Consider the following 113044-nt stretch of genomic DNA (forward strand, 5'->3'; position numbering starts at 1 on the left):
AAGGGTCAGGAACGCTCTAGCGCACTCACCAGGTCATGGAAGGCTTCGCGGTTGGAGTCGTTCAGCCCCATCAGGATCTTGTGCGCCTCCAGCACCTTGGAGCGCACCACGTTCTCGTCCTGATCTTGCGACGGCAGGTCGGTCAGGCACTCCGGGCAGGGTATCGGGCGGTCGACGATGTTGAACACCTGGTCGAAGCCCATCGACTGCAGCAACCGGGAGATGTCCGGGTTGGTGGTGACCACGGTCGGCAGCAGGCCGACTTTCTGCCGGGACAGGATCGACAGCTTGGCCAGCAGGCCCAGCGTGGTGCTATCGATGCTTTCGGTCTCTGTCAGGTCGATGACGATGGCCGAGAAGTTCAGCGCGGTGAAAATCTTCTCGATCGTCGCATCCAGCGCCGAACACAGGGTCAGGCGCACTTCACCGACAAATTTCAGAACGAAGGTCCCGCTCTGTTCGGCGAACTGGATTCTACCGGTACTCATTCAAGGTTCCTGCTCAACACCAATAGGGCGATATCATCCGGCATCTCCCCAAGCGTAGCCAATTCGAAACGTTGGCGCAGCCCTTCCAGGCTGCCCCCTGCATCCTTGACGATCTCCGGCAAGGACGCTTCCTTATCTTTGAGTGTGTCCCCCGGCAAAAGGTCCAGAATGCCATCGGACATCAGGGTGAGGCTGAACTGCGGTGGCAACTCCAGCACCTGGTCCTGGTAGCTGGCCTCGTCGAACAGCCCCACCGGCAGGCCACGGCCCTCCAGATAGCGGGCCTGGCCTGGGGTGTACAGCACCGGCAGCGGCAAGTGGCCGCCCACGCTGTAGGTGAGCAGGCCGGCGTCCTCGTCGATGACGCCACCGACCATGGTCACATGCTTGCCCAGCTTGCAGTTGATCAGCCCGCGGTTGATGTGGCTGAGCACCTGCGAAGGCTTGAATTCGCGCATCTTGCCGCTGCGTTTGATTTCGAACAGCAGGCGCGTGGTCATGAACTTGAGCAGTACCGTGACAAACGCCGAGGATGCGCCGTGGCCGGACACGTCCGCCAGATAGAAGGCGATGCGCCGCTCGTCCACGCGGAAGTAATCGGCAAAGTCACCCGACAGGTACAACGACGGGATGATCTGGTGTTCGAACGCGTACCCACCGGCCTGCCAGGGGCTCTCCGGGAGCATGTTCATCTGCACCTGGCGCCCGGCGTTCTGGTCTTCCTGCAACAGGTGCAGGCTGGCCTCAAGCTCGCGGTTGGCTGCTTCGAGCTTGTCGCGATAGCGCTGGTTCTCAAGCACCAGGCGCGAACGGTCGAGTGCACGACGCACCGAATGCTCCAGTACGGCCAAGTCTTCCAGGGGCTTGATCAGGTAGTCGGCGGCGCCCAGGCGCAAGGCTTCGACCGCATCGCTCATGACACCGGCGCCGGACACCACGATCACCGGCAACTGCGGCGCGCGCTCGCTGACCCGGCGGATCAGTTCGAGGCCGCCCATCTGCGGCATGCGCAGATCGCAGATCACGAGGTCGGGCTGGTGTTCTTCGAAGACCTGGAGGCCCTGCTGACCGTTGGCGGCCTGGAGGACGCTGAAACCGCTGTCTTCCAGATAGGCGGCGAGGCTGGCACGGACCACGTCGTCGTCATCGATGATCAGCAGCGTTGCACTGGTTTTCTGCATGTGGGCGAACGGCGCCAGATTTGGGTTGGCGTAACGGCTGCGGATACCCCGTCAGACGCTACTGGAATGCTCTCTAGCCACTCTCTATTTGAGTTGTAGGACAAGAAGACTGGTCCGGCAAATAGCAGAGGTGCCCTGTAAGGCGCTGACGGTACTCCCATCCGCCTGGCGTTTCAAGCGTGGGAAGGTAGACTTCCCTGCACTTTACAGGGCAAATCACCTGGCGTTATAAGAAAGCCGACCCGTGCGACCCGATGAAAGGAAGCAGCCATGTCCCAGCCCCCCGTGAACTACAGCGAAAAACGCGATTTCATCCGCATGCGCATCGACACCGAGGTCAGCCTGCTGCATGCCGGCCAGGTGATCGCCGCCGTTTGCCTCGACCTGTCCAGCAGCGGCATGCAGGTGCAGGCACCGCAACGGTTCCAGGTGGGCGATCAGCTCGAGGTACGCATCGATTCCGACCACCCTGCACTCAAGGGCCTGCACGCCAGTACCGAGGTGGTGTGGATCGCCGACCAGTCCGGTGGCGAGCAGAAGCTCGGCTTGCGCATCCTGGCCATGCACTGAGCCCGACTGTGTTACAGGATGAAAAAAGGCGACCCGAAGGTCGCCTTTTTCACATCCAGCCGAATCAGAAGTCGTCTTCGACTGCGCCATCCTTGACCTTGAACTCGCGGTTCTGCAGGTAGGCGTTGCGCAGGAAGATGTACTTGTCACCCTGGATCAGCTTTTCAGCCTGCAGCAGGCTGGCGCGGGTGTCGATCACGTCCAGGGCGAAGATCGAATTGCGCGTGGGCACGTGGTCGATATAACGATAGGGTTCGGTGTAGGTGTCCGGGTACTTGGCCAGGCCGTCACGTACGGTGCTGGGGCCAAGCAGTGGGATGACCACGTACGGGCCGCTGGGCACGCCCCAGTAGCCGAGAGTCTGACCGAAGTCCTCGTCATTGCGCTGCAGGCCCATCTTGGTGCCGACGTCGAAGAAACCGCCCAGGCCGAAGGTGGTGTTGACGATCAGGCGCGCGGTGTCCACGCCAGCGGCGTGCGGCTTGAGCTGCAGCACGTTGTTGGCCAGGTTGGTGACATCCCCCAGGTTGCGGAAGATGTTGTGGATGCCATCTTCGAGGAACTGCGGGGTGACAGCCTGGTAGCCCTGGGCCAGCGGCTTGAGGGCATAGGTGTCCAACACATCGTTGAACTTGAAGATCGGTCGGTTGACCGCCTCCCAAGGGTCTTCTTCTGTGGCCGCCTGAGTAGCCGCCACAGGCGCCAGCAACAGGCTGGCGCAGACACAGGCCTGGGTGATTCGTTCGATCACTCCGGCACCGATCCTACGCATAGATGTTTCTCCATCGGATTTCACGGCGGCAACGGCCTTTGGCGCGCTGCTGAATTAGGCGCCAGTATAATGGCTTGCTGGCTTAGGGATAGTCTTACATATCTCTGTCAAGATTTTGTGAACATGTGCCACGGTCATAGAGTGGTCATAAAGGCGGGCTAGCCTGCGAGGTATTTCAGGGAAGTTGCCATGCAAGATGCCCTCGCTTTCACGGCCGTGCTGTTCGGATTGCGCGGCTGCCTGGTCCAGACTGTGGATGGCAAGCACCTGCCCGCTCCCGGCGCCCTGGACTCCCTCGAGCGCCTGCGCAAGCAGCAAGTACCCTGCATCTGGCTCGACGAGCTCGATGCCGCTCAAGGCCGGCAGCTCACCCGCGTCCTCCCCGACTGGTTGCCCGGCCATGTGGTCAACGGCTGCAAGTGGCCGGCACCCAACGCTTGCTGGCAAGCACTCATGACCCTCGAAAGCCAGCGGCTGGAAGGTTGCGTATTGGTCAGCGGCGAACCCCTGCTACTGCAATCGGCGCTCAATGCTGGGCTGTGGACAGTCGGCCTGGCAGCCTGCAGCCCCTCGTGCGACCAGACCTCCAGCCAATGGCAGAGCATGACACGACAAGAACAGGATCTGACCCGAGGCAAGGCGACCCTCGAACTGTTCGGCATGGGTGTGCATTCGGTGATCGACCACCTCGAGGCGCTCGACACCTGCCTGGCCGATATCGCCCAGCGCCGGCAAAAGGGCGAGAAACCCTGATACATCATGGTTGATGAGGGTCATGCAAAGCGTCGACAGGTGGATTACGCTAGGAGACAGGCAAGAACCTTTGGCGCTTCATCGAGGTCCATGCCTTGCCAAGCCATTGATGGAGTATGACCCATGCCCGCCCGCGAACTGCAAGAGCAACTCGATAGCCTGCGCGAGCAACTGGACCGCAATCCACCGCTCTCGCTGGAAGAGCGCGACCACCTGCACGAACTGATGCAGCAGATCGAAGCCCAGATCAAGCTCGAGGAGGCCACCCAAGACAATGACATTGTCGATGGCGTGAACCTGGCCATCGAACGCTTCGAGGCCGAACACCCCGACCTGACCGCCACCCTGCGCAGCATTGTCAATTCGCTGCACAGCATGGGTATCTGAGCCCTCTTAACACGATTGGGGCTGCGTTGCAGCCCATCGCCAGCAAGCGCCGCCCCCTGTAGGAGCCGGCTTTGCCGGCGATGGGCCGCTACGCGGCCCCAATTGTCTTATGTCTTACTGACGAACCAGGCGCAGGTTCTCAGGGCTGATCGCCCGGGTGCTGCGATAGGGGTTGATGTCCAACCCGCCACGCCGCACATAGCGCGCATATACCGTGAGGTATTCCGGCTGCAGCAGCTTTTTCAGGTCCAGGTAGATACGCTCGACGCACTGCTCGTGGAAATCAGCGTGCTGACGGAAACTGATCAGATAAGTCAAAAGGCTGGCATGGTCCAGCGCACGCCCCTTGTACTCGACCACCACGCTACCCCAGTCCGGCTGGCCGGTAACCGGGCAATTAGATTTCAGCAGATGGCTGTGCACCGTCTCTTCCACCACGCGCTCTGTCGAACAACGCAGAAGCTCGGGTTGCGGCTGCTCATAGTTGTCGATGGTCACGTCCAGCGCATCGATGCACTGGCCCGGCAGCGTGGTGACCCCTTGGGCCTCGACGTCGGCCAGGGTACTGACCTTGACCGCCACCACTTTGCCCGCCGCGGCGGAAAGATCCTTCGCCAGGCACGCCTGCAACTGCGCCACCGACTCGAACTTCGTCTGGTTCAGCGAATTGAGGTACAGCTTGAACGACTTGGACTCGATGATGTTCGGCGAATCGCACGGGATGGCGAATTCACCAATAGCCACCACCGGCTTGCCCGACGGCAGCAACCAGGACAGCTCGAAGCAGTTCCAGTAATCCACGCCCTGCCAGGGCAAGGCGTCACCGCTGACGCCCAGCTCGGCCCACTTGGCCAGGCGTGGAATCGGGAACAGCAGCGAGGGCGTGTAGGTGGCGATGTATTCGCTGGACTTGCCCAGCGGAGAGTGTTCGGCGGCGGGATGCATGGAAACTGACCTGAGGGTTTGAAATTGCCCCTAGTCTACCGGTTTTGCACCCCGCCTTGGGGCGCTTGTTACTCGATGGTCAGCGGCCCGACCATGCCGGCCTGGTAGTGCCCCGGCACGTTGCAGGCAAACTCGATGGGCGCGGACTTGCGGAAGGTCCAGGTCAGCTCGGCACGCTGGCCGGGCTGGACCAACACGGTGTTGCCTGCCCCATGAGCATGCCCACCCATGTCCATCTGACCGTGATCCATCTGCCCATGGTCCATGCCCTCATGGTTCATGCCGGCGGTGAACAGCTTGCCCTGCATGGCCACCATCTCTTTCTGGTGCTCGACATGCATGGCCTTGTCACCCAGGTTGAACTCGTGGGGCAGCTTGCCTTCGTTGATCAGCACGAAGCGCACGGTCTCGCCGGCCTTGACCTTGAGGCTCTTGGGCTCGAAGGCGATATCCCTGAGCACCACCTCGACGGTACGGCTGGCCTTGGCCGCCGGGGCCGGCTCACCGAAGGCGAAGTTCTTCGATTCGTCAGCGAAGGTGGGCAGGCTGAGCAGCGCGAGTGCGGCGGCGACAAACAGGTGTTTCATGAGTGGCTCCGAAGGGGGGCGGGGAGAATGTGGCCATTCTCGAAAAGGCTGGCTGGCAGCTGGCTGACAGGGAGATTACAACTTTGTCAGCTTGGGCGAGGCGGCGGATCGTCACGTATGATTTCAGGCACCGCCCTTGTGGGAGCGGGTTCACCCGCGAATATCGCTGTGAATGCCCCAACGTTTTCGCGGATGAATCCGCTCCTACAAGGCCCGCGTGAACCTTCAGAACTGTGAACACCCATGAAATTACTGATCGTCGAAGACCAGGCCAAGACCGGCCAATACCTGTGCCAGGGCCTGAGCGAGGCCGGTTTCGCCACGGAGCTGGCCACCGACGGCGACACCGGCCAGCACCTGGCGCTGACCGGTGACCACGACCTGTTGATCCTCGACGTGATGCTGCCGGGGCGCAACGGCTGGCAGATTCTCCAGAGCGTGCGCCAGGCCGGGCTGGACACGCCCGTGCTGTTCCTCACCGCCCGCGACGCGGTCGAGGACCGCGTGCACGGCCTCGAGCTGGGCGCCGACGACTATCTGGTCAAGCCTTTCGCCTTCTCCGAACTGCTGGCACGGGTGCGCAGCCTGCTGCGCCGGGGCGCCAACGCCAGCCAGGACACCCACCTAGCGCTTGCCGACCTGCGCCTGGACCTGATCCGCCGCCGTGCCGAGCGCAGCGGCCAGCGCATCGACCTGACCGCCAAGGAGTTCGCCCTGCTCGAACTGCTGCTGCGCCGCCAGGGCGAAGTGTTGCCCAAATCGCTGATTGCCTCGCAGGTGTGGGACATGAATTTCGACAGTGATACCAATGTGATCGAAGTGGCCATCCGCCGCCTGCGCCTGAAGATCGACGACAGCCATCCCACCAAGCTGATCCACACCGTGCGCGGCATGGGCTACGTGCTCGAGGAGCGGCAGGACTGATGCGCCGCCTGTCCCTCGGTGGCCGCCTGGCCCTGCTGTTCGCCGCCTGTACCGCGACCGTTTCGCTAAGCGCCGGGCTACTGTTCAATCGCGCCAGCGAACGCCATTTCGTCGAGCTCGACCAACAATTGCTCAGCGGCCGCCTGTCATTGATGCGCAGCCTGCTCGACGGCGTGGTCACCCCGGAACAACTGGACGCACGCCTGCCTGAGCTGAGCAACGAACTGAGCCATCAGTCCGACCTGGCCCTGCGCATACGCGGCGTCGATGGCACGAGCTGGTTCGACAGCCGCGAAGGCCTGCCGGACGACCTGCGCCAGGCCGGCCTGGCCACCCTGCATGCCAGCGGCGTCGACTACCGCAGCCTGAGCGTCCCGCTCAGCGAGAGCCAACCTGCGTCACCGCAGCTCACCCTGTTCCTCGACATCACCCACCACCAGCATTTCCTTCAAGGCATGCAGCGCCTGATCTGGCTCACCGTCGGCTTGTCGGCCTTGGCCACCGCGCTGCTGGGCGCCTGGGCCGCACGCCGGGGCCTGAAGCCGTTGCGACGGATGGGCAAGGTCGCCGCCAGCGTCAACGCCCGCTCGCTGACCACCCGCCTGCCCGTGGCACAGATGCCCGAAGAACTGGCGGAGCTGGCGAGTACAGTCAATGCCATGCTGCAGCGCCTGGACGACGCCTTCCAGCGCCTGTCGGCGTTTTCCGCCGATATTGCCCACGAGCTGCGCACACCGCTGTCCAACCTGCTCACCCACACCCAGGTCACCCTCACCCGGCCGCGCAGCCTAGAGGAGTACCGCGAGGCCCTGCATGGCAACCTGGAAGAACTACAGTGGATGGCCCAGCTGGTCAACGACATGCTCTACCTGGCCAAGGCCGACCACGGTTTGCTGATGCCCAATCGCCAACCGCTGGAGCTGGCCGTGGAGATCGATGCGCTGCTGGAGTATTACGCGCCCTTGGCCGAGGAGGCCGAGGTGCGGCTGTCGCGCAAGGGCGAAGCACGAACCGAGGGGGACCGGCACATGCTGCGCCGGGCGCTTTCCAACCTGCTGGACAATGCATTGCGCTTTACCCCGGTCGGTGGCGAGATCCACGTGACTCTGGAGCCAGGGTTGCGCGTCAGTGTCGCCAATACCGGGCCGGCCATTGCCCCGCACCTCATGGAGCGGCTGTTCGACCGATTCTATCGGGCAGATCCGGCTCGCCAGAAAGGCAGCAGCGAACATGCGGGACTGGGGCTGGCGATCACCCGCTCGATCGTGCAGGCGCACGGAGGCAGCATCAAGGTGGAGTGTGGGAACGGCTGGACGCGGTTCGTGATCGAATTGCCTGAGCGGCAGTGAAGAAGGGGCCGCCTTGCGGCCCATCGCCGGCAAGGCCGGCTCCTACAGGGACGGCTTTGCCGGCGAATGTTGCGTTACTCGTAACGCAGGGCCGTCGCCGGTTCTATCTGCGAGGCCCGGTAGGCCGGGTAGATGGTTGCCAGGAAGCTCATCACCAACCCTGCCACGCAGATGATGGCAACGTCCCCCCACTGCAGCTCGGACGGCAGGCTGCTGATGAAGTAGATGTCGGACGTGAAGATATGCTGGCCACTGACCCGCTCGATCCAGCCGACGATGGCGCTCACGTTGAACGCCGCAATCACGCCCAGCACACCACCGATCAGCGTGCCGACAATACCGATCAGGCTGCCCTGGACCATGAACGTGCCCATGATCTGCGCTGGCGTGGCACCGATGGTACGCAGGATGGCGATGTCCGCGCCCTTGTCGTTCACCACCATCACCAGGGTGGCGATGATGTTGAACGCCGCCACCGCGATGATCATCATCAGCAGCAGGCCGATCATGGTCTTTTCCATCTTCATGGCGCTGAACAGGCTGCCCTGGGTGTGCGACCAATCATCGGCGCGGTAGCCCTCGCCCAGGCCGGCGGCGATGGCCTTCGACACCTGCGGCGCGGCATACAGGTCTTGCAGCTTCAGGCGCACGCCCTGCACCTGGCCCGGCGCCCAGCGCTGCATCTCGCCGGCATCGGCGACATGAATGTAGGCCTGGGAGCCATCCAGTTCGGCGCCGACCTTGAAGATGCCGACCACAGTCAAACGCTGCATGCGTGGGGTGATGCCGCCTGGTTCCTTGCTGATCTCGGGGACGATCAGGGTCAGCTTGTCGCCGGTGTTCAGCCGGAAGCGCCGGGCCGTCAGCTCACCGATGACCACGCCGTACTCGCCAGGCACCAGGTCCTGCAGGCTACCCTGGACGATATGCTGGGTGACGATCGAAACCTTGCCCTCTTCAGCCGGGTCGATACCGGCCACCTGAATCGGCTGCATGGCACCTTTGTACGACAGCATGCCTTCCAGTTCGGTGAGCGGCGCTGCGGCCAGCACCGCCGGGCTACCCTCGGCGGCGCTGGCCACCTTGCGCCAGTCGTCCAGCGGCTGCTCGCCGAGGATGCTGGCATGGGGCACCAGGCCCAGCACGCGCGAGCTCATCTCACGCTGGAAGCCGTTCATCACCGACAGCACCACGATCATCGCCAGCACGCCAAGCGACAGGCCGATCATCGAGGTCATCGAGATGAACGAGATGAAGTGGTTGCGGCGCTTGGCACGGGTGTAGCGAGCACCGATGAACAAGGGCAAGGGTCTGAACATGTACGGCAACACCTAAGAAGAAAGTGAACCGGGGCGCGCTTCACGGCGCCCCGCGCAAGCGACTCAGATCGCCACCAGGTGCCCGTCTTCCAGGCGCAGCACACGGTCCATCTGGCGCGCCAGGTTGAGGTCGTGGGTCACTACCAGGAACGCGGTCTGCGAGTGGCTGGACAGCTCCTGCATCAGTTCCTGGATGCCTTGGGCGGTGTGGTGGTCGAGGTTGCCGGTGGGCTCGTCGAGCATCACCAGGCCCGGGCGGTTGACCAGGGCGCGGGCGATGGCCACACGCTGACGTTCACCACCGGACAGCTCGGCCGGCTTGTGATTCAGGCGGTGCCCCAGGCCGACCCGCTTGAGCAGCGCCTCGGCGCGCTCGCGGGCCTCTGGAATAGGCGTCTTGCCGATCAGCAGGGGCATGCAGGCGTTCTCCAGGGCGGTGAACTCCGGCAACAGGTGGTGGAACTGGTAGACGAAGCCCAGCGCGCGGTTGCGCAGCAGCCCACGCGCCCGCTCGCCCAGCGCCGACAACTCTTCGCCGGCCAGCCAGACGCTGCCTTGGGTCGGCGTATCCAGGCCACCCAGCAGGTTGAGCAAGGTACTCTTGCCCGAGCCGGAGCTGCCGACGATGGCCACCCGCTCACCCGGCTGCAGCTCCAGGTTCAAGCCGGACAGCACCTGCACCGACTCCGGGCCCTCTTCGTAACTCTTGCCCAGGTTGCGGCAACTCAACACGGCTTTATCACTCATGCGCGACTCACTCATAACGTAGCGCCTCTGCAGGCTGGGTGCGCGAGGCGCGCCAGGCCGGGTACAGGGTGGCGAAGAAACTCAGGACCAGCGCCGCGCCGCAGACCATCCACACGTCCTGGGCCTGGAGCTGCGAGGGCAGGTAATCGATGAAATACACGTCGGCGTTGAGGAACTTGTGCCCGATCAGCGTCTCGATGCCGGCGATCACCGCGCTCACGTTGAGCGCGCCGAGAATGCCCAGTACCGCGCCGATCAGGGTGCCGACCACGCCGATCACCGTGCCCTGGACCATGAAGATGGCCATGATCTGCGCGGGCGTCGCGCCCAGGGTGCGGAGGATGGCGATGTCGCCGCGCTTGTCGTTGACCACCATCACCAGGGTGGAAATGATGTTGAACGCCGCCACCGCCACGATCAGCAGCAACAGCAGCCCGATCATGGATTTCTCCATGCGAATCGCCTGGTACAGGTTGCCGTGGGTACGGGTCCAGTCACGCGGGTAGAACTGCTGCTCGCCCAGCTGCTGGGCGATATCCCAGGCCGCGCGCGGCGCCTGGAACAGGTCGTCGAACTTCAGGCGCAGGCCCTGGACCTGATCGGCTTTCCAGCGGTGCAGTCGCGACAGGTCGGAGAGGTTGGTCAACCCGAGATAGCCGTCGATCTCGCCAGCGCCAACGTGGAAGGTGCCGACCACGGTGAAGCGCTTCATGCGCGGGAACATGCCGGCCGGGGTGACACTCACCTCGGGGGCGACGAAGGTCAGCTTGTCGCCGATGCCCACGCCCAGCTTCTGCGCGGCCTTGTCGCCGATCATGATGCCCCACTCGCCCGGCGCCAGCTTGTCGAGGCTGCCGTCGAGCACGAACTTGTCGATGATCGACACCTCGCGTTCGCGGGCCGGGTCGACGCCGTTGAGCAGCACCTTCTGCACCTTGCCCTCGTGCGTCAGCAAACCCTGCATCTGGGTGAACGGCGCGACCGCCAGCACCTGCGGATTCTGCTTTACTTTAGAGGCAAGAGCCTGCCAGTCATCGATGGGCTGGCCGGTTTCCAGGGTGGCATGAGGGATCATCCCCAGCACGCGGGTACGCATCTCGTGGTCGAAACCGTTCATCACCGAGAGCACCACGATCATCACCACCACGCCCAGGGCGAGGCCGATCATCGAGGTGAGCGAAATGAACGAGACGAAGTGATTGCGACGCTTGGCACGGGTGTAGCGCGTACCAATGAATACGAAAAGAGGTCTGAACATGTCGGGGCTTGTTCGGATGAAAGGGAACGTCCTTGTGGCGAGGCGCCTACGGCGGCTTTACACTCGGACAACCGCCGTAACCTTGGGTTCGCCATGACGACATTAGACGAAGAAGATCGCCGCGAATACTACCGCATCGAAGATCGGATCGCACTTCAAATCAGCCCCCTGAGCGCGGCCGAAGCCCTTGAAACAGAACTGTTGCAAGATGATTCGCCGCTGTTCAACCTGCTCAGCGAACTGCACCTGTCCGACTTCGAGTCGCAGCACCTGCTGCGCCAGCTGAGCGAGAAGGACCGTACCCTGGCCGCGTTCCTGCGCGCCCAGAACAAACGCCTCGACCTGCTCAGCGCGGTGGTCGCGCAAACATTGATTGGCGAGATCGGCCAGCCACAACCGGTGATCATCTCCGAGGGCGGCATCGAGTTCGCCCAGCCACAGAAAATCGCCCCGGGCACCCGGGTAAAAGTGAAGATGGTACTGATGCCCCGCGCCCACGGCTTGCTGCTGCGCGGCCGGGTCACCCACTGCGACCTGCGCCCCGACGGTGACTACGAGGTCGGCACGGAATTCATCGACATGACCGACGCCCAGCGCCAACTGCTGGCCCGCTACATCCTGCAGCGCCAGCAACAGCAGCGGCGCCAGGCACTGGAACAGAACGACCCCGCCTCCTGAGCCCCAACTCTCTGATTTGAAGGAACGAACGTGACCCTTATCTACGGCCACCGCGGCGCCAAGGGCGAAGCGCCCGAGAACACCCTGAACAGTTTCCGCCAGTGCCTGTCGCACGGCGTGAACCGTTGCGAACTCGACCTGCACCTGTCGGCTGACAACGAGCTGATGGTGATCCACGACCCGACCCTCAAGCGCACCACCGGCCGGCGCGGCAAGGTGGCCGAGCGCACGGCAGATGAACTGGTCAGCTACGACGCACGCAAGGGCGGCCCGGGGCATGTGCAGCCCTGCCCCATCCCACGCCTTGAGGAACTGTTCGAGAAATGCGCCTTCGAGCACTGGCAGCTGGAGGTCAAGAGCGCCTCGCGCACCCGCGCCGCCAGCACCGTGCTGGCAATCCGCGAACTGGCCCAGCAATACGGCCTGCTGGACAAGGTCACCATCACCTCCAGCTCACGGGAAGTGCTGGGCGCCGCCCTGGAGCTGGTGCCGGATGTCGCCCGCGGCCTGGTGGCCGAGTACGCCTGGCTCGACCCACTGAAAGTGGCACAGAACTATGAGTGCCAGATGCTGGCGCTGAACTGGACGCTGTGCACCCCCGAGCGCCTGATCAAGGCGCAGCGCCAGGGGTTGCACGTGTCGGTGTGGACGGTCAACGAGCCGGCACTGATGCGCCGGCTCGCCGACTTTGGCGTGGACAGCCTGATTACAGACTTTCCCGGTTTGGCCAAGACCACCCTCGGGCAGGGCTGAAATCGGTCTCCCCGACCGGCTCAGGCCACCGGTCGGAGCCGCTCAAAAAAGCCGGTTCAGGCCGTCGTAGGCAGCTACCCGATAGGCTTCGGCCATGGTCGGGTAGTTGAACGTGGTGTTGACGAAGTACTTCAGGTTGTTCTGCTCACCCGGCTGGTTCATGATCGCCTGGCCGATGTGGACGATCTCCGAGGCCTGGTAGCCGAAGCAGTGAACACCCAGGATCTCCAGGGTTTCGCGGTGGAACAGGATCTTCAGCATGCCCTGCGGCTCGCCGGCGATCTGCGCCCGCGCCATGCTCTTGAAGAAGGCCTTGCCCACCTCGTATGGCACCTTGGCCTGGGTGAGCTCCTGCTCGTTCTTGCCGATCGAGCTGATTTCCGGAATGGTGTAGATGCCGGTGGGCACGTCATCGACGAAGCGCCAGCTGCCATTGTCGACGATGCTGCCGGCCGCCGAGCGACCCTGGTCGTGGGCAGCACTGGCCAGGCTCGGCCAGCCGATCACGTCACCGGCACCGTAGATGTTCGGCACGCTGGTGCGGTAGGCCTGGTCAACTTCGATCTGGCCACGGCTGTTGACCTTGATGCCAATGTTCTCCAGGCCCAGCCGGTCGGTGTTGCCGGTACGGCCGTTACACCACAGCAGGGCGTCGGCCTTGATCTTCTTGCCCGACTTCAGGTGCAGGACCACACCATTGTCCAGCCCCTCGACCCGCTCGTACTCCTCATTGTGGCGCACGGTGATGTTGTTGTTGCTGAAGTGGTAGCTCAGCGCCTGGGAGATCTCCGAATCCAGGAAGCTCAGCAACTGGCCGCGGTTGTCGACCAGCTCCACCAGCACGCCCAGGCCACTGAAGATCGAGGCGTATTCGCAACCGATCACCCCAGCACCGTAGACGATCAGCTTACGCGGCGTGTGGCTGAGGCTGAGGATGGTGTCGCTGTCGTAGACGCGTGGGTGGTGGAAGTCGATATCGGCCGGGCGGTACGGGCGCGAGCCAGTGGCGATGATGATGTGCTTGGCCACCAGTTTTTCGACCACGCCATTGGGGCAGACCACTTCGACGGTCTGCTCGTCGGCAAAGCTGCCGGTGCCGAAGAACACGTCGACCCGGTTGCGCGCGTAGTAGCCGGTGCGCGAGGCGACCTGCTTGCTGATGACCTTCTCGGCGCTCTTGAGCACGTCGGGGAAGGAGAACCAGCGCGGCTCACCGATGGCACGGAACATCGGGTTGGTGTTGAACTGCATGATCTGCCGCACCGAGTGACGCAGTGCCTTGGACGGAATGGTGCCCAGGTGGGTGCAGTTGCCGCCGACCTGGCGACGGCTGTCGACCATCGCCACCTTGCGCCCTGCTTTGGCGGCGTTCATTGCCGCGCCTTCTCCGGCCGGGCCGGAACCCAGCACCACTACGTCGTAGTTGTAGACAGCCATGCGTACTCCTTCAGAACTGGCCCGCCGGCCGGATGGCCGCGGGGCGCGATCATGTCGCCGGGGCGCCATGAGAAAATTCGGGTGCAGTCTAATCAAGCGTGAACGCCGCGCACATTAACCCTTGGTCGCGTCGTAGGCCACTTTTGCCTGCACTACATGTGGTTCCACCGTGTCCCTGGCGGCGATCATCCATGCCTTGCCTTTCACTCGCCTTTCACTGCCCTGTCGAACGCGGGCGTGGAACGGGAGACGAAGCCACCTTCGGCTCGCGACACCAGCACCGCTGCCAGATCGTGGGCGACGGCGAAGTCCCAGCCGCGCTCTGGCCCGAGGATCAGCAGCAACGTCGAGTAACCGTCTGCCTGGAGCGCTGAAACGTCGAGCACCGTCACTGCCGCCAGGTCATGCTCGACCGGGTGCCCGAGACGGGCATCGAAGGTGTGCGAATAGCGCCGGCCATTGTCCTCGAAATAATGGCGATAGTCACCCGAGGTCGACACCGCCAGCCCGTGCACGGGAATGACCTGGCGGGCAATCTGGCGATCCTCGCGCGGCAGTTCCAGCGCCACGCGCCAGGGGCTGCCGTCGGGCTTACGGCCCACCGCCTTGAGCTCGCCGGTGGCTTCGGCCAGGAAGCTGTCGATGCCCATGGCCTGCAGGCGTTCGGTGATCAGGTCGACGGCATGGCCGGCGGCGATGCTGTTGAAGTCCAGCTCGACCGGGGCGTCCTTGCACAGTGTGCCCGCCTCCATGCGCAAATGCTGATAGCCCACCCGCTGGCGGGCACGGGCCAGCGCCTGGGGGTCCGGCACCTGCATCTCCCGTGACTGCGGACCGAAGCCCCAGAGATCGAGCAATGGTTCGACAGTGAGGTCGTAGGCACCTTGGCTTTGTTCGGACAAATGCTGGCCGAAGGTGACCAGTTCGCGCAGATCGCTGTCGATGGGCAGGCATTGGTTGGCCGGCAGTTGGTTGAAGTGGCTGACGGTAGAGTCGCCGCGATAGGTGGAGTAATGCGCGTCGATGGACTGGAGGGTGTCCTCGACCGCGGCTTGCACCTGCTCGGGCGCGGGGCCACCAGGCTGGCGGACGTACTGGATGCTGTAGCTGCTGCCCATGGTCGGGCCGCCGAAGTGCTCAAGGGTGGGGGCTGGCTCGCAGGCTGCAAGCAACGACAGGCAAAACAGAAGAACGGTGCGCAACATGGCTTTCTCGGTTAACCGGGCTCTGTAGGAGCGGCCTTGTGCCGCGAAAGGGCCGCAAAGCGGCCCCGGCGATCTTTGCATGAACGCCGGGACCCAGGGGCTGCTACGCAGCCCTTTCGCGGCACAAGGCCGCTCCTACAAAGACCGCGCGGAGCCAACAAGCAAAAAAAACGGGAACCCAAAGGTTCCCGTTTCTTCAACACATTACAAGCGGATCAGCGTGGAAACGCTGGCGGGTTCACACCGGCCATCTCTTCCATCACGCGAACGACCTGGCAGCTGTAGCCGAACTCGTTGTCGTACCAGACGTACAGGACAACACGGTTGTCGTTGCAGATAGTCGCTTCGGCGTCGACCACACCGGCATGGCGGGAACCGACGAAGTCAGTGGAAACCACTTCCTGGGAGCTGACGTAGTCGATCTGCTTGTGCAGGTCCGAGTGCATGGCGGTCTGGCGCAGGTACTCGTTCAGCTCTTCGCGGTTGGTGGCCTTCTCCAGGTTCAGGTTCAGGATGGCCATCGACACGTTTGGCGTTGGTACACGGATCGCGTTGCCGGTCAGCTTGCCCTTGAGCACTGGCAGTGCCTTGGCGGCGGCGGTGGCGGCACCGGTCTCGGTGATGACCATGTTCAGCGGCGCGGCGCGGCCACGGCGGCTGCCCTTGTGGAAGTTGTCGATCAGGTTCTGGTCGTTGGTGAACGAGTGAACGGTCTCGACGTGGCCGTTGATGATGCCGTACTGGTCGTTGATGGCCTTGAGCACCGGCACGATGGCGTTGGTGGTGCAGGAGGCGGCCGAAACGATCTTGTCGTCGGCGGTGATGTCACCGTGGTTGATGCCGTGCACGATGTTCTTCAGCGCGCCTTTGCCAGGTGCGGTCAGGATCACGCGAGCGGCGCCCGGGCAGGCCAGGTGCTGGCCGAGGCCATCGGCGTCACGCCATACACCGGTGTTGTCGACGATCAGGGCATCCTTGATGCCGTACTGGGTGTAGTCGACTTCGCTCGGGCTCTTGGCGTAGATCACCTGGATCAGGTTGCCGTTGGCGGTGATGGTGTTGTTTTCTTCGTCGATGACGATGGTGCCGTCGAACGGACCGTGCACCGAGTCACGACGCAGCAGGCTGGCGCGCTTGGTCAGGTCGTTCTCGGCACCCTTGCGCACGACGATGGCGCGCAGGCGCAGGCCGTCGCCACCACCGGTCTTTTCGATCAGGATGCGCGCCAGCAGGCGGCCGATGCGGCCGAAACCGTACAGGACGACGTCGGTGCCCTTGCGTGCGGAAGCGTTCTGCTGACCCACCACGTCGGCCAGTTCGTCACGGACGAACTGCTCGGCGCTGCGGCCATTGCCTTCGGCCTTGAACTTGCCGGCCAGCTTGCCCAGGTCGACCGAAGCGGCGCCCAGTTTCAGCTCGCTCATGGCCTTGAGCAGGGGGAACGTCTCGTGGACGGACAGCTCGGTTTCGTCGGCCTGGCGGTGACGGGCAAAGCGGTGGGCTTTGAGAATCGAGATAACCGAACGGTTGATCAGGCTGCGGCCATAGATCGAGCTCACCACGTTGTTGTTGCGGTAGAGCTGACCGATAAGCGGGATCATCGCTTCAGCCAGGGCTTCACGGTCGATCCACTCACCAAGACACTGGTCGGGCTTCTGAGTCACGGTAACCTTCCACATGTAGGGGAACAAAAAAGGGGCTACATTATGACGCCCCTCGGCGTATCGGGCAATGAGCGCCTGTCGTCGACCGCAACACCCGTCGTCACGCCCTTTCGAGCCTGACAGCGAGCCCGCTCACCGGTACAATCGACCTCTTTGCCGCAACGCTTGGAGCCCGATCTCCCGTGTCAGTTCTGCGCCTTCCGCACATGTCGGCCACGGCCGGCAAACAAACCTGGGGCAACCTGCCCGGTGCCGCCTTGAGCCTGGCCATCGCCGAGGCCGCCAGCACCGCCGGTCGCTTCACCCTGCTGCTGACCGCCGACAGCCAGGCCGCCGACCGCCTGGAGCAGGAACTGCGCTTCTTTGCCCCGGAACTGCCGGTGCTGCCCTTCCCCGACTGGGAAACCCTGCCCTACGACCTGTTCTCGCCGCACCAGGACATCATCTCCCAGCGCATCGCCAGCCTCTACCGTCTGCCGGAGCTCGACCACGGCATTCTTGTAGTGCCTGTGACCACCGCCCTGCACCGCCTCGCCCCCACGCGCTTCCTGCTGGGCGGCAGCCTGGTGCTGGACGTGGGCCAGAAGATCGATGTCGAACAGATGCGCACGCGCCTGGAGGCCAGCGGCTACCGCTGTGTCGACACCGTCTACGAGCATGGCGAGTTCGCCGTGCGTGGCGCACTGATCGACCTGTACCCCATGGGCAGCAAGCAGCCGTACCGCATCGACCTGTTCGACGACGAGATCGAGACGCTGCGCACCTTCGACCCGGAAACGCAGCGCTCGATCGACAAAGTCGATTCGGTGCGCCTGCTGCCGGCGCGCGAATTCCCCATGCAGAAGGACGAGGTGACCCGCTTCAAGGCCCGCTTCCGCGAGCGTTTCGATGTCGACTTCCGCCGCAGCGCAATCTTCCAGGACTTGACCAGCGGCATCATCCCGGCCGGCATCGAGTACTACCTGCCGTTGTTCTTCGAGGAAACCGCCACGCTGTTCGACTACCTGCCGGCGGATACCCAGGTGTTCTCGTTGCCCGGCGTCGAGCAGGCCGCCGAACACTTCTGGAACGACGTGCGCGGGCGCTACGAAGAACGCCGCGGCGACCTGACCCGCCCGCTGCTGCCGCCCGCCGAACTGTTCCTGCCGGTCGAGGACTGCTTTGCCCGCCTGAAACAATGGCCACGGGTGGTGGTCAGCAGCGAAGACGTGGACCCTGGCGTCGGCCGCGAGCGTTTCCCGGCCCGCGCCCTGCCCAACCTGGCCATCGAGGCCAAGGCCAACCAGCCGCTGGCGGAGCTTGCGAATTTCCTCGACCAGTTCCCCGGCCGCGTGCTGTTCACGGCGGAATCGGCGGGCCGGCGCGAAGTGCTGCTGGAACTGCTCGAGCGCCTGAAACTGCGCCCGCAGACCGTCGACGGCTGGGCCGACTTCGTCACTGGCAACGAGCGCCTGGCGATCACCATCGCCCCGCTCGACGACGGCCTGCTGCTGGACGATCCGGCCATCGCCCTGGTCGCCGAGAGCCCGCTGTTCGGCCAGCGCGTGATGCAGCGCAGGCGCCGCGAGAAACGCGGCGAGGCCGCCAACGACGCGGTGATCAAGAACCTCACCGAACTGCGCGAAGGCGCGCCGGTGGTGCATATCGATCATGGCGTGGGCCGCTATCTGGGCCTGGCGACACTGGAGATCGATGGCCAGGCCGCCGAATTCCTCACCCTCGAATATGCCGAGGGCGCCAAGCTCTACGTGCCCGTGGCCAACCTCCACCTGATCGCCCGCTACACCGGTAGCGACGATGCCCTCGCGCCCCTGCACCGCCTGGGCTCCGAAGCCTGGCAGAAAGCCAAGCGCAAGGCCGCCGAGCAGGTGCGCGATGTCGCCGCCGAACTGCTCGACATCTACGCCCGCCGCGCCGCGCGCAAAGGCTACGCCTTCGCCGACCCGGCCGCCGACTATGCCACCTTCAGCGCCGGCTTCCCGTTCGAAGAGACCCCCGACCAGCAGGCCGCCATCGAAGCGGTGCGGGCCGACATGCTCGCCGGCCAGCCCATGGACCGCCTGGTCTGCGGTGACGTCGGCTTCGGCAAGACCGAAGTGGCCATGCGCGCCGCCTTCATCGCCGTGCACAGCGGCCGCCAGGTGGCAGTGCTGGTGCCCACCACGCTGCTCGCCCAGCAGCACTACAACAGCTTCCGCGACCGTTTCGCCGACTGGCCGGTGACCGTCGAGGTGATGAGCCGTTTCAAGTCTGCCAAGGAAGTCGCCACTGCGGCGGCGGAACTGGCCGAAGGCAAGATCGACATCCTCATCGGCACCCACAAGCTGCTGCAGGACGATGTGCGCTTCAAGGACCTGGGCCTGGCGATCATCGACGAGGAACACCGCTTCGGGGTGCGCCAGAAGGAGCAGCTCAAGGCCCTGCGCAGCGAGGTGGACATCCTCACCCTGACCGCGACCCCGATCCCGCGCACCCTGAACATGGCGGTGTCGGGCATGCGCGACCTGTCGATCATCGCCACGCCCCCGGCGCGGCGCCTGTCGGTGCGCACCTTCGTCATGGAGCAGAACAAGAGTACGGTCAAGGAAGCCCTGCTGCGCGAACTATTGCGCGGCGGCCAGGTGTACTACCTGCACAACGACGTCAAGACCATCGAAAAGTGCGCCGCCGAGCTTGCCGAACTGGTACCCGAGGCGCGCATCGGCATCGGCCACGGGCAGATGCGCGAGCGCGAACTCGAACAGGTGATGAGCGACTTCTACCACAAGCGCTTCAACGTGCTGATCGCCTCGACCATCATCGAGACCGGCATCGACGTGCCCAGCGCCAACACCATCGTCATCGAACGCGCCGACAAGTTCGGCCTGGCGCAACTGCACCAGTTGCGCGGCCGGGTCGGGCGTAGCCACCACCAAGCCTATGCCTACCTGCTGACACCGCCGCGCCAGCAGATCAGCGCCGACGCCGAAAAACGCCTGGAAGCCATCGCCAACACCCAGGACCTTGGTGCAGGCTTTGTCCTGGCCACCAACGACCTCGAAATCCGCGGCGCCGGCGAGCTGCTCGGCGAAGGCCAGAGCGGGCAGATCCAGGCGGTGGGCTTCACCCTGTACATGGAAATGCTCGAGCGCGCGGTCAAGGCCATCCGCAAGGGCAACCAACCCAACCTCGAGCAACCGCTCGGTGGCGGCCCGGAGATCAACCTGCGCCTGCCGGCGCTGATCCCCGAGGACTACCTGCCCGACGTGCATGCGCGCCTGATCCTCTACAAGCGCATCGCCTCGGCGGCCGACGAAGAGGGCCTCAAGGACCTGCAGGTAGAAATGATCGACCGCTTCGGCCTGCTGCCGGAGCCAACCAAGAACCTGATGCGCCTGACCTCGCTCAAACTGCTGGCGGAAAAGCTCGGCATCAAGAAAGTCGATGCCGGCCCCAACGGCGGCAAGCTGGAGTTCGAGGCCGAGACCCCGGTCGACCCGCTGACCCTGATCAAGCTGATCCAGGGCCAGCCCAAACGCTACAAGTTCGAAGGCGCAACCCAGTTCCGCTTCCTGGTGCCGATGGAACGCCCGGACGAACGTTTCAACACACTCGAAGCGCTGTTCGAGCGCCTGACCCCACAAACAAACTAAGGAAGCTCCATGCGTGCCATTCGTAGCCTGACCCTGTTGCTGGCGCTGTTCGCACCTGCCGCCTTCGCCGCAGGCCCCTATCAGGTCGAAATGATCCTCGTGCGGCAGAACGCCGTGCCGGCCGTGACCAGCCCGTTCGCCCCGGAAGACTGGAGCAACGGTGCCCCACGCCTGGAAAAAGCCGCCGAACGCCCAACGGGGTTGGATGACGAGATCACCCGCCTGCAGGCTACCCCGAGCTACACCGTGCTCCTGCACAAAGCCTGGCAACAGGACGGTGACAAGATCGCCCTGGGCGCTGGCGAAGAACAGTTCGGCCACTTCCCCATCGAAGGCAACCTGAGTATCGGCGAAGACCGCTTCATCAGTGTCGACGCCAACCTCTGGGTCAACGAACTGGACGGCAACGGCAGCGTGCTGCGCAGCGAGCAGTTCAAGCAAAGCAACAGCAACATGAAGGCCGGGCAGCTGACCTTCCTCGATGGCGGGCACCTGGCCGTACTGCTCAAGGTGACCCCTGCCGGCATGCGCAAGATGCCGCTGCCGGATCCGGAGATGATGGAGCAGTAAGGTGAGTGACGGTGATGTGCTGCAATTGCTCAGGGAGCATCCCGACTGGGTTGACTTCATCGATGCCGGTGCCCTGACCCGCGGACGTGCCTACGCCGCCCAGGGCCACGCCCGAACCCTGTCGCTGCACGGCAACACCGTCGAGGCGACCTGCCAGGGCTCGGGAGGCCAGCGCTACCACCAAGCCATCCACCTGGTGCTCAACGGCGCCGACCTGCGTGTGTTCGGAAGGTGCAGCTGCCCCGTCGGCATCAATTGCAAACACTGCATGGCGGCGCTGTTCCACCTGCTGGACAACGCAAGCGATCTGCAAGCGCCACTACCCCAGGAACAGGCAGCACTGTCCTTGCCACCCGATCTCGACCAATGGGTCGAGGCACTCGAGGCGCCAGCCCTGCCCACCGCTCACCGTGAACCGGTGCGCAAAGGCCCAGCCATTTACTTTCGAGTCCAGAGCGACCACGAGCATTACCGCCTGGAAGCCGTCAAAGGCACCCGGCAAGCGGACGGCACCTTGAAATTCAGCCGGGTGACAGCACTGCCCGAACTGATCTACTACACCCCACGCTACGTTACGGAAGATGATGTTCGACTGCTGCGCCTGATCGACACCTGCACCCGGGGGGCGCTCCCTGTGGTGAAACTGGAGGGCAAGCAGGGCGCGGAACTGCTGGGTTACGCCCTGGCCAGCGGCAAGCTGCTGTACGAGCAGGAGCAAACGCCCCTGGTTTCCGGCCCCCCCCTGCACGCAGAGTTCCGCTGGGTCAGGCTGGGCAGCGGCAGTTACCAAGGCGCCTGGCATCATGAAGACCAGGTTGCGCTGCAGGTAGTCCCCACCGACCCGCTGTTCTATGTAGACCCGCGCAATCATCACCTCGGCAAGTTGCTGCACGACCTCGACCCCTTCATTGCCCACCAGCTTGCGCGGGCGCCCTTGGTACCCGAACACCTGATTGTCCCCTTGAGTCATCGATTGAACGCCTTGAACCGCCAAGTCCCCACGCCAACCGCCGTCAGCAGCGAGCAGATCGAAAGCATCGCCCCCCGTGGGCGACTGACCCTCGGCAGCCTCGAGTTCAGTGCCTACACGCCAAAGACCGGGCGCATGCAGCGCCAGCTGCAGCACCGCGCCGCCCTGTCGTTCGACTACGACGGCCTGCGTGCCAGCAGCAGTGACGACAAGCCACTGACGCGCCTGGTGGGCAGCACCAGCCAGCGCATCCGCCGCCAGCCCCAGGCTGAACAGGCGTTGCGCAAGGTACTGCGCGACTTTGGCTTCAAGCCCGCCACCCGCCAGAGCAAGGCCCTGCCCGACAGCGCTGGCGAGATGCACCAGTTGCCCGATGACGAAGCCTGGTTGCGCTTCGCCCGCGAAGGCCTGCCGCGCCTTCGCGACGCCGGCTGGGCAATCGACGTGCACCGCGACTTCGCCTTCAACCTGCACGAGGTCGATGACTGGTACGCCACCATCGAGGAGGCGCCAGGGCATGAATGGTTCGACCTGGAGCTGGGCATCGTCGTCGATGGCCAACGCCACAGCCTGCTGCCCATCGTCCTGCAGTTGCTGCGTGCCAGCCCGGAGCTGCTGCGCCCCAGTGAGCTGGCCCGGCGCAGCGACGACGAACACCTGCTGATCGACCTCAATCGCGCTCGCCAGGACAGTCCGGCGCTGCGCGTCGCCCTGCCCTATGGCCGCATCAAGGCCGTGATGAGCACCCTTGGCGAGCTCTATCTGCATGAAGACGCCGTTGGCCCCAGCCTGCGTCTGGAGCGCGCCGACGCCGCGCGCCTGAACGACATCGAACACCTGCCCCTGCAGTGGGAGGGTGGCAGCCACGTTCGCGACCTCGGCCGACGCCTGCGTGACGCCCGCGACCTGCAGGTGGCCCCGCCCACAGGCCTGAACGCCACGCTGCGCCCATACCAGCAACAAGGCTTGAACTGGCTGCAGGCCCTGCGCGAAATGGGTACCGGCGGCATCCTCGGCGATGACATGGGCCTAGGCAAGACCTTGCAGACCCTCGCCCACCTGCTGCTGGAAAAACAGGCCGGGCGCCTGGCCAACCCGGCATTGGCCGTGATACCCACCAGCCTGGTGCCCAACTGGCTCGACGAAGCCCAGCGTTTCGCCCCCGACCTGCGCGTATTGGCCCTGCACGGGCCAGGGCGCACCAAGCACTTCGCGGCACTGGGCGAATACGACCTGGTGCTGACCACCTACGCCCTCGCCCCCCGCGACCTCGAACACCTCAAGGCGCAACCCTGGCACCTGCTGGTGCTGGACGAGGCACAGAACATCAAGAGCAGCACCAGCAAGGCCGCCCAGGCCGTGCGCGAACTGCGGGCCGACCAACGCCTGTGCCTGACCGGCACGCCCATGGAAAACAACCTGGGCGAGCTGTGGTCGATCTTCCATTTCCTGATGCCCGGCTGGCTGGGCGACAGCAAGCGCTTCACCCAGGACTACCGCACCCCGATCGAGCGCCATGGCGATACCGAACGCATGGCCCATCTGGCCAGCCGCATCCGCCCCTTCCTGCTGCGCCGCACCAAGGAACAGGTAGCAACCGAACTGCCGGCCAAGACCGAGATGATCCATTGGGTGGAGCTCAGCGACGCCCAGCGCGACACGTATGAAGCGGTGCGGGTGGCGATGGACAAGAAGGTCCGCGAAGAGATCGCTCGCAGCGGCGCGGCACGCAGCCAGATCGTCATCCTCGATGCCCTGCTCAAGCTGCGCCAGGTCTGCTGTGACCTGCGCCTGGTCAAGGGTACCGAGATCAAGGGCACATTCGCCGACAAGGGCAAGCTTGGCAGCCTGCTGGAGATGCTCGAGGAGTTGCTGAGCGAGGGGCGCAAGGTACTGCTGTTCTCGCAGTTCACCTCGATGCTGGCGCTGATCGAATTCGAGCTGGAGAAGCGCGGTGTCCGCTACAGCCTGCTGACCGGTGACACCCGCGACCGGCGCGCGCCGGTGCAGCAGTTCCAGAATGGCGAAAGCGATGTGTTCCTGATCAGCCTCAAGGCCGGCGGCACCGGCCTGAACCTGACCGCCGCCGACACCGTCATCCACTACGACCCCTGGTGGAACCCGGCAAGCGAGAATCAGGCCACCGACCGCGCCTACCGCATCGGCCAGGACAAGCCAGTGTTCGTGTTCAAGCTGATCACCCGGGGCACGGTGGAAGAAAAAATCCAGCTGCTGCAACAGGAGAAGGCAGCATTGGCTGCCGGGTTGCTCGATGGCGGGCAGGCTGGACAGTGGCGAATGGGGGACGAGGAGATCGAAGCGCTGTTCGCGCCGTTGCCGGGCAAGCGAAACCGCTGAACACTCGATCGCAGGGCAAGCCCGCTGCCACGAAGCACTGAGACCTTTTGCGGGAGCAACTGTCTTGCAGGGTGCCTGCCGCTCCTACAGTTAGCGCGACCAGGGGGGCTTGCCCCGCGATGATGATCAATCGATCAGTTGCGCTTCCTTCAGCGCCCCCAGCGCCTCCAGCCAGCGCGGCTGCTGGCGGTAATCGGTACGGGCGAAGCCCTGCCCGCGCATCCGCGCGATCCGCGGCGACGGCTTGACCTTCATCCGCTGCGCCGCGCTCAGCGCCAATTCCGCCGCGGCCCGGTCGTTGCACACCAGCCCCATGTCGCAACCTGCACTCAACGCCGCCTCGATGCGGCTGGCGGCATCCCCCACCACATGGGCGCCCGCCATGGACAGGTCGTCACTGAAAATCACCCCTTCGAAGCCCAGCTCGCCGCGAAGGATCTCCTGCAGCCAGCGACGGGAGAAACCGGCCGGCTGGTTGTCTACCTGCGGATAGATGACATGAGCCGGCATCACCGCCGCCAATTGACCGCCCAGGCGGGTGAACGGCACCAGGTCGGCTGCGCGCAGCTGCTCGAGGCTGCGCTCATCCACCGGAATGGCGACATGAGAGTCGGCCTCGGCCCAGCCGTGCCCCGGGAAATGCTTGCCGCAAGCCGCCATGCCAGCCGCGTTCATGCCACGAATGAAGGCACCCGCCAGTTGCGTGGCACGCTCGGGATCACCTTCGAAGGCTCGGCTGCCAACCACCGCGCTGCGCTGGTGGTCGAGGTCCAGCACCGGGGCGAAGCTCAGGTCCAGGCCGACCGCCAGCACCTCGGTCGCCATCAGCCAGCCGCATTGCTCGGCCAGGTACTCGGCATTGGCGTTGTCGGCGATCGCGCGCATGGCCGGCAGGCGCACGAAGCCCTGGCGCAGACGCTGTACCCGCCCGCCTTCCTGATCGACGGCGAGGATGAGGTCGGGGCGAATGGCGCGGATCGACGCGCACAGCTCGCGCACCTGGCGCGGGCTGTCGATGTTGCGGGCAAATATGATCAGGCCGGCCACTTCGGGCTGGCGCAACAGATGCCGGTCTTCGGCAGTCAGCCATTTACCGGCGATGTCCACCATCAGGGAGCCTTGCAGGCTGACAGTCATAGCGAGTCCTTCATTGAAGATCCAGGAAAGCCCATTGAGGGCAAGCAGCCTCGTCGATCCGCACCCGGCAACCGGCCGGCACGCGATCGAACAGGTCAAGCAGGTCGGCATTGCGCAGGCGCACACAGCCATGGGACAGCGCAATGCCCATAGGTTCAGTGTCGGGTGTGCCATGCAGGTATATGTAGCGGCGGAACGTATCGACTTCACCGAGGCAGTTGATACCCGGCTCGCAGCCGCTGAGCCAGAGGATGCGACTGAGGATCCAGTCACGGCCCGGATACTGCGCATGCAGGGCCGCCGACCAGACCTCACCAGTCCAGCGCCGGCCACACAGGACCGCGCCCTGCGGCAGGCCCGCGCCAATCTTCGCCCGCACCCGGTGCAGACCACGCGGCGTACAACCAGAACCGTTCAGCTCGCCCGCGCCACTGCGCGCCGAGGAGATCGGCAGGCGCACCCGCAACGCGCCATGGGCAAAGCCATAGAGAAGCTGATCGGCGAGGGATATGTGCAGGAAATCGAGGTCGAGCATGGGCGCTAGCTTAGCTGAAGCGCCCTGCCCCGCCCAGCCTCAGGCTTTGGCCGGCGCGCTGCTCTTGCTGCGCGGCCGCAGTTGCGCGGTGGCCATGGCTTCGTCGGTGACCCCCGTTTCGGCGCGCATGCCAGCGGCGAGGAACGGTACCATCAGGCGCATCACCTGTTCGATCGAGGTGTTGATGCCGAAATCGGTCTCGGCGATGGCACGCAGGGCCTTGATCCCGGACATGCTGAACGCCGCGGCACCCAGCATGAAATGCACGCGCCAGAAAAGCTCCAGCGGCGGGATACGCGGGGCGGCTTCGTTGACCAGCAGCATGTAGCGGCGGAACACCTTGCCGTACATATCTTCCAGGTAGCGTCGCAGGTGGCCCTGGCTCTGACTGAACGCCAGCCCCAGCAGGCGCATGAAGATGGACAGGTCGTTGTTGCTGCGCGGCTGGACGGCGAGCGCCTGCTCGACCAGCATTTCCAGCAGCTCTTCGAGCGAGGCCTTCTGCTGTGCCTGGCGGCGATCCAGCTCACGCTCGAGGCTGGCGCAGAAAGGACCGAGAAAACGTGAGAAGACCGCCTGGATCAGGGCCTTCTTCGAGCCAAAGTGATAGTTCACCGCCGCCAGGTTGACCCCGGCCTTGCTGGTGATCAGCCGCAACGAGGTTTCCGCGAACCCGCGCTCCGCGAACAGCTGCTCCGCCGCATCGAGGATACGTTCGACGGTTTCCGACTGGGCCATGACTACTCCACCTGACAAACAGTTGTTTGAAACATACGTTTCAGGCCTGCCGATGTCAAGGCTCGGTGACCGGGCGGTCGCTCATTTAACCACAGCCACAAGGCATTGAATGATCGGGCTTTGCACCGGCCCTGCGTGCGTGGTGCTTGCAGCTTGCCAGCCACTGTATATAATCCCAGTCACTGTATAAAAAGACAGAGCCCTCGCCCATGCTGAAACTGACGCCACGCCAAGCCGAGATTCTGGCTTTCATCAAACGCTGCCTCGAAGACAACGGCTTTCCCCCGACCCGCGCGGAGATCGCCCAGGAGCTGGGCTTCAAGTCGCCCAACGCCGCCGAGGAACACCTCAAGGCCCTGGCACGCAAGGGTGCCATCGAGATGACCCCTGGCGCCTCGCGCGGCATCCGCATTCCTGGCGTCGAGGCAAAGGTCGAGGACAACGGCCTCCCCATCATTGGCCGGGTCGCCGCCGGCGCACCGATCCTCGCCGAACAACACATCGAGGAATCCTGCAACATCAACCCGGCCTTTTTCCATCCGCGCGCCGACTATCTTCTGCGCGTGCACGGCATGAGCATGAAGGACATCGGCATCTTCGACGGCGACCTGCTGGCCGTGCACACCACCCGCGAAGCCCGCAACGGCCAGGTGGTCGTGGCCCGAATCGGCGACGAAGTCACCGTCAAGCGCTTCAAGCGCGAAGGCAGCAAGGTCTGGCTGATTGCCGAAAACCCCGAATTCGCCCCCATCGAAGTCGACCTGAAGGAACAGGAGCTGGTGATCGAGGGCTTGAGCGTCGGCGTTCTGCGCCGCTGAACCAGGAGGCGTCATGCAGCCATCCATCCAAGCTCCCCTGCAAGCCCAATTGCCGCTGTTCGAGGCGTTTCTCGCCCAGCCGGCACTACCCGGCTTCAAGGCCAACGAACAGCCACGCAAAGGCAACCAGCCCGAGCTGTTCAGCGAACTGGCGCTGCGTGGCGCTCCCGGGCATTGCCAGAGCCTGCTGGCCCCGGTCCTGCGCGAACTCAGCGAAGAAGACGAAACTCGCTGGCTCACCCTTATCGCACCACCTGGCAACCTTACTCAAACCTGGCTGCGCGAGGCTGGCCTGAACCGTGAGCGAATCTTGCTGTTGCAGCCAGGCGGCAACCAGACCGCCCTGCAACTCGCCTGCGAAGCACTGCGCCTGGGCCGTAGCCACACGGTTGTCAGCTGGCTTGGGGCGGTCAATAACAGCACGCGCCAACAGCTGCTGCGCGCCGCGGCGATCGGAAACGCACAAAGCCTGAACATCCGCCTCGGCTGATGTTCAGGCTTTGCCTGTCAAACGCTTGCCTGGGTCAATGAAGAACCCGCGGCCCCTCGTCACGCTCGAAGTCGCCCTCGACCAGCTTGCCGGCCATCTGTACACCCACACTGAGCATGGCCTTGGCTACTTCCACATGCTGTCCTTGCAGAAATGCCTTGGCATCCTCGGAGAAATCCAGGGTCACCAGGGAACCTTCATCCTCGGCACGGCGCAGCTCGATCCGGCCATCAGGCAACTCGACAATTTCTAGGAAGGACGTTGACATATAGGGCCTGCTTTTCACGAAAGGCCGGCATTGTACCAGCCATGGATGCTGTCAGCACTCACTCAGCGCGTCGCGGAATCGTCTCACCAGGTCTTTCAGGTTCTGCCGCCAGGCTTCCAGCTCCTCGCGGGAAAGCACGACGGGCTCGATTTCGTCGAGATTGACGGCCTGGATCAGCGGCTGGGTGACATCCGTCTTGGCCATTTTCTTCACGACCGGTGGTCGAAACAATTCGGCATAAGTCGCAAGCAGGCGCGCCAGCCAAGTTTCCGGTTGCCGTGCCAGCTCCAGCATCTCGGCCATTTCCGGAATCGCCACGCTGCGCAGCGTTTCGTCATTGAGCAGCAGCTCCGCTTGCGGAGCTGACGCCTGGGGCAGGCGGTAGAAGCCGGCGATTTCGTGGCACAACCCCAGCAAGGCGCCATACAGGTGGAACAACGTCGATTCACGCTCAGCCTGGACCAGGCCTTGAGCATTCATCGCCACACTGGCTTCAGCCTTGGCCATGGATTCCAACGCAAGGCCGGCGAAGAACAGCTTCTGATTGGTGCGGGTGTAGAGTTCCTGGGCCATTTTCGATGACCTCCCGTGGGCAGCAAGGCGATAACGCAGTGTCGGGGAAAGCCTGGCCTTCCCGCAAGCACAAACGGATTGGGGCCGCTTTGCGCCCCATCGCCGGCAAGGCCGGCTCCTACAGGTAATGCACGATCCTTGTAGGAGCCGGCCTTGCTGGCGATGGGCCGCGAAGCGGCCCCAATACACGCGTGGTCGATCAACGCTTGTCTTCGACCTTCCACGCCTTGCCATCGAAGAACGCCTTCCAGCCGGTCGGCTTGCCGTCGACTTCGGACTGCACGTACTGCTCCTTGGTCTTGCGGCTGTAGCGAATCACCGCTGGACGGCCATCAGGGTCCTTCTGCGGCGCGTCGCAGAGGAAGTGGTACTTCGGATCGATCTCGTGCTTGTGCGGCACAATCTCCAGCACCAATGGCGCACGGGTCTCGCGGTTCTTCGGGAACTGGCTGGCAGCCAGGAACAGACCCGAGGCGCCATCACGCAGCACGTAGGTGTCGTCGACTTTCTCGCACTTGAGCTCCGGCATGTCCACCTTGTCCATCTTCGGTGGCGCCGCCTCGCCGCTCTTGAGCAACTTGCGAGTGTTCTTGCAGGTCGCGTTGGTGCAGCCGAAGAACTTGCCGAAACGGCCGGTCTTGAGCTGCATCTCGCTGCCGCATTTGTCGCACTCCAGGCTCGGCCCTTCATAGCCCTTGATGCGGTAGCTACCCTCTTCGATTTCGTAGCCCGCGCAATCCGGGTTGTTGCCACAGATATGCAGCTTGCGCTTCTCGTCGAGCAGGTAGGCGTCCATCGCCGTCGCGCAGATCGGGCAGCGGTGCTTGCCACGCAGTACCAGCGACTCGGACTCACCCTCGTCGTCGGCGGCGATCTCATCGCCCGGCACCAGGTTGACGGTCGCCTTGCAGCGCTCCTTCGGCGGCAGGCTGTAGCCCGAGCAACCGAGGAACACGCCCGTGGACGCGGTGCGGATCATCATTGGCCGCCCGCACTCCTTGCACGCGATGTTGGTCAGGGTCGGCTGGTTGGCACGCATGCCGTTTTCAGCGGACTCGGCCGTCAGCAGCTTCTTGCTGAAGTCGCCGTAGAATTCGTCGAGGACGTTCTTCCAGTCACGCTCGCCCTGGGCCACGTCGTCGAGGTTTTCTTCCATGCCGGCGGTGAAACCGTAGTCCATCAGGTTGGCGAAGCTTTCGGACAGACGCTCGGTAACGATGTCGCCCATCTTCTCGGAGTAGAAACGGCGATTGTGCAGCGTGACGTAGCCACGGTCCTGGATGGTGGAAATGATCGCCGCGTAGGTCGACGGGCGGCCGATGCCGCGCTTTTCCATTTCCTTGACCAGGCTGGCCTCGGTGAAGCGTGCTGGCGGCTTGGTGAAGTGCTGGCTGGGGTCGAGCTGGATCAGCTTGAGCGCTTCGCCCTGGGCCATTTCCGGCAGCACATCATCTTCGCCCGGTTTGCTTTGCTGTGGCAGCACACGGGTGTAACCGTCGAACTTCAGAATGCGGCCCTTGGCACGCAGCTCGAAATCGCCGGCCGCCACGGTGACGCTGGTGGACAGGTACTGCGCTGGCGGCATCTGGCAGGCCAGGAACTGGCGCCAGATCAGCTCGTACAGGCGCTCGGCATCACGTTCCATGCCGCTGAGCTTGGTTGGGTGGGTGTTGACGTCGGAAGGACGAATCGCCTCGTGCGCCTCCTGGGCGCCCTCCTTGCTGCCGTACACCACGGGCGCGTCCGGCAGGTACTGCTTGCCGAACTCGTTCTCGATATAGCTGCGCGCCATCTCCACCGCGTCGGTCGACAGGTTGGTCGAGTCGGTACGCATGTAGGTGATGTAGCCCGCCTCATAGAGACGCTGGGCCATCATCATGGTCTTCTTCACACCGAAGCCCAAGCGGTTGCTCGCGGCCTGCTGCAGCGTCGAGGTGATGAACGGCGCCGACGGCTTGCTGCTGGTCGGACGGTCTTCGCGCTTGACCACGCTGTAGCTAGACGCCTTGAGCTTCTCCAGCGCCGCCATGGCCTGGGCTTCATTGAGCGGCTTGAAGGCTTCACCCTTCTCGCGCGCCACTTCGAAACGCACCTTGGCATTCTTGGCGGTGCCCAGGTCGGCGTGCACTTCCCAGTATTCTTCCGGGTTGAACGCGCGGATCTCACGCTCACGCTCGACCACCAGCTTCACCGCCACCGACTGCACGCGGCCTGCGGACAGGCCACGGGCGATCTTGGCCCACAGCAGCGGTGAAACCATGTAGCCGACCACGCGGTCGAGGAAACGACGCGCCTGCTGGGCATTGACCCGGTCGATATCGAGGTCACCCGGCTGGGAGAAGGCCTCCTGGATGGCCTTCTTGGTGATTTCGTTGAACACCACGCGCTTGTAGCGGCTGTCGTCACCACCGATGGCTTCGCGCAGGTGCCAGGCAATGGCTTCCCCTTCGCGATCCAAGTCGGTTGCGAGATAGATGGTGTCGGCATCCTTGGCTAGGCGGCGCAACTCGTCGATCACCTTCTCCTTGCCGGGAAGGATTTCGTACTTGGCTTTCCAGCCAGCCTCCGGGTCGACGCCCATGCGCGCCACCAGCTGACGACGGGCCTTCTCCTTGGGCGACAGGGCCGGCGCCTCACCCGCGGTCTTACCGCGCTTGGCCGCCGGTTCCTTGCTCGCGCTGGCAGAACCGCTGGTGGGGAGGTCGCGGATATGGCCGATACTCGACTTCACCACGTACTGGTTGCCCAGGTACTTGTTGATGGTCTTGGCCTTGGCCGGGGATTCCACAATGACCAGCGATTTGCCCATGGATCGGAGTATTCCTGAATCTGAAGATGAAAAACGCGTCAGGTGCCAGACGCGGCACCGCTATATATAGTGGCAAAAGAGTGAGGTCAAGCGCGGAAGCTTACTCGCCTGCCTGCGCCAACAGCCCGGACAACCCTTCTTCGGCCTTGACCAAAGCAAAGCGTGGCACCTGCTCGCCGTCAACCTCGACCGACTCGAGGAACATCGAAAGGGGGCGAACCCAGAGCCCGAACTCACCGTACAGGGCCTGGTAGAACACCACCCACTCTTCGGTTTCGGAGTGGCGCGCGGCGCCGAACACACGATACTCGGGCCCTTTGTAGTGCCGGTACACACCGGGTTGTATCTGCATGTCACTCAGCCTCTTGAACAAATCCTGTAAAAAACAAAAACCGGGGCACATGGCCCCGGCTGCTGACTTGCAACGCGATCAGACGCGTTCGAAGACAGTGGTGATGCCTTGGCCCAGGCCGACGCACATGGTGGCCACGCCGAGCGTGCCGCCATTCTGCTTCATGACGTTGAGCAGGGTGCCGGAAATCCGCGCACCGGAGCAACCGAACGGGTGGCCCAGGGCGATGGCGCCGCCGTGCAGGTTAACCTTCTCATCCATCTTGTCGAGCACTTTCAGATCTTTCAGCACGGGCAGGGCCTGTGCGGCGAAGGCTTCGTTGAGCTCGATGAAGTCGATGTCGGCCATGGTCAGGCCGGCGCGCTTGAGGGCTTTCTGCGTCGATGGCACCGGGCCGTAGCCCATGATCGCCGGGTCGACACCCGCGACCGCCATCGAGCGGATGACCGCCAGCGGCTGGATACCCAGGTCCATGGCGCGCTGGCCGGACATGACGATCATGCACGAAGCGCCGTCGGTGATCTGCGAGGAAGTACCCGCCGTCACGGTGCCGCCTTTCGGGTTGAACGCAGGCTTGAGCGACGCCAGGCCTTCGAGGGTGGTTTCCGGGCGAATGGTTTCGTCGAAGTCGAAGACCTTCAGGAAGCCGTTCTCGTCATAGCCCTGCATCGGGATGATCTCGTCCTTGAACTTGCCTTCGACCGTCGCCTTGTGGGCGAGCTGGTGCGAACGCACACCGAACAGATCCTGCTGCTCACGGGTGATGCCATGCATCTTGCCAAGCATCTCGGCGGTGAGGCCCATCATCCCGGAGGCCTTGGCAGCGTGCAAGGACAGGTGCGGGTTGGGGTCGACGCCGTGCATCATGCTGACGTGGCCCATGTGCTCGACACCACCGATGACGAACACATCGCCGTTGCCGGTCATGATCGCCTGGGCAGCGGTGTGCAGCGCGCTCATCGACGAGCCGCACAGGCGGCTGACGGTCTGCGCGGCGGAGGTGTGCGGGATCGGGGTCATCAACGACGCCATGCGGGCGATGTTCCAACCCTGCTCCATGGTCTGGTTGACGCAGCCCCAGATCACGTCCTCGACCTCTTTCGGGTCGATCTTGTCGTTGCGCTCCAGCAGCTTGCTGATCAGGTGCGCGGACATGTCTTCGGCGCGGGTGTTGCGGTGCATGCCACCCTTGGAGCGGCCCATCGGCGTGCGACCGAAGTCGACAATCACCACGTCTCTTGGATTCAGGCTCATATCAATAATCTCGCTCTAGCTCGTTGGGCGCTCAGTTGAAGAAGCGCTGGCCGTTCTTGGCCATTTCGCGCAGCTTCGCCGTGGCGTGGTACAGCGGCCCCAGGTCGGCGTACTTGTCGGCCAGTGCGACGAACTCGGCGACCCCGATCGAATCGATGTAGCGCAGCGCGCCACCGCGGAAGGGAGGGAAACCGATGCCGTAGACCAGGCCCATGTCGGCTTCGGCAGCGGTTTCGACGATGCCGTCTTCCAGGCAGCGCACGGTTTCCAGGCACAGCGGCACCATCATCCAGTTGATGATGTCTTCGTCGCTGACTTCACGCTGTTCGAAGATGACCGGCTTGAGCACGTCGAGCACGCTGGCGTCGGCGACTTTCTTCGGTTTGCCACGCTTGTCGGTTTCGTAGGCGTAGAAGCCCTTGCCGTTCTTCTGGCCCAGGCGGTTGGCCTCGTACAGGGCATCGACGGCGGAGCGGCGATCATCCTTCATGCGGTCCGGGAAGCCTTCGGCCATCACGTCGCGGCCATGGTGGCCGGTGTCGATGCCGACCACGTCCATCAGGTAGGCCGGGCCCATCGGCCAGCCGAACTTTTCCATGACCTTGTCGATGCGCACGAAGTCGACACCGGCACTGACCAGCTTGGCGAAACCGCCGAAGTACGGGAACAGCACGCGGTTGACCAGGAAGCCCGGGCAGTCGTTGACCACGATCGGGTTCTTGCCCATTTTCTTGGCGTAGGCCACGGTGGTGGCGACCGCTACTTCACTGGACTTCTCGCCACGGATGACTTCGACCAGCGGCATCATGTGCACCGGGTTGAAGAAGTGCATGCCGACGAAGTTTTCCGGGCGCTTGAGCGCCTTGGCCAGTAGGTTGATGGAGATGGTCGAGGTGTTGGAGGCGAGGATCGCGTCTTCCTTCACCTGCCCTTCCACTTCCGCCAGCACGGCCTGCTTGACCTTCGGGTTTTCGACCACGGCTTCGACGACGATGTCGACATTGCCGAAATCACCGTAGGACAGGGTCGGGCGAATGGCGTTGAGCGCCTCGGCCATCTTCGCCGGGGTCAGGCGACCTTTCTCGACGCGCTTGCCGAGCAGCTTGGAGGCTTCGTTCAAGCCCAGCTGGATAGCTTCCTCGCGGATATCCTTCATCAGGATCGGAGTGCCCTTGACCGCCGACTGGTAGGCGATACCGCCACCCATGATACCGGCGCCGAGCACGGCGGCCTGCTTCACGTCGTGGGCGATCTCGTCATGAGCCTTGGCCTTGCGCTTGAGCTCCTGGTCGTTCAGGAACAGGCCGATCAGGCTTTCAGCGACCGAAGTACGGGCCAGCTTGGCGAAGCCGGCGGCTTCGACTTCCAGGGCCTTGTCACGGCCGAAGTTGGCGGCTTTCTGGATGGTCTTGATGGCTTCGACCGGTGCCGGGTAGTTCGGGCCGGCCTGGCCGGCAACGAAGCCCTTGGCGGTCTCGAAGGCCATCATCTGCTCGATGGCGTTGAGCTTGAGCTTCTCGAGCTTGGGCTGGCGCTTGGCCTTGTGGTCCAGCTCGCCACTGATGGCGCGCTTGATCAGGTCCAGGGCGCCGGCCTGCAGCAGTTCAGGGGCGACCACCGCGTCGACGGCGCCGACTTTCAGCGCATCTTCGGCACGGTTCTCTTTACCGGCGGCGATCCACTCGATGGCGTTGTCCGAGCCGATCAGGCGCGGCAGACGCACGGTGCCGCCGAAGCCTGGGTAGATACCCAGCTTGACTTCCGGCAGGCCGATCTTGGCGCTGCTGGACATGATCCGGTAGTCGGCCGCCAGGCACATCTCCAGGCCACCGCCCAGGGCGATGCCATTGATGGCGGCGACGGTCGGTACTTCGAGGTCCTCGAAGTCGCTGAAAATGCGGTTGGCTTCCAGGTTGCCGGCGACCAGTTCGGCCTCGGGCAGCTTGAAGTTGTCGACGAACTCGGTGATGTCGGCGCCGACGATGAACACGTCCTTGCCGCTGCTGACGATCACGCCCTTGACCGAAGCGTCGGCCTTGATGGCGTCCACTGCCTGACGCAGCTCGTTCAGGGTAAGGCGGTTGAACTTGTTGACGGACTCACCCTTGAGGTCGAACTTCAATTCGACGATGCCGCTTTCAAGAGCCTTAACCGTGATGGCTTTACCTTCGTAAATCATCAACTGATCTCCACGATATGGAAGCTGAACTGTACACGCCGATCGCTGGCGCAAGGGCCGGTCTGCCGGTCCCTTGCCACAGGCACACCCGTCGGCGCGCTAATCGGGATTCTGTAAGAGCCGTCTGACATACAAACGCTCAATTCATACGCCCGTTTGATTCGGGTGTGCACACATTCTCCGAAAAGAACGGCGTTGTCAAATGCTCACGCACACGGTGAAAACGCGACTTTGCAGTCACTCTCTACTGGCTGCGGGCGAAACATGATGACAGTGATTGCCGACCATTCATGTCAGCGATAGCCGACCCGTAAACGAGGAACGTCGCATTTTCCCAAACACACCCAGCAACGGCAGCTACACTGGCTCCTCACTACAAAGTTCCGGCCTGCCTGGCCTTTTCTGCCCTGCAGAAACGACAACGGGGCGCACGCGAGCAGTGATGCTCGCGTGCGCCCCGTTGTCGTAATGGTCGTTCAGGCCAGGGTGTCGAGGGCCTGGGCAATATCCTGCAAAACAGATTTTTCGCCCCGCTCGCTCCAGTACAGCGCGATCATGCGGCTGTCGGCCTCGAGCTTGTAGACGGTCTCCGGCAAGCGGGCCAGGACGTCGAGGTGGCGCGGGTCGGCGCAGGGTTCACGCCACTGGTTCCACCAGACACCAGGGGTGACCTGCCAGTAGCACCAGCTATCCTCATGCCCCTTGCGCCGCGCCCGGTGGTACTGCGGGCACGGGCTGGGGGGTTCCTGTTCCAGCCAGTGCGGCCACTGCTGCGGCGCCAACTGCATGGCCAGCCCCATGCGGCGCCCCTCCAGGCGCAAGTTCATCTGCTCACTCTGCTTGCGCGAAGGGCGCAGCCAGGCGAGCGGGCTGAGCACCACCGCAAGGATTGACACCACCAGCCATACCGTCATATCTGTAGACCTTATAAAGCGTTGCAAATGAGCGGGTTAGTCAGGATTCACGGAAGACCCGCACGAAAGCGACCATACTTCTTCTATCGCGATTGTCAGGAGTCATGCTCATGTCCTACGAACACCTTCTGGTCGCCGTCGACCTGACCGAAGAATGCGACCCGGTGATCAAGCGCGCCAAGGCCATTGCCCTGGCCAGCGGCGCCAAGGTCTCGCTGGTGCACATCGTCGAACCCATGGCCATGGCCTTTGGTGGCGACGTTCCTATGGACCTCTCGCAACTGCAACAGCAGCAGTTCGACCAGGCCAAGGAGCGCATGGACCGCCTGTTCAACAAGTACCCGGATATCAACCGTGGCGATTCGCACCTGGTCTACGGCCAGCCGCGCCAGGAAATCCATCAACTGGCCAAGGATCAGAACTGCGACCTGATCGTGGTCGGCAGCCATGGCCGCCATGGCCTGGCGCTGTTGCTGGGCTCGACCGCCAATGACGTGCTGCATGGCGCGCCCTGCGATGTATTGGCGGTACGCCTGCTGAAGAAAGAATAAGCATCGCCGACCTGCTCGCCGGCAAGCCGACTCCTATACAAACCCCGTAGGAGCCGGCTTGCCGGCGAACTGGCCGATAACAAGGCTCAGCCTTCGAGCTCGGCCCAGCGCTCCACCAGGGCATCCAGCTCGCCCTGCAATGTCTCGAGCTTGGCCAGTACCGCCGAAGTCTCGCCGATCGGGCGCTGATAAAAGCCCGAGGCATTGACCTCTTCCTGCACCGCAGCCATCTTCTGCTCCACCGCATCGATCTGCCCTGGCAGCGCTTCCAGCTCACGCTGCAGCTTGTAGCTGAGCTTTTTCTTGCTGGCGTCCACCACCGGTGTGGCAACCGCTGCCACGGCCACTTCCTCCACCGGCTTTTCCACCACGGCGCTGTTGAGCTCAGACTTGCCACCCTTGCTCTCGGTCACCCCGAGCAGCTTCGGTGAACCACCCTGGCGGATCCAGTCCTCGTAGCCACCCACATACTCGCGCACCCGCCCTTCACCTTCGAACACCAGGGTGCTGGTGACCACGTTGTCGAGGAAGGCCCGGTCGTGGCTGACCATCAGCACCGTGCCCTTGTAGTTCGACAGCACTTCTTCGAGCAGCTCGAGGGTTTCCACGTCCAGGTCGTTGGTCGGTTCGTCCAGCACCAGCAGGTTGGCCGGCTTGCTGAACAGCTTGGCCAGCAGCAGGCGCGCACGCTCGCCACCCGACAGCGCCTTGACCGGCGTGCGGGCACGCTGGGGGCTGAACAGGAAGTCGCCGAGGTAGCTGAGCACGTGGCGGCTCTGGCCATCGATCTCGATGAAATCGCGACCTTCGGCCAGGTTGTCGATAACGGTCTTTTCCAGGTCGAGCTGGTGGCGCATCTGGTCGAAGTAGGCGACTTCCAGCTTGGTGCCGCGCTCGACCTTGCCGGACGTCGGCTCCAGGTCACCCAGCATCAGCTTGAGCAGGGTGGTCTTGCCGGTACCGTTGGCGCCGAGCAGGCCGATACGGTCCTCGCGCTGCAGCACCATGGAGAAGTCCTTGACCAGTTTCGGGCCATCCTTGTGCGCGAAACTGACATCCTCCAGCACCATCACCTGCTTGCCGGACTTGTCCGCCACCTCGATCAGGATATTGGCCTTACCCTGGCGTTCACGGCGCTCGCCGCGCTCCACGCGCAGGGCCTTCAAGGCACGCACGCGGCCTTCGTTACGGGTGCGGCGAGCCTTGATGCCCTGGCGGATCCACACTTCTTCCTGCGCCAGGCGCTTGTCGAACAGCGCGTTGGCCGTAGCTTCGGCGGCCAACTCAGCCTCTTTGTGCACCAGGAAACTGGCGTAATCGCCGTTCCAGTCGATCAGCCCGCCACGATCCAGTTCGAGAATACGCGTGGCCAGGTTCTGCAGGAACGAACGGTCGTGGGTGATGAACAGCACGGCGCCGTTGAAACCGCTCAACGCCTCTTCGAGCCAGGCAATGGCACCGATATCCAGGTGGTTGGTGGGCTCGTCCAGCAGCAGCAGGTCAGGCTCGGACACCAGCGCCTGGGCCAGCAGCACGCGGCGGCGCCAGCCACCGGACAGCTCGGCAAGGGTCTTGTCGGCGGGCAACTGCAGGCGGCTCAAGGTGCTTTCGACCACCTGCTGCAGGCGCCAACCGTCACGCGCCTCCAGCTCATGCTGGACGTGCATCAGTTTGTCGAGGTCGTCATCGCCCTGGATGTTCTGGCTCAGGCGATGGTATTCAGCCAGCAGTTCACCGACGCCGTCCAGGCCAGCCGCGACCACATCGAACACGCTGCGTTCGTCGGCCACCGGCAGCTCCTGCGGCAGCTCGCCGATCTTCAGGCCCGGGGCACGCCAGATCTCGCCATCGTCAGGCTTCTGCTCGCCCTTGACCAGGCGCAGCATGCTCGACTTGCCCGTGCCGTTGCGGCCGATGATGCACACCCGCTCGCCACGGGCGATCTGCCAGGACACTTTGTCCAACAGCGGCATGGCGCCGAAGGCGAGGGACACATCGCTGAATTTGAGCAGGGTCATGATCATCTCCAAAAACCGGGCGCGCATTCTACCTGACTTGCCCCCTCGCGGCATCAGGCAAGTCACCGCTGGCGGCACGACGTCGGATAACAACTCGATACAAGCACAGTGCTTTCACCCGCTGCCGGCAAACGGCTAAGCTAGGCAGTAATACCCAACAGTGCTGGCTTCGCCGTCACTCTCTTATGGTTCAACTGCCCGGACGTATCATGCGCAGCCGCCTGTTACAACTTGCTTCCTGCCTGCTGCTCGCCGCCACCACCGCGAGTGCCGCACAGGCCGTCGACATCACCCAACAGCGCCAGTACTACGACGAGGCCAAGCGCGCCCTGGCAAAGGGCGACAAAGGCCCTTACCTGCGCTATGCCCAGGCACTGCGCGACTACCCGCTCACGCCCTACCTCACCTACGACGAGCTTACCGCCCGCCTGAAGACCGCCAGCAACGAGGAGATCGAAGGCTTCCTCGCCGCCCACGGCGACCTGCCCCAGGCCAACTGGATGAAGCTACGCTGGTTGCGCTGGCTGGCCGAGCGCGGCGAGTGGAACACCTTCGTCAAGTACTACGACCCCAAGCTCAACTTCACCGAACTGGACTGCCTCAACGGCCAGTACCAGCTGACCCACGGCCTGCGTGCGGAAGGTTTCGCCACCGCCGACAAGCTGTGGAACGTCGGCAAGTCGCAACCGGCCACCTGTGACACGTTGTTCGGCATGTGGGCCGCCGAAGGCCAACTGACCGAGGCCAAGCGCTGGCAACGCTTGAAACTGGCCGCCCAGGCGCGCAACTATGGGCTGGCCAACCAACTGGCGAAGACGCTCACCACCCTCGCCCCCCAAGGCAAGTTGCTGATCGATGTGGCACAAAAGCCTGAACTGCTGAACCAGCCATCACGCTTCACCCCCGTCAACGAGGCCATGTCCGACGTGGTCAGCCTCGGCCTGCGCCGCCTGGCGCGCCAGGACCCGGACCAGGCCATGGCGCTGCTCGACGACTACGCTCAACGCATGCACTTCTCCCGCGACGAGAAAGTCGCCATCGCCCGTGAGATCGGCCTGACCCTCGCGCGCCGCTACGACCCGCGCGCGCTTGACCTGATGACCCGCTACGACCCAGAGCTGCGCGACAACACCGTCAGCGAATGGCGCCTGCGCCTGCTGTTGCGCCTGGGCCGCTGGGAAGATGCCTACGAACTGACCAAGCGCCTGCCCCAGGACCTGGCCAGCAGCAACCGCTGGAAGTACTGGCAGGCCCGCAGCCTGGAACTGGCGCAACCGAACAACCCACAGATTCCGCTGCTGTACAAGACCGTGGCTCGCGAGCGCGACTTCTATGGCTTCCTGGCCGCCGACCGGGCGCAGACCCCCTACCAGTTGAACAACAAGCCGCTGGTTCTCAGCCAGCAGCTGATCAACAAGGTCCGCAACACGCCGGGTGTGCGCCGCGCCCTGGAGTTCCACGCCCGCGGCCAGGTGGTCGAGGGTCGCCGCGAGTGGTACCACGTCAGCCGCCACTTCAACCGCGACGAGATGGTGGCCCAGGCCCGCCTGGCCTACGAGATGCGCTGGTACTTCCCAGCCATCCGCACCATCAGCCAGGCCCAATACTGGGATGACCTGGACATCCGTTTCCCGATGGCCCATCGCGACACCCTGGTGCGCGAAGCGAAGGTCCGCGGCCTGCATTCAAGCTGGGTGTTCGCCATCACCCGCCAGGAGAGCGCCTTCATGGAGGATGCCCGCTCCAGCGTAGGTGCGAGCGGCCTGATGCAACTGATGCCAGCTACCGCCAAAGAGACTGCGCGCAAGTTCAGCATCCCGCTGGCGTCGCCGGCCCAGGTATTCAACCCGGACAAGAACATCCAGCTCGGTGCCGCCTACCTGAGCCAGGTGCACAGCCAGTTCAACGGCAACCGCGTATTGGCCTCGGCCGCCTACAACGCAGGCCCAGGCCGGGTGCGCCAGTGGCTCAAGGGCGCCAAGCACTTGAGCTTCGACGTGTGGGTCGAGTCAATTCCGTTCGACGAGACACGCCAGTACGTGCAGAACGTGCTGTCGTATTCGGTCATCTATGGGCAGAAGCTCAATTCACCGCAGCCGCTGGTGGATTGGCATGAGCGGTACTTCGACGATATGTGATCAGGTGGCGCTGATCGGCGAGACTTCTGTAGGAGCGGCTTCAGCCGCGATCACCCGCGAAACGGGTGCCAGGCACCGCGGTGTTCGAATCGCGGCTGAAGCCGCTCCTACAGGTACGGCGCAGATCTACTCGATGACCTGAACGCTCATCCCCACCTTTAGTTCACCCTCGCCATCCACCGCCAGGTTCTGACCGAACAGCACATCCCCTTCCCGTTCGCGGAAAGTCTTCAGTGTGGTCAAGGGTTCGCGGTCCGGGCTGCGCTCCCCGGTAGCCGGGTCAAGCGTGGTCAGTATGCAGCGCACGCTTGGCTTGAGCGCGCGGAAGGTCATGTCTCCGATGCGGATACGCCTCCAACCATCCTCGGCGAACGCCTCTGCCCCCTCAACGACAAGGTTCGGCCGAAAACGTAGCATTTCCATGGGCCGCCCGACGCGCCGACTCAACTCATCGAGCGATGCCTGGCCGATCAGCAACAGGGGAAAACCATCGGGAAAGGCCGCACGGTCGCTGTTCAAGCCGTAACCGCTGGGCAGGTAGCGTGCCCGCTGTTCGGGGCAATGCACCAGGCGCACCGACTTGCCAAGCACCTCGCTCAACCAAGCGGCGGCAGCATCACCGGCATCGGGCACGCGCAAGGTGTCACGCCAGATCGTCACGCCACGCAAGGCGTCATCGGCAGCCGGCTGCGCCACCTGCAACGGCGCAAGCCCGGCCGTCTCGAGCCGTAATCCGCCATCCGTCGCATGAAGCGCCTTGATCTGGCCAAGCCGCGGCCAAGCGCGCTGGGTGAGGAAGCGGCCGTTTTCCGCTTCCACCACCATCCAGCGCCGATCACCCTCCAGCCCCAGGTTGCTGACAGGTGAAGCCTGCAGGCTCTGTGCCTGCGCCGACTTCACCGGATAGCGATACAACGCACTGAGAATCATCCTTGCCTGCCTTGCGCCCGAGAAAAAACCAAGCTTATACCGGACGGCGCAGGCGTGCAGGCATCAGGCCGAGACGTTGTCCATGCTCAAGCGCTGGCGCACCACATCCACCAACCGGTCGGGCTGGAACTTGGAGAGGAAGTTGTCACAGCCGACCTTCTTCACCATGGACTCGTTGAAGCTGCCCGACAACGAGGTATGCAGCACCACATACAGGCCGCGCAGGCGTGGGTCGCTGCGGATCTCGGTGGTCAGGCGATAGCCGTCCATCTCGGGCATTTCGGCATCGGTGAAAATCATCAGCAGCTTTTCGCAAACGTTCTCGCCCGCGTCAGCCCAGCCCTTGAGCAGGCGCAACGCCTTGAGGCCATCGCTGGCCACATGCAGCTTCACCCCCAGTTGCGACAGGGTGTCGCGCAACTGCGCCAGGGCCACGCTGGAGTCGTCCACCAGCAGCACCTCGCGGCCGCGGGCGCGTGCCAGCACCGGATCGTCCAGTTTGTCACGGGAAACCTTGGCGCTGTAGGGGACGATCTCGGCCAGTACTTTCTCCACGTCGATGATTTCGACCAGCTTCTCGTCGACCTTGGTGATCGCTGTGAGGTAATGCTGACGACCGGCACTGGTCGGCGGCGGCATGATCGATTCCCAGTTCATGTTGACGATACGGTCGACACCACCCACCAGGAACGCCTGCACCGAGCGGTTGTATTCGGTCACGATGATGGTGCTGTCGGGGCTGGGCTGCAGCGGGCGCATGCCGATGGCCTGGGAAAGATCGATCACCGGCAGGGTCTGGCCGCGCAGATTGACCACGCCACAGACGAAGGAGTGACGCTGCGGCATCAGGGTCAGCTTCGGCAGCTGCAGCACTTCCTGGACCTTGAACACGTTGATGGCGAACAGCTGCCGACCCGCCAGGCGGAACATGAGGATTTCCAGGCGGTTCTCACCTACCAGTTGCGTGCGTTGGTCTACCGTGTCGAGAATGCCGGCCATGTGGACAACCCCCTGGCTTGAGTCGGGAAAAATGATTGCATCCACCCTGTATCGGCGGATACTTGCGTAGCTTGACCCCCGGTGGAAAAAGCTGCGCAGAGCGATTGATATCACTTTACCATCATGCTTTACTGCCGCCACACCTGCCGCCTTGCTCCCCCTCATCGAACGAGCCCGCCAAAACCACATCAGGGAAACCCCTAGTGGCAATCGGGTGCAACCTGATGTTCGCAATATCCATTAGCCATTAATGTGACGCCATTCTCAATGCATGAACGGAGTCAGGCTTTTGCTAGCGATCGTCTCGGTGTGGCCAACCCTTGCCCCGGCCCTGCACGCTGGAGCGTCATGATGGACAGCACGCCCCAGAACTGCACGGCCTTGCAGGACTTTTTGCTGGATGCACAAGACCTGCTCACGAAGTCCCAGGAATGCCTGCAGCACCTGGAACTCATCGACAACGACCCAGATGCCTGCCAATGCCTGGGGGAAACCCTCGACCTTCTGGCCCGCCGGGCGGATTTGCTTGGCTTGCTCGAAGTCGCCCACTACACCCGCACCCTGCAACAATTGCTCGCCCCGGCATGCAATCAACGGCACCTGCGTGGCGAAGCCCTGCCGGCACTGGGCGCCTGCCTGACACTCCTGGCCTGGCAACTGGAGCTGGTCGACCCTCGGACGGGCCGCCTGGGCATGGATATGCAGGAGCAGCACCTGCTGCTCAGCGACCTGGCCACCTCGCTGGGGCAGCCCGCCGCGCAATTGTGCGCACCGTGCCAGGAAGTCGGTCGCTTCTGCGCCCATCCGCACACCCACGGATTCGACAACGACGGCGTGACCACCACGCCAGACTGCAATCACTGACCGCTTTAGCGGGCGGCAACTTAGTTCACTGCAACCAACTTGTGAAAGTTGCATGAGCGCCCTGGATGCGCTCTAGCGAGGGCATTCTTAGTTGCACTCACAGAGAAGGAAGCGCCACTCGGTACTGGCACTCTGCTAGTTGCACCTCCACCCCTCCGTTTCTCGCCAGCCCAGAAATTCAGAGGTTTCAAGCAGTTGCACCCCCGCGACCAAACCAGACCAAAGTGATAACATGCGTGCATTCGAACATGCGCACCGTGGATAGTGGGCGATTGAACGCGTGCCCGGCGCTTTATTGAGAGCGGGACGCCAAAGCTCTGGCCAGACATGTGCAATGCCCACCAACAGCAATAACTCAGTGGCCTCCCTCTCTATGCTTCCACGCTTGAAGATTCTCCAGCGTAGCCGCTCCAGAGCTGTCCTGCTCCGATGGGCGACCACACTGCTATGCGTGGTTTCGCTCACAGCGAACCTGCTGTGCTATCTACGCGGCCAGCCGCTGCCAACCGAATTGCTGCTGTTGCAGCTGGCGGCGATGATCGGTGTGGGCTGGCATTTGCGCCATTGGGCACGCTCCATCAGCTTGCGCCCCGCCGAACTGGCTGACCGGATGCTCAAGGTGCAGGAAAGCGAACGGCAACGCCTGAGCCGTGAACTGCACGACGATATCGGCCAACTGCTGACCGCCGCCAAGCTGCAGGTCGATTGGCTGCATCGCCGCGTACCCACGGAGCTACAGGCCCACTGCGGCACCCTGCGCAGCACCCTGGACCACACGTTGAGCAACGTGCGCGACGTTTCCGCCATCCTCAACCCCCGGCAATTGGCCAGCCTGGGCCTGGAAGCCAGCCTGCGCGCCCATTTGCTGCGCACACTGGAAAACTGCGACGTGCACTGGAGCCTGGAGTGCCACCAACGCCTGGGCGGCATCAGCGAAGATGTGGCCATGGCGGCCTTCCGTATCACACAAGAAGCGGTCACCAACATTCTGCGTCATGCCAGCGCCCGCAACCTGACCATTCGCCTGCAGCGCACACCTGCCGGCCTCGCCCTGACGATCCAGGACGACGGCCGCGGCTTCGTGCCAGCGCCGGACCCGGCCGAAGCCGGGCAACGCGGCATGGCCGGCATGCTCGAACGGGCGACCGCGCTGCAAGGCAGCCTTCACATCTCCAGTCGGCCCGATGAGGGCACCCAGATCAACGCCTTGTTCCCATGGCCACCTCGCAGCCAGGAACGCGCCAGGACCCCCGCCCCCAATGACTTGTAGATTGCTGCTGGTGGATGACCACTCCCTGATTCGCGCCGGGGTCCGGTCGCTGGTATCGGATATTCCCGGGTACGCCGTGATTGGCGAAGCCGAGGATGGCAACCAACTCCTCGACCATGTATTGCGCCTGAACCCCGATATCGTCCTGCTCGACATTTCCATGCGCTCGACCAGCGGGCTCGATGCACTTACGCAGTTGCGCGCAAACGGTTGCACCTGCAAAGTCCTGATCCTTTCCATGCACACCGATCCGGACTTGATCATGCGCGCGCTTGAGAGCGGCGCCCATGGCTACCTGCTCAAGGACACCACCGGCAGCGAGCTGGAGCAGGCCCTGACGGCGCTGCGCAACGACGAACGCTACCTCAGCCCGGCGATCGCCCATACCGTGATCAACCAGGCCCTGATACGCGCGCAAAGCGGCAACGACTACCGCCAGCACTTGACCGCGCGCCAGCTGGAAATCCTGCGCCTGATCGTGCGCGGCAAGTCCACACGGGAGATCGCCGGTGGCCTGGGCCTTTCGATCAAGACAGTGGAGACCCACCGCTCGCAGATCATGAAGCGCCTGCAGATCTACGACGTGGCAGGCCTTGTGCTGTTCGCCGTACGCGAGCGGATCATCAGCCTGGACGACTGAGCAATGGCGAGCCTGCCGGCAGGTGCAGGCGCAAGGCCCCGGGCAGCGCCTCGAAGCGCAGGCTGTCGGCCTGTAGTGGCTCGCCATCGAGATTGATATCCAACCCCTGCGAGCACTTGATTTCGACCCACGCAAGCCGCGCCCGCACGAACAACTCCTCGCCCGCCAGCAAACCGCGCAAGGTCCCTACCACTTCCTGTGGCGCGGGCAGAATGCCGATGTCCAACAGACCGTCATCGACCTTGGCATCCGGACACAGGACGTGTCCGCCGCCCGCTTGCTGGCCATTGCCGATCCCCAGCGCCAGCAATGCTCCCTCCCAGTGGAACCCTGGTCCCTGCAGCGTCACCGAGGCCGCCTGCAACTCACTGAAGCGCGACAGCCCCGTGAACAGGTAGGCCGCCGCCCCAAGTACCCTTTTCAGGTCTTCGGAGGTATTGGCCGTGACTTGGCTACCAAATCCGCCGGTCGCCATGTTCAGGAACAACTGATCCCCTACCCGCCCCAGGTCGATGGACTGCGCCGGCGCCTCCAGCAAGGCCAGGGCCGCGGCAGGCTCGAGCGGCACTCCGGCGGCCTTGGCGAAGTCATTGGCAGTGCCAAGGGGCAGCAGTGCCAGGCTGGCCTGGGTACGGGCAAGCCCCATGGCTTCAGCCACATCGCGCAGGGTGCCGTCGCCACCACCGGCCACCAGCCGACCATAGCCTTGCTCCAGCGCTTCATCCACCAGGCGCCGGGCATCGCCGGCCTCCCAGGTGAGGCGCACGTCCAACTCCCATCCACGCTCGCGCAACTCGCCGACCGCGGCGCGCACCTCATCGTTGGTGGCCTGCTTGCCATGCAGGATCAGCATTGCCTTGCGCTTGCCCATCGTCGTGCTCCATGAAAAAGCCTGTGGTTATCTCGACCACTGCAATTCGAGAATGACTCCTCGGTGCCTGCAAAACGATCAGACGCCCTGCAATTGCCATTGAAAGCCTCGGGCATTGGGTGCATCATCCGACAAATATTTGGCCTTCATGGATGATGCCGCTCATAAAAGTCATTTAATTGACTTTCTGCCGCCAGATGCCTGACAGGTCGTGTTTCATTCATCGCGCTGCCCCCCAGCGCCTGATTTCGAGGCTTTGACTATGAGCGTACTGATCCCCTGCATCATCGCCGGTGGCGCCGGCACCCGATTGTGGCCGGTCTCCCGCGAGGCAATGCCCAAACCCTTCATGCGATTGCCAGACGGCGTCAGCCTGCTGCAGAACACATTCAACCGCGCCAGCCGCCTGCCCGGCGTGGAGCGCGTGCTTACGGTAACCAACCGAGAGGTGTTCTTCCGCACCCAGGACGAATACCGCCAGGTCAACCAACAGCGACTCGCCCTCGACTTCATTCTCGAACCGTTCGGCCGCAATACGGCGCCAGCCATTGCCGCCGCTGCCGTGCAATGCGCGCGCCTGTATGGCGAGGACAGCCTGCTGCTGGTCCTGCCCGCCGATCACCTGGTCGAGGACCAGGCGGCATTCGAGGTCGCTGTCGCGCAGGCGCGCAGGTTGGCCGAGCAGGGTTGGTTGACCACTTTCGGGCTACAGCCGACCCGGGCCGAAACCGGTTTCGGCTACATCGAGCGAGGCCAGGCCATCGATGACGATGGTTATCACGTCGCGCGCTTCGTCGAGAAACCCGACAGCATCACCGCCGAAACCTACGTACAGGGCGGCCGACACCTGTGGAACGCCGGCATGTTCTGCCTGCGCACGGGCAGCTTGCTGGACGCGCTGCATCAACATGCCCCGCACGTGCTGCAACATGTCGAAGAATGCCTGGGGCTGAGCCCGTTCAAGGAGGGTGCGGACCAATGGCAGGTGGAGCTCGACCCGGTCAGTTTCGAGCAGGCGCCGGATATCTCGATCGACCACGCCCTGATGGAGCCTTCCTCCCAAGTGGCCGTGGTGCCCTGTGACATCGGCTGGAGCGATATCGGTTGCTGGGAAGCCGTGCGCGAACTGCGCCCCGCCGACGACCAGGGCAACCACTGCAACGGCGAGACCGTCCTGCACGACGTCCGCAACTGCTACATCGATTCGCCCCGCCGGCTGGTCGGCGCCGTGGGTCTGGACAATCTGATCGTCATCGACACCCCCGATGCCCTGCTGATCGCCGACGCCGCGCGCAGCCAGGAGGTCAAGGTGATCGCCCAGCAGCTCAAGCAAAAGGGCCATGACGCCTATCGCCTGCACCGCTCGGTGAACCGCCCCTGGGGCCTGTACACCGTGCTCGAGGAAGGCCCCAGGTTCAAGATCAAGCGCATCATGGTGCGCCCGGGTGAATCGCTGTCGCTGCAGATGCACCACCATCGCAGCGAGCACTGGATCGTGGTCAGCGGCATGGCCAGCGTGACCAATGGCGAGGACGAATTCCTGCTCGACACCAACGAGTCGACCTTCATCAAGCCTGGTCGTACCCACCGCCTGACCAACCCCGGCGTCATCGACCTGGTGATGATCGAAGTGCAAAGCGGCGAGTACCTGGGCGAAGACGACATCGTGCGCTTTACTGATATCTATGGACGCGCCCCGGCAGCCGCTCTCGGTTGACTGCCTTTGGGCGCGTTTTTTCTTCCCGGGCCATCAACGAGGAATCGGGGCCATGCGCATACTCTGGACTCTGCCCTACCTGCCCTGGCCAACCACCAGCGGCAGCAAGACCCGGCAATACCACCTGCTGCGCGCCCTGGCGCAGCGGGGTCACCGGATCACCTTGCTGGTGCAGTCGAAGATTCCGCTGGGCGATGCCGCGCGCGAGGCCCTGGAGCCCTGGCTGGAACGGTTGATCGTATTGCCCAGGCGCCCCGTGCACAGCCCGCTGAACCTGCTCGCCTCACCCATCATCGACTACCCCATGCGGGCGATCATCAATGGCCTCGCACCCTGTCTGCGCCACCGTTTCGAGCAACTGCTGGACGAACCCTGGGACGTGGTGCAGATCGAACACAGCTACAGTTTCCAACCCTTCGAAAAAGCCCTGCAGGCGCGCGGGTTGCCGTTCATGCTCAGCGAGCACACCCTCGAATCGGTGATGGGCGCGGCCCGTCATGACCGCCTGCCCCTGTGGTTGCGTCCACTCAACGCTTTCGATCGCTGGCGCTACCGGCGCTGGGAGCAACGTGTGCTACGCCAGCCCAGCGAGGTGGTGGCGGTCAACCCCCACGACGCCAACCTGATCGGAGAGATCAGCGGGCGCCCGGTCAATGTGGTGGTCAGCGGTGTGGACTGCGACCACTACCAGGACATTCGCCCGGCGCTGCACAGCCAACGCCTGTTGTTCGTCGGTAATTTCGAATACGGTGCCAACCTCGAAGCCATCGAGTGGGCGCTGGAGGAGATCCTGCCCCAGGTCTGGTTGAGCAACCCGGCGGTGCGCCTGGCCATCGCCGGGCACGCCCTGCCCGCCAGCTGGAAACTGCACTGGAACGACCCGCGCATCGAGTGGGTCGGCTACCGACCCGACCTGCGCGAGCTGCAACGGCGCTCGGCATTGTTCTTCGCTCCGCTGCGCCATGCGGGCGGCTCCAAGGTGAAGATTCTCGAAGCCATGGCCGCCGGCCTGCCGGTGATCACCACCAGCAGCGGCGTGTCGGGGCTGGCGGTCAACAATGGCGAACACTACCTGGGCAGCGACGACAGCGGCCAACTGGCACTGCTGGTCACCCAGCTGCTCAACCAACCCTGGCGCATGTCCCAGTTGGGCGAGGCTGCTCGTCATTTCACCCGCCAGCGCCATGACTGGAGCGTCGCCGCGCAGCAGCTGGAAAACGTGCACATGCGCCTGACCCAGCAGGCCACAGCCGGCGCGACAGCCCTCGGCGGGGCTAGCCCAGCAACTCGCTGAAGGGAATGAAAGGTACGGGATCCCCCTGGCGCGGCGTGCTGCCTTCGCGGACTTCCACCACCCCCTCGGCCCAGGCGGCACTGCGCAGCACGCCTGAACTCTGGTTCTTGTAGATGCGCACGCGACCTTCCTCGATACGCGCCCGCAGGTATTCCCGGCGAACGCCCGGTTTCGGCCAGTCGAAACCGGCCGGCACGCTGAAGCGCAGCGGCGTGACATCGGCCACACCCTGGCGGCGCAGCAAGTAAGGACGGGCCAGCAGGCCGAAGGTGACCAGGGTCGACGCTGGATTGCCCGGCAGGCCGATGACCGGGATGCCCTGGTAATGCCCGAAGGTGAGCGGCTTGCCCGGCTTGATCGCCAGTTTCCACAACGCCAGCTCACCGGCCTCGCGCAGGGCCATGCCCAGGTAGTCGGCCTCCCCGACCGAGACACCACCCGTGGACAGGATCAGGTCGACATCCCCCAGGCCAGTCAGGCACTGACGGGTGAGCGCCAGGTCATCGGCGAGGATGCCCGCATCCACCACTTCACAGCCCAGACGCTGCAACCAGCTGACCAGCAGCCTGCGGTTGCTGTTGTAGATCTGCCCCGGCCCCAGCGGCAGCCCAGGTTCGACCAGCTCATCCCCCGTCGACAGCACGGCCACTCGTGGGCGACGCACCACGTCGAGCCGGGCGAAGCCGAGGGTGGCGGCCAACCCCAACTGGATCGGCCCCAACCGGGTACCGGCGCTCATCACCTGCTCGCCGGCACGGGTTTCCTGCCCCCTGGGGCGCACATTCTGTTCAAGGACCATCGACTCGAGAAAACGCACCCGGCCATCCTCGAGCACCTCGGTGTTTTCCTGCATCTCGACGCAGTCGGCCCCCTCGGGCAGCGGCGCGCCCGTGAAGATTCGCGCGCAGGTACCCGGCTGCAGCGGCGCCGGCGCATGGCCGGCGAAGATCCGCTGGCTGATCGGCAGCGCCTCGCCCTGCCAGTCCGCGAGGCGCAGCGCATAACCATCCATGGCGCTGTTCGGCCAGGGCGGCAGGTCCAGCCCAGCCAGCAGCTCCTGGGCCAGCACCCGGCCTTCGGCCGCTGCGAGCTCGACCGTTTCGGTCTGCCGGATCGGCGCGGCCTCGGCCAACGCCAGTAACCGCTCCAGCGCCTCCTCCACCGGCATCAATGGCCGGGCCTGCATGGCCTCAACCACGGCTGTCGCAGGCCGCTGCCTGCTTCAGGTGGGGCACGAAGTTGCACGGCCGATGACGCGCGTCGAGTTGCTCGGCCAGGATGCCGTCCCAACCGGTGCGCACCGCGTTGGTCGAGCCCGGCAGGCAGCACACCAGGGTGCCGTTGGCCAGGCCCGCCAGGGCGCGGGACTGGATGGTGGAGGTGCCGATATCGGCCACCGAGATCTGCCGGAACAGTTCACCGAAGCCTTCCACTTGCTTGTCCAGCAGGCACGCCACGGCTTCCGGCGTGCTGTCACGGCCGGTAAACCCGGTGCCACCGGTGATCAGCACCACCTGGACCTGCTCGTCGGCGATCCAGGTGGCGACCTGGGCGCGGATCTTGTACAGGTCGTCCTTGAGCAGCACGCGCGCGGCAAGCTGGTGGCCAGCCGCGCTGAGGCGGTCGACGAACAGCTGGCCGGAGGTATCAGTGTCGAAGGTACGGGTGTCGCTGACCGTCAGCACGGCAATGTTCAGCGGCACGAAAGGGGTATCTGCCTTGGCTTTCATGAGGGTACGTCGCAGGGAACAGGGATGTGCGCTGTTATATCACACGCCGGCCCTGCCGTTGTTCTTGGTCAATCCCGGTGCGATGGCGCTATGCTGCACCGTTCAAGGAACTTGCGTGGACGCCCCGCGTCTCAATGTCATCTAGCACCCTCGCACTGGAGAAACACGATGATCCAACGGACCCTTCCCGCCTTCCTGCTCGCCCTGGGCCTCGGCGCCCTCGCCGGCTGCTCCTCGCCCACCGTCATCACCCTGAACGACGGCCGCGAGATCCAGGCGGTGGACACCCCCAGCTACGACGAAGACTCCGGCTTCTACGAGTTCGAACAGCTCGATGGCAAGCGCACCCGTATCAACAAGGACCAGGTCCGGACCGTCAAGGACCTGTGATTGGCACGGCTTTTTCACATAACCCCTTTTTGCAACAAGGGGTTGCGTGACAAAATGCGATGCAGTAGGATTTTGGCCATCGGAGTGTAGCGCAGCCAGGTAGCGCGTCTCGTTCGGGACGAGAAGGCCGCAGGTTCGAATCCTGTCTCTCCGACCAAATCCCGTAAAAAAACCCGCCTCGAGCGGGTTTTTTTTGCCTGCGCAAAAGGTAGGAGCCGGCTTGCCGGCGAACCAGGCACAACCCTGTTCGCCGGTAAGCCGGCTCCTACGACATGTCAGAGGGCGTCGTCCGGCAATACCGGCACGTACAGCAGTTGCAGGCGCGCACTGCTCCACTCGCGGGTCTTGTTGGTCAGCTCGAGGTCGTTGTTGAGCTTGCGCCCATAGGTCGGCACGATCTCGTTGAGCTTCGCCTGCCACTCGGGCGTCTTGACCCGATCCTTGAAGGTCTTCTCCAACACGCTCAGCATGATCGGCGCGGCGGTCGAGGCACCTGGCGAGGCCCCCAGCAACGCGGCAATGCTGCCATCCTGGGCGGCTACCACTTCGGTACCGAACTGCAACACGCCGCCGTGCTCAGGGTCCTTCTTGATCACCTGGACGCGTTGCCCGGCCTGCAGCAGTTTCCAGTCTTCGTTCTTGGCGTTGGGGAAGTATTCGCGCAGAGCCGCCATGCGGTCGTCGAAGCTGAGCATCAACTGGCCCATCAGGTAGGTGCTCAGGTCGATGTTGTCGATGCCGGCATGCATCATCGGGCTGATGTTGTGGCTGTTCAGCGAGGCGAACATGTCCAGCAGCGAGCCGTTCTTCAGGTACTTGGTGGAGAAGGTGGCGAACGGGCCGAACAGCAGCACCTCCTTGCCATCGATCACCCGGGTATCGAGGTGCGGCACCGACATCGGTGGCGCGCCGACCGAGGCCTTGCCGTACAGCTTGGCCTTGTGACGGGCAACCAGGTCCGGGTTGTCGGTCATCAGGAACTGGCCACCCACCGGGAAGCCGGCGTAGCCCTCGGCTTCCGGGATGCCAGACTGCTGCAGCAGCTTGAGCGCGCCGCCACCGGCGCCGATGAACACGAACTTGGCCTTGACCGCAGCCTGCTTGCCGCCGTTGGCAAGGTCCGCCACCACCACGTTCCAGGTACCGTCCTGGTTGCGGGCGATATCACGCACTTCGTGGCCCAGGTGCAGCTTGACGTTGGGGTTGCGGGTCATCGAGGCGAACAACTGGCGGGTGATCTCGCCGAAGTTTACGTCGGTGCCGATCGCCATGTGGGTGGCGGCGACCTTCTGCCCCGGGTCACGCCCCTCCATCACCAGCGGCACCCACTTGCGGATCTGCTCGTGGTCCTCGGAGATCTCCATGCCGCGGAACAGCGAGCTGTGGCGCAGGGCCTCGACGCGCTTGTGCAGGAAGGCGACATTCTCGTCACCCCAGACAAAGCTCATGTGCGGCACGTTGTTGATGAACGAGCGCGGGTTGTTCAGCACGCCCTGTTCGACCTGGTAGGCCCAGAACTGCTTGGACACCTCGAACTGCTCGTTGACGTTGACCGCCTTGCTGATATCGATGCCGCCATCCGCGCCGACACTGGTGTAGTTCAGCTCGCAGAAGGCCGAGTGCCCGGTGCCGGCGTTGTTCCAGGCGTTGGAGCTTTCCTCGGCGACCTGGTCCATGCGCTCGTAGACGTCGACGGTCCAGTTCGGTTCCAGCTCGGTGAGGTAGGTCCCCAGGCTCGCGCTCATGATGCCGCCGCCGATCAGCAGGACATCGACGGTCTTTTCCGGCTCCGAGGGCTTGGAGCAGCCGATGACGCTCAGGCACAGGAGCGTCAGCAGGAGTTTTTTCATTAGCTCAATCCAATTGAAGTGAAGGACTGGCAGTCGTTGCCCCCGGTGTGCACGCCCGGATGTTGTTGTTCTGGTTCGCAGGAGTCTTGCGGGATCGGGGCACGATCGCCTCGGGCCGTGGCCCGGGGCGCCGTAAAGCAGGGAGTGTGCCAGGTGTGGCGGGGCCAGCATCCACGCGGCAGGAGGGCTGCGCACAGGCGCGAATGATGGCGACAATCCGCCACATATATGAATACCTGGCGGATTCCCCACGCCCTGTAGGAGCCAGCTTTGCTGGCGAACCAAGGCGACACTGAAGTCATGTCGTTCGCCGGTTCGCCAGCAAGGCTGGCTCCTACAGGGGTTAGTGGGGTCAGCGGGTCAGGCGCGCGGTGACTTCACCCAGTTGCCCCGACAAGCCATGCAGGTGCTGCCCGGCCTGCTCGGTGTGCTGCACCGCCTCCTGGTTGGCCGTGGCGATGCGGGTGATCTCGACCAGGTTGCGGGAGATGTCCTCGGCGACGCTGGTCTGCTCTTCGGCGGCCGTGGCGATCTGCCGGTTCATGTCGCGGATCGCTTCCACCGCCGTGGTGATGCGCTGCAGCATCTGCCCGGCCTGCTGCACCTGCTCGGCGCCCTCCTCGCTGCGCTGCTGGCCGCTTTCGATGGCCTTGACCGCCTCCACCGCGCCGGATTGCACGGCCTCGATGATCTGGTGGATCTCGGCGATCGACGCCGCGGTGCGCTGGGCCAGGCTGCGCACTTCGTCGGCGACCACCGCGAAGCCGCGCCCGGCCTCGCCAGCGCGGGCGGCCTCGATGGCGGCATTGAGCGCCAGCAGATTGGTCTGCTCGGCAATGCCACGGATCACCTCGAGCACCTTGCCGATGCGCGTGCTGTCGTTCTCCAGATGGCGGATCACCGCGGCTGTGCCGGCAATCTCGCGGTTGACCAGGGCAATGATATCGATGGTCTGCTGCATCACTCGATCACCCGCCTGGGCGCTATGGTCGGCATCATCCGCCGCACGCGCCGCTTCGGCGGCGTGGCGGGCAACTTCCTGCGCCGTGGCGGACATTTCGTGCATGGCGGTGGCGACCTGGTCGGTACGCTGGAACTGGTCCTGGGTGCCGTGGGCCATGTCACCGGCAATGCTGCGCAGCCGCCCGCTGGCGCTTTCCAGCTCTTGGGCGTTGCCCTTGAGCCGGCCAACGGTGTCGGCGAGGAAATCTCGCAGGGTGTTGGCCGCCAGCGCCAGCCGCCCCAGTTCGTCTTCGCGGTCGCTTTGCACCCGGGCGCCGAAACGGCCCTGGCTGAGCTGGGCGACATAGTCGATAAGCTGGCGGATCGGTTCGACCAGGCTGCGGTTGACCAGCCACAGGCTGAACAGCCCCACCAGCACCGCCGAGGCCAGCATCACCAACACACCCAGCCAAACGGTGCGCTCGGCGCTGGCGCTGATGGCGCTCGCGCGGCTACCGGCATCGGCCCGCAGTTGCTCGACCAACGCGCTCATCTGGTCACTGGTGGCGCGGTCCACGCCCTTGACCGCCAGATCGCCCGCCACAGGGTCGCCACCGGCGGCGAGGAAGGCCTGGCGCCCTTGTTCATAGGCCGCGCCCAACTGGCGATGGCTATCCTTGAGTTGCTCCAGGCGCCCCTTGAGCGCCGGATCGCCATTGGCGATCAGTTGCCCCAGCAATTGCTGCACCTGCTGCTCGCGCGCCTGGAACTGCTGCCAGTACTTGTCCAGTTCGGCCGGCTGGCGGCCGCGCAAGAGCACGTTCTTCCATTCCTGCACCTGGATCTTGAACTGCAAGTTGGCTTCATCAATCAGTTGCGAGGCACGCAACGGCCCGTCGACCAGCTCGGCGTAACCACGCACGCTGGAGGACAGGAACTGGAAGCAGACCAGCGCGATCAGCAGGATCGCCACCAGGCTGCCGCCAAGCAGGGAGAGAATTTGCACTCTGAGGGATTTACGCAACATTGCGGATCTCGGAACAAGGAAGTAGGGAAACGGCACACGCGAGCGCTGCCGGCAGAGACATCCTTGTCCTCGTTCTCGGGCCAAAAAAAAGCCGCCATCGATCGATAGCAGCCAGGTCGAGCACTTACGCAACAGCTGATCCAGATAGTCTCAGGCAATTGCTACAGAAATGTTACAAATTCGCGACAACCTCACCGACCACTGAATTGCAGCGCTGCCAGCCGGGCGTACAGTGGGCTGTCCTCAAGCAACTGGCGGTGTGTACCGAAGGCGACCAGACGGCCCTTGTCGATCACCGCGATACGGTCGGCATATTGCACCGTGGCCAGGCGATGGGCAATGACCAGCGTGGTGCGTCCGACCATCAGTCGCGGCAGTGCCTGCTGGATCAAATGTTCGCTTTGCGCATCGAGCGCACTGGTGGCCTCGTCCAACAACAGGATCGGGGCGTTCACCAGCAATGCCCGGGCTATCGCCAGGCGCTGGCGCTGCCCGCCGGACAGGCCGCCACCGCCCTCGCCCAGCGGCGTCTGGTAGCCCTGGGGCAGTTGCACGATGAATTCGTGGGCATGGGCACTGCGTGCCGCAGCTTCGACGTCGGCGAGGCTGGCTTCGGGCCGACCGTAACGGATATTGGCCTCCACCGTGCCTCGGAACAGCGCGGGCTGCTGGGCGACCAGGGCGAACTGGGCTCGCAGTTCGGCTGGCGGCAATGCGCTGAGCGGCAGGCCGTCGAGCAGGATGCTGCCGGACTGCGGGTCGTAGAAGCGCAGCAACAGGTCGAACAGGGTCGACTTGCCGGCACCCGACGGCCCTACCAAGGCCACGGTCTGCCCAGGCTGAATCAACAGGCTCAGGCCATCCACAGCGGCCACCGAGGGGCGTGATGGATAGGCGAAACGCACCTCTTGCAGCTCGATGGCGCCACGGGCACGCCCAGCCGGCAGGCCGGCCGCCTCGACCGGCGGCAGGATCGCACTCTGCGCGGCCAGCAACTCAGCGATGCGCTCGGCAGCGCCCGCCGCCCGTTGCAGCTCACCGATGACCTCGCTCAAGGTGCCGAAGGCGCTGCCGACGATCAGGCTGTAGAACACGAAGGCAGCCAGTTCACCGCCGGAAATCCGCCCGGCGATCACATCCATGCCGCCCACCCACAACATCACCCCCACCGCGCCGAGCACCAGTACGATCACCAGGGTGATCAGCCAGGCACGCTGGGCAATACGCCGCCGCGCCACGGCAAACGCCGCCTCCACGGTCTCGGCGAACAACAGGCGGTCACGCGCCTCATGGTTGTAGGCCTGCACCGTCTTGATCTGGCCGAAGGTTTCGGCGACATAACTGCCGACATCGGCGACCCGGTCCTGGCTCTGGCGCGACAGGCTGCGCACTCGCCGGCCGAACAGCAGGATCGGCGCCAGCACCAGCGGCAGGGCCAGCACCACGATGCTGGTGAGCTTGGGGTTGGTCACGAACAGCAGCAACACACCACCGACGACCATCAGGGCATTGCGCAGGAACATCGACAGCGACGAGCCGATCACCGACTGCAGCAGGGTGGTGTCGGCGGTCAGTCGTGACTGGATCTCCGAACTGCGATTGTCTTCGAAGAAACCGGGATGCAGACCGACCAGGTGATCGAACACCGCCCGACGGATATCGGCGACACAGCGCTCGCCGATCCAGGACACCAGGTAGAAGCGGGCGAAGGTGCCAACCGCCAGCGCCATCACCAGCAGCAGGAACAAACCGATGGTCTGGTTGAGCTGGTGGGGTGAGCGGGTCATGAAGCCTTGGTCGACCAACAAACGAATACCCTGCCCCATCGACAAGGTGATCCCGGCGGTGACCACCAGTGCCAGCAAGGCCAGGAGGGCCTGGCGACGGTAAGGGCGGATGAAGTGCCAGCCCAGGTGCAGGGCGCGGCGTTGGCGGGAAGAGATCGGTTCAGGCATGGCGACCGTCGTTCGGCACAGGTGAACGCTAAGACTACCACTCGTCCGTCTGGCGGGAACGCCTTCAAGCCGGTGGCATCACATCACAGGTAGGTGAAACGGCTGCTCGTCAGTCCCTAGATGGATTCGTTCTAACGTGTGACTGGAGCTTTGCCGTGGTTTCTGCTGGACTGTCCTGGCCGTGATAGCCAAGGAACTGTCACAGGTTTTTCATGGCGCGGACAGTATCCTGAGCTTGAACCTGAAGAGGAGACAGGACATGAGCTTGCAGCACAGCAACGAGACCCCGAAGGTACAGAAACCGTCGCAGCCCCAGGTGTGCGGTTCGGTCATCGATGCCCAGGGCCGCGAAATCCCGATTACCGAGCAGATGATCCAGAAAGCGTGCAAGGATCTTGAACAAAGCCGGGTCGAGAAGGTCCGCAAGGGCTGAAAGCCAGAACAAGCATTCACTGCGACCCGGCGCATGCGCCGGGTTTTTGTTGCCCCCTGTAGGAGCGGCTTCAGCCGCGAACACCGGCACAGCCGGTGCCTGTTATCGCGTCGTTTGCTTCGCGGCTTAAGCCGCTCCTACAGGGATCACGCTACGCCAACCAGCTCCGCCCCCAGCGCGCTGACCATCTGCGCCAGCTGTGGTGCCTCACCGCGCAAACCTACCGCCAGCCCTTCGATCTCCCGCCGCACCGGATAATGCTTGCGCAGCAGGTCGAATGCCGCGCGCTGCTCGGCCACGTCATCGCTCAGGCTGCGGCGGAAATCGGCATCGTCGCGGCGCGGGTCGTACACCGCACGGCACAGGGTGGCCAGTGCCCAGGCCGGATCTGCGTTGGCATCCAGTTCGATGCGCGCCAGCGAATGTGCCGGCAGCAGGTCGGCCAGGCGCACCTGCTCGGGCTCACCGCGCCAGCGGCAGAACGCCTGGTAGATCTGCGCCGTGCCGCGTTGCTTGCCATCCAGGCTGTAGCCGGCGATGTGCGGGGTGGCCAGGGTGCACAGGTCGGCCAATTGCAGGTCTACCTGCGGCTCGCCTTCCCAGACATCGAGCACCGCATGCACGTCCTCACGGTCGAGCAGCAGCTCGCGCAGGGCCACGTTGTCCACCACAGGGCCGCGGCTGGCGTTGATCAGCCAGGCACCGGGGCGCAGGCTTGCCAACTTTTCCTGGTCGAGCAGATGCCAGGTCGGATGTTCGCCACCGCGCTGCAGCGGCGTGTGCAGGCTGATCACGTCGCACTGCGCAAGGATCGTCTCCAGGCTGACGAACTCCCCCCCTTCACTGGCCTCGCGCACTGGGTCGCAGACCAGCACCTTCCAGCCCAGGCCATGCAGCACCCGCACCAGGCGCCCCCCCACTTCGCCCGCACCCACCACGCCATAGACACGCCTGTTCAGGTCGACACCCTCGAGCTCGGCCAGGGTCAGCAGACTGCCCAGCACGTAATCGACCACACCGCGGGCGTTGCATCCCGGGGCACTGCTCCAGTGGATGCCGGCGTCGGCAAAGTAGTCCAGGTCCAGGTGGTCGGTGCCGATGGTGCAGGTGCCGACGAAGCGCACCTTGCTGCCTTCGAGCAGTTGCCGATCGACGCGGGTCACCGAACGCACCAGCAGTACGTCGGCGTCCTTGGCGCTGGCGGCGTCGATGGCTCGCCCAGGGTAACGGCGGATCTCGCCGAACCCGGCGAAGAAGGCATCGAGCAGCGGGATATTCTCGTCGGCAACTATCAGCATGGCGCTCTCCTGTCAGGGGAGCGCAGTGTAGCGCGATCGCGCGGGGCTCAGTCGGCCTTCTTGCGGATCCAGTACAGGTAGGTGCCGGCCTCTTCCTGCTGACCGAGCAGCTCATGGCCGAGGAAGACGCAGAATTTGGGAATGTCGCGGCGGGTCGACGGGTCGGTGGCAATCACCTTGAGCACACCGCCGGCCGCCAGCTCGCGCACATGCTTGTGCAGCATCATCACCGGCTCCGGACAGTTGAGGCCGGTAGCGTCGAGGGTCGCGTCGTGGATCAGGTCGGTCATGGAGGGCTCCGCTAAATGAAAGGCATTGTGGCGCATCGCCGGATGGACTCCAAGCCCACCTGCCGGCGCTCATGGATTTGGCACGACCTCACGATCTTTGTAGGAGCGGCTTCAGCCGCGATGCAGGCGACGCGGTGCCTGTTACCCGTTTCGCGGGTGATCGCGGCTAAAGCCGCTCCTACACAGAGGGCCCCTGGGCGACAGGGCATCAGCTCAGTGCGGCTTGAGGTCCAGCCGGCGCAGGTGGCAGGTCACTTCCTCACGGTCGTGATACAGCTGCTTGCAAGCAATCGACACCTTGACCTTGCGCTCCTTGAACCCGGCCTCCATACGGTCGAGCAACTTGCGCACTTCGGCATGGCGCTGCTTCATCGGCAACTTGAGGTTGACCACCGCCTCACGGCACAACCCCTCGCCCAGCCAGGTCTCGATCAGCGACGCAGTGCGCGCGGGCTTCTCGACGATGTCGCAGACCATCCAGTCCACCGTGTGCTTCGGCTTCCAGGTGAAACCGTCGGCCATCAGGTGTGTCACCAGCCCAGTGTCCATCAAACTCTCGGCCATGGGGCCGTTGTCGATGGCAGTCACCAGCATGCCGCGCTTGACCAGCTGGTAGGTCCAGCCACCGGGCGAGGCGCCCAGGTCGACACCAGTCATGTCGTCGTTCAGGCGCTGCTCCCACTGCTCGCGCGGGATGAATTGATGCCAGGCCTCCTCGAGCTTGAGGGTCGAGCGGCTGGGGGCCTCGCGGGGGAACTTCAGCCGTGGGATACCCATCGGCCACAGGGCCGAATTGTCCGCCTCGGCCAGCCCCAGGAACACCCGTCGACCGCTGATGAACGTCAACAACAGACGCGGGCGCCGGGCATCGTCCACCAGCCTGCCGGCCTTCTCCAGCGCCTTGCGCAGGGGCACCTCGAACTTGCGGCAGAAGGTCGACAGTTCCTTGCCTTCGTTGCTGTCGAGCACTTCCAGCCAAAGGCTGCCGCACACCGGCAAGTCGGCCAGGTGTTCCAGCAGCACGCTGATGCGGTCGGTCTCCGGCAGCTCGACGAAGGCTCCCCTCGCCCACTGGCGCGGGAAGATCAGCTGGGCAAAGCGCAGCTCATGCATCAACCGCTGCGCGCCGTCGGGCTCGGTGCAGACGAACTCGGCGCAGGCACTCTGCGGCTTGCCCTTGGCATAGCCGGCCACGCCAAGCAGGGCGGCGTGTTCGCTGATTTCGGCACAGACCTCGCCCTCGAAGCCGGGCCGGCAATGCATGAACAGGGTATTCATTTCTCACTCCACATCGCTGGCGCAGGCGGCGCCAGGGCGGCGAATGATAAAGGAAGATCGGAACCGACGACATGCCCCATCGGTCCAGAAAAAGGGCAGGCCCGGCAAACGGGTCTAACCTGACTGTTCAGCCAGGTCCGTGCCGTGCGGACCGATCCAGAGCGGTGACACCGGCGAGCAACCTGTATCTGCCGGGCACCGGAGCACAAGGAGTTGTAGATGCCCTCGCTCGACAGCCTGAAAACCCTCAAGAACCTCGACGTGGCCGGCCACGCCTATCACTATTTCAGCCTCGCCGAGGCCGCCAACCAGTTGGGTGACCTGCAGCGCCTGCCCATGTCGCTGAAGGTGCTGCTGGAGAACCTGCTGCGCTGGGAGGACGGCAAGACCGTCACCGTCGACGACCTGCGCGCCCTGGCCAAGTGGCTGGCCGAGCGCCGCTCGGATCGCGAGATCCAGTACCGCCCGGCGCGGGTATTGATGCAGGACTTCACCGGCGTGCCCGCGGTGGTAGACCTGGCCGCCATGCGCGCGGCCATGGCCAAGGCCGGTGGCGACCCGCAGCGCATCAACCCGCTGTCGCCGGTAGACCTGGTGATCGACCACTCGGTGATGGTCGACCGTTACGCCAGCCCCAGCGCCTTCGCCCAGAACGTCGACATCGAGATGCAGCGCAACGGCGAACGCTACGCCTTCCTGCGCTGGGGCCAAAGCGCCTTCGCCAACTTCCGCGTGGTGCCGCCGGGCACCGGTATCTGCCACCAGGTCAACTTGGAATACCTGGGCCGCACGGTCTGGACCAACGAGCAAGACGGACGCACCTTCGCCTTCCCCGATACGCTGGTCGGTACCGACTCGCACACCACCATGATCAACGGCCTGGGCGTGCTCGGCTGGGGCGTGGGCGGCATCGAGGCCGAGGCGGCCATGCTCGGCCAGCCGGTGTCGATGCTGATCCCCGAGGTGATCGGTTTCAAGCTCACCGGCAAGCTGCGCGAAGGCATCACCGCCACCGACCTGGTGCTCACGGTCACGCAGATGCTGCGCAAGAAAGGGGTGGTCGGCAAATTCGTCGAGTTCTACGGCGATGGCCTGGCCGACCTGCCCCTGGCCGACCGTGCCACCATCGCCAACATGGCCCCAGAGTACGGCGCCACCTGCGGTTTCTTCCCGGTCGACCAGGTGACCCTGGACTACCTGCGCCTGTCCGGGCGCCCGGAAGCGGCCGTGCAACTGGTCGAGGCCTATTGCAAGGCGCAGGGGCTGTGGCGCCTGCCTGGTCAGGAACCCCTGTTCACCGACACGCTCGCCCTTGACATGCATGACGTGGAAGCCAGCCTGGCCGGGCCCAAGCGCCCGCAGGACCGGGTGGCACTGGGCCAGGTCAGCCAGGCCTTCGACCACTTCATCGAACTGCAGCCCAAGCCCCTGGCCAAGGAAGTCGGCCGCCTGGAAAGCGAAGGCGGCGGGGGCGTGGCGGTGGGCAACGCCGACCAGGCCGGCGAAATCGACTACACCCATGGCGGCCAGACCCACACCCTGCGCGACGGCGCCGTGGTGATCGCCGCCATCACCTCCTGCACCAACACCTCCAACCCCAGCGTGATGATGGCCGCCGGCCTGGTGGCGAAGAAGGCCGTGGAGAAGGGCCTGCAGCGCAAGCCCTGGGTCAAGAGCTCCCTGGCGCCGGGCTCGAAGGTGGTCACCGATTACTTCAAGGCCGCAGGCCTCACGCCTTACCTGGACCAGCTCGGCTTCGACCTGGTCGGCTATGGCTGCACCACCTGCATCGGCAACTCCGGGCCGCTGGACGATGCCATCGAGAAAGCCATCGGCAGCGCCGACCTGACCGTCGCCTCGGTGCTGTCGGGCAACCGCAACTTCGAGGGACGCGTGCATCCGCTGGTCAAGACCAACTGGCTGGCCTCGCCGCCCCTGGTGGTCGCCTACGCGCTGGCCGGCAGCGTGCGCGTGGACCTGACCCAGGACGCCCTGGGCACCGGCAAGGACGGCCGGCCCGTGTACCTGCGCGATATCTGGCCCAGCCAGCAGGAGATCGCCGAGGCGGTCGCCAATGTCGACACCCGCATGTTCCACAAGGAGTATGCCGAAGTGTTCGCCGGCGATGCACAGTGGCAGGCCATCGCCGTGCCCAAGGCCGCCACCTATGCCTGGCAGGACGCCTCCACCTACATCCAGCACCCGCCGTTCTTCGACGACATCGGCGGCCCGCCGCCGGAAGTCCGCGACATACAGAGCGCACGCATCCTGGCCCTGCTGGGCGACTCGGTGACCACCGACCATATCTCGCCAGCCGGCAACATCAAGGCCGACAGCCCGGCCGGGCGCTACCTGCGCGAGAAGGGCGTGGAACCGCGGGACTTCAACTCCTACGGTTCGCGGCGCGGCAACCACGAAGTGATGATGCGCGGCACCTTCGCCAACATCCGTATCCGCAACGAGATGCTGGGCGGTGAGGAAGGCGGCAATACCTTGTACGTGCCCAGCGGCGAGAAACTGTCGATCTATGACGCCGCCATGCGCTACCAGCGGGATGGCACGCCACTGGTGGTGATTGCCGGCCAGGAGTACGGCACCGGCTCAAGCCGCGACTGGGCGGCCAAAGGCACCAACCTGCTGGGGGTCAAGGCCGTGCTGGCGGAAAGTTTCGAGCGTATCCACCGCTCGAACCTGGTGGGCATGGGTGTGCTGCCCTTGCAGTTCAAGGCCGGGGACGACCGCAAACGACTCGGCCTGACCGGCAGGGAGCGCATCGATGTGCTGGGGCTCTCGGGTGCGCAGATCCGCCCCGGCATGGACCTGCCCGTGCGCATCACCCGAGAGGATGGCCAAACGCTCCAAGTCGAGGTGCTGTGCCGGATCGACACGCTGAATGAAGTGGAGTACTTCAAGTCGGGAGGGATCCTGCACTTTGTGCTGCGGCAATTGATCGCGGGGTGAAGGGCGATAGCCTTGCTGTGATCTCGAGATCGAGCGGCGCATCGCGGATGAATCCGCTCCTACACCTTGGGACGGATGCACTGTAGGAGCGGATTTATCCGCGATAGCGATTGCAAGTGCCCTGAGGGCGCTCAGGTGAGTCCAACCCTCCACGGACTCACCAGCACAAGGAACTCCAATGCCCCTCCTCCACTGGATCGCTCTGCTCCTGCTCGGCCTCGGCTACACCCTCGCACTGACCTACGCCAGCCTGGGCCTGGCCGCCCTGCCCGCCTTGCTCGCCCTGCTGTGCAGCGCCTGGCTGGCGCGTCGCCGGGTACGCTGGCAGCAAACCCTCGGCCACGCCCTGTTCGTTGCCCTCGCCGTCGCCCTGGCGCTGCACTGGCTACCGGGTTTCAACGGTGCCCGGGTGATCGACAAGGTCGTGCTCAGCGAAGGCGCCATCCCCTTCTCGATGTACCTGAACCTGGACAAGCCACTGATCGGCGCATGGCTGCTGCTGGCCTGCCCATGGTTGGTGATGCTGCGCCTGCGCGGCCTGGCCACGAGTCTGGGTGTGATCCTGCCACTGACGCTGCTTGCCTGCCTGGGTGGCGCGTGGTCGCTGGGCCTGGTGGCCTGGGCACCCAAGTGGCCGGACCAGGCCTGGCTGTGGCTGCTGAACAACCTGCTGCTGGTCAGCCTGACCGAGGAATTGTTGTTCCGCGGCTACATCCAGGGCGGCCTGCAACGTTTGTTCAGGCATGACGGCCTGGCGCTGATCGCCGCCGCGCTGCTGTTCGGCCTGGCGCACCTGGGCGGTGGCTGGCAGTGGTTCTACCTGGCCAGCCTGGCCGGGGTGGGGTATGGTCTGGCCTATCGCCATGGCGGGCTGACCGCGGCGGTGCTGTGCCACGTTGCTGTCAACCTGGTGCACTTCGCCGGTTTCACCTACCCGATGCTGGCCCCGAGCTGAGCAATCGGTCATGATCCGACCCAGCCGTCACAATACATAACGAAAACTGCAACATTGGCAGCAACTTACGCGATCATGCCGGCTTCGCTACTGCAGCCGCAGCATCGCCACCTTGCGCCAGGTCAATGGCAGTTAAATATTCATTCAATAAAACCAGAGGCTTGCCGATACCCGTCGAAAGCCTTGCGGATTGAACAGCCAATGCGTAACAACCAGCCGATTACCCAGAGAGAACGGACTTTCCCTGCCCAGCAGCGGTTGATCTCCACCACCAACGCCAAAGGCGTGATCACCTACTGCAACGACGCATTCATCGAGATCAGCGGTTTTTCCCGCGAGGAACTGATGGGCGCGCCGCACAACCTGGTTCGTCACCCCGATGTGCCGCCGGCCGTATTCGCCCATATGTGGCAGACCCTCAAGCAGGGGCTGCCGTGGATGGGCATCGTCAAGAACCGTTGCAAGTCGGGCGACCACTACTGGGTGAACGCCTACGTCACCCCGGTATTCGACAACAACCAGGTGGTCGGCTACGAGTCGGTGCGGGTCAAACCCACCGCCGAGCAGATCCGCCGTGCCGAAGCACTGTACCAACGCATCAACCAGGGCAAGTCGGCCATCCCGAAACGCGACAAGTGGCTGCCGGTGCTGCAGGACTGGCTGCCCTTCATCCTCATCAGCCAGGTCGGCTTCCTGATCGGCAACTGGCTGGGTCACTCCTGGGGCTTCGCCCTGGCGGCCGGCCTGTCGGTCCCCCTGGGCCTGCTCGGCCTGAGCTGGCAGCAACGCGGCCTCAAGCGCCTGCTGCGCCTCGCTGAACAGACCACCTCCGACCCGCTGATCGCGCAGATGTATACCGACAGCCGTGGCGTCCAGGCGCGCCTGGAAATGGCCATGCTCAGCCAGGACGCACGGATGAAGACCTGCCTGACCCGCCTGCAGGACAGCGCCGAGCAACTGAGCGACCAGGCCCGCCAGTCCGACACCCTTGCCCACCAGAGCTCCTCGGGCCTGGAGCGCCAGCGCGTGGAAACCGAGCAAGTGGCCGCCGCGGTCAATCAGATGGCCGCCACCACGCAAGAAGTGGCCAACCACGTACAGCGCACCGCCGACGCCACGCAGGAAGCCAATCGCCTGACCAGCCAAGGCCGCCATATCGCCGGCGAGACTCGCGACGCGATTGAACGGCTGTCCGCCGCCGTGGGCGAGACCGGCCTGACCGTCACGCAACTGGCCAAGGACAGTGACGAGATCGGTGGCGTGGTCGATGTGATCAAAGGCATCGCCGACCAGACCAACCTGCTGGCACTCAACGCCGCTATCGAGGCTGCCCGTGCCGGCGAGATGGGCCGGGGCTTCGCGGTCGTCGCCGACGAAGTCCGCCAACTTGCCCAACGCACCGCCGAGTCCACCGGGCAGATTCACGGCCTGATCGCCAAGCTGCAGCAGACCGCCAACAACGCGGTGCAGACCATGGAAACCGGTCACCGCCAGGCCCAGGAAGGCGTCGAGCGTGTGATGGAGGCCGACCAGGCCCTGGTGGGTATCAGCGAAGCGGTGGCCAACATCACCGACATGGCCACCCAGATCGCCGCCGCCACCGAGGAACAGACCGCGGTGGCCGAAGAGATCAGCCGCAACATCAGCACCATCGCCGACCTGGCCGACCAGACCGCGGGCCAGGCCCAGCGTTCGGCGCTGCTCAGTGAAGAGCTGACCAGCACTGCGGGCACTCAATACTCGCTGGTGGAACGCTTCAACCGCTGAAATCCGAAGGCTATCGCGTCGCCAGACAGGCCCATTCGCCGGCAAAGCCGGCTCCTACAGGTGCAGCGCTGATCTTGAGGTTGGCGCATTCCCTGTAGGAGCGGGTTTACCCGCGATGCTTTTCACCAGTCAAGCGCCAGCCTGCTCTCGAAATACCGCTGCTCGCCACTCAACGGATCCTTGAAACGCAGGCTGTGCGCCAGCAGTTTCAGCGGCCGCGTGTAATCGTCCTGCTCATTGGCCAGTTGCGGATAGAACGGGTCATTACAGATAGCCGCGCCCAACGAAGCCATGTGCACCCGCAACTGATGGGTCTTGCCCGTCACCGGCGACAGACCATAGCGCCACAGCTCGCCCTGTTTCTCCAGCACGCAGGCATGGGTTTCGCTGTTATCGGCCCCCTCGACCTCATGCATGCGGAAGAACGGCTCGCCATGCACCAGGCGGCTGCGGTGCACCAGGGGAAACATATGCTGCGGCATGGCTGCGGCGATCGCCTGATAGTGCTTGTCGATACGCCGCTCCGGGAACAGGCACTGGTAGGCGCCACGGGTCTGCGGGTTGGCGGAGAACAGCACCAGGCCGGCCGTGTGCCGGTCGATGCGGTGCAGGGGAACCAGGTGCGGGTTGTCCAGGCGACGGATCAGGCGGCGCAACAGCGTCTGTTCGACATACTCGCCAGTGGGTGTCACTGGCAGGAAATGCGGTTTGTCCGCTACCACCAGATGCTCGTCCACATGCAGAATCTCTTCCTGCACCGGGATCGGTTTCTCATTGGCCACCTCGCGGAAGTAGTGCAGACGCAGGCCCTGGCGATAGGGAAGCTCAACGGTGATCGCACGGCCTTCACTGTCCAGCACCCGACCACGGGCAAAACGATCGAGCCACTGCTCGCGGGGGATACCCTTGAAGTGATCGCACAGGCAATCCAGCACCGTCGCCCAGCGACCTGGAGGCAGGCATACGGTACTGGCTTGCTGGTGGGCGGGGTTGAAAGGCGTGGTCATCGGCGGGCTCGCATCACAAGGGGGAGCATTATCCCCTAGCCCAGGCGCCTCAACCAGCCTCGCTGGCCGGCTCACAGCGCGCCTTCAGCCAACGCAGCACCTGCACAGCGTCCCAGCGCCCCGGGTCATAGAGGGCATAGCTCAAGCCCTGGTAGCCCACGACATCCAGCGGGCGATGAAACCCCGCACGCTGGAACAACGCCTCGATTTCGGCGAAGCAGGTGTTGAAGTGAACCTTGCCGAAGGGGGTCTGGTCATCGGTGACGATGCCATCGAGGCGCAATTCCAGCACAGCGTCACGCACACGCTCAGGGGACATGTGGTTGATGCTGTACTTGAGTTGCTCGACATTGAGCATGGCTTCACCTCGATACTGTATTTATATACAGCATACGAAGCGAATCACCCTACCGTCAATCAGCGGCTCAACGCAGGAACGCCACCACCTGTTCGGCATCGAACGGCCAGCCCAGCTCCGCGCCGCTGTCGCAGCGGCGCAGCACTGGAATCAGCAGGCCGTACCGCTCGAACAGCGCCTCGCTATCCGCGATGTCGACCAGCTCGACCATCAGGCCGTGCTCGACGAACGGCATCAGCATGGCTTCCGCCACTTCACACAGGTGGCACCCGAGGGTACCGAACAATTGGCATTCAGGGAGCATGAATGGGCCCGGAAATCATCTTCAAGGATGCTTATTCTAGGTCCAGACCCTGCAACCTGCACCTGTGCCAGGTCAATCCTGGCTGGTCGCACCAATGCGGTGCAGCGACAGGTCGGCGCCCTGGAATTCCTGCTCGTGGCTGAGGCGTAGGCCATTCAGCGCCTTGATCAGCCCGTACACGACAAAACCGCCGACCAACGCCACCACCACACCGGCCAGGCTGCCCAGCAACTGGCTCACCAGGCTGACACCACCCAACCCGCCCAGCGCCGTCTGCCCGAACACGCCACAGGCGATCCCACCCCAGACGCCACACAAGCCATGCAGCGGCCACACACCTAGCACATCGTCGATCTTCCAACGGTTCTGTGCCGCGGTGAAACACCAGACGAACAGGCCTCCCGCCACCAGCCCGACCACCAGCGCCCCCACCGGGTGCATCAGGTCGGAACCGGCGCAGACCGCCACCAGCCCGGCCAGCGGACCGTTGTGCAGGAAGCCCGGGTCATTGCGCCCCACCAGCAAGGCCGACAAGGTGCCGCCCACCATGGCCATCAACGAGTTGATCGCCACCAGCCCACTGGCGCCCAGCAGGGTCTGCGCGCTCATGACGTTGAAGCCGAACCAGCCGATGATCAGGATCCAGGAGCCCAGCGCCAGGAACGGGATGTTCGACGGCGCGAAGGCCACCAGCCGGCCATCGCGATAGCGACCGCGACGCGCACCCAGCAGGATGACCGCCGCCAAGGCCAGCCACCCGCCCATGGCATGCACCACCACGGACCCGGCGAAGTCATGGAACGGTGCGCCGAAGCGCGCCTGTAGCCATGCCTGGATACCCAGGTTGCCATTCCACACCACCCCTTCGAAGAACGGATAGATGAACGCCACGATCAACGCGGTCGCGCACAACTGCGGCATGAAGCGTGCCCGCTCGGCGATCCCACCCGAGATGATCGCCGGGATCGCCGCGGCGAAGGTCAGCAGGAAGAAGCATTTGACCAAGGCATAACCATGGTCGCGGGCCAGCTCGGCCGCCGGTTGCAGGAAGTTCACACCATAGGCGATCCAGTAGCCGATGAAGAAGTACACCAGTGCCGAGATGGCGAAATCACTGAGAATCTTCGACAAGGCGTTGACCTGATTCTTGTGGCGTACCGTACCGACCTCGAGGAAAGCGAAGCCGGCATGCATGGCCAGGACCAGGATCGCCCCCATGAGGATGAACAAGGTATTCGAGCCATGGACCAGGGAGTCCATCGCGCTGTGCATGTTTTCCATGAAGTGGCAGACCTGCAAAAAGGCACCAGGACAGCTCAAGAACCGGCATCCTTGCACCGAATCGGTGCCAGGCCCCTGCCCGGCTTCGTTGAGCCGGTGGGTGCCTGTGTGGTTTTTTCTTGGGTTTGTCGTGGATTGGGTTAAGGTTTGTCGGTGTCCGTGCCGCTGGTGCACACTTTCAGCGCAAGCGCCGACAGACACGCCCCGGGCAGTAGCAAGGGCCGTACCAGCCTCTGCCACTGAACCTTCCGCGCGCGCCGTTACTCGAAATAGCCATACACCCCCACAAGGAGAGGCCCATCCATGGCCAGCAAATCGGCAAAGACTGCACAAGAAATACTGATGGCTGACTTCCAGGCCCTGGTCCGCGACACCGAAAAGCTGCTCGCCGACACCGCAAACCTGGCGGGCGACCAGGCCGATGAACTGCGCGAGCAGATTCACGAACGCCTGACACAGGCCCGCGAAACCCTGCAACTGACCCAGGACTCGGTACGCCAACGCGGCCAGGCCGCCCTCGGCAGCGCCGAGCAGTACGTGCAGGAAAACCCCTGGCAGGCCATCGGCATCGCGGCTGGCGTCGGCTTGCTGATCGGCCTGCTGGCCAAGCGCTGAGGGTTGAACATGGATAACGACGCCAACGGCGCCGCCACCTCCGGCAGGCGCCTCGGCGCGGCGATACTGGGCCTGCTGCACAGCCATATCGAACTGTTCGGCATCGAATTGCAGGAACAGAAGGCCCGTACCCTTAGCCTGCTGCTGTTTGCCGGGCTGGCGCTGGTCTTCGCCCTGCTGCTGCTCACGGCCTTGTCCGGGCTGGTGCTGGTGCTGTTGTGGGACAGCTATCGCCTGGCCGGGATCATCGGCCTGTGCGTGTTCTACGGTCTTGCCGCGCTGTACTGCGGCTTGCGCCTGAAAGCTGCGGTGTTCGACGAATCTTCACCGTTCAGTGCCACGCTCGACGAGCTGGCCAAGGACCGGGAGCGCCTGCTGCCATGAACCTGCCCGAGATACCTGAAACTCGCAACCCAAGGGAACTGCGCAAGGCGTTGCTGCGCCTGCGCATGGAAATGCACCGCCAGCAGATCCGCCACGAGTCCACCCAGTTGCTCGAACCGGTGCGCCGTTTACGCGGCATGGGCAGTTCATTCGGCGAGGGCCTGGGCGTCCGACATGGCTCGCTGTGGGGCCTGGGCGCTGTCGTGGTACTGGGCTTTCTCACTGGCAAAGGCGTGCGCAGTGGCAACTTGCGGCGCCTGCTGCGCCTGGGCTCCACCCTGGCACCGCTGGTCCGCCTGTTCCTGAGCAACGGTCGCCGCCCCTGATTGCTGCGTGCCCGTGCTTGCACGGGCGCGCCAGACACTGGAAGCTATGCCGACTCAACGACGGGAGAACGCGCCTTGGACTGGCACACCCTGCTGACCCGCGAACGCCTGGGCAAGGCCCTCGGCAGCTCTGAAGAACTGGGCCGCAGCCCCTTCCACAAGGACCACGACCGGGTCATCTTCTCTGGCGCCTTCCGCCGCCTGGGGCGCAAGACCCAGGTGCATCCGGTCACCAGCAACGACCATATCCACACCCGCCTGACCCACTCGCTGGAAGTGAGCTGCGTCGGCCGCTCACTGGGCATGCGCGTAGGCGAGACCCTGCGCGACAGGCTGCCGGACTGGTGCGAACCCAGCGACCTGGGGATGATCGTGCAAGCGTCGTGCCTGGCCCACGACATTGGCAACCCTCCGTTCGGCCACTCCGGCGAGGACGCCATCCGCCATTGGTTCCAACAAGCGGCCGGACGTGGCTGGCTGGACGACATGACCGATGACGAACGTGCCGATTTCCTCAATTTCGAAGGCAACGCCCAGGGCTTTCGGGTCCTCACCCAACTCGAGTATCACCAATTCGATGGTGGCATGCGCCTGACCTACGCGACCCTCGGCGCCTACCTGAAATATCCCTGGACCGCCCGCCACGCCGATGCCCTGGGCTACAAGAAACACAAGTTCGGTTGCTACCACAGCGAACTGCCGCTGCTCGAACAGATCGCCGGCAAGCTTGGCCTGCCGCAGATCGCACACCAACGCTGGGCCCGCCATCCATTGGTCTACCTGATGGAGGCCGCCGACGATATCTGCTACGCCTTGATCGACCTCGAGGACGGCCTGGAAATGGACCTGTTGCAGTACGCCGAAGTCGAGGCGCTGCTGCTCGACCTGGTGGGTGACGACCTGCCGGAAACCTATCGCCAGCTGGGGCCTGGTGCATCGCGCCGGCGCAAGCTGGCAATCCTGCGGGGCAAGGCGATCGAACACCTGACCAACGCCGCCGCCCTCGCTTTCGTTGAACAGCAGGATGCCCTGCTTGCCGGACGGCTGCCGGGCGACCTGGTCGAACACATGCACGGCCCGGCCCAGCGTTGCGTACTGCAAGCCAAGGACATGGCCCGCAAAAAGATCTTTCAGGACAAGCGCAAGACGCTCCAGGAGATCGGCGCCTACACCACCCTGGAAATCCTCCTCAATACCTTCTGCAGTGCCGCCCTGGAACAGCACGGCGGGCGCACGCCTTCGTTCAAGAGCCAGCGTGTGCTGGACCTGCTCGGCAACAACGCACCCGATCCGCACGGTACCTTGCACGACGCCTACCTGCGCATGATCGACTTCATCGCTGGCATGACCGATGGCTATGCCAGCGAAATGGCCAGCGAGATGACCGGACGCTCCAGCCCGACATAACGGGCGTGCAGCAGTGATGACGGCATAGGCCGTCAATCACTGCATTAATCTGTAAGAAACGTCTTACCTCCTAGCGACAGGTCAAAACACAATTTCAATTTCTCGCAAAAACAACCAAAAATCCGAGAGACAAACTACTCAACTTCAACACATCCTGTAGCAGGATATCGATTTAGCTGTAAGCAATTTCCTATATATAGTTTTCCAACTGACCTTCCCTGCCCGCCGACATTCATCTGAGCTAATGTGCCGACTGTTTTCGTCACGCCGCATGGAATGTTTGATATGCACTCAGTATTTATTGTCGACGACCACCCGGTAATCCGCCTGGCTATCCGGATGTTGCTGGAGAATCAGAATTACACGGTGGTTGGCGAATCGGACAATGGCGTCGATGCCATGCAGATGATTCGCGAAACACGCCCGGACCTGGTAATCCTGGATATCAGCCTACCCAAGCTCGACGGGCTGGAAATGCTGTCCCGTCTACAGACCATGGCCATCCCGCTCAAGGTTCTGGTACTGACCGCACAATCGCCAGCGCTGTTCGCGATCCGCTGCATGCACTCGGGGGCCGCCGGTTACGTCTGCAAACAGGAAGATCTGAGCGAGTTGCTCAGTGCCATAAAGGCAGTGCTTTCCGGCTATAACTACTTCCCCAGCCAGGCACTCAATCCGGCCCAGGTAGATCGAGGGCAGGAACTGGAACTGTTCCGCCAGGTGAACGACCGGGAGCTGATGGTCTTGCAACTCTTCGCGCAGGGCAGAAGCAACAAGGAAATTGCCAAGGGTATGTTCCTCAGCAACAAGACAGTCAGCACCTACAAAAAGCGCCTTATGCACAAACTGCACGCAAACACGCTGGTGGAACTGATCGACATCGCCAAACGCAACGCGTTAGTCTGAGGTCACGATGTGGAGGTACATTGCAACATCCCTGCTCTGCCTGAGCCTCGGCACCCCACTTCAGGGTGCCTGCGTATCCAATTACCCAGGCCAAACATACACCCTGCTTAGCCGCGCCTCACCGACATCGGCCCAACCCACGCTCACCCCGGCCCAACGTGATTGGCTCGCTACCCGTCAGAAACTGGTCCTGGGAACATCGGCACCAGATTACCCACCGTTCGACATTGCCACCCGCGGCAACGAGTACCAGGGGCTCACCGCTGACTACGCTGGCGTGATCGGCAACGCCCTCGGCCTGCCGGTCCGCGTACAACGTTTCCCCAGTCGGGCCGCGGCGGTCGCCGCCTTGAAGAATGGCCAGATCGACCTGCTGGGAAGCGCCAATGGTTACGAAGCCTCGACGCAAGGCCTGGCCCTGTCACGGCCCTATGCCATCGACCAACCGGTGCTGGTGACCCGCGAAGACGAGACACGCGCACTGGATACAGGCCTGGACGGCATGCGCCTGAGCATGCTCTACCACTACCTGCCACCCGAAGAGATCAACGCCACCTACCCCGAGGCCGAGCTCCTGACCTTCGAGTCGTCCACCCAGGCGCTGAACGCGGTAGCCTTCGAGCAAGCCGACGTGTTCATCGGCGATACCGTGTCCACTCACTACCTGATCAGCCGAGGCCACCTGCCACGCCTGCGCATGGCCAATTTCGGCAAGCACGAAGCCGTTGGTTTCAGTTTTGCCTTGCGCGATGACGACAGGATGCTGCTGCAACTGGTCGATGCTGCGCTGGAAGCCCAGTCAAACAGTACACGCAACGACATCTTCAAGCGCTGGAGCGCTAGCAGTGGCAGCCTGTTGACTGATCGCAAGTTGCAGTTGTCGCCACGGGAAGACCGCTGGCTGCGCGAGCATCCGGTGATGCGGGTGGTGGTCAATGATACCGCCGCCCCCCTGACCTTTTTCGACAACAACGACCGCCTGCGGGGTATCGTCGCCGATTTGCTCGAACTCATTCGCTTGCGCACCGGTCTGCGCTTTAAGATCCAGCGCGCCAGTGGCGATGGCGACATGATCGAGCAACTTGAGTCCGGCCGCGCCGACATCATTGCCACCCACTCCACCGATACACGTCGCGGCAACGCATTGCAGGTCAGCAGGCCCTACCTGGAAAGTGCCTATGTGCTCGTCGGTCGCGGCGGAGCCGATCAACCCAGCTCACTGACGCTGCTCAAGGGCAAGCGTGTCGCCGTCCCTCGCGACAGCAACGTGGCAGCGCTACTGGCCACCCGCCACCCGCAGGTTCGCCAGGTTGCAACGGAGAGCGCCTACTACGCCATGGCGCTGCTCGGCAGCGGCGCCGTGGATGCGGTGATCGCCACCCTGATCGATGCCAACCACATGGTGGCGACCGGCAGTGACCTGGTTATCCGCAGCACGGTTGGCACGGAACCGGCAACCTTCTCGATGGCAACTACCGCTCAGGCCAGTGAGTTGGCGTCAATTCTCGACAAGGCGCTACTGAGCATATCCCCCGAAGAGCTCGGGGTGATCAACAGCCGTTGGCGGGACCACGGCGTGCGCGATGACACCTACTGGCGCCATTACCGCAAGATCATCATGCAAGTAGTCGGTGTCATCGGCATGCTGCTGGTGCTTGCGCTGATCTGGAACGCACGCCTGCGCCGCCAGATCAAGCAACGTCAACGTGCGGAGCGAGCCCTGAACGACCAACTGGAGTTCATGGGCGCCTTGCTCAACGGCACCCCCCACCCCATGTATGTACGTGACCACGAAGGCCGCTTGCAGAGTTGCAACGACAGCTATCTGCAAGCGGTTGGCGCCAGCCCCGAGCAGGTCATCGGCAAGCGCCTGGAGGACACCCCGTTCTGCGATTGTGACTACACCCAGCAGATACAGGACGAGTACCAACGCGTCATGGCGCAAGGTAAACCCTTGATTCTGGACCGCCCTCTGCGCCTGAAAGACCAGGAATTGACGATCTATCACTGGATCCTTCCCTACCGCAACTCGCTGGGCGAAATGCAAGGCATCATCGGCGGCTGGATCGACATCAGCGAACGCCGCAACCTGGTCCAGGACCTGCGCCTGGCCAAACAGCAGGCGGATGACGCGAACCGAGCCAAAAGCACCTTCCTCGCCACTATCAGCCATGAAATCCGCACACCGATGAACGCGCTGATCGGCATGCTGGAGCTGGCCTTGCGCCGCGCCGACCAGGGCCAGCTCGACCGACCTGCACTGGAAATCGCCCATCATTCGGCCCAGGACCTGCTCGGGCTGATCGGCGACATCCTGGATATCGCTCGCATCGAGTCCGGGCATCTGACCCTTGCGCCAGAACCCGTAGACCTGGCCATGCTGGTCGAATCCGTCGGACGCGTGTTCGACGGCCTGGCCCGGCACAAGGGCCTGGCATTGAAAGTGGCCATCACCGACGCTGCGCATTGCCATGTAATGCTTGATCCACTGCGCTTCAAGCAAGTGCTGTCAAACCTGGTCAGCAACGCAATCAAGTTCACCGAGCAGGGGCAGGTGCGCATCAGCGTCAAGCTGCGCAACGGCAACGAACGGGAAGCCCCCATCCTTGACCTGGAAGTGCGTGACAGCGGCATCGGTATCCACGAGGAAGACGTGCAGCGACTGTTCACCCCCTTCGCCCAAGCCAACCCTTACAGTGACGGCGCCCGCGCCGGCACCGGGCTGGGGCTGGTCATCAGCCGCAACCTGTGCACGATGATGGGAGGCGAGCTGAGCCTGCAGAGCCTGCAAGGCGTAGGGACACGCGTACGCCTGGTCATGCCCCTGCGTTGTGTCGACCCGGAGGAACCACTCCCTCGAATGGCCGCGGACATCGAACAGCCAGACACACGCATGAAAATCCTGGTGATCGACGACCATCCCGCCAATCTGCTGCTCATGGCACAACAGTTGAGCTACCTGGGGCTGCGCCAGGAAAGCGCGCGCGATGGCCGCGAAGGGTTGCGCAAGTGGCGTGAGGGCTGTTTCGATGTCCTGATCGTCGACTGCAACATGCCGGGAATGAATGGCTATGAACTGGCCCGGACCGTGCGCGCCGAAGAGCACCTGCACGGCCGCCCGCGCTGCACCATGCTCGGCTACACCGCCAACGCCCAACCTGAGGTGCGCCAGCAATGCCTGGATGCGGGCATGGATGACTGCCTGCTCAAACCCATCGGGCTGCAACTGCTTGGCCAACGCCTTGCAAGCCTTGCCCGTCAGGGCAGGCCGTGCAATGGCTGCGACGAGCCAGGGCATCGCTTCGACCTGGACGGCCTGAGCGCCATCGTCGGTGACAACGCCAACGATCGCGACCGCATACTGAGCACCCTGTACCAGAGCCTGCAGCAAGACCTAAGCACATTGATGGCTATCGACCCGCGGCAGCAGGCGGATGCACTGTCGGCCCAGGCACACAAGATCCTCAGCGCGGCAAGGATGCTGGATGCCAGGTCATTGATTCAGGCGTGCGAAGCGCTCGAGAAACCAGGCCTGTCACAGGACGAGCTGAAAATTCGCCGTCAGGCACTGGCGCGGCATATGCGCCGCGTGGAGAAAGCCCTGGCCAGGCAATTGGGCAGCCTGGCCGAGGCGGAGTAAGCGGCACAGCACCTGCGCCGCCTACCAATCACGATGCCGGGTTGATCGGTTTTTCCGGGTACCAGGCGTCCAGCAGCGGGCTGACTTCGATATTGGTCAGTTCGCTGCGGCCTTTGAGCCAGGCTTCAACAGCGGCGCGCTGTTCTTCGCTGACCGAGCCGCGGGTGGCCTTGCAGACCAGGCCGAAATCGTCGCCGCCGACATAGTCCAGGCCATTGGCGTCCATGGCTTCAGCCAGGAAGGCGTCGAGGAAGGCATCGATGGCTTCATCGGACAGGTCTTCCTTGAAACCCAGGTTCAGTTCGAAACCCAGCTCCTGGAATTCGTCCACGCACAGTTTCTTGCGCAGGCGACGGGAACGGTTGGTAGCCATGAAACAATCCTCTCAAGTAATTACGCGCGGCACTTTACCAGTTTCCAGCGCCCAGCGGCGCTTTTCCGTCGAATACAGCCCATCGACGCTACGCTTGGGGCATAATGCGAGTCTATTCGCCCTGGGGTCATCATTTTCTTACAGCCCCGTTACCCTTTTCCCTCGTGCAGGGTTCATACCTTTATGATCAAGACGCTTCGCCCACTGCTGCTCGCCGGCCTGTTGCTACCCCTGGCATTCCCCAGCCAGGCCGCCGCCGTCAACACCACCCTCCCGCCCAAGGTGCAACAGGCACTCAAGACCAACAAACTGCAGGACACGGCGCTGTCGCTGGTGATGCTGCCACTGGATGGTCCGGGCACCGCGACGGTGTTCAACGCCGACGTCTCGGTCAACCCAGCCTCGACCATGAAGTTGATCACCACCTACGCCGCACTGGAGCTGCTGGGCCCGACCTACCAGTGGAAAACCGAGTTCTACACCGATGGCACCCTGAGCAACGGCACGCTCAACGGCAATCTCTATCTCAAGGGCGGCGGCGACCCCAAGCTGAACATGGAGAAGCTCTGGCTGCTGATGCGTGACTTACGCGCCAATGGTGTGCGCACGGTAACCGGCGACCTGGTCCTGGACCGCAGCCACTTCGTGCAGCCAAACCTGCCGCAGTTCGATGACGACGGCGGCGACGTCAACAAACCATTCCTGGTCAAGCCCGACTCCTTGCTGGTGAACCTGAAAGCCTTGCGTTTCGTTGCCCGCAACGACGGCGGCAAAGTGGTGGTTTCGGTCGAGCCACCGATCGCCAGCATCCGCGTCGACAACCAGGTCAAGGCCGTGGCCGGCAAGCAGTGCACGGGGGATGTGCGCTACAACCCGGTACCACAAGCGGACGGCGTCAGCGTGACCGTCACCGGCCAACTGGCTGACGGCTGCAACTCGCAGACCTACCTGTCGCTGCTGGACCACCCGACCTACGCCGCGGGGGCCGTACGCGCCATCTGGAACGAGCTGGGCGGCACCATCCAGGGCCGTGACCGCTTCGAGGACGTCCCCAAGTCTGCCCGCTTGCTGGCACGCGCCTTCTCGCCGGACCTCGTCGAAGTCATCCGCGACATCAACAAATACAGCAACAACACCATGGCGCAGCAACTGTTCCTCAGTATCGGCGCGCAGTTCCGTACCGATGCCGACGGCGACGACGCCCGTGCCGCCCAACGGGTGGTGCGCCAATGGCTGGCCAAGAAAGGCATCACCGCGCCGCACCTGGTGATGGAGAACGGCTCTGGCCTGTCCCGCGCCGAACGGGTCAGCACCCGGGAAATGGCCGCATTGCTTCAGGCGGCCTGGAAGAGCCCATACGCGGCCGAGTTCATCAGCTCGATGCCGCTGGTGGGCATGGACGGCACCATGCGCAAACGCCTCAAGCGCACCGCGATGAGCGGCGAAGGGCACATCAAGACCGGCACGCTCAATACCGTGCGGGCAATTGCCGGGTTCAGCCGCGACAGCAACGGCCACACCTGGGCAGTAGCGGCCATCCTCAACGACCCCAAGCCATGGGGCGCGTCGCAGGTGCTTGACCAGGTGTTGCTCGACCTCTACCGCCAACCCAAGATCGACAACGGTACCGTGGGTGTCATGCCCTGATGCCCGCCAGCCCCCACGACGCGCCTTGCGCCCGTGGGGGCTGTTCGACTGTACGCTTCAGATAAAGACCTGACCGCGCAAGTACAACGCACCTCGCCCACTGATAATCACCCGCCCGTTACCCGGCACTTCGCACTGCAATTGCCCCTTGCGCGCGCCACCCTGCTCGCAGCGCAAGCTGGCCTTGCCCAGGCGATCAGCCCAGTAAGGTGCCAACGAAGTATGCGCCGACCCGGTAACCGGGTCTTCATTGACCCCCACCCGCGGCCCGAACCAGCGCGTGACGAAATCAAACCCGCGCCCTGGCGCGGTCACCGCCACCCCGCGCACATCAAATGCCGACAACGCGACGAAGTCCGGCTTGAGCGGATCGAGCAGCGCCGCATCGTCGATCACCAACACATAGTCGTCAGTGCGATACAACGCACGCGCGCTACTCAAGCCCAATGCCGGCAGCAAGCCATCGGGAATATCCACGGCGACCGGCTGTTTGGCGGGGAAATCCATGGCCAGCAGGCCATCGCCCCCACGGCTGACCCTCAGTTCACCACTGCGCGTATTGAAGCGCAGCACTTCGGCTTGCTCGCCCAACTGCTCGAACAGCACCCAGGCAGCCGCCAAGGTCGCATGGCCACACAGGTCGACCTCGACGGTCGGGGTGAACCAGCGCAAGTCGAAGGCCTCACCGTTGCGCATGAAGTAGGCGGTTTCGGACAGGTTGTTCTCTTCGGCGATGCGCTGCAGCAGGTCATCCGGTAACCACTGCTGCAACGGAATCACCGCCGCCGGATTGCCGCCGAATGGCTCTGAGGAAAACGCATCGACCTGGAATATCTCGAGTTGCATGCAACGACTCCTTTCAAGCCCGGCTCAACGCCAGGCGGGTATCGGAAACGGTTTATCCACGCACAGGTGTCAGTACCGGTTCACCCGCAAAGAATGCCTGCAGGTTGCGCAGCACCAGGGCGACGGTATCACGAGCCGCCTCGGGAGACTGCCCGGCGACATGCGGGGTCAGCACGGTATTGGCCAACGCCTTGAGTGCGTCAGGCACCGCGGGCTCGTCATCGAATACGTCCAGCGCGGCGCCAGCGATCTGGCCTTGATGCAGGGCGGTGACCAAGGCGTCGGTGTCCACCACGCTGGCCCTGGCGATATTGACCAGGTAACCCTCGGCGCCCAAAGCCTCGAGCACCTTTGCGTCGACCAGATGGCGCGTACCGTTGCCGCCTGGCGTGGCGACCACGAGGATATCCACCGCGTCGGCCAGATGCAGTGGGCTGTCGTACCAGGTGTAAGGAGCATCCGCACGTGGAGTGCGGCTGTGGTAGCTGACATTCATGTCGAAGCCAAGGGCCGCTCGCCGGGCAATGGCCTGGCCCACCGCGCCAAGGCCGATGATACCCAGGCGCTTGCCGCTGACCGAAGGGCTGATCACCCGGTTCCACTCGCCCCGTCGGGTGCTGGCATCGGCTCGGGGAATATCGCGCAGCAGCGCCAGCAACAGTGCCATGGCGTGGTCGGCGACAGGGCCGGCGTTTGCGCCCGCGCCATTGGTGACCGTGATCCCCCGGGCGGCCGCGGCAACCAGGTCGACCTGCTCGTAGCCGGCGCCGATCACGCAGATGATCCTGAGGCTGACCAGCGTGTCGATCTCGTCGGCGGTCAGGCCCAGCGGCCCACGGGTAAGCACGGCATCGATCTGCTGGGCATGACGGGCGATGGCGTCGGCACGCATCTGCGGCGAAGGGGCGCGGATCAGTCGATAGCCCGCCCGCTCCAGCAAGGGCAGGTAATCGTCAACGGTTTCCACCAGGACCAGGACTGTCTTGCTCATGCCACCTCCGGCTCAATGCGAAGGGGCATTATGCGCGGGCAGCGCGAGATGGGCTATCGATGTATCGGCGCGCCCGGTCGAGCGAACACTACTGGGCGAATGCACGCCCCAGGCCACCCGGCACGCCACTGCTGTCGGTCTCCTGCCACGGGCCATTGGGGCTCAGCGACCAGCTCCAGCCGTTGTTCCAGCGGTAGTAGGTGCGCTGGCGGTAGAAGGTGTTGGGTTGCTTCTCCAACACATAGACACCCATTTTCGGGTCCCAATGGCTGGCGCCCCCCGGCGGCGGCGCGAAGCTTGCCGAGGTACGTGGCATGGGCTTGGGCGTTGCCGCGGGGGTGCTCGGTTTGCTGCCCGGCAGCGGCTTGGCCGCCGGCCCCTGGTGCGGCGGCGTGGACTCGATCGGCGGTAGCGATTGCCGCTCGCCCGGTTGATGCACCGTACACGCGGAAAGACCCAGGGCCAGGGTGATCAGGGTCAGGCGTACGGTGCTGTTCATGGGGCTGCTCTCTTATGAGTCGGGGCTGTCGATAATCAGGTGCTGGGGGGCTCGCGTAGTGGTGGGCAGTGGCGCCCCCTGGGCTTTCCATTCACCACGGGTGGGAACACCGGCGCGCGAGACGCGGGCAACCAGTTGGACTTCGGCAAAGTCCGACAGTTTCATTTGCGGGATCATCGCATCGGCGTCCGACAGTTCCACCTCGATGGGCAACTGCGCCACCGTGACACGCTTGGCGGCCAGGGGCATGGGCGGCCCATTGCTGGCACGCGCGAAGATAAACACGGTGTCATCCGGGCGCACCTTGTCCTTGAGCGCCGCAGCCAGTTCGACCCGCACCTTCAGACGCGCCGCCTCGGCCACCTTGCCACCTGAGGCCTTCAGTTTGTCCGCAGCGCGGTCGATACCGCCCTGCAACGCGGCACGCGAGGCATCGCCTTCCGGCAGTTGCGCGAGCAGGCGCTGCCAGAAATCGATGGCCTCCTGATAGCGCTCGCCCTCGAAGGCGGCAATACCTCGCAGGCCAAGGCTGGTGACCTCCCGTGGGTCGGCCTTCAGTGCTTCGTCGGTCAATGCCAGCAGCTGTGGGTTCCATTGCTTGTCGGCAGCGAAGTACAACGCCTGGGCCCATTGACCGAGCAGCTCGGGCTGACGCCCGGCCAAGGCCACGGCACGCTCGAAGGCCTTGGCGGCATCCGCCGGCCGCTGGTCGGCCATGTACGCCCGACCGAGGAAGTACAACCCTTCGGCGGACTCCGGCTGGGCCTTCACGGCACGCTCCAGGCGTGCCGTCATTTCCTGCATCGATTGCGGCGCGCTGGCGAATTCCTGGGTCAGCTCGACCTTGTCGGCGGCGCCGAAATGCAGGTACAACCCCAGCGCCATGGCCGGCACCAGCACCGACGCCAGCAGCGGAACAGCCTTGCCCAAATGGCCTTGAACGGACGCGTCGTTGCGCTCGGTGTCGGCCAGCAGTTCGCGGGCTGCCTCGTCACGGCCCCTGGCCAGTTGCCCGGCATCGAGCACACCCGCCTGCTGCTGGGCTGCCAGTTCGGCGACCCGCTCTTCATAGAGCGCCACATTAAGCGCGGTACGGTCCTGTTCGGCCTGCTGGCGGCGACGGCCGCGCAGGATGGGAATCAACAGGAATGCCAGGGCGGCGAGCAGCAACAGGCCCGCGCTGAGCCAGAATTCAGTCATGGTTGGTTTCTTTTTCCAGCAGTTTGGCGAGACGCTCGCGTTCAGCGGCGGACAGTTCCGGTGTGCCGGCCACGGCCTGGCTGCGACGGCGGCGGACAATCACCGCCAGCACCACGAAGCCGCCGACCAAGAGAATGCCCGGGCCGAACCACAGCAACCAGGTGCGCCCGCTGAGCGCCGGCTTGTAGCGCACGAAGTCGCCATAGCGGTCGACCATGAAGTCGACGATCTGCGGGTTGCTCTTGCCCTCGCCGAGCATACGGAAGATCTCGCGACGCAAATCGGCGGCGATCGGTGCGTTGGAGTCGGCGATGTCCTGGTTCTGACACTTGGGGCAGCGCAGCTCCTTGGTCAGTTGCTGGTAGCGCTCACGCTCGGCCTCGTCGCGAAACTGATAGGTGTCGATGGCCGCCTTGGCCACACCGGCCAGGCTCATGCCCAGCACGGCGGCTGCGAGCCAGCGCTTCATGGCCTGGCCTCGTCGACCAGGCCTTGGTACAGCGGCGCCAGCTGTTCGCGCCAGACCGTGGCGTCGACCACGCCCACGTGCTTGTAGCGAATGATGCCTTTCGCGTCGACCAGGAAGGTTTCCGGCGCGCCGTACACACCCAGGTCCAGGCCCAGCGAGCCTTGCGGGTCGGCGATGTTCAGCTGGTAGGGGTTGTGGAACTCGGCCAGCCATTTCAGCGCGGCGGCATTGTCATCCTTGTAGTTGACGCCGTGGATCACCACGCCCTGCTCGGCCAGCTGGTTGAGGTACGGGTGCTCGACCTTGCACGACGGGCACCAGGTGCCCCACACATTGACCAGCGCCGGGCGGCCGATCAGGTCGGCTTGAGTGAGCGTGCGGTCCCCTTGCACCGTCCCCAGCGAGAACACCGGGAACGGCTTGCCGATCATCGCCGAGGGCAACTCGTCAGGCTTGAGGAACAACCCCTTGTAGAGAAAGACCGCCACCAGCAGGAACACCGCCAATGGCACTACCATGATCCAACGCTTCATGCAGTCGCTCCAGACACACCCAGGACATCACGCACCCGGGCTTTGACCTTGACGCGGTAGCGCCGGTCGAGGGCCGCCAGGAAACCGCCCAGCGCAGTCAGCAGACCACCCAGCCAGATCCAGCGGACATAGGGTTTGATATGCACCCGCACCGCCCAGGCGCCGTTTTCCAGCGGCTCGCCCAGGGCGACATACAGGTCGCGGGTGAAGCCGGCGTCGATACCGGCCTCGGTCATCATCGACTGCTGCACGGTGTACAGGCGCTTCTCCGGGTGCAGCACGGTCACTTCGCGGCCGTCGCGCAACACACGAACGGTGCCTTTGTCGGAGATGAAGTTCGGCCCTTCGAAATGCTTCGCACCCTCGAACAGGAAGTGGTAGCCGCCCAGCTCGACGGTCTCGCCCGGCGCCATGCGCAGGTCGCGCTCGGCGCTGTTGTTACTCGACAGCACCACACCCAGGGCGCACACCGCCAGGCCCAGGTGCGCCAAGTGCATGCCCCAGTAGCTGCGGTTGAGGCCGGCCAGGCCTTTGAGAAGGCCTTTGTGACGGGTCTTGTCGAGGATGTCGCGCACACCGCTGAACACCACCCAGGCGGCCAGGGCGAACACACTCAGGATCGGCCAGTCGAAGTCATCGACGATCAACCCGGCAACCGGCGCCAGCACCGCGCTGCCGACCAGCACCGGGGTCATCATGCTCGCCAGCCATTTGCCGGGTGTGTCCTTCCAGCGCACCACCACGCCGACGCCCAGCACCAGCATCAGCAACGCCATCAACGGCAGGAACAATGCGTTGAAGTACGGCGGGCCGACCGACAGCTTGGCGCCAGTCAGGGCATCGAGCACCAGCGGGTAGAGGGTGCCAAGCAGGATCGTCGACGCCGCCACCACCAGCACCAGGTTGTTGGCCAGCAGCAGGGTTTCACGGGACCACAGGGCAAAGCCGACCTGGCTCTTGACCACGGGTGCGCGCAGGGCGAACAGCGTCAGCGAGCCACCGACCACGAACAGCAGGAAGAACAGGATGAAGATGCCCCGCGACGGGTCGGCGGCAAAGGCGTGCACCGAGGTCAGCACCCCGGAGCGGACCAGGAAGGTGCCCAGCAGGCTCAGGGAGAACGCGGCGATGGCCAGCAGCACGGTCCAGCTCTTGAACACACCACGCTTCTCGGTGACCGCCAGCGAGTGAATCAGCGCCGTGCCCACCAGCCAGGGCATGAACGAGGCATTTTCCACTGGGTCCCAGAACCACCAGCCGCCCCAGCCCAGCTCGTAGTAGGCCCACCACGAACCCAAAGTGATGCCCACGCCGAGAAATGCCCAGGCAACGATGGTCCAAGGCCGCGACCAGCGGGCCCAGGCCGCATCCAGGCGCCCGCCGAGCAACGCCGCGATGGCGAAGGCGAAGGCTACGGAAAAGCCCACGTAGCCCATGTACAGCATCGGTGGATGGACGATCAGGCCGAAGTCCTGCAGCAGCGGGTTGAGGTCGCGACCGTCGCCCGGCACCTGCGGTAGCAGGCGCTGGAACGGGTTGGAGGTGATGATCAGGAACGACAGGAAGCCCACGCTGATCATGCCCATCACCGCCAGCACGCGGGCCAGCATGACCTGTGGCAATTGCCGCGAGAACACCGAGACGGCGAAGGTCCAACCACCGAGGATCAGCGCCCACAGCAGCAGCGAGCCTTCGTGGGCGCCCCACACGGCACTGAACTTGTAGTACCAGGGCAAGGCGCTGTTGGAGTTGCTGGCGACATACGCAACCGAGAAGTTGTCGGTCATGAAGGCATGGGTGAGGCAGGCGAAGGCGAAAGCGAGGAAGGCGAACTGCCCCCAGGCAGCCGGACGCGCCAGGCTCATCCACAGCGAATCGCCACGCCAGGCACCGAGCAACGGTACCGTGGCTTGCACGGCGGCGAAGCAGATAGCCAGGATCATCGACAGCTGGCCCAGTTCGGGGATAACCAGGGCCGCGTTCATGGCTTGGCCCCCGCGTCGCTGGCAGCCTGGCCGCTTTCCTTGAGCGCCTTGGTGACTTCAGGTGGCATATATTTCTCGTCGTGCTTGGCCAGGACTTCATCCGCTACCACCACGCCGTCGGCATTGAGCTTGCCGAGGGCGACGATGCCCTGCCCTTCGCGGAACAGGTCGGGGAGAATGCCACGGTAGGTGATCGGCACCGACTTGGTGTAGTCGGTGACCACGAAGCGCACGTCCAGCGAGTCTGCCGAGCGCTGCACCGAGCCTTTCTCGACCATGCCGCCGGCGCGGATGCGGGTATCCAGCGGTGCTTCGCCGTTGGCGATCTGGGTTGGGGTGTAGAACAGGTTGATGTTCTGCTGCAGGGCGCTCAGGGCGAAGCCCACGGCCACGCCAACACCGGCCAGCAGGCCGAGGATAAGGAACAGGCGTTTCTTGCGCTGCGGATTCACGGTTTGCTCTCCCGGCGCAGACGGCGCGCCTCTTCTTGCAGGTAGCGACGGCGAGCCAGCAGTGGCGCGGCGACATTGAGCGCCAGCACCGCCAGGCAGATGCCGTAGGCCGACCAGACGTACAGGCCATGGTGGCCCATGGCGAGGAAATCACTGAAGGAAGCGAAGCTCATCGCGCAGTCTCCCGGCCCAGGCTGTTCATCACCTCGTCCCTGACCCAACTGGCACGCGCCTCGCGCTTGAGCACCTCGAGGCGCATGCGCAGCAGCAGCACGGCGCCGAAGAAACAGTAGAAACCCAGCGCCGTAAGCAGCAGCGGCAGCCACATCTCCACCGGCATGGCGGGTTTTTCGGTGAGGGTGAACGTGGCGCCCTGGTGCAGGGTGTTCCACCACTCCACCGAGTACTTGATGATCGGGATGTTCACCACCCCGACGATGGCCAGCACCGCGCAGGCCTTGGCGGCGCTGTCACGGTTGCTGATGGCCTGGCCCAGGGCGATGATGCCGAAGTACAGGAACAGCAGGATGAGCATGGAGGTCAGGCGTGCATCCCAGACCCACCAGCTGCCCCAGGTGGGCTTGCCCCAGATCGCGCCGGTGACCAGCGCCACCGCGGTCATCCAGGCGCCTATCGGTGCCGCGCACTGCAAGGCGACGTCGGCCAGTTTCATCTTCCACACCAGGCCCACCACCCCGGCCACCGCCAGCAGGACGTAGCAGGACTGCGCCAGCATCGCCGCCGGCACGTGGATATAGATGATGCGGAAGCTGTCGCCCTGCTGGTAGTCCTGGGGGGCGAAGGCCAGGCCCCAGGTGATGCCGACCAGCAGCAACAGGATGGCGGCCACGGTCAGCCAGGGCAGCATGCGGCCGCTGATGGCATAGAACCATTTGGGGGAGCCCAGCTTGTGGAACCACGTCCAACTCATTTTCATCAGGGTACATCCAGGGTATTGGCCGGGCTGCGGTGCCCGGGACTCGTTATTCGCCGACGCTGATCTTCAGGCCGGCCGCGATCGCAAAGGGTGCCAATGTCACAGCCAAGGCAGTCAGGCTGGCGAGCCAGAGCAGATGACCGGTCGCCGGCATATTCTGCAACGCGGCCTGCAACGCACCACTGCCCAGGATCAATACAGGGATATACAACGGCAGAATCAGCAGCGCCAGCAACAAACCGCCGCGCTTGAGACCGACCGTCAGCGCGGCGCCCACCGCGCCCAGCAAGCTCAGCACCGGCGTGCCCAGCAGCAGCGAGGCCAGCAGTACCGGCAGGCAACTGGCCGGCAGGCCGAGCATCAGCGCCAGCAGTGGCGCCAACAATACCAGCGCCAGCCCGGAAAAGATCCAATGCGCCAGCACCTTGGCCAGTACCAGCAGGGCCAGTGGGTGGGGTGATAACACCCACTGCTCCAGCGAACCATCCTCGAAATCGCTGCGGAACAACCCGTCCAGTGACAGCAATACGGCCAGCAAGGCCGCGACCCAGACCAGCCCTGGAGACAAGGTTTGCAACAATTGTGTCTCGGGACCGACCGCCAGCGGGAACAGCGCAACGACGATAGCGAAGAACACCAGCGGGTTGGCCAGTTCCGCCGGACGACGGAACAGCAGGCGCGCCTCGCGGCGCAAGAGAAGAAGGGATACGCTCATGCCGCCCATTGCCCCAGGTTCAATTCACGGTAGCCGGACGGCTTGTGCTCAAGTGTATGGTGGGTGGTCAGCACCACGGTGCCGCCCTGCTCGCAATGCGCCGCCAGATGCGCCTCGAGTTGGGCCACGCCCTGTTTGTCGAGGGCGGTGAAAGGCTCGTCGAGAATCCACAGCGGAGGGCTGTCCAGGTGCAGGCGGGCCAGGGCGACACGGCGTTGCTGGCCGGCTGACAGCGTATGGCAGGGCACGTCCTCGAACCCGCGCAGGCCAACCGCTTCCAGGGCACGCCAGATGGCATCGGGGCTGGCTGGCTGGTGCAGGGCGCAGAGCCAGGCGAGATTTTCCTCGGCGGTGAGCAGGTCCTTGATGCCTGCGGCATGCCCGATCCATAACAGAATGCTGGCCAACGCGTGACGCTGTTCGTTCAAAGGCGCGCCGTTGAACAGGATACGCCCGGCGGTCGGCTGCATCAGCCCGGCCAGCAAGCGCAGCAGGCTGGTCTTGCCGCTGCCGTTGGGGCCGGCAATCTGCAGCATGTCGCCAGGGCGCAGTTCGAAATCCAGGTGCTCGAACAGCAGTCGCCAGTCGCGCTCGCAGGCCAGGCCCACGGCTTGGAGGTGAAGGGTCACGGTTTCGCCTTTTCAATGCTCGGCTCATGACCGGGTCGCCTGCTTCGCGGGTAAACCCGCGCCTACCGGTTCGACGTAATCCCTGTAGGAGCGGGTTTACCCGCGAAGCAGGCGACACCGATCATGAACCTTGTGTCTCAAGTGCCCCTGCTCGCTGCCGTTATACTGGCAGTGGCAGGCGGCGGGCATTATTACACGCGCCACCACGCTGCCAAGAGGGCTGGACCGACAGGTTGTATACAATCATGACTGAAATCAATAGTCTCGGCGCACAAACTGCGCTAGCCCCCCAGGCGACCAAGGCCGCCATGACCGGCGAGCTGTTGCGCCTGCTGCAACCGCAGCCTGGGCTGCTGGCGCCAGGCGAGACGGCGCGCGCCGAAGTCATGTCGATGCGCCAGGTCGGCCCGGACTTCCAGATGCTGCTGCGCCTGACCCAGGCCAACGGCAACCAGACCCAGCTACAGGCCAGCGCCAATCAACCCCTGCCCCAGGGCAGCCAGATCACGGTCAGCCAGACCGAGAGCAACCGCCTGGCGGTCATGGTGCAACAGGTCAACGCAGGCAACATTGCCTCCCTCACCCGCCTGGACACCAGCCAGGTGCCGGTCGGCACGCTGCTGCAAGGCAAAGTACTGACCAGCCAGGCGCTGCCACAGAGCGCAGGCGAGATCGCCAGCTTCCGTTCGCTGGTGAGCCTGCTCAACAGTCGCCAGGCCGGCGCCACCTTGACCATCGACAGCCCACGTCCACTGCCTGTCGGCAGCCTGCTGAGCGCGTTGGTGCAAGGCGACCAGTCGTTGCGCTTCGTCCCCCTCAGCGGCCGCCAGGACCAATTGGCCATCGCCCAGCAACTGTTGACCCAGCAAGGCCAGCAAGCCTCGCTGCCCAGCCTGCTCAACGCCCTGCAGCAGATCACCACCTCAAGCGATGCCGGAACGCAACTGCGCGCCAGCGCCGAGCGCCTGCTGGCCAGCTTGCCCGATGCGCGCCAACTGGGGGACGCGAAGAACCTCGCCCAGGCCCTGAGCAACAGCGGCGCCTTTCTCGAGGCCAAGCTGCTTGGCGGCCTGGCAAGCGGTGTCGCACCGGACCTGAAGGCACAACTGGTCAGGCTGGTCGCGCAACTGCCCAACCCACCCACGGGCCAGCCACTGAGCCCAGCACTGGCCAGCACCCTGGCCCAGGCCCTGCCCGGCTTCGCCCGTAGCGCCCTGGGCATGCTCGGCCAGGTCAGCCCACGGCCACAGCCAGGCGCTTTCCCCCTGCCCTCGCGCCTGCTGCAGAGCCTGGAAAACGAAGGCGACCTGCAACAGTTGCTGCGCCTGGCCGCCGCCGCCGTTTCGCGCCTGCAAAGCCACGCGCTGTCCAGCCTGCAGCAGTCCGGCCCCCTGGAAAACGGTAACCAGCAGACCACCTGGCAAACCGAGATCCCCATCCGCCATGGCCAGGAGTTCATCCCACTGCAAGTCAAGCTGCAGCGTGAGGAAACGCCGGAACAGCACGCTGATCGGGAACGCGAGAACCGTGACCCGCTGGAGGCCATGTGGCGCATCGAACTGGCCTTCGACCTTGCACCGCTTGGCCCGCTGCAGGTCCAGGCGCAACTGCTGCAGGGGCGGCTGTCGGGACAACTGTGGGCTGAACACGCGCAGACCGCGCGCCTGATCGACAGCCAGCTTGGCGCACTACGCGAACGCTTGCTGGCGCGCGGCCTGGATGTCGGCGACCTGGAGTGCCACCCCGGCACACCGCCGCAAGGGCCACGCACACGCCTGGAACAACGCTGGGTGGACGAAACCGCATGACCTACAAGCAACCCCGCCAGGCCATCGCCCTGAGCTACGACGGCCAGCAGGCCCCGACACTAAGCGCCAAGGGTGACGACGAGCTGGCCGAGGCCATCCTCGCCATCGCCCGTGAACATGAAGTGCCGATCTACGAGAACGCCGAACTGGTGCGCCTGCTGGCGCGGCTGGAACTGGGCGAGCAGATTCCCGAGGCGCTGTACCTGACCATTGCCGAGATCATCGCCTTTGCCTGGCAGCTGCGGGGCAAGGTGCCCGTTGGCTTCGACGACCAACCCACGCCGCCGCGGGATATCACACCCGAGCAGGTCTTCCTGCCAGCGGGTTCGCAGACGCCTTGAACCTCGCTACGGGCACGTTCTGTCTGTAGGAGCGGCTTCAGCCGCGATGCAAACAAAGCGGTAGCTGGCACCTGCTTCGCGGGTGATCGCGGCTAAAGCCGCTCCTGCGGGCTTGCTGCTGGGCTCCAGCTCGGCGCGTTACCTGTGATCCACTGACATCCTCGCGTGGTAACCCGCTACCGCAAACATCCGTACGGGTTGAGTCAACGTTGTGCCTGATTCCTCACACACAGGCCGACTCAACAATGTCTCAAACCTTCATCAACAACTTCGGTGCCGAGCTTGTCCGCACTCACCTGCAGGACATTCCCCGCCCCGACAGACACGCCGCCCAAGCCATCCGCGGCTGGGCCAAAAGCCAGGGCTCAGACCTGGACCCGGAGCAGACCGACGTCGTCACCCTGCACTACCGAGGTAACCAGGCCATCGTCGTCCAGCGCCAGTCGCTGACCGAGGCGGTGCTCTCGAACTGGCAGGGCGAGACTGACAAGAACCTTGTCGGCCAACTGTTCCCGGGACATTGGTCCGGGACACTGCCACCCGGCCCAATACAGATCGTCGATCGACTGCCCACCCGTGGCCCTCTGGAGAACGGTGCCGATTACTCGGTATTCAATGGCCTGTTCCGTCGCACCGATAACGGCCAATACGACAGCACCACGCACCTGTCCGTGGATGTCGAAGCCATGCAACGTTTCATCTGGGACCTGGACTTCCATACCCGCTTCACAGCCATGCTGGACAATTACTGGCAGCGTGCCCTGCACGGCCACCAGTTGTCGATGCGCATCAGTTTCGTCGCGGCCTGCAACAGGCAGGTGAGCGAAGGCTCACTGAGCGATAGTGCACGCCAGCTGGCCTGGCAGGCCGCCGGCCTGATGCCCCGTGCGAAGGGCCTGCGGATCAGCCCGCTGAACATCTACGGCTACGCCGCTACCGATCTGCTGTGCATCACCGATAACGCCCGACCGCAAGTGCTGCTCTACCTGCCCGGCAACGCCTCGCCGCTGCACGAGTTCACCGACATGGCAGCACTTCAGGATTGGTTGGCCGAACAATGCCAGGCCCCCGAAAAGCGCCAGCAACTACGCCAACACTTCAACTTGGCCGACACCCCGGACGGGCTGGACTTCAGCGGGCTGGACACTGCCCTCGAGGGCCTGGGTGCCTACCCTGGCATCCACCACCGGTCGCCAAATCGGCCGGGCTTCACCACCGACGGCCGTTGGTCGCCCAGGGACTACGTCAACTACCGCCCAAACAAATACAGCCCAGTACTCGAAGGCGACCTGTTTGCGGCCCTGAGCCTGCGCCAACGCAAACGCAGCTATGCCGACGCCGACTTCATCATCACCAGCGACCACGAGGTGACCAAGGCGCGCTGGCGCGGCTATCTGGTCAGCACGATCAACCTGCTGGCGCCCTTGGCCGTAGTGCTGCCAGAGCTGGCACCCCTGCTTGCCATGGGCGGCGTCGCCCAGTTCGCGGCAGGGATCGATCAGGCAATAAACGGCAAGACGCTCGACGACAAGGCCGAGGGCGTGACGAACATCGAGTTCGGCCTGATGAACGCAGCGCCGCTCGTCCTGCGGCCCTTGGCGGAGCCTCGCGTGCGATTCCCCGTCAAAAGCAGGCGCTTTGTCTTTCCCAGGCGGGTAAATGACCAACTGGGCTATCCGCTGAGCCCGATCACGCCTTCCGCAGTGCCCGAACACCAGCTGGTCGGCCTGTTCGGCTCGACGGTGCCACCCCTGCCCGGCGGCGATACCGACATCGCGCAGTGGCTGGTGCGCGTACCAGCCTCCGAGGACTCGGAAGGACAACTTCAGTCCGTGTTGAGCGGCTACAACACGCTGGTCCTCTACGACAGCGAACACGATGCCTTCATCCTCGAGTCTGAGGCCAACGAAGTGAGTCCAGCCTACTATCAGGTATCGGCCGAAAGCCGCGGGCTGGTCGGGGTGGAGCCGAGCACCCGCGCAGTCACCGACTCAATACGCACAAGCAGCCTGCGGGCCATGGGCGTGGAAGTGCAGTTGCCCCTGGAGATTCCGCCCTTCGAGGCGCAGCTGCGCGCGCCAATTGCCCGAAAGATCTCGAGCATCTGGATTGGCGACAAAGTGATCGCCCCAAAGCTGTTGACCATAATCGCGCGCAACAGCCAGCGCGTCACAACCAGCCAGTATGCCTACCGGCTGTTCCTGTCCAACGCGAACGCCCAGGCCTTTAGCGAAAACCTGCGGTTACTGGCCGCGCAGGCACCGAATCTCGACGTCCTGCCCCTGGAAGAGCAGCCGTTCTTCGCGAGGTTCCGCGACAGCAAGTACTTCGAGCAGTACCGCGATGCCGTTGGTGGCGCTGGCGCGAACTTCTCCTCGGCATCCGACATCCTGCGCTATCCCCTGCTCGCCGAGGAGGGCGGGTTGTACCTGGACGTCGACGATGCCTTGGTCGCCGACCCCGCCCACCCGGAAAACCCGAGTCGCGCCGCAATCGACTCGGTCACCCTGGCCACCACGCCGGATGGCCTGGTACTGGGTGCGCCGATGAACAACGACTCCCTGGGGATGTACTGCCAGTACAACACCAACATGATCGGCAGCCATGCCGGCAACCCGACACTGCAGGCGATTTCGGACGCCATGCATGAGCGCTACCTGGCCAACCGTGATTTCTACGACCACAGGCCGGTGGTGGACAGCCCCGAGTTCGATGCCTACGCCCTGCGCCTGAGCCACATGACCGGGCCAGCCCTGCTGAACGATGTGATCGACCAGCGCTTGCCACGGCTACGGGCACTGCGCCAGATCATCAACCTGCATGCCTTGCCGCAACATAACGCCATGTACCTGGTAAGCCCTGTGGAGCCTGCCTTGCGCGAGGCAGCGACAGGTGACATACCGCTCAACCAGGTGGCCGAAGTCGGCAACTTCCACTCTTGGGCCAGGCCCTGATGCAACAAGGGCGACCTGATGGTCGCCCTTGTCTCACTCGCCGCGATGCAGCTTGCTCATCAGCTGCGCTTCAGCCTGGGTCAACCCGCAGGTCTGGGTCAACTCCTCGACACTTGCCCCCATCCCCACCAGCTTGGCCGCCTGGGTGAAGGTGACGCTGTTGGGGTCGCGCTGCTCCAGTTGCTGGAGCTTCTCGGGCAGCGGCGCCACCACCGCGCGCAGCTCATGGATGGCCTCCCCCATGCGCACGGTGCCGTTCTGGTAGTCGTCCAGGCGCTTGCCCAGGTCCTTGATGCGCTGGTCGCGCAGGGCATCGCCCTGGGCCTGCTGGGCCGCCAGCTCACGCTGGCGCTTGCTGTAGTTGAGGAAGAACCACAGGCTCAGCGCCCAGAGCAGCGCCAGGAAGATGACAGCAACCTCGAAAATCAACTCAGATGCTCTCCAGCTCGGACCACTCTTCCTCGGTCATCATCTTGTCCAGTTCGACCAGGATCAGCAGTTCGCCGTTCTTGTTGCACACGCCCTGGATGAACTTGGCCGACTCTTCGTTACCGACGTTCGGCGCGGTCTCGATCTCCGACTGACGCAGGTAGACCACTTCGGCGACGCTGTCGACCAGGATGCCGACCACCTGCTTGTCCGCCTCGATGATGACGATTCGGGTGTTGTCGGTGACTTCGGTGGGCATCAGGCCGAAACGCTGGCGGGTGTCGATCACCGTCACCACGTTGCCGCGCAGGTTGATGATGCCCAGCACGTAGCTGGGGGCGCCCGGAACCGGGGCGATCTCGGTGTAGCGCAGGACTTCCTGCACCTGCATGACATTGATGCCGTAGGACTCATTGTCCAGACGGAAGGTTACCCACTGCAGGATCGGATCTTCGGAACCTTGTGCAGACGACTTTTTCATTCCCCTAGCCCTCTAAACCCGCCTATGGCGGTGTGCTCTGTATTGCCGCGGCAGTAGCGGCGTTGATTCAGTTGTGTTTGGTGTTCATCTGCTTGACCGCGCCGCTGGCGATCAGCTCGGCCAGCGCGGCGACATCCAGCAGCGCGCACATGTGCTCGATCACCGTGCCGGCCAGCCAAGGGCGCTGGCCACGCTGGCTGCGCCACTTGATCTCGTTCGGGTCCAGGCGCAGGGAGCGGCTGACCTGGTGCACGGCCAGCCCCCATTCATAGCCCTGGACGGAAATGACGTATTGCAGCCCCTGGCGAAAATCATCGCGATAGCGGTCGGGCATGACCCAACGCGCGGTGTCGAGCACCTTCAGGTTGCCGGCCTGGCAGCTGAGGATGCCAAGGAACCAGTCCGGCTGGCCGAACAACGGCGTCAGCTCCTGGCCGGCCAGGCTGTAGATCGAGCCCAGGCACACCAGCGGCACCGCCAGGGTGAGCCCGGCCACATCGAACAGCAGGCATTCGAAAGGCTCGGCCGCCCAGTCCGGGCGACCATCGACCGTGGCCGGCGGCACGGGTGCCGCAGGCGCAGGCAAGTGGACATCTACCAGCGGCGCGACGGGTTCGGCGGCCTGCACTTCGGTCAGGACTGGGATGTTGGCCTCGGCCACCACTTCAGTATCGACCACAGCGGCGGCCGGCTCGGGTACAGGCTGCAGCGGTGGCAGGACAGTCGGCAGCACCTTGGCCTGGGGCTCGGCGAACGGCCGTGCCGCCACTGGCGCCGGGCTGGCGTGGCGCTGGGCGTCCAGGGCCTGCTCTTCGCGGACCGCAGCCTCGAACTCGTCGCTGGGCGCTTCATCCGCCTCACCTGCCTCCTCTGCCGTCGCGGCTTCGGGCAAGTCAGGCAGGTCGAGGGTCTCGGTGGCCTCCTGCAACAGGCCATCGAGATAGGACTGCAGCGCCAGTTGTGGCTTGCTGGTGATGTGCGGTGCCGAGTTCATCAAGCCACCTGCAACGCGGAACGGTAAGTGAGCAAATGCTTGAGCAGCGCCCGATAGGCGACCACCCCACGGCTCTTGCCGTCGAACTGCGACGGCGTGACACCGTTGCGGCTGGCGTCACGCAGGCGAGTGTCGACCGGAATGTAGCCCTGCCAGACCTGGTCGCCATAGGTGTCGCGCAGCACCTTGAGGGTGCCCAGCGAGGCCTGGGTGCGGCGGTCGAACAGGGTCGGGACGATCTGGTACGGCAAGGCCTGCTTGCGCGAGCGGTTGACCATGGCCAGGGTGCCGACCATGCGTTCCAGGCCCTTGACCGCGAGAAACTCGGTCTGCACCGGGATCACCAACTGCTGGCTGGCGGCCAGGGCATTGACCATCAGCACGCCCAGCAAGGGCGGGCTGTCGATCAGGGCGAAGTCGAAATCCTGCCACAGCTGCGCCAGACTCTTGGCGATCACCAGGCCCAGGCCACTCTGGCCTGGTGACTGGCGCTCCAGCACGGCCAACGCGGTGCTCGACGGCAGCAGCGAGATGCGCTCGTCGCTGGTGGGCAGCAGCAACTGGCCAGGCAAGCCCTCGGGCACCGTCCCCTTGTGCAGGAACAGGTCGTAGCAGCTGTGTTCGAGCGCGTCGGGATTGTGCCCGAAGTAGCTGGTCATCGAACCGTGCGGGTCGAGGTCGACGACGACCACGCGCTTGCCCGCCTCGGCCAGCAGGCCAGCGAGGGCGATGGTGGTGGTGGTCTTGCCGACGCCACCCTTTTGATTGGCTACTGCCCAGACTCTCATCGTGCGTTGCTTCCTCCCGGTATGGCCGACAGCCTTGCCGGGAACGGTGTGAATTTCAGTGACAGGGATTTGACGGATTCAGCCCCCGGTCGACGGTGCTGGCGTGGCTGGTGCACTTTGTGTGCCAGCCCGGCGCATGGCGGCGTCGGGGGTGGCATTGGCGCTGCCGCTGCCGGTCAGGCTACGGCGCACCTCGAGGTTGCGCGAGATCACCAGCACCACGCGGCGGTTGCGCGCGCGGCCGTCGGCGGTGTCGTTGCCGGCCACCGGCTGGTATTCGCCGTAGCCCACCGAAGCCATGCGCGCCGGGTTCACCCCTTCCATCGCCAGCAGGCGAACGATGCTCGCCGCCCGTGCCGACGACAGCTCCCAGTTGGTCGGGTACTGCGCGGTGCGGATCGGCAGGTTGTCGGTGAAGCCCTCGACGTGCACCGGGTTGGCGAACGGCTTGAGAATCTTCGCCACCTTCTCGATGATCTCGAAGGCCACGTCGCTGGGCATCGCGTCGGCGCTGGCGAACAGCAGCGAGGAATTGAGTTCGATCTCCACCCACAGCTCGTTGCCGCGCACGGTCATCTGGTTGGACTTGATCAGGTCGCCGAAGGCGTCATGCACATCGTCGGTGATGGTCTTGAGCGGGTCGGCGCTGGTCTGCGCCAGGCCCGCGTCAGTCTGCTCGCTGTCCTTGATGAGCGGCTCGGCCGGCTTGACGCTCAGCGGTCGCTCGTCACCGATGGGGATCGGCTTCATGCTGCGCTCGGGGTCGTTGAACACCCCGATCAGCGCCTGGGAGATCTGCTTGTACTTGCCCTCGTTGATCGACGAGATCGAGTACATGACCACGAAGAAGGCGAACAGCAAGGTGATGAAGTCGGCGTACGAGACCAGCCAGCGTTCGTGGTTCTCGTGCTCTTCGGTTTTACGACGGCGGGCCATGGCTTACTCCATGAAGCCTTGCAGCTTCAGCTCGATCGAGCGCGGGTTCTCGCCTTCGGCGATCGACAACAGGCCCTCGAGCAGCATCTCGCGGTAACGCGACTGGCGCAGGGTGACGGCCTTGAGCTTGTTGGCGATCGGCAACAGGATCAGGTTGGCGCTGGCCACACCGTAGATGGTGGCGACGAAGGCCACGGCGATGCCGTTGCCCAGCTGCGACGGGTCGGCCAGGTTGCCCATCACATGGATCAGGCCCATCACCGCGCCGATGATACCGATGGTCGGCGCATAACCGCCCATGCTCTCGAACACCTTGGCTGCCTGGATGTCACGGGCTTCCTGGGTCAGGAAGTCGACTTCGAGGATGCTGCGGATGGCTTCCGGTTCGGCGCCGTCCACCAGCAGTTGCAGGCCCTTGCGCGCATACGGATCGGGTTCGGCATCGGCCACGCCCTCCAGCCCCAGCAGGCCTTCCTTGCGTGCCGTCAGGCTCCAGTTCACCACGCGGTCGATGCCGCCGGCGAGGTCGACCCGCGGCGGGAAGAAGATCCAGCGCACGATCTGCAGTGCGCGCTTGAACGACGACAACGGCGACTGCAGCAATGCCGCTGCCAGTGTGCCGCCCAGCACGATCAGGGCTGCCGGGCCGTTGATCAAGGCACCGGCGTGGCCACCCTCGAGGAAGTTGCCGCCGACGATGGCGACGAACGCGAGGATCAGGCCGATCAGGCTCAAGACATCCATCAGACGCACGCCTCGACCAGGTGCTTGCCGATCTCGTCCAGGCTGTACACGGCATCGGCCAGGTTGGCCTTGACGATGGCCATGGGCATGCCATAGATCACGCAGCTGGCTTCATCCTGGGCCCACACGGTGCTGCCGCCCTGCTTGAGCAGGCGCGCGCCTTCGCGGCCATCGGCGCCCATGCCGGTGAGCACCACCGACAGCACCTTGTCGCCATACGATTTGGCGGCGGAACCGAAGGTGATATCGACGCAAGGCTTGTAGTTCAGGCGCTCGTCACCTGGCAGGATCTTCACCGTGCCACGGCCATCGACCATCATCTGCTTGCCACCGGGGGCCAGCAGCGCCAGGCCAGGACGCAGCACGTCACCGTCCTCGGCTTCCTTGACACTGATCTTGCACAGCTTGTCCAGGCGCTCGGCGAAGGCCTTGGTGAAGGCCGCCGGCATGTGCTGGATGAGCACGATCGGAGCCGGGAAACCGGCGGGCAGCTGAGTCAGCACCCGTTGCAGCGCCACCGGGCCACCGGTGGAAGTACCAATGGCGACCAGCTTGTACGGCTTGCGCTTGGGCGCTGGCGAATGGGTGGCGGCCGGTGCCGCGGCGCGGGCCGGGGCAGCGGCAGCGCGCGCAGGCGCGGAGCTGCTGAAGCTGCTGGCCGGGGTATGGCTGCTGGCCGGAGCCGGCGCAGCGGCCGGTGCCGGGCTGGAATAGGCGCTGAAGCGGCGGTTGCTGCGGGAAATGGTATGAACCTTTTCGCACAGCAACTGCTTGACCTTCTCCGGGTTGCGCGAGATGTCCTCGAAGTTCTTCGGCAGGTAGTCGACCGCGCCGGCGTCCAGGGCGTCGAGGGTGACGCGGGCACCTTCATGGGTCAGCGAGGAGAACATCAGGACCGGCGTCGGGCAGCGTTGCATGATGTGCCGCACCGCGGTGATGCCATCCATCATGGGCATTTCGTAGTCCATGGTGATGACATCGGGCTTGAGCGACAACGCCTGGTCGATCGCTTCCTTGCCGTTGGTCGCGGTACCCACGACCTGGATCGTCGGGTCCGCCGAGAGAATTTCCGAGACACGGCGGCGGAAGAAACCGGAATCATCCACCACCAGGACCTTGACTGCCATAAACACTCCATTAGGTGGCGCACCCGCCAGGGCGCGCCACCGAAATCAAATACGCCGGGCGGCGTAACGCTTGAGCATGCTCGGAACGTCGAGGATCAGCGCGATACGACCGTCGCCGGTGATGGTCGCGCCGGACATGCCTGGCGTGCCCTGCAGCATCTTGCCCAACGGCTTGATCACCACTTCCTCCTGACCGACCAACTGGTCGACCACGAAGCCGATGCGCTGGGTGCCGACCGACAGGATCACCACGTGACCTTCATGCTGCTCTTCGTGCTCGTGGTCCTGGACCAGCCAGCGCTTGAGGTAGAACAGCGGCAGCGCCTTGTCGCGCACGATCACCACTTCCTGGCCGTCGACCACATTGGTGCGCGACAGGTCGAGGTGGAAGATCTCGTTGACGTTGACCAGCGGGAAGGCGAACGCCTGGTTGGCCAGCATCACCATCAGCGTCGGCATGATCGCCAGGGTCAGCGGCACCTTGATGACGATCTTCGAGCCCTGGCCCTTGGCCGAGAAGATGTTGATCGAGCCGTTGAGCTGGGAAATCTTGGTCTTCACCACGTCCATGCCCACGCCGCGGCCGGACACGTCGGAAATCTCGGTCTTGGTCGAGAAGCCCGGGGCGAAGATCAGGTTGTAGCAGTCCGACTCGCTCAGACGGTCGGCAGCATCCTTGTCCATCAGGCCCTTTTCCACGGCCTTGGCGCGCAGGATGCTCGGGTCCATGCCCTTGCCGTCGTCGGAGATCGACAGCAGGATATGGTCGCCTTCCTGTTCGGCGGACAGCACCACCCGGCCCATGCGCGACTTGCCCGAGGCCTCGCGCTCGTCCGGCATCTCGACACCATGGTCGACGGCGTTGCGCACCAAGTGCACCAACGGGTCGGCCAGCGCCTCGACCAGGTTCTTGTCCAGGTCGGTCTCTTCGCCGACCAGCTCCAGGTTGATCTCTTTCTTCAACTGGCGGGCCAGGTCGCGAACCAGGCGCGGGAAGCGCCCGAAGACCTTCTTGATCGGCTGCATGCGGGTCTTCATGACCGCGGTCTGCAGGTCGGCGGTGACCACGTCGAGGTTGGACACGGCCTTGGACATGGCTTCGTCGCCGCTGTTGAGCCCCAGGCGCACCAGGCGGTTACGCACCAGCACCAGTTCGCCGACCATGTTCATGATCTCGTCCAGGCGCGCGGTATCGACCCGCACCGTGGTTTCCGCTTCGCTGGCGCCGTGCTTTTCGGCAGCCGGTGCGGCGGCACGGGCTGGGGCGGCTGGCGCGGCCGGGGCCGCTGGCTTGGCGGCGGCAGCCGGGGCTGCAACCGGCGCGGGCTTGGCCACAGGCTTGGCTTCCACCTTGGCGGCGGCAGGCGCCTCACTGGCGACGGCGTCGCCCGAGAATTTGCCTTTGCCGTGCAACTGGTCCAGCAGGGCTTCGAATTCGTGCTCGCTGATGTCCTCGCCACCTGGCGCGGCCGATGCCACGCTGGTCGCCGGCGCGGCGGCAGCCGGCAAGGCGTCCACGGCGAAGGTGCCCTTGCCGTGCAACTGATCGAGCAGCGACTCGAATTCGTCGTCGGTGATTTCGTCGCTGGCAGGCGCAGCGGCTGAAGCCGGCGCGCTCGGCGCGGCATCCGCCGAGAACTGGCCCTTGCCATGCAACTGATCGAGCAGCGTTTCGAACTCGGCGTCGGTGATCTCGTCACCACCCGCGCCGACCACTTCGCCCTGCAGTTGCTCATGGACCTCGGCTTGCGCCTTGACCGCATCGAGCGAGTCGAGCAGTTGCTCGAACTCGGTGTCGGTGATGTCCGGCTCGGCTTCGACTTGCGGGGCGGCCTCGACGACCGGCGCCGGAGCGGGTGCGCCACCTGGCTCGGCCAGGCGCGACAGTGCCGCCAGCAGCTCCGGCGTGGCCGGGGTGATGTCCGAACGCTCGCGGACCTGGCTGAACATGCTGTTGACCGTGTCGAGGGCCTCGAGCACCACGTCCATCAGTTCCGCGTCGACCCGGCGCTCACCTTTGCGCAGGATGTCGAACACGTTCTCGGCGATATGGCAGCACTCCACCAGCTCGTTGAGCTGAAGGAAGCCGGCGCCCCCTTTTACAGTGTGGAAACCGCGGAAAATCGCATTGAGCAGGTCCGCGTCATCGGGCCGGCTTTCCAGCTCGACCAGTTGCTCGGACAGTAGCTCGAGGATTTCGCCGGCTTCTACCAGGAAATCCTGAAGGATTTCTTCATCGGCGCCGAAGCTCATTAAACGTGCTCCTTAAAAACCCAGGCTGGATAGCAGATCGTCGACATCGTCCTGACCGGACACGACGTCTTCACGCTTATCGGCATGAATCTGCGGACCTTCACCCCGAGTCGGATGTTTTTCTTGATCTTTTTCAGCACGCAGCTGCTGGTGGTCATGTTCGATACCGGCAAAGCGGTCGACCTGGCTTGCCATCAGCACGAGCTTGAGCAGATTGCTTTCGACTTCGGTGACCAGTGTGGTCACCCGCTTGATCACCTGCCCGGTCAGGTCTTGATAGTCCTGGGCCAGCAGAATGTCGTTGAGGTGGCCGGCGACCTTGCGGTTGCCCTCGGCGCTGTGCGTCAGGAAACTGTCGACGCGCTTGACCAACTCGCGGAATTCCGGCGCCGCCACCTCGCGGCGCATGAAGCGCTGCCAGTCGGCGGACAGGTCCTGGGCCTCGCTTGCGAGGTCGTTGAGCACCGGCGTGCTCTCCTCCACCAGGTCCATGGTGCGGTTGGCCGCGCCCTCGGTGAGGCGCACCACGTAGGAGAGGCGCTCGGTGGCATCGGTGATCTGCGAGACTTCCTCGGCCTGCGGCATGGCCGGGTCGATCTGGAAGCTGACGATTGCACTGTGCAGTTCACGGGTGAGCTTGCCGACTTCCTGATACAGGCCACGGTCGCGGGTCTGGTTCAGCTGGTGAATCAGCTGCACCGCCTCACCGAACCGGCCGCGCTCGAGGCTCTCGACCAGTTCCTGGGCATGCTTCTTCAGGGTTGATTCGAACTCACCCAGAGAGTTGTTCTGTGACTCCATGGCGCCCCCTGACGTGACTCAGCCGTTGACGCGTTCGAAGATCTTCTCGATCTTTTCTTTGAGCACCTGGGCGGTGAATGGCTTGACCACATAGCCGTTGACCCCGGCCTGGGCCGCTTCGATGATCTGGTCGCGCTTGGCTTCGGCGGTCACCATCAGCACCGGCATGCCCTTGAGGCGGTCGTGTGCCCGCACCTTGCGCAGCAAGTCGATACCGGACATGCCCGGCATGTTCCAGTCGGTCACCAGGAAGTCGTAGTGGCCGTTCTCCAGCATCGGCAGCGCCGTGGTGCCATCGTCGGCTTCTTCGGTGTTGGTGAAGCCCAGGTCACGCAACAGGTTCTTGATGATCCGCCGCATCGTCGAAAAGTCGTCAACGATGAGGATTTTCATGTCTTTGTTCAATTAGACCTCCAAGCAGTCTTAAACGCGCTCGGCGCCGAGCGCGCAGTCAATCAATTCGGCACCACAAAAAAAACGACTGCATCGAACCTGGGTTCAACGCGCCCGCCACTCACCCAACCGGCTGCGCAGACGTGCCGCGCACTGGCTGTGCAACTGGCTGACACGCGACTCGCTGACCCCCAGCACCTCGCCGATTTCCTTGAGGTTCAGCTCTTCGTCGTAGTACAGCGCCAGGACCAGGCGCTCGCGCTCCGGCAGGTTGGCGATCGCATCGGCCAGGGCGGACTGGAAGCGCTCGTCCTCCAGGTCCCGCGATGGCTCCAGCTGGCCGCTGGCTCCGTCCTCGTGCAGCCCTTCGTGTTCGCCGTCCTGCAGCAGGTCGTCGAAACTGAACAGGCGGCTGCCCAAGGTGTCGTTCAGAATCCCGTAGTAATCATCGAGACTCAATTGGAGTTCGGCAGCAACCTCGTGATCTTTAGCGTCGCGACCGGTTCTTGCTTCAACCGAGCGAATCGCGTCACTGACCATGCGCGTGTTGCGGTGCACCGAGCGCGGCGCCCAGTCCCCCTTGCGCACCTCGTCGAGCATGGCGCCGCGGATGCGGATACCGGCGTAGGTTTCGAAGCTCGCGCCCTTGCTGGCGTCGTATTTGTTGGCGACTTCCAGCAGGCCGATCATGCCGGCCTGGATCAGGTCCTCGACCTGCACGTTGGCCGGCAGGCGCGCCAGCAGGTGGTAGGCGATGCGTTTGACCAGCGGCGCGTAGCGTTCGACCAGCTCGTACTGGGCGTCTTTCGCCGCCTTGCTGTACATCTTGAAACCGCTCGCGTTCATAGCACTGGCCCCGCGCTGGTGGGCTGCACCAGACGCTCGACGAAAAACTCCAGGTGTCCGCGCGGGTTGGCAGGCAGCGGCCAGCTGTCGACCTTCTGCGCGATGGCCTTGAAGGCCAGCGCGCACTTGGACCGAGGGAAGGCCTCGTAGACCGCCCGCTGCTTCTGCACCGCCTTGCGCACACATTCGTCGTAAGGCACGGCGCCGACGTATTGTAGGGCGACGTCGAGGAAGCGATCCGTGACCTTGGTCAACTTGGCAAACAGGTTGCGCCCTTCCTGCGGGCTCTGCGCCATGTTGGCCAGCACGCGGAAACGATTCATGCCGTAATCGCGGTTGAGCAGCTTGATCAGGGCGTAGGCGTCGGTGATCGAGGTGGGCTCGTCGCACACCACCAACAGCACTTCCTGCGCGGCGCGGACAAAACTGACTACCGAGTCACCAATACCCGCAGCGGTGTCGATCACCAGCACATCGAGGTTGTCGCCGATCTCGCTGAACGCCTGGATCAGGCCGGCATGCTGGGCCGGCGCCAGGTGCACCATGCTCTGGGTGCCGGAAGCGGCCGGCACGATGCGTACCCCGCCAGGCCCCTGCAGCAGCACGTCGCGCAGCTCGCAGCGCCCTTCGATGACGTCGGCCAGGGTGTGCTTGGGCGTCAGGCCCAGCAGTACGTCGACATTGGCCAGGCCCAGGTCGGCGTCCAGCAGCATGACCCGGCGGCCGAGTTCGGCCAGCGCCAGGGACAGGTTCACTGAAACGTTAGTCTTGCCGACGCCACCTTTGCCACCGGTCACGGCGATCACCTGTACGGGATGCATGCTACCCATGTCTGTTCTTTACCTTGTCTCGCTTGGACCCAGGCCACAAGAGGGGCTGAACGCTCGAGGCCACGGACAGGCCGGGCAACCCCATGATGTAGGTACGTTGCACAGTATTCACCCTCAACCCGCACGCTTGCCAGGGTTGTGGTAGAGATCAGCGAACATGTCGGCCATGGCCTCTTCGCTGGGCTCGTCCTGCATCTGTACGCTTACCGCGCGGCTCACCAGCTGGTGCTTGCGCGGCAATTGCAGGTCGTCAGGAATACGTGGCCCGTCGGTCAGGTAGGCCACCGGCAATTCATGACTGATGGCCAGGCTCAGCACTTCGCCGAGGCAAGCCGTTTCATCGAGTTTGGTCAGGATGCAACCGGCCAGGCCGCAGCGCTTGTAGCTGTGGTAGGCGGCGGTAAGCACCTGCTTCTGGCTGGTGGTTGCCAGCACCAGGTAGTTCTTGGCGGCGATGCCGCGCCCGGCCAGCGTCTCCAGCTGCATGCGCAGGGCCGGGTCGCTGGCCTGCAGGCCGGCGGTGTCGATCAGCACCACGCGCTTGCGCAGCAGGGGCTCGAGGGCCTGGGCCAGCGACTCGCCCGGGTCGACGTAGGTGACCGGCACGTTGAGGATGCGCCCAAGGGTCTTGAGCTGCTCCTGGGCGCCAATGCGGTAGCTGTCCATGCTGACCAGCGCCAGGTTGTTCGCGCCGTACTTGAGTACGTAACGGGCGGCCAGCTTGGCCAGCGTGGTGGTCTTGCCCATGCCGGCCGGGCCGACCATGGCGATCACTCCGCCCTCCTCGATCGGCTCGATCTCGGGTACTTCGATCATGCGCGCCAGGTGCGCCAGCACCATGCGCCAGGCTTGACGCGGCTCTTCGATTTCAGCCGTGAGCTCGAGCAGTTCGCGCGCCAGGCCACCGGAGAGGCCCAGGCGCTGCAGGCGACGCCAGAGGTTGGCCTGCTGCGGCTTGCTGCCCTGCAACTGGCTCCAGGCCAGCGAGCCAAGTTGTACTTCAAGCAGCTCACGCAGGCCGGTCAGCTCGAAGCGCATGGCGTCGAACAGGCGCGGGTCTACCGCCGGCTGCGGGGGCGCGGCGACTGGCGCCGGCTCATCGACATGAGGCTCGACCAGCGGCTCGGAGGCCGTCAGCGACTGACCGGCGAACAGCTGGCGGTTACCCTCGCCCAGCTCACTGCGATCATTGATCTGCGCCTGGGCGGTGACGATGCGCGACTGCGTCTTGCGCAACTCGTCCTCGAGCTCGGCGTTGGGTACGCGTGGGGCCAGGGCGGACAGCTTGTAGTCCAGCGCGGCCGTCAACTCGACACCGCCAGCGATGCGCCGGTTGCCGATGATGGCGGCGTCGGAGCCGAGCTCATCCCGGACCAGCTTCATGGCCTGACGCATATCGGCGGCGAAAAAACGCTTAACTTGCATAACCCACTACCTCAGCCATTTGGGCCCACGGTGGCAACGATGGTGACTTGCTTGTTGTCAGGTATTTCCTGATACGCCAAAACATGCAAATTCGGTACAGCCAGGCGGCCGAAGCGCGACAGCATGGCCCGGATCGGGCCGGCCACCAGGAGGATGGCCGGCGAGCCCTGCATTTCCTGACGCTGGGCTGCCTCGATCAACGAACGCTGAAGCTTTTCGGCCATGCTTGGCTCAAGAAGAACACCATCTTCCTGACCCTGCCCGGCCCTTTGCAGACTATTGAGCAAGATCTGTTCCAACCTTGGCTCAAGGGTGATCACAGGCAGCTCGGACTCAACGCCGACAATGCTTTGCACGATGGCGCGACACAATCCGACCCGCACCACCGCCACCAGCGCGGCGGTATCTTGACTCTTGTTGGCGTTGTTGGCGATGGCTTCGGCAATGCTGCGGATGTCACGCACCGGCACTTGCTCGGCAAGCAACGCCTGCAGGACCTTGAGCAGGCCCGACAAGGAAATGACACCCGGCACCACCTCTTCAGCCAGTTTCGGCGAGACCTTGGCCAGCACCTGCAGCAGTTGCTGGACCTCTTCGTGACCGATCAGCTCATGGCAGTGCTTCTGCAGGATCTGGTTCAAGTGCGTGGCGACCACCGTGCTGGCATCCACCACCGTATAGCCCAGTGACTGCGCCTGCGCACGCTGGGCGATATCGATCCATACCGCTTCCAGGCCGAACGCCGGATCGCGGGCGGCAATACCGTTGAGGGAACCGAACACCTGCCCGGGGTTGATCGCCAGTTCGCGGTCGGGGTAGATCTCCGCCTCGGCGAGGATCACCCCCATCAGCGTCAGCCGATAGGCGCTGGGTTGCAAGTCGAGGTTGTCGCGGATGTGCACGGTGGGCATGAGAAAGCCCAGGTCTTGCGAAAGCTTCTTGCGCACCCCTTTGATCCGCGCCAGCAGCTGGCCACCCTGGTTGCGGTCGACCAGCGGAATCAGGCGATAGCCCACTTCCAGGCCGATCATGTCGATGGGGGTGACGTCATCCCAGCCCAGCTCCTTGGTTTCCAGCGCGCGCTGCGGCGATGGCAGCAGGTCTTGCTGACGCTGAAGCTCCTGAGCGGCCTCGACCTTGGCCTTCTGCTGCTTCTTCCACACCAGGTAGGCGCCACCGGCGGCCAGCAGGCCCAGGCTGAGGAAGGCGATGTGCGGCATGCCCGGCACCAGGCCCATGACGATCATCAGGCCGGCGGACACCGCCAGGGCCTTGGGCGAATCGAACATCTGCCGGTTGATCAGCTTGCCCATGTCCTCGGAGCCCGAGGCACGGGTGACCATGATCGCGGCGGCGGTGGACAGCAACAGTGATGGCAATTGCGCCACCAAACCGTCACCAATGGTCAGCAGGGCGTAGACCTTGCCGGCATCGGCGAAGGACATGTTGTGCTGCAGCATGCCGATGAGCATGCCGCCGATGAGGTTGATGAACAGGATCAGCAGGCCAGCGATGGCGTCGCCACGGACGAACTTGCTGGCACCGTCCATCGAGCCGTAGAACTCGGCTTCCTGGGCGACTTCGGCGCGACGGGACTTGGCCTGGGCCTGGTCGATCAGGCCGGCGTTGAGGTCGGCGTCGATGGCCATCTGCTTGCCGGGCATGGCGTCTAGGGTGAAGCGCGCGCTCACTTCGGAGATACGCCCGGCACCCTTGGTCACGACCACGAAGTTGATGATCATGAGGATGGCGAACACCACCGCACCCACGACATAGTTGCCGCCGATCACCACCTCGCCGAAGGCCTGGATCACCTTGCCCGCGGCGCCATGGCCTTCCTGGCCATGGAGCATGACCACACGGGTGGAGGCGACGTTCAGCGCCAGGCGCAGCAACGTGGCGACCAGCAGGATGGTGGGGAAGGCGGCGAAGTCCAGCGGGCGCAGGGCGTAGACGCAGACCAGCAGGACCACGATCGACAGGGCGATGTTGAAGGTGAAGAAGACGTCGAGCAGGAACGGTGGAATCGGCAACATCATCATTGCCAGCATCACCAGCAGCAGCAGCGGCACGCCGAGGTTGCCCCGGCCGAGACCGGCCAGGTTGTTGCGGGCGTTGCTGATTAACTGAGTGCGATCCACCGCGAGTCCTCTTCAAGCAAAAACTTTGACGCCTGCGTGGCGCCTGGCGCTGCCTTTGCAAGAAGCCTTCCAACTTTTTTGAGGGTGGGGATTTTTTGCGGGCGCGGGCTTTGGATCGCGCGTTGGCGGACAGGGGGCAGGCGATTTTTTTGCAGGGGTATTGAGATCGAGCGCCGCCCGCGCGGCGCATCGCGGATGAATCCGCTCCTACACACCATGTGTGTCCGACGCGACTTATCGGCATTCTGTAGGAGCGGATTCATCCGCGATGCACCGCACAAGCGGTGCCCGAACCGGCCAACCTCAACTATCGCGCCGCAAATCCTCGGGAATCGGCAGATCTTTCTTCAACGGCTCCGGCGCCTTGCCCTTGCCCGCCCGGTACTGGCGAATCTGGAACACATAGGCCAACACCTGCGCCACCGCCAGGTACAACCCCGCCGGAATCTCCTCTTCCAGTTCGGTGGAATAGTAGATAGCCCGCGCCAGCGCCGGCGACTCGAGGATCTGCACCTTGTGCTCGACCCCGATCTCCCGCATCTTCAGCGCCAGGAAGTCGGTGCCCTTGGCCAGCAGCAACGGCGCCGCCCCACCCTTCTCCGGGTCATACTGCAACGCCACCGCATAGTGCGTCGGGTTGGTGATGATCACGTCGGCCTCGGGCACCGCCGCCATCATGCGACGCTGCGAAGCCTCCCGCTGCAGCTGGCGAATGCGCTGCTTCACCTCAGGCTTGCCTTCGGAGTCCTTGTACTCGTCACGCACTTCCTGTTTGGTCATCTTCAGTTTCTTGTGCGCCTGCCAGAGCTGGAACGGCACGTCCGCCGCCGCAATCAACAGCAAACCGGCCGCCATCCACAAGGCACTCCAGCCCACCACCTGCACGGCATGGATCACCGCCTGCTCCAGCGGCTCGTTGGCAATCGACAGCAACGCCTGGCGGTCACTGGCCAGGACCACCAGCGCCACCACCAGGATCACCAGGAACTTGGCAATGGCCTTGAGCAACTCGGTCAGCGCATGCAGGGAAAACATGCGCTTGATCCCCGCCAACGGGTTCATCCGGCTGAACTTGGGCTGCAGCAGGCTACCCGAGAACAGGAAACCACCCAGGGCGATGGGCGCGACAAAGGAGATCACGAACAGCAGGATCATCACCGGCTGCACCGACCAGATCGCCATCTTGCCCGACGCCAGCAGGAACGCGCCCATGCTGCGCTCATCCACGATCACCTCACGGGTGAGGGTGAAGTTCGCACGCATCAGCGTCATCAACGTTTCGGCCATCTGCCCACCGAACGCCAACAACCCGCCAGCACCCGCCAGCGTCACCGCCACCGTGTTCAGCTCCTTGGACCGAGCGATCTCACCTTTCTCGCGCGCGTCGCGCTTGCGTTTGTCGGTGGGTTCTTCCGTCTTGTCCTGACCGCTTTCGCTCTCCGCCATGCTCAGCGCGCCCGTGCCAGTTCACGCAGCCACTGCAGCGCTTCGCTGGCCAGTGCCTGGTAGTGGGAAAGAATATCGGCCAGGCCGACCCAGAAGATGCCGAGCCCCAGCACCAGGGTCAGCGGGAAACCGATGGAAAAGATGTTCAGTTGCGGCGCCGCCCGCGTCATCACGCCAAACGCGACGTTGACCACCAGCAGCGCGGCGATCGCCGGCAGAATCAGCAACAGCCCCGCCCCCAGCACCCAACTCAGGCGCCCGGCCATTTCCCAGAAATGATTGACCACCAGCGCATTGCCCACCGGCAGGGTGGTGAAGCTTTCAGTGAGGATCTCGAATGCCACCAAGTGGCCGTTCATCACCAGGAACAGCACGCTCACCAGCATGGTCATGAACTGGCTGACCACCGCGACGTTGACGCCGTTGGCCGGGTCGACCATCGATGCGAAGGCCATGCCCATCTGCACCGCGACGATCTGCCCCGCCACCACGAAGGCCTGGAACAGCAGCTGCAGGGAGAAGCCGAACAACGCACCGACAATGATCTGCTCCCCGCACAGCAACACCCCGCGCAGGCTCAGCGGGTCGATTTCAGGCAGCGGCGGCAGGCCCGGCACGATCACCACGGTAATGGCCACGGCGGCGTACAAGCGCACCCGCGCCGGCAGCATCTTGGTGCCGAAGATCGGCATGGTCATCAACAGCGCCGTCACCCGGAACAACGGCAGGATGAAGGTGGCGACCCAGGTACCGATCTGCGTGTCGGTCAGCTCGAGCATCGCAGCGTCAACCGATCAGCTGTGGAATGCTGGTGTACAGGCCGATGAAGTACTCCATGAACTTCTGCACCAGCCACGGCCCGGCGACGATCAGCGTGATCAGCATCACCAGCAGGCGCGGCAGGAAGCTCAAGGTCTGTTCGTTGATCTGCGTGGCGGCCTGGAACATGGCCACCACCAGGCCTACCAGCAGGCTGGGCACCACCAGCACGGCCACCATCAGGGTGGTCAGCCACAAGGCGTTGCGGAACAGGTCGACTGCAACTTCAGGTGTCATGCAAAACCCTCCTGGATGGCGTCAGACGCCACCGAAACTGCCGGCCAGGGTGCCCATGATCAGCGCCCAGCCATCGACCAGCACGAACAGCATGATCTTGAACGGCAACGAGATGATCAGCGGCGACAGCATCATCATGCCCATCGCCATCAGCACGCTGGCGACCACCATGTCGATGATCAGGAACGGAATGAAGATCATGAAGCCGATCTGGAACGCGGTCTTGAGTTCGGAAGTGACGAACGCCGGCACCAGGATAGTCAGCGGCACCTGGTCGGGCCCGGCGATGTCGGTGCGCTTGGACAGGCGCATGAACAGGTCGAGGTCGCTCTGCCGGGTCTGCGCCAGCATGAAGTCCTTGAGCGGCCCCTGGGCCTTGTCGATGGCCTGCTGGGCGGTCATCTGCTCGGCCAGGTAGGGCTGGATGGCGTCCTTGTTCACCCGCTCGAACACCGGCGCCATGATGAACATGGTCAGGAACAGCGCCATGCCCGTGAGCACCTGGTTCGATGGCGTCTGCTGCAGGCCCAGGGCCTGGCGCAGGATGGAGAAGACGATGATGATCCGGGTGAAGCTGGTCATCAGGATGACGAACGCCGGAATGAAGCTCAGCGCCGTCATGATTAGCAGGATCTGCAGGCTGACCGAGTACTCCTGCTGCCCGTCCGCCCCATTGGACAAGGTGATGGCCGGGATCGACAGCGGGTCGGCGGCCAGGGCCAGCGGCGCGGCCAGCAGCAGCGCCAGGGTCAACAGCATGCGCAAGGCGCCCATCATCACTTCTTGTCCTTATGATCCTTGCCCATCAGCTCGAGCAGCCGCTGGGCGAATTCCGGCGCGGCCTGGCGCGCGCCAGCAGGCACCTCGACCGGCTCGGCGAGCACGTGCAAGGCCTCGATGCTGCCCGGGGTATGGCCGATCAGGATCTGCTCCTTGCCGACCTGCACCAGCAACAGCCGGTCACGCGGGCCGATGGCACGACTGCCGACGATCTCGATCACCGGCGCGCCACGCTGCGCGGTACCCTGCATGCGCCGCAGCAGCCAGGCCAGAAAGAAGATCAGGCCGACCACCAGCAACAGGCCGAAGACCATCTGCGCCAACTGCCCGCTCACGCTGCCCGAGGTCGCTGCCGGCACCACCACGGTGGCGGGCTCGGCGGCGATCACCGCCTCGCTGACCAGCAGCGCAGCGAAGGCCGTCACGGCCCGCACCATGCCCTTCACTCAGCGCAGCTTCTTGATACGTTCGCTGGGGCTGATCACGTCGGTCAGGCGAATGCCGAACTTTTCGTTGACCACCACCACCTCGCCGTGGGCGATCAGGGTGCCGTTGACCAACACGTCCAGCGGCTCGCCGGCCAGGCGGTCGAGCTCGATCACCGAGCCCTGGTTGAGCTGCAGCAGGTTGCGGATGTTGATCTCGGTGCTGCCCACTTCCATGGAGATGCTCACCGGAATATCCAGGATCACATCCAGGTTGGGGCCTTCGAGACTGACGTTCTCGTTGAGCTTGGGCGAGCTTGCGAACTCTTCCATCGGCAGGCGATCACCACCGGCGTGACCGGCGTCACCACCGAGCAGGGCATCGATATCGGCCTGCCCGGCATCGCCGGTTTCTTCGAGGGCCGCAGCCCACTCATCGGCCAGGGCCTGTTCCTCGGGGGAGCTGATCTCGTTTTCGTTAGCCATGATTTCCTCGACAACCTTTCAATACGTTTAGAGCGATCGACGCGCCATCAGCGGCGTTCGATCGGGTCGATGATCTGCAGCGCCAGGGTGCCCTTGTGCGAACCCAGTCGCGCCTTGAACGCCGGTACACCGTTGGCCCGCAGGACCAGGTGCTCGGGCAGCTCCACCGGGATCACGTCACCCGGCTGCATGTGCAGGATGTCGCGCAGCTTGAGCTGGCGACGGGCAACGGTGGCCGACATCGGCACCGCGACGTCCAGCACGTCCTCGCGCAGGGCCTTGACCCAGCGCTCGTCCTGGTCGTCCAGGTCGGACTGGAAACCGGCATCGAGCATCTCGCGCACCGGCTCGATCATCGAGTACGGCATGGTCACGTGCAGGTCGCCGCCACCGCCATCGAGTTCGATGTGGAAGGTCGAGACCACCACCGCCTCGCTGGGGCCGACGATGTTGGCCATGGCCGGGTTGACCTCGGAGTTGATGTACTCGAAGTTGACCGGCATGATCGCCTGCCATGCCTCCTTGAGGTCGACGAAGCACTGGTCCAGCACCATGCGTACCACGCGCAGCTCGGTGGGGGTGAACTCACGCCCTTCGATCTTGGCGTGGCGACCATCGCCACCGAAGAAGTTGTCCACCAGCTTGAACACCAGCTTGGCGTCGAGGATGAACAGCGCGGTACCGCGCAGCGGCTTGATCTTGACCAGGTTGAGGCTGGTGGGCACGTACAGCGAGTGCACGTACTCGCCAAACTTCATCACCTGCACGCCGCCCACGGCCACATCCGCGGAACGGCGCAGCAGGTTGAACATGCTGATGCGGGTATAGCGGGCAAAGCGCTCGTTGATCATTTCCAGGGTCGGCATGCGACCCCGCACGATACGGTCCTGACTGGTCAGGTCGTAGCTCTTGATGCTGCCGGGCTCGCCAGCACTTTCGGTTTGTACCAGACCATCGTCCACCCCATGCAGCAGGGCGTCGATCTCATCCTGGGACAGCAGGTCCTGCACGGCCATCTATGTGCTCCTACTGCAATACGAAATTGGTGAACAGCAGCTGGTCGACGACCGGCCTGCCGACTTCTTTCTGCGCCACTTCCTGCACCACCGCGGTGGCTTTCTGACGCAGCATCTCCTGCCCGACCGGGCTGCTGGCGAGGGTGTCGAAGCCCTGCCCGGAGAACATCATGACCAGGTTGTTGCGGATGACCGGCATGTGCACTTTCAGCGCTTCCAGGTCCGCCTGGCTACGACCCTGCATGGTGATGCTCACCT

At 64.1% G+C, this 113044-nt stretch carries 106 protein-coding genes, 1 tRNA gene and 1 pseudogene (1 of these 108 running past the window's edge); 35 read left to right on the forward strand and 73 right to left on the reverse strand.

Features of this window, described 5'->3' with window-relative positions:
- Window positions 1–5: 5 nt before the first annotated feature.
- Window positions 6–488 (reverse strand): anti-sigma factor antagonist RssC, encoded by a 483-nt coding sequence (gene rssC / locus PSEEN_RS17030; protein ID WP_011534794.1) that lies wholly within the window; start codon window positions 486–488, stop codon window positions 6–8.
- Window positions 485–1669 (reverse strand): two-component system response regulator RssB, encoded by a 1185-nt coding sequence (gene rssB, locus PSEEN_RS17035; RefSeq protein ID WP_011534795.1) that lies wholly within the window; start codon window positions 1667–1669, stop codon window positions 485–487. The genes rssC and rssB overlap by 4 nt, the downstream gene beginning before the upstream one ends.
- A gap of 270 nt (window positions 1670–1939) precedes the next feature.
- On the opposite strand from rssB, the gene PSEEN_RS17040 reads away from it, so the two are divergent.
- Complete coding sequence (locus PSEEN_RS17040) at window positions 1940–2239, forward strand: PilZ domain-containing protein (protein ID WP_011534796.1); 300 nt, start codon at window positions 1940–1942, stop codon at window positions 2237–2239.
- Between the two features lie 64 nt (window positions 2240–2303).
- On the opposite strand, the gene PSEEN_RS17045 is transcribed toward PSEEN_RS17040, so the two are convergent.
- Window positions 2304–3011 carry an MlaA family lipoprotein gene (locus PSEEN_RS17045; protein WP_011534797.1) on the reverse strand — a complete coding sequence of 236 codons (708 nt, stop codon included), beginning with the start codon at window positions 3009–3011 and terminating at the stop codon, window positions 2304–2306.
- A gap of 189 nt (window positions 3012–3200) precedes the next feature.
- Here PSEEN_RS17045 and PSEEN_RS17050 point away from each other — a divergent pair, with 189 nt between their 5' ends.
- On the forward strand, window positions 3201–3764 hold the full coding sequence (locus tag PSEEN_RS17050) for an HAD superfamily inactivated hydrolase PcrP (RefSeq protein ID WP_011534798.1): 564 nt from the start codon (window positions 3201–3203) through the stop codon (window positions 3762–3764).
- Window positions 3765–3887: 123 nt separating this feature from the next.
- Window positions 3888–4151 carry a DUF4404 family protein gene (locus tag PSEEN_RS17055; protein WP_011534799.1) on the forward strand — a complete coding sequence of 88 codons (264 nt, stop codon included), beginning with the start codon at window positions 3888–3890 and terminating at the stop codon, window positions 4149–4151.
- A 114-nt stretch (window positions 4152–4265) separates the two neighbouring features.
- Here the strand turns inward: PSEEN_RS17055 and queF are convergent, their stop codons facing one another.
- Complete coding sequence (gene queF, locus PSEEN_RS17060; RefSeq protein WP_011534800.1) at window positions 4266–5096, reverse strand: NADPH-dependent 7-cyano-7-deazaguanine reductase QueF; 831 nt, start codon at window positions 5094–5096, stop codon at window positions 4266–4268.
- Between the two features lie 68 nt (window positions 5097–5164).
- Window positions 5165–5683, reverse strand: a complete 519-nt coding sequence (locus PSEEN_RS17065; RefSeq protein ID WP_011534801.1) for a cupredoxin domain-containing protein — start codon at window positions 5681–5683, stop codon at window positions 5165–5167.
- A gap of 243 nt (window positions 5684–5926) precedes the next feature.
- Here PSEEN_RS17065 and PSEEN_RS17070 point away from each other — a divergent pair, with 243 nt between their 5' ends.
- Together PSEEN_RS17070 and PSEEN_RS17075 are read left to right on the forward strand one after the other, a co-directional pair.
- Entirely contained in the window at window positions 5927–6607 is a 681-nt protein-coding gene (locus tag PSEEN_RS17070) for a heavy metal response regulator transcription factor (protein WP_011534802.1), read from the forward strand.
- Window positions 6607–7956 (forward strand): heavy metal sensor histidine kinase, encoded by a 1350-nt coding sequence (locus tag PSEEN_RS17075; RefSeq protein ID WP_011534803.1) that lies wholly within the window; start codon window positions 6607–6609, stop codon window positions 7954–7956. Before PSEEN_RS17070 ends, PSEEN_RS17075 begins: the two co-directional genes overlap by 1 nt.
- A gap of 74 nt (window positions 7957–8030) precedes the next feature.
- Here PSEEN_RS17075 and PSEEN_RS17080 read toward each other — a convergent pair whose 3' ends face one another.
- From PSEEN_RS17080 to PSEEN_RS17090, 3 genes are all read right to left on the reverse strand, one after another.
- Window positions 8031–9275: a lipoprotein-releasing ABC transporter permease subunit gene (locus PSEEN_RS17080; RefSeq protein ID WP_011534804.1), complete on the reverse strand. Its 1245-nt coding sequence runs from the start codon at window positions 9273–9275 to the stop codon at window positions 8031–8033.
- 63 nt (window positions 9276–9338) lie between these two features.
- Entirely contained in the window at window positions 9339–10022 is a 684-nt protein-coding gene (lolD, locus tag PSEEN_RS17085) for a lipoprotein-releasing ABC transporter ATP-binding protein LolD (protein ID WP_193383909.1), read from the reverse strand.
- A gap of 7 nt (window positions 10023–10029) precedes the next feature.
- Window positions 10030–11280 carry a lipoprotein-releasing ABC transporter permease subunit gene (locus PSEEN_RS17090; RefSeq protein WP_011534806.1) on the reverse strand — a complete coding sequence of 417 codons (1251 nt, stop codon included), beginning with the start codon at window positions 11278–11280 and terminating at the stop codon, window positions 10030–10032.
- A gap of 93 nt (window positions 11281–11373) precedes the next feature.
- Here PSEEN_RS17090 and PSEEN_RS17095 point away from each other — a divergent pair, with 93 nt between their 5' ends.
- Together PSEEN_RS17095 and PSEEN_RS17100 are read left to right on the forward strand one after the other, a co-directional pair.
- A complete protein-coding gene (locus PSEEN_RS17095; protein ID WP_011534807.1) occupies window positions 11374–11958 on the forward strand; it encodes a PilZ domain-containing protein in 585 nt (194 codons plus the stop codon).
- Between the two features lie 30 nt (window positions 11959–11988).
- Window positions 11989–12711: a glycerophosphodiester phosphodiesterase gene (locus PSEEN_RS17100; RefSeq protein ID WP_011534808.1), complete on the forward strand. Its 723-nt coding sequence runs from the start codon at window positions 11989–11991 to the stop codon at window positions 12709–12711.
- 42 nt (window positions 12712–12753) lie between these two features.
- On the opposite strand, the gene sthA is transcribed toward PSEEN_RS17100, so the two are convergent.
- From sthA to PSEEN_RS17115, 3 genes are all read right to left on the reverse strand, one after another.
- On the reverse strand, window positions 12754–14148 hold the full coding sequence (gene sthA, locus PSEEN_RS17105) for a Si-specific NAD(P)(+) transhydrogenase (protein WP_011534809.1): 1395 nt from the start codon (window positions 14146–14148) through the stop codon (window positions 12754–12756).
- A gap of 203 nt (window positions 14149–14351) precedes the next feature.
- A complete protein-coding gene (locus tag PSEEN_RS17110; protein WP_044488853.1) occupies window positions 14352–15350 on the reverse strand; it encodes an FAD:protein FMN transferase in 999 nt (332 codons plus the stop codon).
- Window positions 15351–15568: 218 nt separating this feature from the next.
- A complete protein-coding gene (locus PSEEN_RS17115) occupies window positions 15569–17032 on the reverse strand; it encodes a glyceraldehyde-3-phosphate dehydrogenase (protein WP_011534811.1) in 1464 nt (487 codons plus the stop codon).
- 167 nt (window positions 17033–17199) lie between these two features.
- Here PSEEN_RS17115 and mfd point away from each other — a divergent pair, with 167 nt between their 5' ends.
- Genes mfd through PSEEN_RS26250 form a run of 3 tightly spaced genes read left to right on the forward strand, consistent with a single transcriptional unit; the run spans window position 17200 to window position 24547 of the window.
- Window positions 17200–20649: a transcription-repair coupling factor gene (mfd, locus tag PSEEN_RS17120; RefSeq protein WP_011534812.1), complete on the forward strand. Its 3450-nt coding sequence runs from the start codon at window positions 17200–17202 to the stop codon at window positions 20647–20649.
- 9 nt (window positions 20650–20658) lie between these two features.
- Window positions 20659–21219: a CsiV family protein gene (locus tag PSEEN_RS17125; protein ID WP_011534813.1), complete on the forward strand. Its 561-nt coding sequence runs from the start codon at window positions 20659–20661 to the stop codon at window positions 21217–21219.
- Window position 21220: 1 nt separating this feature from the next.
- Entirely contained in the window at window positions 21221–24547 is a 3327-nt protein-coding gene (locus PSEEN_RS26250; protein WP_011534814.1) for a DEAD/DEAH box helicase, read from the forward strand.
- Window positions 24548–24673: 126 nt separating this feature from the next.
- On the opposite strand, the gene nagZ is transcribed toward PSEEN_RS26250, so the two are convergent.
- The 3 genes from nagZ to PSEEN_RS17145 are packed head-to-tail and all read right to left on the reverse strand — an operon-like array spanning window position 24674 to window position 26957.
- Window positions 24674–25672, reverse strand: a complete 999-nt coding sequence (gene nagZ / locus PSEEN_RS17135; protein WP_193383925.1) for a beta-N-acetylhexosaminidase — start codon at window positions 25670–25672, stop codon at window positions 24674–24676.
- A 22-nt stretch (window positions 25673–25694) separates the two neighbouring features.
- Window positions 25695–26219 carry a L,D-transpeptidase gene (locus PSEEN_RS17140; protein ID WP_011534816.1) on the reverse strand — a complete coding sequence of 175 codons (525 nt, stop codon included), beginning with the start codon at window positions 26217–26219 and terminating at the stop codon, window positions 25695–25697.
- Window positions 26220–26258: 39 nt separating this feature from the next.
- A complete protein-coding gene (locus tag PSEEN_RS17145) occupies window positions 26259–26957 on the reverse strand; it encodes a TetR/AcrR family transcriptional regulator (protein WP_011534817.1) in 699 nt (232 codons plus the stop codon).
- Between the two features lie 209 nt (window positions 26958–27166).
- Here PSEEN_RS17145 and lexA point away from each other — a divergent pair, with 209 nt between their 5' ends.
- Both lexA and sulA read left to right on the forward strand, forming a co-directional pair.
- Window positions 27167–27775: a transcriptional repressor LexA gene (gene lexA / locus PSEEN_RS17150; RefSeq protein ID WP_011534818.1), complete on the forward strand. Its 609-nt coding sequence runs from the start codon at window positions 27167–27169 to the stop codon at window positions 27773–27775.
- Window positions 27776–27788: 13 nt separating this feature from the next.
- Window positions 27789–28265 (forward strand): SOS-induced cell division inhibitor SulA, encoded by a 477-nt coding sequence (gene sulA, locus PSEEN_RS17155; protein WP_011534819.1) that lies wholly within the window; start codon window positions 27789–27791, stop codon window positions 28263–28265.
- Window positions 28266–28299: 34 nt separating this feature from the next.
- Here the strand turns inward: sulA and PSEEN_RS17160 are convergent, their stop codons facing one another.
- From PSEEN_RS17160 to PSEEN_RS17190, 7 genes are all read right to left on the reverse strand, one after another.
- On the reverse strand, window positions 28300–28533 hold the full coding sequence (locus PSEEN_RS17160; protein WP_011534820.1) for a hypothetical protein: 234 nt from the start codon (window positions 28531–28533) through the stop codon (window positions 28300–28302).
- A gap of 51 nt (window positions 28534–28584) precedes the next feature.
- Complete coding sequence (locus PSEEN_RS17165; RefSeq protein WP_011534821.1) at window positions 28585–29106, reverse strand: DUF6586 family protein; 522 nt, start codon at window positions 29104–29106, stop codon at window positions 28585–28587.
- 199 nt (window positions 29107–29305) lie between these two features.
- Window positions 29306–31915 (reverse strand): type I DNA topoisomerase, encoded by a 2610-nt coding sequence (gene topA / locus PSEEN_RS17170; protein ID WP_011534822.1) that lies wholly within the window; start codon window positions 31913–31915, stop codon window positions 29306–29308.
- A gap of 100 nt (window positions 31916–32015) precedes the next feature.
- The gene (locus PSEEN_RS17175) at window positions 32016–32267 is read right to left on the reverse strand and encodes a DUF1653 domain-containing protein (protein WP_044488277.1); all 252 of its coding nucleotides are present in this window, start codon (window positions 32265–32267) and stop codon (window positions 32016–32018) included.
- 78 nt (window positions 32268–32345) lie between these two features.
- Window positions 32346–33521: an acetyl-CoA C-acyltransferase FadA gene (gene fadA, locus PSEEN_RS17180; protein ID WP_011534824.1), complete on the reverse strand. Its 1176-nt coding sequence runs from the start codon at window positions 33519–33521 to the stop codon at window positions 32346–32348.
- A 31-nt stretch (window positions 33522–33552) separates the two neighbouring features.
- The gene (fadB, locus tag PSEEN_RS17185; RefSeq protein ID WP_011534825.1) at window positions 33553–35700 is read right to left on the reverse strand and encodes a fatty acid oxidation complex subunit alpha FadB; all 2148 of its coding nucleotides are present in this window, start codon (window positions 35698–35700) and stop codon (window positions 33553–33555) included.
- A 476-nt stretch (window positions 35701–36176) separates the two neighbouring features.
- Window positions 36177–36614, reverse strand: a complete 438-nt coding sequence (locus PSEEN_RS17190; RefSeq protein ID WP_011534826.1) for a hypothetical protein — start codon at window positions 36612–36614, stop codon at window positions 36177–36179.
- Window positions 36615–36724: 110 nt separating this feature from the next.
- On the opposite strand from PSEEN_RS17190, the gene PSEEN_RS17195 reads away from it, so the two are divergent.
- Entirely contained in the window at window positions 36725–37165 is a 441-nt protein-coding gene (locus PSEEN_RS17195; RefSeq protein WP_011534827.1) for a universal stress protein, read from the forward strand.
- An 86-nt stretch (window positions 37166–37251) separates the two neighbouring features.
- Here PSEEN_RS17195 and PSEEN_RS17200 read toward each other — a convergent pair whose 3' ends face one another.
- Window positions 37252–39183: an ATP-binding cassette domain-containing protein gene (locus PSEEN_RS17200; protein WP_011534828.1), complete on the reverse strand. Its 1932-nt coding sequence runs from the start codon at window positions 39181–39183 to the stop codon at window positions 37252–37254.
- Between the two features lie 209 nt (window positions 39184–39392).
- Here PSEEN_RS17200 and PSEEN_RS17205 point away from each other — a divergent pair, with 209 nt between their 5' ends.
- Complete coding sequence (locus tag PSEEN_RS17205; protein ID WP_044488279.1) at window positions 39393–41321, forward strand: transglycosylase SLT domain-containing protein; 1929 nt, start codon at window positions 39393–39395, stop codon at window positions 41319–41321.
- A gap of 126 nt (window positions 41322–41447) precedes the next feature.
- Here the strand turns inward: PSEEN_RS17205 and PSEEN_RS17210 are convergent, their stop codons facing one another.
- Window positions 41448–42251: an MOSC domain-containing protein gene (locus PSEEN_RS17210; RefSeq protein WP_011534830.1), complete on the reverse strand. Its 804-nt coding sequence runs from the start codon at window positions 42249–42251 to the stop codon at window positions 41448–41450.
- Window positions 42252–42314: 63 nt separating this feature from the next.
- A complete protein-coding gene (locus PSEEN_RS17215; protein ID WP_011534831.1) occupies window positions 42315–43250 on the reverse strand; it encodes a chemotaxis protein CheV in 936 nt (311 codons plus the stop codon).
- Window positions 43251–43601: 351 nt separating this feature from the next.
- On the opposite strand from PSEEN_RS17215, the gene PSEEN_RS17220 reads away from it, so the two are divergent.
- The 3 genes from PSEEN_RS17220 to PSEEN_RS17230 all read left to right on the forward strand — a co-directional run bounded on the left by PSEEN_RS17220 (window position 43602) and on the right by PSEEN_RS17230 (window position 46024).
- Window positions 43602–44114 carry a hypothetical protein gene (locus PSEEN_RS17220; protein WP_011534832.1) on the forward strand — a complete coding sequence of 171 codons (513 nt, stop codon included), beginning with the start codon at window positions 43602–43604 and terminating at the stop codon, window positions 44112–44114.
- A gap of 373 nt (window positions 44115–44487) precedes the next feature.
- Entirely contained in the window at window positions 44488–45384 is an 897-nt protein-coding gene (locus tag PSEEN_RS17225; RefSeq protein ID WP_044488281.1) for a sensor histidine kinase, read from the forward strand.
- Window positions 45374–46024, forward strand: coding sequence for a response regulator (locus PSEEN_RS17230; protein WP_011534835.1), 651 nt, complete (start codon window positions 45374–45376; stop codon window positions 46022–46024). Before PSEEN_RS17225 ends, PSEEN_RS17230 begins: the two co-directional genes overlap by 11 nt.
- Here the strand turns inward: PSEEN_RS17230 and yegS are convergent.
- Window positions 46008–46895, reverse strand: a complete 888-nt coding sequence (yegS, locus tag PSEEN_RS17235; protein WP_011534836.1) for a lipid kinase YegS — start codon at window positions 46893–46895, stop codon at window positions 46008–46010. The genes PSEEN_RS17230 and yegS overlap by 17 nt on opposite strands.
- A 262-nt stretch (window positions 46896–47157) precedes the next feature.
- On the opposite strand from yegS, the gene PSEEN_RS17240 reads away from it, so the two are divergent.
- Window positions 47158–48612 (forward strand): mannose-1-phosphate guanylyltransferase/mannose-6-phosphate isomerase, encoded by a 1455-nt coding sequence (locus PSEEN_RS17240; protein WP_011534837.1) that lies wholly within the window; start codon window positions 47158–47160, stop codon window positions 48610–48612.
- Between the two features lie 52 nt (window positions 48613–48664).
- A complete protein-coding gene (locus tag PSEEN_RS17245) occupies window positions 48665–49906 on the forward strand; it encodes a glycosyltransferase family 4 protein (protein WP_011534838.1) in 1242 nt (413 codons plus the stop codon).
- On the opposite strand, the gene PSEEN_RS17250 is transcribed toward PSEEN_RS17245, so the two are convergent.
- Entirely contained in the window at window positions 49887–51092 is a 1206-nt protein-coding gene (locus PSEEN_RS17250) for a molybdopterin molybdotransferase MoeA (RefSeq protein ID WP_011534839.1), read from the reverse strand. The genes PSEEN_RS17245 and PSEEN_RS17250 overlap by 20 nt on opposite strands.
- Before the next feature lie 4 nt (window positions 51093–51096).
- A complete protein-coding gene (gene moaB / locus PSEEN_RS17255) occupies window positions 51097–51636 on the reverse strand; it encodes a molybdenum cofactor biosynthesis protein B (protein ID WP_011534840.1) in 540 nt (179 codons plus the stop codon).
- A 168-nt stretch (window positions 51637–51804) separates the two neighbouring features.
- Here moaB and PSEEN_RS17260 point away from each other — a divergent pair, with 168 nt between their 5' ends.
- Both PSEEN_RS17260 and PSEEN_RS17265 read left to right on the forward strand, forming a co-directional pair.
- A complete protein-coding gene (locus tag PSEEN_RS17260; RefSeq protein ID WP_011534841.1) occupies window positions 51805–52026 on the forward strand; it encodes a YgdI/YgdR family lipoprotein in 222 nt (73 codons plus the stop codon).
- Between the two features lie 80 nt (window positions 52027–52106).
- A tRNA-Pro gene (locus PSEEN_RS17265) sits at window positions 52107–52183 on the forward strand.
- 118 nt (window positions 52184–52301) lie between these two features.
- Here PSEEN_RS17265 and mqo read toward each other — a convergent pair.
- From mqo to PSEEN_RS17280, 4 genes and pseudogenes are all read right to left on the reverse strand, one after another.
- A complete protein-coding gene (mqo, locus tag PSEEN_RS17270; protein ID WP_011534842.1) occupies window positions 52302–53876 on the reverse strand; it encodes a malate dehydrogenase (quinone) in 1575 nt (524 codons plus the stop codon).
- Window positions 53877–54228: 352 nt separating this feature from the next.
- Complete coding sequence (locus PSEEN_RS27365; RefSeq protein WP_420806628.1) at window positions 54229–54996, reverse strand: methyl-accepting chemotaxis protein; 768 nt, start codon at window positions 54994–54996, stop codon at window positions 54229–54231.
- A 165-nt stretch (window positions 54997–55161) separates the two neighbouring features.
- Window positions 55162–55845, reverse strand: a pseudogene (locus tag PSEEN_RS27370) (methyl-accepting chemotaxis protein); the annotation flags it as partial.
- 191 nt (window positions 55846–56036) lie between these two features.
- Window positions 56037–57800, reverse strand: a complete 1764-nt coding sequence (locus PSEEN_RS17280) for an ABC transporter transmembrane domain-containing protein (RefSeq protein ID WP_011534844.1) — start codon at window positions 57798–57800, stop codon at window positions 56037–56039.
- Window positions 57801–58059: 259 nt separating this feature from the next.
- Between PSEEN_RS17280 and PSEEN_RS26880 the strand changes: the two genes are divergently transcribed.
- Window positions 58060–58233, forward strand: coding sequence for a PA1571 family protein (locus PSEEN_RS26880; protein WP_167535662.1), 174 nt, complete (start codon window positions 58060–58062; stop codon window positions 58231–58233).
- A gap of 146 nt (window positions 58234–58379) precedes the next feature.
- Here PSEEN_RS26880 and pdxB read toward each other — a convergent pair whose 3' ends face one another.
- The 3 genes from pdxB to rlmM all read right to left on the reverse strand — a co-directional run bounded on the left by pdxB (window position 58380) and on the right by rlmM (window position 61099).
- Window positions 58380–59531 carry a 4-phosphoerythronate dehydrogenase PdxB gene (gene pdxB, locus PSEEN_RS17285; RefSeq protein WP_011534846.1) on the reverse strand — a complete coding sequence of 384 codons (1152 nt, stop codon included), beginning with the start codon at window positions 59529–59531 and terminating at the stop codon, window positions 58380–58382.
- A gap of 47 nt (window positions 59532–59578) precedes the next feature.
- Entirely contained in the window at window positions 59579–59821 is a 243-nt protein-coding gene (gene tusA / locus PSEEN_RS17290) for a sulfurtransferase TusA (RefSeq protein WP_011534847.1), read from the reverse strand.
- Between the two features lie 213 nt (window positions 59822–60034).
- Entirely contained in the window at window positions 60035–61099 is a 1065-nt protein-coding gene (gene rlmM / locus PSEEN_RS17295) for a 23S rRNA (cytidine(2498)-2'-O)-methyltransferase RlmM (protein ID WP_011534848.1), read from the reverse strand.
- A 219-nt stretch (window positions 61100–61318) separates the two neighbouring features.
- Between rlmM and acnA the strand changes: the two genes are divergently transcribed.
- The 3 genes from acnA (at window position 61319) to PSEEN_RS17310 (ending at window position 66782) form a co-directional block, all read left to right on the forward strand.
- Window positions 61319–64060, forward strand: a complete 2742-nt coding sequence (acnA, locus tag PSEEN_RS17300; protein ID WP_011534849.1) for an aconitate hydratase AcnA — start codon at window positions 61319–61321, stop codon at window positions 64058–64060.
- A 178-nt stretch (window positions 64061–64238) separates the two neighbouring features.
- Window positions 64239–65015: a CPBP family glutamic-type intramembrane protease gene (locus tag PSEEN_RS17305; RefSeq protein ID WP_011534850.1), complete on the forward strand. Its 777-nt coding sequence runs from the start codon at window positions 64239–64241 to the stop codon at window positions 65013–65015.
- Between the two features lie 201 nt (window positions 65016–65216).
- On the forward strand, window positions 65217–66782 hold the full coding sequence (locus PSEEN_RS17310) for a methyl-accepting chemotaxis protein (protein ID WP_011534851.1): 1566 nt from the start codon (window positions 65217–65219) through the stop codon (window positions 66780–66782).
- Between the two features lie 122 nt (window positions 66783–66904).
- On the opposite strand, the gene PSEEN_RS17315 is transcribed toward PSEEN_RS17310, so the two are convergent.
- The 4 genes from PSEEN_RS17315 to PSEEN_RS17330 all read right to left on the reverse strand — a co-directional run bounded on the left by PSEEN_RS17315 (window position 66905) and on the right by PSEEN_RS17330 (window position 69732).
- A complete protein-coding gene (locus tag PSEEN_RS17315) occupies window positions 66905–67789 on the reverse strand; it encodes a pseudouridine synthase (RefSeq protein ID WP_011534852.1) in 885 nt (294 codons plus the stop codon).
- Window positions 67790–67838: 49 nt separating this feature from the next.
- The gene (locus tag PSEEN_RS17320; RefSeq protein ID WP_011534853.1) at window positions 67839–68147 is read right to left on the reverse strand and encodes a hypothetical protein; all 309 of its coding nucleotides are present in this window, start codon (window positions 68145–68147) and stop codon (window positions 67839–67841) included.
- 67 nt (window positions 68148–68214) lie between these two features.
- Window positions 68215–68451, reverse strand: coding sequence for a glutaredoxin family protein (locus tag PSEEN_RS17325; protein ID WP_011534854.1), 237 nt, complete (start codon window positions 68449–68451; stop codon window positions 68215–68217).
- Between the two features lie 72 nt (window positions 68452–68523).
- Window positions 68524–69732 carry an ammonium transporter gene (locus tag PSEEN_RS17330; RefSeq protein WP_011534855.1) on the reverse strand — a complete coding sequence of 403 codons (1209 nt, stop codon included), beginning with the start codon at window positions 69730–69732 and terminating at the stop codon, window positions 68524–68526.
- A 303-nt stretch (window positions 69733–70035) separates the two neighbouring features.
- On the opposite strand from PSEEN_RS17330, the gene PSEEN_RS17335 reads away from it, so the two are divergent.
- From PSEEN_RS17335 to PSEEN_RS17360, 6 genes are all read left to right on the forward strand, one after another.
- Entirely contained in the window at window positions 70036–70347 is a 312-nt protein-coding gene (locus PSEEN_RS17335) for an ElaB/YgaM/YqjD family protein (RefSeq protein ID WP_011534856.1), read from the forward strand.
- A 9-nt stretch (window positions 70348–70356) separates the two neighbouring features.
- On the forward strand, window positions 70357–70731 hold the full coding sequence (locus PSEEN_RS17340) for a phage holin family protein (RefSeq protein ID WP_011534857.1): 375 nt from the start codon (window positions 70357–70359) through the stop codon (window positions 70729–70731).
- On the forward strand, window positions 70728–71057 hold the full coding sequence (locus tag PSEEN_RS17345) for a hypothetical protein (RefSeq protein WP_011534858.1): 330 nt from the start codon (window positions 70728–70730) through the stop codon (window positions 71055–71057). Before PSEEN_RS17340 ends, PSEEN_RS17345 begins: the two co-directional genes overlap by 4 nt.
- A gap of 75 nt (window positions 71058–71132) precedes the next feature.
- The gene (locus PSEEN_RS17350) at window positions 71133–72464 is read left to right on the forward strand and encodes a deoxyguanosinetriphosphate triphosphohydrolase (RefSeq protein WP_011534859.1); all 1332 of its coding nucleotides are present in this window, start codon (window positions 71133–71135) and stop codon (window positions 72462–72464) included.
- Between the two features lie 285 nt (window positions 72465–72749).
- Entirely contained in the window at window positions 72750–73370 is a 621-nt protein-coding gene (locus tag PSEEN_RS17355) for a response regulator transcription factor (RefSeq protein ID WP_044488285.1), read from the forward strand.
- Between the two features lie 7 nt (window positions 73371–73377).
- Entirely contained in the window at window positions 73378–77010 is a 3633-nt protein-coding gene (locus PSEEN_RS17360; RefSeq protein WP_011534861.1) for a transporter substrate-binding domain-containing protein, read from the forward strand.
- A gap of 28 nt (window positions 77011–77038) precedes the next feature.
- On the opposite strand, the gene PSEEN_RS17365 is transcribed toward PSEEN_RS17360, so the two are convergent.
- Complete coding sequence (locus PSEEN_RS17365) at window positions 77039–77383, reverse strand: YggL family protein (RefSeq protein WP_011534862.1); 345 nt, start codon at window positions 77381–77383, stop codon at window positions 77039–77041.
- 183 nt (window positions 77384–77566) lie between these two features.
- On the opposite strand from PSEEN_RS17365, the gene dacB reads away from it, so the two are divergent.
- Window positions 77567–79030, forward strand: coding sequence for a D-alanyl-D-alanine carboxypeptidase/D-alanyl-D-alanine endopeptidase (gene dacB, locus PSEEN_RS17370; protein ID WP_011534863.1), 1464 nt, complete (start codon window positions 77567–77569; stop codon window positions 79028–79030).
- 57 nt (window positions 79031–79087) lie between these two features.
- Here the strand turns inward: dacB and PSEEN_RS17375 are convergent, their stop codons facing one another.
- The 12 genes from PSEEN_RS17375 to ccmA form a co-directional block, all read right to left on the reverse strand.
- On the reverse strand, window positions 79088–79876 hold the full coding sequence (locus PSEEN_RS17375) for a PhzF family phenazine biosynthesis protein (protein ID WP_011534864.1): 789 nt from the start codon (window positions 79874–79876) through the stop codon (window positions 79088–79090).
- 52 nt (window positions 79877–79928) lie between these two features.
- Complete coding sequence (locus PSEEN_RS17380) at window positions 79929–80867, reverse strand: 2-hydroxyacid dehydrogenase (protein WP_011534865.1); 939 nt, start codon at window positions 80865–80867, stop codon at window positions 79929–79931.
- 88 nt (window positions 80868–80955) lie between these two features.
- The gene (locus tag PSEEN_RS17385) at window positions 80956–81366 is read right to left on the reverse strand and encodes a hypothetical protein (RefSeq protein WP_011534866.1); all 411 of its coding nucleotides are present in this window, start codon (window positions 81364–81366) and stop codon (window positions 80956–80958) included.
- A gap of 12 nt (window positions 81367–81378) precedes the next feature.
- Complete coding sequence (gene ccmI, locus PSEEN_RS17390; RefSeq protein WP_011534867.1) at window positions 81379–82566, reverse strand: c-type cytochrome biogenesis protein CcmI; 1188 nt, start codon at window positions 82564–82566, stop codon at window positions 81379–81381.
- A complete protein-coding gene (locus PSEEN_RS17395; RefSeq protein ID WP_011534868.1) occupies window positions 82559–83035 on the reverse strand; it encodes a cytochrome c-type biogenesis protein in 477 nt (158 codons plus the stop codon). The genes ccmI and PSEEN_RS17395 overlap by 8 nt, the downstream gene beginning before the upstream one ends.
- Window positions 83032–83568, reverse strand: a complete 537-nt coding sequence (locus PSEEN_RS17400; RefSeq protein WP_011534869.1) for a DsbE family thiol:disulfide interchange protein — start codon at window positions 83566–83568, stop codon at window positions 83032–83034. The genes PSEEN_RS17395 and PSEEN_RS17400 overlap by 4 nt, the downstream gene beginning before the upstream one ends.
- Window positions 83565–85553, reverse strand: a complete 1989-nt coding sequence (locus tag PSEEN_RS17405) for a heme lyase CcmF/NrfE family subunit (RefSeq protein ID WP_011534870.1) — start codon at window positions 85551–85553, stop codon at window positions 83565–83567. The genes PSEEN_RS17400 and PSEEN_RS17405 overlap by 4 nt, the downstream gene beginning before the upstream one ends.
- A complete protein-coding gene (gene ccmE / locus PSEEN_RS17410) occupies window positions 85550–86005 on the reverse strand; it encodes a cytochrome c maturation protein CcmE (protein ID WP_011534871.1) in 456 nt (151 codons plus the stop codon). The genes PSEEN_RS17405 and ccmE overlap by 4 nt, the downstream gene beginning before the upstream one ends.
- Window positions 86002–86178 carry a heme exporter protein CcmD gene (gene ccmD / locus PSEEN_RS17415; protein ID WP_011534872.1) on the reverse strand — a complete coding sequence of 59 codons (177 nt, stop codon included), beginning with the start codon at window positions 86176–86178 and terminating at the stop codon, window positions 86002–86004. The genes ccmE and ccmD overlap by 4 nt, the downstream gene beginning before the upstream one ends.
- The gene (locus PSEEN_RS17420; protein ID WP_011534873.1) at window positions 86175–86942 is read right to left on the reverse strand and encodes a heme ABC transporter permease; all 768 of its coding nucleotides are present in this window, start codon (window positions 86940–86942) and stop codon (window positions 86175–86177) included. The genes ccmD and PSEEN_RS17420 overlap by 4 nt, the downstream gene beginning before the upstream one ends.
- A gap of 46 nt (window positions 86943–86988) precedes the next feature.
- On the reverse strand, window positions 86989–87666 hold the full coding sequence (gene ccmB / locus PSEEN_RS17425; protein WP_373694285.1) for a heme exporter protein CcmB: 678 nt from the start codon (window positions 87664–87666) through the stop codon (window positions 86989–86991).
- Complete coding sequence (ccmA, locus tag PSEEN_RS17430) at window positions 87654–88286, reverse strand: cytochrome c biogenesis heme-transporting ATPase CcmA (protein ID WP_011534875.1); 633 nt, start codon at window positions 88284–88286, stop codon at window positions 87654–87656. The genes ccmB and ccmA overlap by 13 nt, the downstream gene beginning before the upstream one ends.
- Before the next feature lie 245 nt (window positions 88287–88531).
- Here ccmA and fliK point away from each other — a divergent pair, with 245 nt between their 5' ends.
- The 3 genes from fliK to PSEEN_RS17445 all read left to right on the forward strand — a co-directional run bounded on the left by fliK (window position 88532) and on the right by PSEEN_RS17445 (window position 93389).
- Entirely contained in the window at window positions 88532–90094 is a 1563-nt protein-coding gene (gene fliK / locus PSEEN_RS17435; protein WP_011534876.1) for a flagellar hook-length control protein FliK, read from the forward strand.
- Window positions 90091–90435, forward strand: coding sequence for an EscU/YscU/HrcU family type III secretion system export apparatus switch protein (locus tag PSEEN_RS17440; RefSeq protein WP_011534877.1), 345 nt, complete (start codon window positions 90091–90093; stop codon window positions 90433–90435). The genes fliK and PSEEN_RS17440 overlap by 4 nt, the downstream gene beginning before the upstream one ends.
- Window positions 90436–90680: 245 nt before the next feature.
- The gene (locus tag PSEEN_RS17445; protein WP_011534878.1) at window positions 90681–93389 is read left to right on the forward strand and encodes a dermonecrotic toxin domain-containing protein; all 2709 of its coding nucleotides are present in this window, start codon (window positions 90681–90683) and stop codon (window positions 93387–93389) included.
- Window positions 93390–93422: 33 nt separating this feature from the next.
- Here PSEEN_RS17445 and PSEEN_RS17450 read toward each other — a convergent pair whose 3' ends face one another.
- The 22 genes from PSEEN_RS17450 to fliL form a co-directional block, all read right to left on the reverse strand.
- Complete coding sequence (locus tag PSEEN_RS17450) at window positions 93423–93818, reverse strand: DUF2802 domain-containing protein (protein ID WP_011534879.1); 396 nt, start codon at window positions 93816–93818, stop codon at window positions 93423–93425.
- A gap of 1 nt (window position 93819) precedes the next feature.
- Complete coding sequence (locus PSEEN_RS17455; protein ID WP_011534880.1) at window positions 93820–94299, reverse strand: chemotaxis protein CheW; 480 nt, start codon at window positions 94297–94299, stop codon at window positions 93820–93822.
- A 67-nt stretch (window positions 94300–94366) separates the two neighbouring features.
- Window positions 94367–95293 (reverse strand): CheW domain-containing protein, encoded by a 927-nt coding sequence (locus PSEEN_RS17460; protein ID WP_011534881.1) that lies wholly within the window; start codon window positions 95291–95293, stop codon window positions 94367–94369.
- Window positions 95293–96081: a ParA family protein gene (locus PSEEN_RS17465; RefSeq protein ID WP_011534882.1), complete on the reverse strand. Its 789-nt coding sequence runs from the start codon at window positions 96079–96081 to the stop codon at window positions 95293–95295. The genes PSEEN_RS17460 and PSEEN_RS17465 overlap by 1 nt, the downstream gene beginning before the upstream one ends.
- A gap of 78 nt (window positions 96082–96159) precedes the next feature.
- Entirely contained in the window at window positions 96160–97017 is an 858-nt protein-coding gene (gene motD / locus PSEEN_RS17470) for a flagellar motor protein MotD (protein WP_011534883.1), read from the reverse strand.
- A gap of 3 nt (window positions 97018–97020) precedes the next feature.
- Window positions 97021–97761 (reverse strand): flagellar motor protein, encoded by a 741-nt coding sequence (locus tag PSEEN_RS17475; RefSeq protein WP_011534884.1) that lies wholly within the window; start codon window positions 97759–97761, stop codon window positions 97021–97023.
- On the reverse strand, window positions 97761–98888 hold the full coding sequence (locus tag PSEEN_RS17480; protein WP_011534885.1) for a protein-glutamate methylesterase/protein-glutamine glutaminase: 1128 nt from the start codon (window positions 98886–98888) through the stop codon (window positions 97761–97763). Before PSEEN_RS17480 ends, PSEEN_RS17475 begins: the two co-directional genes overlap by 1 nt.
- A 45-nt stretch (window positions 98889–98933) precedes the next feature.
- The gene (locus tag PSEEN_RS17485) at window positions 98934–101141 is read right to left on the reverse strand and encodes a chemotaxis protein CheA (protein ID WP_011534886.1); all 2208 of its coding nucleotides are present in this window, start codon (window positions 101139–101141) and stop codon (window positions 98934–98936) included.
- 12 nt (window positions 101142–101153) lie between these two features.
- Entirely contained in the window at window positions 101154–101942 is a 789-nt protein-coding gene (locus PSEEN_RS17490; protein ID WP_011534887.1) for a protein phosphatase CheZ, read from the reverse strand.
- Between the two features lie 18 nt (window positions 101943–101960).
- Window positions 101961–102335 (reverse strand): chemotaxis response regulator CheY, encoded by a 375-nt coding sequence (locus PSEEN_RS17495; protein ID WP_011534888.1) that lies wholly within the window; start codon window positions 102333–102335, stop codon window positions 101961–101963.
- Window positions 102336–102440: 105 nt separating this feature from the next.
- Entirely contained in the window at window positions 102441–103181 is a 741-nt protein-coding gene (gene fliA, locus PSEEN_RS17500; RefSeq protein ID WP_011534889.1) for an RNA polymerase sigma factor FliA, read from the reverse strand.
- Window positions 103178–104011 (reverse strand): flagellar synthesis regulator FleN, encoded by an 834-nt coding sequence (gene fleN, locus PSEEN_RS17505; RefSeq protein WP_011534890.1) that lies wholly within the window; start codon window positions 104009–104011, stop codon window positions 103178–103180. Before fleN ends, fliA begins: the two co-directional genes overlap by 4 nt.
- 114 nt (window positions 104012–104125) lie before the next feature.
- Window positions 104126–105436, reverse strand: a complete 1311-nt coding sequence (gene flhF, locus PSEEN_RS17510) for a flagellar biosynthesis GTPase FlhF (RefSeq protein ID WP_011534891.1) — start codon at window positions 105434–105436, stop codon at window positions 104126–104128.
- An 11-nt stretch (window positions 105437–105447) separates the two neighbouring features.
- Window positions 105448–107577 carry a flagellar biosynthesis protein FlhA gene (flhA, locus tag PSEEN_RS17515; protein WP_011534892.1) on the reverse strand — a complete coding sequence of 710 codons (2130 nt, stop codon included), beginning with the start codon at window positions 107575–107577 and terminating at the stop codon, window positions 105448–105450.
- A 303-nt stretch (window positions 107578–107880) separates the two neighbouring features.
- Complete coding sequence (gene flhB / locus PSEEN_RS17520) at window positions 107881–109023, reverse strand: flagellar biosynthesis protein FlhB (RefSeq protein WP_011534893.1); 1143 nt, start codon at window positions 109021–109023, stop codon at window positions 107881–107883.
- Between the two features lie 2 nt (window positions 109024–109025).
- Entirely contained in the window at window positions 109026–109802 is a 777-nt protein-coding gene (gene fliR, locus PSEEN_RS17525) for a flagellar biosynthetic protein FliR (RefSeq protein WP_011534894.1), read from the reverse strand.
- Between the two features lie 7 nt (window positions 109803–109809).
- Window positions 109810–110079 carry a flagellar biosynthesis protein FliQ gene (fliQ, locus tag PSEEN_RS17530; RefSeq protein WP_011534895.1) on the reverse strand — a complete coding sequence of 90 codons (270 nt, stop codon included), beginning with the start codon at window positions 110077–110079 and terminating at the stop codon, window positions 109810–109812.
- 21 nt (window positions 110080–110100) lie between these two features.
- Window positions 110101–110853, reverse strand: coding sequence for a flagellar type III secretion system pore protein FliP (gene fliP, locus PSEEN_RS17535; RefSeq protein WP_044488857.1), 753 nt, complete (start codon window positions 110851–110853; stop codon window positions 110101–110103).
- Between the two features lie 2 nt (window positions 110854–110855).
- Window positions 110856–111305: a flagellar biosynthetic protein FliO gene (fliO, locus tag PSEEN_RS17540; RefSeq protein WP_044488293.1), complete on the reverse strand. Its 450-nt coding sequence runs from the start codon at window positions 111303–111305 to the stop codon at window positions 110856–110858.
- Entirely contained in the window at window positions 111306–111770 is a 465-nt protein-coding gene (gene fliN, locus PSEEN_RS17545; RefSeq protein ID WP_011534898.1) for a flagellar motor switch protein FliN, read from the reverse strand. It abuts the gene before it with no gap.
- 47 nt (window positions 111771–111817) lie between these two features.
- Window positions 111818–112786 carry a flagellar motor switch protein FliM gene (gene fliM / locus PSEEN_RS17550; protein WP_011534899.1) on the reverse strand — a complete coding sequence of 323 codons (969 nt, stop codon included), beginning with the start codon at window positions 112784–112786 and terminating at the stop codon, window positions 111818–111820.
- 10 nt (window positions 112787–112796) lie between these two features.
- Window positions 112797–113044 carry the 3' end of a flagellar basal body-associated protein FliL gene (gene fliL / locus PSEEN_RS17555; protein ID WP_011534900.1) on the reverse strand. It continues 250 nt past the right edge of the window, so the window shows 248 of its 498 coding nt (coding positions 251–498); its start codon lies off the right edge, out of view — the gene reads right to left on this strand; its stop codon occupies window positions 112797–112799.

The sequence above is a fragment of the Pseudomonas entomophila L48 genome (genome assembly GCF_000026105.1).
Taxonomy (GTDB): domain Bacteria; phylum Pseudomonadota; class Gammaproteobacteria; order Pseudomonadales; family Pseudomonadaceae; genus Aquipseudomonas; species Aquipseudomonas entomophila.

What these genes read in the sequence shown, in the direction of transcription:
- rssC (WP_011534794.1), bottom strand. Translation starts at nt 488, where the DNA reads ATGAGTACCGGTAGAATCCAGTTCGCCGAACAGAGCGGGACCTTCGTT.
- rssB (WP_011534795.1), bottom strand. Translation starts at nt 1,669, where the DNA reads ATGCAGAAAACCAGTGCAACGCTGCTGATCATCGATGACGACGACGTG.
- PSEEN_RS17040 (WP_011534796.1), top strand. Translation starts at nt 1,940, where the DNA reads ATGTCCCAGCCCCCCGTGAACTACAGCGAAAAACGCGATTTCATCCGC.
- PSEEN_RS17045 (WP_011534797.1), bottom strand. Translation starts at nt 3,011, where the DNA reads ATGCGTAGGATCGGTGCCGGAGTGATCGAACGAATCACCCAGGCCTGT.
- PSEEN_RS17050 (WP_011534798.1), top strand. Translation starts at nt 3,201, where the DNA reads ATGCAAGATGCCCTCGCTTTCACGGCCGTGCTGTTCGGATTGCGCGGC.
- PSEEN_RS17055 (WP_011534799.1), top strand. Translation starts at nt 3,888, where the DNA reads ATGCCCGCCCGCGAACTGCAAGAGCAACTCGATAGCCTGCGCGAGCAA.
- queF (WP_011534800.1), bottom strand. Translation starts at nt 5,096, where the DNA reads ATGCATCCCGCCGCCGAACACTCTCCGCTGGGCAAGTCCAGCGAATAC.
- PSEEN_RS17065 (WP_011534801.1), bottom strand. Translation starts at nt 5,683, where the DNA reads ATGAAACACCTGTTTGTCGCCGCCGCACTCGCGCTGCTCAGCCTGCCC.
- PSEEN_RS17070 (WP_011534802.1), top strand. Translation starts at nt 5,927, where the DNA reads ATGAAATTACTGATCGTCGAAGACCAGGCCAAGACCGGCCAATACCTG.
- PSEEN_RS17075 (WP_011534803.1), top strand. Translation starts at nt 6,607, where the DNA reads ATGCGCCGCCTGTCCCTCGGTGGCCGCCTGGCCCTGCTGTTCGCCGCC.
- PSEEN_RS17080 (WP_011534804.1), bottom strand. Translation starts at nt 9,275, where the DNA reads ATGTTCAGACCCTTGCCCTTGTTCATCGGTGCTCGCTACACCCGTGCC.
- lolD (WP_193383909.1), bottom strand. Translation starts at nt 10,022, where the DNA reads ATGAGTGATAAAGCCGTGTTGAGTTGCCGCAACCTGGGCAAGAGTTAC.
- PSEEN_RS17090 (WP_011534806.1), bottom strand. Translation starts at nt 11,280, where the DNA reads ATGTTCAGACCTCTTTTCGTATTCATTGGTACGCGCTACACCCGTGCC.
- PSEEN_RS17095 (WP_011534807.1), top strand. Translation starts at nt 11,374, where the DNA reads ATGACGACATTAGACGAAGAAGATCGCCGCGAATACTACCGCATCGAA.
- sthA (WP_011534809.1), bottom strand. Translation starts at nt 14,148, where the DNA reads ATGGCTGTCTACAACTACGACGTAGTGGTGCTGGGTTCCGGCCCGGCC.
- PSEEN_RS17115 (WP_011534811.1), bottom strand. Translation starts at nt 17,032, where the DNA reads ATGTGGAAGGTTACCGTGACTCAGAAGCCCGACCAGTGTCTTGGTGAG.
- PSEEN_RS17125 (WP_011534813.1), top strand. Translation starts at nt 20,659, where the DNA reads ATGCGTGCCATTCGTAGCCTGACCCTGTTGCTGGCGCTGTTCGCACCT.
- PSEEN_RS17140 (WP_011534816.1), bottom strand. Translation starts at nt 26,219, where the DNA reads ATGCTCGACCTCGATTTCCTGCACATATCCCTCGCCGATCAGCTTCTC.
- PSEEN_RS17145 (WP_011534817.1), bottom strand. Translation starts at nt 26,957, where the DNA reads ATGGCCCAGTCGGAAACCGTCGAACGTATCCTCGATGCGGCGGAGCAG.
- lexA (WP_011534818.1), top strand. Translation starts at nt 27,167, where the DNA reads ATGCTGAAACTGACGCCACGCCAAGCCGAGATTCTGGCTTTCATCAAA.
- sulA (WP_011534819.1), top strand. Translation starts at nt 27,789, where the DNA reads ATGCAGCCATCCATCCAAGCTCCCCTGCAAGCCCAATTGCCGCTGTTC.
- PSEEN_RS17160 (WP_011534820.1), bottom strand. Translation starts at nt 28,533, where the DNA reads ATGTCAACGTCCTTCCTAGAAATTGTCGAGTTGCCTGATGGCCGGATC.
- PSEEN_RS17165 (WP_011534821.1), bottom strand. Translation starts at nt 29,106, where the DNA reads ATGGCCCAGGAACTCTACACCCGCACCAATCAGAAGCTGTTCTTCGCC.
- topA (WP_011534822.1), bottom strand. Translation starts at nt 31,915, where the DNA reads ATGGGCAAATCGCTGGTCATTGTGGAATCCCCGGCCAAGGCCAAGACC.
- PSEEN_RS17175 (WP_044488277.1), bottom strand. Translation starts at nt 32,267, where the DNA reads ATGCAGATACAACCCGGTGTGTACCGGCACTACAAAGGGCCCGAGTAT.
- fadA (WP_011534824.1), bottom strand. Translation starts at nt 33,521, where the DNA reads ATGAGCCTGAATCCAAGAGACGTGGTGATTGTCGACTTCGGTCGCACG.
- fadB (WP_011534825.1), bottom strand. Translation starts at nt 35,700, where the DNA reads ATGATTTACGAAGGTAAAGCCATCACGGTTAAGGCTCTTGAAAGCGGC.
- PSEEN_RS17190 (WP_011534826.1), bottom strand. Translation starts at nt 36,614, where the DNA reads ATGACGGTATGGCTGGTGGTGTCAATCCTTGCGGTGGTGCTCAGCCCG.
- PSEEN_RS17195 (WP_011534827.1), top strand. Translation starts at nt 36,725, where the DNA reads ATGTCCTACGAACACCTTCTGGTCGCCGTCGACCTGACCGAAGAATGC.
- PSEEN_RS17200 (WP_011534828.1), bottom strand. Translation starts at nt 39,183, where the DNA reads ATGACCCTGCTCAAATTCAGCGATGTGTCCCTCGCCTTCGGCGCCATG.
- PSEEN_RS17205 (WP_044488279.1), top strand. Translation starts at nt 39,393, where the DNA reads ATGCGCAGCCGCCTGTTACAACTTGCTTCCTGCCTGCTGCTCGCCGCC.
- PSEEN_RS17210 (WP_011534830.1), bottom strand. Translation starts at nt 42,251, where the DNA reads ATGATTCTCAGTGCGTTGTATCGCTATCCGGTGAAGTCGGCGCAGGCA.
- PSEEN_RS17215 (WP_011534831.1), bottom strand. Translation starts at nt 43,250, where the DNA reads ATGGCCGGCATTCTCGACACGGTAGACCAACGCACGCAACTGGTAGGT.
- PSEEN_RS17220 (WP_011534832.1), top strand. Translation starts at nt 43,602, where the DNA reads ATGGACAGCACGCCCCAGAACTGCACGGCCTTGCAGGACTTTTTGCTG.
- PSEEN_RS17225 (WP_044488281.1), top strand. Translation starts at nt 44,488, where the DNA reads ATGCTTCCACGCTTGAAGATTCTCCAGCGTAGCCGCTCCAGAGCTGTC.
- PSEEN_RS17230 (WP_011534835.1), top strand. Translation starts at nt 45,374, where the DNA reads ATGACTTGTAGATTGCTGCTGGTGGATGACCACTCCCTGATTCGCGCC.
- yegS (WP_011534836.1), bottom strand. Translation starts at nt 46,895, where the DNA reads ATGGGCAAGCGCAAGGCAATGCTGATCCTGCATGGCAAGCAGGCCACC.
- PSEEN_RS17240 (WP_011534837.1), top strand. Translation starts at nt 47,158, where the DNA reads ATGAGCGTACTGATCCCCTGCATCATCGCCGGTGGCGCCGGCACCCGA.
- PSEEN_RS17245 (WP_011534838.1), top strand. Translation starts at nt 48,665, where the DNA reads ATGCGCATACTCTGGACTCTGCCCTACCTGCCCTGGCCAACCACCAGC.
- PSEEN_RS17250 (WP_011534839.1), bottom strand. Translation starts at nt 51,092, where the DNA reads ATGCAGGCCCGGCCATTGATGCCGGTGGAGGAGGCGCTGGAGCGGTTA.
- moaB (WP_011534840.1), bottom strand. Translation starts at nt 51,636, where the DNA reads ATGAAAGCCAAGGCAGATACCCCTTTCGTGCCGCTGAACATTGCCGTG.
- PSEEN_RS17260 (WP_011534841.1), top strand. Translation starts at nt 51,805, where the DNA reads ATGATCCAACGGACCCTTCCCGCCTTCCTGCTCGCCCTGGGCCTCGGC.
- mqo (WP_011534842.1), bottom strand. Translation starts at nt 53,876, where the DNA reads ATGAAAAAACTCCTGCTGACGCTCCTGTGCCTGAGCGTCATCGGCTGC.
- PSEEN_RS27365 (WP_420806628.1), bottom strand. Translation starts at nt 54,996, where the DNA reads ATGGCCCACGGCACCCAGGACCAGTTCCAGCGTACCGACCAGGTCGCC.
- PSEEN_RS17280 (WP_011534844.1), bottom strand. Translation starts at nt 57,800, where the DNA reads ATGCCTGAACCGATCTCTTCCCGCCAACGCCGCGCCCTGCACCTGGGC.
- PSEEN_RS26880 (WP_167535662.1), top strand. Translation starts at nt 58,060, where the DNA reads ATGAGCTTGCAGCACAGCAACGAGACCCCGAAGGTACAGAAACCGTCG.
- pdxB (WP_011534846.1), bottom strand. Translation starts at nt 59,531, where the DNA reads ATGCTGATAGTTGCCGACGAGAATATCCCGCTGCTCGATGCCTTCTTC.
- tusA (WP_011534847.1), bottom strand. Translation starts at nt 59,821, where the DNA reads ATGACCGACCTGATCCACGACGCGACCCTCGACGCTACCGGCCTCAAC.
- rlmM (WP_011534848.1), bottom strand. Translation starts at nt 61,099, where the DNA reads ATGAATACCCTGTTCATGCATTGCCGGCCCGGCTTCGAGGGCGAGGTC.
- acnA (WP_011534849.1), top strand. Translation starts at nt 61,319, where the DNA reads ATGCCCTCGCTCGACAGCCTGAAAACCCTCAAGAACCTCGACGTGGCC.
- PSEEN_RS17305 (WP_011534850.1), top strand. Translation starts at nt 64,239, where the DNA reads ATGCCCCTCCTCCACTGGATCGCTCTGCTCCTGCTCGGCCTCGGCTAC.
- PSEEN_RS17310 (WP_011534851.1), top strand. Translation starts at nt 65,217, where the DNA reads ATGCGTAACAACCAGCCGATTACCCAGAGAGAACGGACTTTCCCTGCC.
- PSEEN_RS17315 (WP_011534852.1), bottom strand. Translation starts at nt 67,789, where the DNA reads ATGACCACGCCTTTCAACCCCGCCCACCAGCAAGCCAGTACCGTATGC.
- PSEEN_RS17320 (WP_011534853.1), bottom strand. Translation starts at nt 68,147, where the DNA reads ATGCTCAATGTCGAGCAACTCAAGTACAGCATCAACCACATGTCCCCT.
- PSEEN_RS17325 (WP_011534854.1), bottom strand. Translation starts at nt 68,451, where the DNA reads ATGCTCCCTGAATGCCAATTGTTCGGTACCCTCGGGTGCCACCTGTGT.
- PSEEN_RS17330 (WP_011534855.1), bottom strand. Translation starts at nt 69,732, where the DNA reads ATGGAAAACATGCACAGCGCGATGGACTCCCTGGTCCATGGCTCGAAT.
- PSEEN_RS17335 (WP_011534856.1), top strand. Translation starts at nt 70,036, where the DNA reads ATGGCCAGCAAATCGGCAAAGACTGCACAAGAAATACTGATGGCTGAC.
- PSEEN_RS17340 (WP_011534857.1), top strand. Translation starts at nt 70,357, where the DNA reads ATGGATAACGACGCCAACGGCGCCGCCACCTCCGGCAGGCGCCTCGGC.
- PSEEN_RS17345 (WP_011534858.1), top strand. Translation starts at nt 70,728, where the DNA reads ATGAACCTGCCCGAGATACCTGAAACTCGCAACCCAAGGGAACTGCGC.
- PSEEN_RS17355 (WP_044488285.1), top strand. Translation starts at nt 72,750, where the DNA reads ATGCACTCAGTATTTATTGTCGACGACCACCCGGTAATCCGCCTGGCT.
- PSEEN_RS17360 (WP_011534861.1), top strand. Translation starts at nt 73,378, where the DNA reads ATGTGGAGGTACATTGCAACATCCCTGCTCTGCCTGAGCCTCGGCACC.
- PSEEN_RS17365 (WP_011534862.1), bottom strand. Translation starts at nt 77,383, where the DNA reads ATGGCTACCAACCGTTCCCGTCGCCTGCGCAAGAAACTGTGCGTGGAC.
- dacB (WP_011534863.1), top strand. Translation starts at nt 77,567, where the DNA reads ATGATCAAGACGCTTCGCCCACTGCTGCTCGCCGGCCTGTTGCTACCC.
- PSEEN_RS17375 (WP_011534864.1), bottom strand. Translation starts at nt 79,876, where the DNA reads ATGCAACTCGAGATATTCCAGGTCGATGCGTTTTCCTCAGAGCCATTC.
- PSEEN_RS17380 (WP_011534865.1), bottom strand. Translation starts at nt 80,867, where the DNA reads ATGAGCAAGACAGTCCTGGTCCTGGTGGAAACCGTTGACGATTACCTG.
- PSEEN_RS17385 (WP_011534866.1), bottom strand. Translation starts at nt 81,366, where the DNA reads ATGAACAGCACCGTACGCCTGACCCTGATCACCCTGGCCCTGGGTCTT.
- ccmI (WP_011534867.1), bottom strand. Translation starts at nt 82,566, where the DNA reads ATGACTGAATTCTGGCTCAGCGCGGGCCTGTTGCTGCTCGCCGCCCTG.
- PSEEN_RS17395 (WP_011534868.1), bottom strand. Translation starts at nt 83,035, where the DNA reads ATGAAGCGCTGGCTCGCAGCCGCCGTGCTGGGCATGAGCCTGGCCGGT.
- PSEEN_RS17400 (WP_011534869.1), bottom strand. Translation starts at nt 83,568, where the DNA reads ATGAAGCGTTGGATCATGGTAGTGCCATTGGCGGTGTTCCTGCTGGTG.
- PSEEN_RS17405 (WP_011534870.1), bottom strand. Translation starts at nt 85,553, where the DNA reads ATGAACGCGGCCCTGGTTATCCCCGAACTGGGCCAGCTGTCGATGATC.
- ccmD (WP_011534872.1), bottom strand. Translation starts at nt 86,178, where the DNA reads ATGAGCTTCGCTTCCTTCAGTGATTTCCTCGCCATGGGCCACCATGGC.
- PSEEN_RS17420 (WP_011534873.1), bottom strand. Translation starts at nt 86,942, where the DNA reads ATGAAAATGAGTTGGACGTGGTTCCACAAGCTGGGCTCCCCCAAATGG.
- ccmB (WP_373694285.1), bottom strand. Translation starts at nt 87,666, where the DNA reads ATGGGCGGCATGAGCGTATCCCTTCTTCTCTTGCGCCGCGAGGCGCGC.
- fliK (WP_011534876.1), top strand. Translation starts at nt 88,532, where the DNA reads ATGACTGAAATCAATAGTCTCGGCGCACAAACTGCGCTAGCCCCCCAG.
- PSEEN_RS17440 (WP_011534877.1), top strand. Translation starts at nt 90,091, where the DNA reads ATGACCTACAAGCAACCCCGCCAGGCCATCGCCCTGAGCTACGACGGC.
- PSEEN_RS17445 (WP_011534878.1), top strand. Translation starts at nt 90,681, where the DNA reads ATGTCTCAAACCTTCATCAACAACTTCGGTGCCGAGCTTGTCCGCACT.
- PSEEN_RS17455 (WP_011534880.1), bottom strand. Translation starts at nt 94,299, where the DNA reads ATGAAAAAGTCGTCTGCACAAGGTTCCGAAGATCCGATCCTGCAGTGG.
- PSEEN_RS17460 (WP_011534881.1), bottom strand. Translation starts at nt 95,293, where the DNA reads ATGAACTCGGCACCGCACATCACCAGCAAGCCACAACTGGCGCTGCAG.
- PSEEN_RS17465 (WP_011534882.1), bottom strand. Translation starts at nt 96,081, where the DNA reads ATGAGAGTCTGGGCAGTAGCCAATCAAAAGGGTGGCGTCGGCAAGACC.
- motD (WP_011534883.1), bottom strand. Translation starts at nt 97,017, where the DNA reads ATGGCCCGCCGTCGTAAAACCGAAGAGCACGAGAACCACGAACGCTGG.
- PSEEN_RS17475 (WP_011534884.1), bottom strand. Translation starts at nt 97,761, where the DNA reads ATGGATGTCTTGAGCCTGATCGGCCTGATCCTCGCGTTCGTCGCCATC.
- PSEEN_RS17480 (WP_011534885.1), bottom strand. Translation starts at nt 98,888, where the DNA reads ATGGCAGTCAAGGTCCTGGTGGTGGATGATTCCGGTTTCTTCCGCCGC.
- PSEEN_RS17485 (WP_011534886.1), bottom strand. Translation starts at nt 101,141, where the DNA reads ATGAGCTTCGGCGCCGATGAAGAAATCCTTCAGGATTTCCTGGTAGAA.
- PSEEN_RS17490 (WP_011534887.1), bottom strand. Translation starts at nt 101,942, where the DNA reads ATGGAGTCACAGAACAACTCTCTGGGTGAGTTCGAATCAACCCTGAAG.
- PSEEN_RS17495 (WP_011534888.1), bottom strand. Translation starts at nt 102,335, where the DNA reads ATGAAAATCCTCATCGTTGACGACTTTTCGACGATGCGGCGGATCATC.
- fliA (WP_011534889.1), bottom strand. Translation starts at nt 103,181, where the DNA reads ATGAACGCGAGCGGTTTCAAGATGTACAGCAAGGCGGCGAAAGACGCC.
- fleN (WP_011534890.1), bottom strand. Translation starts at nt 104,011, where the DNA reads ATGGGTAGCATGCATCCCGTACAGGTGATCGCCGTGACCGGTGGCAAA.
- flhF (WP_011534891.1), bottom strand. Translation starts at nt 105,436, where the DNA reads ATGCAAGTTAAGCGTTTTTTCGCCGCCGATATGCGTCAGGCCATGAAG.
- flhB (WP_011534893.1), bottom strand. Translation starts at nt 109,023, where the DNA reads ATGGCGGAGAGCGAAAGCGGTCAGGACAAGACGGAAGAACCCACCGAC.
- fliR (WP_011534894.1), bottom strand. Translation starts at nt 109,802, where the DNA reads ATGCTCGAGCTGACCGACACGCAGATCGGTACCTGGGTCGCCACCTTC.
- fliQ (WP_011534895.1), bottom strand. Translation starts at nt 110,079, where the DNA reads ATGACACCTGAAGTTGCAGTCGACCTGTTCCGCAACGCCTTGTGGCTG.
- fliP (WP_044488857.1), bottom strand. Translation starts at nt 110,853, where the DNA reads ATGGGCGCCTTGCGCATGCTGTTGACCCTGGCGCTGCTGCTGGCCGCG.
- fliN (WP_011534898.1), bottom strand. Translation starts at nt 111,770, where the DNA reads ATGGCTAACGAAAACGAGATCAGCTCCCCCGAGGAACAGGCCCTGGCC.
- fliM (WP_011534899.1), bottom strand. Translation starts at nt 112,786, where the DNA reads ATGGCCGTGCAGGACCTGCTGTCCCAGGATGAGATCGACGCCCTGCTG.